This window comes from Massilia sp. CF038 (assembly GCF_900129765.1).
Lineage (GTDB): Bacteria > Pseudomonadota > Gammaproteobacteria > Burkholderiales > Burkholderiaceae_D > Telluria_A.
The window spans coordinates 1-114293 of the sequence record NZ_FQWU01000006.1 but is presented as its reverse complement, the minus strand read 5'-3'; the positions used below and the strand labels follow the sequence as shown (position 1 = coordinate 114293).

At 61.1% G+C, this 114293-nt stretch carries 103 protein-coding genes and 2 tRNA genes (1 of these 105 running past the window's edge); 31 read left to right on the top strand and 74 right to left on the bottom strand.

Going from position 1 to position 114293, the window contains the following annotated elements:
• Nucleotides 1-459, top strand: the 3' portion of a protein-coding gene (locus tag BUC24_RS24700; RefSeq protein ID WP_073223120.1) for a tetratricopeptide repeat protein. It extends 366 nt beyond the left edge of the window; 459 of the gene's 825 nt are visible here — the last part of the coding sequence; its start codon lies off the left edge, out of view; it ends in the stop codon at nt 457-459.
• A 43-nt stretch (nt 460-502) separates the two neighbouring features.
• On the opposite strand, the gene BUC24_RS24695 is transcribed toward BUC24_RS24700, so the two are convergent.
• The 4 genes from BUC24_RS24695 to ssb form a co-directional block, all read right to left on the bottom strand.
• Nucleotides 503-1426: a hypothetical protein gene (locus tag BUC24_RS24695; protein WP_073223118.1), complete on the bottom strand. Its 924-nt coding sequence runs from the start codon at nt 1424-1426 to the stop codon at nt 503-505.
• Nucleotides 1423-2001 (bottom strand): hypothetical protein, encoded by a 579-nt coding sequence (locus BUC24_RS24690; RefSeq protein ID WP_073223116.1) that lies wholly within the window; start codon nt 1999-2001, stop codon nt 1423-1425. The genes BUC24_RS24695 and BUC24_RS24690 overlap by 4 nt, the downstream gene beginning before the upstream one ends.
• Nucleotides 1983-2594 (bottom strand): 2OG-Fe(II) oxygenase family protein, encoded by a 612-nt coding sequence (locus tag BUC24_RS24685; protein WP_218606542.1) that lies wholly within the window; start codon nt 2592-2594, stop codon nt 1983-1985. Before BUC24_RS24685 ends, BUC24_RS24690 begins: the two co-directional genes overlap by 19 nt.
• A gap of 136 nt (nt 2595-2730) precedes the next feature.
• A complete protein-coding gene (gene ssb, locus BUC24_RS24680; RefSeq protein ID WP_073223112.1) occupies nt 2731-3240 on the bottom strand; it encodes a single-stranded DNA-binding protein in 510 nt (169 codons plus the stop codon).
• A 329-nt stretch (nt 3241-3569) separates the two neighbouring features.
• Here ssb and uvrA point away from each other — a divergent pair, with 329 nt between their 5' ends.
• Entirely contained in the window at nt 3570-6419 is a 2850-nt protein-coding gene (uvrA, locus tag BUC24_RS24675; protein ID WP_073223110.1) for an excinuclease ABC subunit UvrA, read from the top strand.
• Nucleotides 6420-6540: 121 nt separating this feature from the next.
• Here uvrA and BUC24_RS24670 read toward each other — a convergent pair whose 3' ends face one another.
• A complete protein-coding gene (locus BUC24_RS24670) occupies nt 6541-7083 on the bottom strand; it encodes a hypothetical protein (protein WP_073223108.1) in 543 nt (180 codons plus the stop codon).
• Between the two features lie 209 nt (nt 7084-7292).
• Between BUC24_RS24670 and BUC24_RS24665 the strand changes: the two genes are divergently transcribed.
• Nucleotides 7293-7904 (top strand): hypothetical protein, encoded by a 612-nt coding sequence (locus BUC24_RS24665; protein WP_143167652.1) that lies wholly within the window; start codon nt 7293-7295, stop codon nt 7902-7904.
• On the opposite strand, the gene BUC24_RS24660 is transcribed toward BUC24_RS24665, so the two are convergent.
• Genes BUC24_RS24660 through BUC24_RS24650 form a run of 3 tightly spaced genes read right to left on the bottom strand, consistent with a single transcriptional unit; the run spans nt 7899 to nt 9759 of the window.
• Nucleotides 7899-8309 (bottom strand): tellurite resistance TerB family protein, encoded by a 411-nt coding sequence (locus BUC24_RS24660; protein ID WP_073223104.1) that lies wholly within the window; start codon nt 8307-8309, stop codon nt 7899-7901. The genes BUC24_RS24665 and BUC24_RS24660 overlap by 6 nt on opposite strands.
• Nucleotides 8310-8358: 49 nt before the next feature.
• Nucleotides 8359-9327 carry a TerC family protein gene (locus BUC24_RS24655; RefSeq protein ID WP_073223102.1) on the bottom strand — a complete coding sequence of 323 codons (969 nt, stop codon included), beginning with the start codon at nt 9325-9327 and terminating at the stop codon, nt 8359-8361.
• 57 nt (nt 9328-9384) lie between these two features.
• Nucleotides 9385-9759 (bottom strand): HPF/RaiA family ribosome-associated protein, encoded by a 375-nt coding sequence (locus BUC24_RS24650; RefSeq protein WP_073223100.1) that lies wholly within the window; start codon nt 9757-9759, stop codon nt 9385-9387.
• Nucleotides 9760-9871: 112 nt separating this feature from the next.
• Between BUC24_RS24650 and nhaR the strand changes: the two genes are divergently transcribed.
• On the top strand, nt 9872-10810 hold the full coding sequence (gene nhaR / locus BUC24_RS24645; protein WP_073223098.1) for a transcriptional activator NhaR: 939 nt from the start codon (nt 9872-9874) through the stop codon (nt 10808-10810).
• A 34-nt stretch (nt 10811-10844) separates the two neighbouring features.
• Nucleotides 10845-11972, top strand: a complete 1128-nt coding sequence (locus BUC24_RS24640; RefSeq protein WP_073223096.1) for a hypothetical protein — start codon at nt 10845-10847, stop codon at nt 11970-11972.
• A 149-nt stretch (nt 11973-12121) separates the two neighbouring features.
• Here the strand turns inward: BUC24_RS24640 and BUC24_RS24635 are convergent, their stop codons facing one another.
• The gene (locus BUC24_RS24635) at nt 12122-13987 is read right to left on the bottom strand and encodes a phosphoenolpyruvate carboxykinase (GTP) (RefSeq protein WP_073223094.1); all 1866 of its coding nucleotides are present in this window, start codon (nt 13985-13987) and stop codon (nt 12122-12124) included.
• 330 nt (nt 13988-14317) lie between these two features.
• Between BUC24_RS24635 and BUC24_RS24630 the strand changes: the two genes are divergently transcribed.
• Nucleotides 14318-15310: a D-2-hydroxyacid dehydrogenase family protein gene (locus BUC24_RS24630; RefSeq protein ID WP_073223092.1), complete on the top strand. Its 993-nt coding sequence runs from the start codon at nt 14318-14320 to the stop codon at nt 15308-15310.
• Here the strand turns inward: BUC24_RS24630 and BUC24_RS24625 are convergent.
• Both BUC24_RS24625 and BUC24_RS24620 read right to left on the bottom strand, forming a co-directional pair.
• Nucleotides 15302-16132 (bottom strand): hypothetical protein, encoded by an 831-nt coding sequence (locus tag BUC24_RS24625; protein WP_073223090.1) that lies wholly within the window; start codon nt 16130-16132, stop codon nt 15302-15304. The genes BUC24_RS24630 and BUC24_RS24625 overlap by 9 nt on opposite strands.
• A 128-nt stretch (nt 16133-16260) precedes the next feature.
• Nucleotides 16261-17028, bottom strand: a complete 768-nt coding sequence (locus BUC24_RS24620) for an L-asparaginase (RefSeq protein WP_073223088.1) — start codon at nt 17026-17028, stop codon at nt 16261-16263.
• A gap of 170 nt (nt 17029-17198) precedes the next feature.
• Here BUC24_RS24620 and BUC24_RS24615 point away from each other — a divergent pair, with 170 nt between their 5' ends.
• Nucleotides 17199-17684 (top strand): asparaginase domain-containing protein, encoded by a 486-nt coding sequence (locus BUC24_RS24615; RefSeq protein WP_073223086.1) that lies wholly within the window; start codon nt 17199-17201, stop codon nt 17682-17684.
• A gap of 64 nt (nt 17685-17748) precedes the next feature.
• Here BUC24_RS24615 and BUC24_RS27405 read toward each other — a convergent pair whose 3' ends face one another.
• Both BUC24_RS27405 and BUC24_RS24600 read right to left on the bottom strand, forming a co-directional pair.
• Nucleotides 17749-19236: a PKD domain-containing protein gene (locus BUC24_RS27405; protein ID WP_229448783.1), complete on the bottom strand. Its 1488-nt coding sequence runs from the start codon at nt 19234-19236 to the stop codon at nt 17749-17751.
• Between the two features lie 130 nt (nt 19237-19366).
• Nucleotides 19367-20263, bottom strand: coding sequence for a recombination-associated protein RdgC (locus tag BUC24_RS24600; protein ID WP_073223081.1), 897 nt, complete (start codon nt 20261-20263; stop codon nt 19367-19369).
• A gap of 100 nt (nt 20264-20363) precedes the next feature.
• Between BUC24_RS24600 and BUC24_RS24595 the strand changes: the two genes are divergently transcribed.
• Nucleotides 20364-21539, top strand: coding sequence for a tetratricopeptide repeat protein (locus BUC24_RS24595; RefSeq protein WP_178372615.1), 1176 nt, complete (start codon nt 20364-20366; stop codon nt 21537-21539).
• A gap of 3 nt (nt 21540-21542) precedes the next feature.
• Here BUC24_RS24595 and dinB read toward each other — a convergent pair whose 3' ends face one another.
• Nucleotides 21543-22700: a DNA polymerase IV gene (dinB, locus tag BUC24_RS24590; RefSeq protein WP_073223078.1), complete on the bottom strand. Its 1158-nt coding sequence runs from the start codon at nt 22698-22700 to the stop codon at nt 21543-21545.
• Nucleotides 22701-22786: 86 nt separating this feature from the next.
• Nucleotides 22787-23476, bottom strand: coding sequence for a TetR/AcrR family transcriptional regulator (locus BUC24_RS24585; protein ID WP_229448718.1), 690 nt, complete (start codon nt 23474-23476; stop codon nt 22787-22789).
• A 288-nt stretch (nt 23477-23764) separates the two neighbouring features.
• Here BUC24_RS24585 and BUC24_RS24580 point away from each other — a divergent pair, with 288 nt between their 5' ends.
• From BUC24_RS24580 to BUC24_RS24570, 3 genes are all read left to right on the top strand, one after another.
• Entirely contained in the window at nt 23765-24673 is a 909-nt protein-coding gene (locus BUC24_RS24580) for an esterase/lipase family protein (RefSeq protein ID WP_073223076.1), read from the top strand.
• 297 nt (nt 24674-24970) lie between these two features.
• Complete coding sequence (locus BUC24_RS24575) at nt 24971-25882, top strand: lipase family alpha/beta hydrolase (RefSeq protein WP_073223074.1); 912 nt, start codon at nt 24971-24973, stop codon at nt 25880-25882.
• Nucleotides 25883-25891: 9 nt separating this feature from the next.
• The gene (locus BUC24_RS24570) at nt 25892-26812 is read left to right on the top strand and encodes a lipase secretion chaperone (RefSeq protein ID WP_073223072.1); all 921 of its coding nucleotides are present in this window, start codon (nt 25892-25894) and stop codon (nt 26810-26812) included.
• Nucleotides 26813-27067: 255 nt separating this feature from the next.
• Here BUC24_RS24570 and BUC24_RS27400 read toward each other — a convergent pair whose 3' ends face one another.
• From BUC24_RS27400 to BUC24_RS24545, 5 genes are all read right to left on the bottom strand, one after another.
• The gene (locus tag BUC24_RS27400) at nt 27068-27235 is read right to left on the bottom strand and encodes a VOC family protein (protein ID WP_373887986.1); all 168 of its coding nucleotides are present in this window, start codon (nt 27233-27235) and stop codon (nt 27068-27070) included.
• Between the two features lie 147 nt (nt 27236-27382).
• Nucleotides 27383-27823: a VOC family protein gene (locus BUC24_RS24560; RefSeq protein ID WP_073223070.1), complete on the bottom strand. Its 441-nt coding sequence runs from the start codon at nt 27821-27823 to the stop codon at nt 27383-27385.
• Between the two features lie 144 nt (nt 27824-27967).
• Nucleotides 27968-29779 carry a S8 family peptidase gene (locus tag BUC24_RS24555; protein WP_073223068.1) on the bottom strand — a complete coding sequence of 604 codons (1812 nt, stop codon included), beginning with the start codon at nt 29777-29779 and terminating at the stop codon, nt 27968-27970.
• Nucleotides 29780-30166: 387 nt separating this feature from the next.
• Nucleotides 30167-30490 carry a hypothetical protein gene (locus BUC24_RS24550; RefSeq protein ID WP_143167650.1) on the bottom strand — a complete coding sequence of 108 codons (324 nt, stop codon included), beginning with the start codon at nt 30488-30490 and terminating at the stop codon, nt 30167-30169.
• 146 nt (nt 30491-30636) lie between these two features.
• Entirely contained in the window at nt 30637-31905 is a 1269-nt protein-coding gene (locus tag BUC24_RS24545) for a glycerate kinase type-2 family protein (protein WP_073223256.1), read from the bottom strand.
• 67 nt (nt 31906-31972) lie between these two features.
• Here BUC24_RS24545 and BUC24_RS24540 point away from each other — a divergent pair, with 67 nt between their 5' ends.
• The 3 genes from BUC24_RS24540 (at nt 31973) to BUC24_RS24530 (ending at nt 34443) form a co-directional block, all read left to right on the top strand.
• Entirely contained in the window at nt 31973-34114 is a 2142-nt protein-coding gene (locus BUC24_RS24540) for a S9 family peptidase (protein WP_229448716.1), read from the top strand.
• A gap of 130 nt (nt 34115-34244) precedes the next feature.
• Nucleotides 34245-34320: transfer RNA gene (locus BUC24_RS24535), tRNA-Val, on the top strand.
• A gap of 46 nt (nt 34321-34366) precedes the next feature.
• Nucleotides 34367-34443, top strand: a tRNA-Asp gene (locus BUC24_RS24530).
• Nucleotides 34444-34603: 160 nt separating this feature from the next.
• On the opposite strand, the gene BUC24_RS24525 is transcribed toward BUC24_RS24530, so the two are convergent.
• From BUC24_RS24525 to BUC24_RS24485, 9 genes are all read right to left on the bottom strand, one after another.
• Nucleotides 34604-35773 (bottom strand): GGDEF domain-containing protein, encoded by a 1170-nt coding sequence (locus BUC24_RS24525; protein WP_073223064.1) that lies wholly within the window; start codon nt 35771-35773, stop codon nt 34604-34606.
• Nucleotides 35774-35889: 116 nt separating this feature from the next.
• On the bottom strand, nt 35890-38697 hold the full coding sequence (locus tag BUC24_RS24520; protein ID WP_229448680.1) for an EAL domain-containing protein: 2808 nt from the start codon (nt 38695-38697) through the stop codon (nt 35890-35892).
• Nucleotides 38698-38874: 177 nt separating this feature from the next.
• Nucleotides 38875-41082, bottom strand: a complete 2208-nt coding sequence (locus tag BUC24_RS24515) for a YgiQ family radical SAM protein (RefSeq protein ID WP_218606541.1) — start codon at nt 41080-41082, stop codon at nt 38875-38877.
• Nucleotides 41083-41295: 213 nt separating this feature from the next.
• Nucleotides 41296-41583: a DUF4404 family protein gene (locus BUC24_RS24510; RefSeq protein ID WP_073223058.1), complete on the bottom strand. Its 288-nt coding sequence runs from the start codon at nt 41581-41583 to the stop codon at nt 41296-41298.
• Between the two features lie 13 nt (nt 41584-41596).
• A complete protein-coding gene (locus BUC24_RS24505; RefSeq protein ID WP_073223056.1) occupies nt 41597-41809 on the bottom strand; it encodes a VF530 family protein in 213 nt (70 codons plus the stop codon).
• A 45-nt stretch (nt 41810-41854) separates the two neighbouring features.
• Nucleotides 41855-42643: a hypothetical protein gene (locus BUC24_RS24500; protein WP_073223054.1), complete on the bottom strand. Its 789-nt coding sequence runs from the start codon at nt 42641-42643 to the stop codon at nt 41855-41857.
• Between the two features lie 66 nt (nt 42644-42709).
• A complete protein-coding gene (locus BUC24_RS24495; RefSeq protein WP_073223052.1) occupies nt 42710-43072 on the bottom strand; it encodes an MmcQ/YjbR family DNA-binding protein in 363 nt (120 codons plus the stop codon).
• A complete protein-coding gene (locus BUC24_RS24490) occupies nt 43069-43560 on the bottom strand; it encodes a hypothetical protein (protein ID WP_073223050.1) in 492 nt (163 codons plus the stop codon). Before BUC24_RS24490 ends, BUC24_RS24495 begins: the two co-directional genes overlap by 4 nt.
• Before the next feature lie 66 nt (nt 43561-43626).
• Nucleotides 43627-44079, bottom strand: coding sequence for a hypothetical protein (locus tag BUC24_RS24485; RefSeq protein WP_229448669.1), 453 nt, complete (start codon nt 44077-44079; stop codon nt 43627-43629).
• Between the two features lie 258 nt (nt 44080-44337).
• Between BUC24_RS24485 and BUC24_RS24480 the strand changes: the two genes are divergently transcribed.
• Nucleotides 44338-46152, top strand: a complete 1815-nt coding sequence (locus tag BUC24_RS24480) for a DUF885 domain-containing protein (RefSeq protein WP_073223046.1) — start codon at nt 44338-44340, stop codon at nt 46150-46152.
• A gap of 179 nt (nt 46153-46331) precedes the next feature.
• Here BUC24_RS24480 and BUC24_RS24475 read toward each other — a convergent pair whose 3' ends face one another.
• The 5 genes from BUC24_RS24475 to BUC24_RS24455 form a co-directional block, all read right to left on the bottom strand.
• On the bottom strand, nt 46332-48461 hold the full coding sequence (locus BUC24_RS24475) for a M3 family metallopeptidase (protein WP_073223044.1): 2130 nt from the start codon (nt 48459-48461) through the stop codon (nt 46332-46334).
• Nucleotides 48462-48473: 12 nt separating this feature from the next.
• Nucleotides 48474-50600, bottom strand: coding sequence for a M3 family metallopeptidase (locus BUC24_RS24470; protein ID WP_073223042.1), 2127 nt, complete (start codon nt 50598-50600; stop codon nt 48474-48476).
• 210 nt (nt 50601-50810) lie between these two features.
• Nucleotides 50811-51209: a ribosomal maturation YjgA family protein gene (locus tag BUC24_RS24465; protein ID WP_073223040.1), complete on the bottom strand. Its 399-nt coding sequence runs from the start codon at nt 51207-51209 to the stop codon at nt 50811-50813.
• On the bottom strand, nt 51209-51412 hold the full coding sequence (locus tag BUC24_RS24460) for a SlyX family protein (protein WP_178372614.1): 204 nt from the start codon (nt 51410-51412) through the stop codon (nt 51209-51211). Before BUC24_RS24460 ends, BUC24_RS24465 begins: the two co-directional genes overlap by 1 nt.
• A gap of 14 nt (nt 51413-51426) precedes the next feature.
• Complete coding sequence (locus tag BUC24_RS24455) at nt 51427-53487, bottom strand: UvrD-helicase domain-containing protein (protein WP_073223039.1); 2061 nt, start codon at nt 53485-53487, stop codon at nt 51427-51429.
• An 86-nt stretch (nt 53488-53573) separates the two neighbouring features.
• On the opposite strand from BUC24_RS24455, the gene modA reads away from it, so the two are divergent.
• Nucleotides 53574-54338 carry a molybdate ABC transporter substrate-binding protein gene (gene modA, locus BUC24_RS24450; protein ID WP_073223037.1) on the top strand — a complete coding sequence of 255 codons (765 nt, stop codon included), beginning with the start codon at nt 53574-53576 and terminating at the stop codon, nt 54336-54338.
• On the top strand, nt 54331-55026 hold the full coding sequence (modB, locus tag BUC24_RS24445; RefSeq protein ID WP_073223035.1) for a molybdate ABC transporter permease subunit: 696 nt from the start codon (nt 54331-54333) through the stop codon (nt 55024-55026). The genes modA and modB overlap by 8 nt, the downstream gene beginning before the upstream one ends.
• A 6-nt stretch (nt 55027-55032) precedes the next feature.
• On the opposite strand, the gene BUC24_RS24440 is transcribed toward modB, so the two are convergent.
• Nucleotides 55033-56025 carry a zinc-binding alcohol dehydrogenase family protein gene (locus tag BUC24_RS24440; protein ID WP_073223034.1) on the bottom strand — a complete coding sequence of 331 codons (993 nt, stop codon included), beginning with the start codon at nt 56023-56025 and terminating at the stop codon, nt 55033-55035.
• Between the two features lie 102 nt (nt 56026-56127).
• On the opposite strand from BUC24_RS24440, the gene BUC24_RS24435 reads away from it, so the two are divergent.
• The gene (locus tag BUC24_RS24435) at nt 56128-57039 is read left to right on the top strand and encodes a LysR family transcriptional regulator (RefSeq protein WP_073223032.1); all 912 of its coding nucleotides are present in this window, start codon (nt 56128-56130) and stop codon (nt 57037-57039) included.
• Here the strand turns inward: BUC24_RS24435 and BUC24_RS24430 are convergent.
• Nucleotides 57036-57578: a DUF1003 domain-containing protein gene (locus BUC24_RS24430; RefSeq protein WP_073223030.1), complete on the bottom strand. Its 543-nt coding sequence runs from the start codon at nt 57576-57578 to the stop codon at nt 57036-57038. The two genes, BUC24_RS24435 and BUC24_RS24430, sit on opposite strands and share 4 nt — an antisense overlap.
• Before the next feature lie 115 nt (nt 57579-57693).
• On the opposite strand from BUC24_RS24430, the gene BUC24_RS24425 reads away from it, so the two are divergent.
• Entirely contained in the window at nt 57694-58179 is a 486-nt protein-coding gene (locus BUC24_RS24425; RefSeq protein ID WP_073223029.1) for an SRPBCC family protein, read from the top strand.
• A 137-nt stretch (nt 58180-58316) separates the two neighbouring features.
• Here BUC24_RS24425 and BUC24_RS24420 read toward each other — a convergent pair whose 3' ends face one another.
• A complete protein-coding gene (locus tag BUC24_RS24420) occupies nt 58317-59759 on the bottom strand; it encodes a dihydrolipoyl dehydrogenase (RefSeq protein WP_073223027.1) in 1443 nt (480 codons plus the stop codon).
• A 226-nt stretch (nt 59760-59985) separates the two neighbouring features.
• Here BUC24_RS24420 and BUC24_RS24415 point away from each other — a divergent pair, with 226 nt between their 5' ends.
• On the top strand, nt 59986-60510 hold the full coding sequence (locus tag BUC24_RS24415) for a PEP-CTERM sorting domain-containing protein (protein WP_073223025.1): 525 nt from the start codon (nt 59986-59988) through the stop codon (nt 60508-60510).
• Nucleotides 60511-60574: 64 nt separating this feature from the next.
• Here BUC24_RS24415 and BUC24_RS24410 read toward each other — a convergent pair whose 3' ends face one another.
• Nucleotides 60575-62596 (bottom strand): primosomal protein N', encoded by a 2022-nt coding sequence (locus BUC24_RS24410; protein WP_073223023.1) that lies wholly within the window; start codon nt 62594-62596, stop codon nt 60575-60577.
• Between the two features lie 751 nt (nt 62597-63347).
• Nucleotides 63348-64427 carry a uroporphyrinogen decarboxylase gene (gene hemE, locus BUC24_RS24405; protein ID WP_073223021.1) on the bottom strand — a complete coding sequence of 360 codons (1080 nt, stop codon included), beginning with the start codon at nt 64425-64427 and terminating at the stop codon, nt 63348-63350.
• Between the two features lie 133 nt (nt 64428-64560).
• Here hemE and BUC24_RS24400 point away from each other — a divergent pair, with 133 nt between their 5' ends.
• From BUC24_RS24400 to BUC24_RS24375, 6 genes are all read left to right on the top strand, one after another.
• Nucleotides 64561-66504, top strand: coding sequence for an alpha/beta hydrolase family protein (locus tag BUC24_RS24400; RefSeq protein ID WP_073223019.1), 1944 nt, complete (start codon nt 64561-64563; stop codon nt 66502-66504).
• The gene (locus BUC24_RS24395) at nt 66501-70631 is read left to right on the top strand and encodes a DEAD/DEAH box helicase (protein ID WP_073223018.1); all 4131 of its coding nucleotides are present in this window, start codon (nt 66501-66503) and stop codon (nt 70629-70631) included. Before BUC24_RS24400 ends, BUC24_RS24395 begins: the two co-directional genes overlap by 4 nt.
• A gap of 126 nt (nt 70632-70757) precedes the next feature.
• Nucleotides 70758-71243: a hypothetical protein gene (locus BUC24_RS24390; protein WP_073223016.1), complete on the top strand. Its 486-nt coding sequence runs from the start codon at nt 70758-70760 to the stop codon at nt 71241-71243.
• 9 nt (nt 71244-71252) lie between these two features.
• On the top strand, nt 71253-72131 hold the full coding sequence (locus BUC24_RS24385) for a DUF2785 domain-containing protein (protein ID WP_083599133.1): 879 nt from the start codon (nt 71253-71255) through the stop codon (nt 72129-72131).
• Between the two features lie 57 nt (nt 72132-72188).
• Nucleotides 72189-74111, top strand: coding sequence for a DUF885 domain-containing protein (locus BUC24_RS24380; RefSeq protein WP_083599132.1), 1923 nt, complete (start codon nt 72189-72191; stop codon nt 74109-74111).
• Between the two features lie 8 nt (nt 74112-74119).
• The gene (locus BUC24_RS24375) at nt 74120-74875 is read left to right on the top strand and encodes an alpha/beta hydrolase (RefSeq protein ID WP_229448667.1); all 756 of its coding nucleotides are present in this window, start codon (nt 74120-74122) and stop codon (nt 74873-74875) included.
• Here BUC24_RS24375 and BUC24_RS24370 read toward each other — a convergent pair whose 3' ends face one another.
• Nucleotides 74876-75412 carry a DinB family protein gene (locus BUC24_RS24370; RefSeq protein ID WP_073223014.1) on the bottom strand — a complete coding sequence of 179 codons (537 nt, stop codon included), beginning with the start codon at nt 75410-75412 and terminating at the stop codon, nt 74876-74878.
• A gap of 221 nt (nt 75413-75633) precedes the next feature.
• Here BUC24_RS24370 and BUC24_RS24365 point away from each other — a divergent pair, with 221 nt between their 5' ends.
• Nucleotides 75634-77373: an extracellular catalytic domain type 1 short-chain-length polyhydroxyalkanoate depolymerase gene (locus BUC24_RS24365; RefSeq protein WP_073223012.1), complete on the top strand. Its 1740-nt coding sequence runs from the start codon at nt 75634-75636 to the stop codon at nt 77371-77373.
• On the opposite strand, the gene BUC24_RS24360 is transcribed toward BUC24_RS24365, so the two are convergent.
• Nucleotides 77346-77834 (bottom strand): nuclear transport factor 2 family protein, encoded by a 489-nt coding sequence (locus BUC24_RS24360; RefSeq protein ID WP_073223010.1) that lies wholly within the window; start codon nt 77832-77834, stop codon nt 77346-77348. The genes BUC24_RS24365 and BUC24_RS24360 overlap by 28 nt on opposite strands.
• Nucleotides 77835-78019: 185 nt before the next feature.
• On the opposite strand from BUC24_RS24360, the gene BUC24_RS24355 reads away from it, so the two are divergent.
• Complete coding sequence (locus BUC24_RS24355; protein ID WP_073223007.1) at nt 78020-78619, top strand: hemerythrin domain-containing protein; 600 nt, start codon at nt 78020-78022, stop codon at nt 78617-78619.
• Between the two features lie 7 nt (nt 78620-78626).
• Here the strand turns inward: BUC24_RS24355 and BUC24_RS24350 are convergent, their stop codons facing one another.
• The 26 genes from BUC24_RS24350 to BUC24_RS24225 all read right to left on the bottom strand — a co-directional run bounded on the left by BUC24_RS24350 (nt 78627) and on the right by BUC24_RS24225 (nt 96863).
• Nucleotides 78627-78989 (bottom strand): VOC family protein, encoded by a 363-nt coding sequence (locus BUC24_RS24350; protein WP_073223006.1) that lies wholly within the window; start codon nt 78987-78989, stop codon nt 78627-78629.
• 175 nt (nt 78990-79164) lie between these two features.
• Nucleotides 79165-79920, bottom strand: coding sequence for a twin-arginine translocase subunit TatC (tatC, locus tag BUC24_RS24345; protein ID WP_073223004.1), 756 nt, complete (start codon nt 79918-79920; stop codon nt 79165-79167).
• Nucleotides 79921-80406 (bottom strand): Sec-independent protein translocase protein TatB, encoded by a 486-nt coding sequence (tatB, locus tag BUC24_RS24340; RefSeq protein WP_073223003.1) that lies wholly within the window; start codon nt 80404-80406, stop codon nt 79921-79923.
• A 47-nt stretch (nt 80407-80453) separates the two neighbouring features.
• Nucleotides 80454-80678 (bottom strand): Sec-independent protein translocase subunit TatA, encoded by a 225-nt coding sequence (gene tatA / locus BUC24_RS24335; protein WP_073223001.1) that lies wholly within the window; start codon nt 80676-80678, stop codon nt 80454-80456.
• 86 nt (nt 80679-80764) lie between these two features.
• The gene (locus BUC24_RS24330; protein ID WP_073222999.1) at nt 80765-81136 is read right to left on the bottom strand and encodes a histidine triad nucleotide-binding protein; all 372 of its coding nucleotides are present in this window, start codon (nt 81134-81136) and stop codon (nt 80765-80767) included.
• 21 nt (nt 81137-81157) lie between these two features.
• The gene (locus tag BUC24_RS24325; RefSeq protein ID WP_073222997.1) at nt 81158-81496 is read right to left on the bottom strand and encodes a phosphoribosyl-ATP diphosphatase; all 339 of its coding nucleotides are present in this window, start codon (nt 81494-81496) and stop codon (nt 81158-81160) included.
• Nucleotides 81496-81930 (bottom strand): phosphoribosyl-AMP cyclohydrolase, encoded by a 435-nt coding sequence (hisI, locus tag BUC24_RS24320; protein WP_073222995.1) that lies wholly within the window; start codon nt 81928-81930, stop codon nt 81496-81498. The genes BUC24_RS24325 and hisI overlap by 1 nt, the downstream gene beginning before the upstream one ends.
• A gap of 9 nt (nt 81931-81939) precedes the next feature.
• Entirely contained in the window at nt 81940-82701 is a 762-nt protein-coding gene (gene hisF, locus BUC24_RS24315; RefSeq protein WP_073222994.1) for an imidazole glycerol phosphate synthase subunit HisF, read from the bottom strand.
• Between the two features lie 2 nt (nt 82702-82703).
• Nucleotides 82704-83483 (bottom strand): 1-(5-phosphoribosyl)-5-[(5-phosphoribosylamino)methylideneamino]imidazole-4-carboxamide isomerase, encoded by a 780-nt coding sequence (gene hisA / locus BUC24_RS24310; protein ID WP_073222992.1) that lies wholly within the window; start codon nt 83481-83483, stop codon nt 82704-82706.
• A gap of 34 nt (nt 83484-83517) precedes the next feature.
• The gene (gene hisH, locus BUC24_RS24305; RefSeq protein WP_073222990.1) at nt 83518-84153 is read right to left on the bottom strand and encodes an imidazole glycerol phosphate synthase subunit HisH; all 636 of its coding nucleotides are present in this window, start codon (nt 84151-84153) and stop codon (nt 83518-83520) included.
• Between the two features lie 19 nt (nt 84154-84172).
• Nucleotides 84173-84763, bottom strand: a complete 591-nt coding sequence (gene hisB, locus BUC24_RS24300; RefSeq protein WP_073222988.1) for an imidazoleglycerol-phosphate dehydratase HisB — start codon at nt 84761-84763, stop codon at nt 84173-84175.
• A gap of 13 nt (nt 84764-84776) precedes the next feature.
• Nucleotides 84777-85874 (bottom strand): histidinol-phosphate transaminase, encoded by a 1098-nt coding sequence (gene hisC / locus BUC24_RS24295; RefSeq protein ID WP_073222986.1) that lies wholly within the window; start codon nt 85872-85874, stop codon nt 84777-84779.
• On the bottom strand, nt 85871-86686 hold the full coding sequence (locus BUC24_RS24290) for a DNA-methyltransferase (RefSeq protein WP_073222984.1): 816 nt from the start codon (nt 86684-86686) through the stop codon (nt 85871-85873). Before BUC24_RS24290 ends, hisC begins: the two co-directional genes overlap by 4 nt.
• Nucleotides 86683-88005, bottom strand: coding sequence for a histidinol dehydrogenase (gene hisD / locus BUC24_RS24285; RefSeq protein ID WP_073223245.1), 1323 nt, complete (start codon nt 88003-88005; stop codon nt 86683-86685). Before hisD ends, BUC24_RS24290 begins: the two co-directional genes overlap by 4 nt.
• A gap of 9 nt (nt 88006-88014) precedes the next feature.
• On the bottom strand, nt 88015-88701 hold the full coding sequence (hisG, locus tag BUC24_RS24280) for an ATP phosphoribosyltransferase (RefSeq protein WP_073222982.1): 687 nt from the start codon (nt 88699-88701) through the stop codon (nt 88015-88017).
• A 10-nt stretch (nt 88702-88711) separates the two neighbouring features.
• A complete protein-coding gene (gene murA / locus BUC24_RS24275) occupies nt 88712-89962 on the bottom strand; it encodes a UDP-N-acetylglucosamine 1-carboxyvinyltransferase (RefSeq protein ID WP_073222981.1) in 1251 nt (416 codons plus the stop codon).
• A 3-nt stretch (nt 89963-89965) separates the two neighbouring features.
• On the bottom strand, nt 89966-90202 hold the full coding sequence (locus BUC24_RS24270; protein ID WP_073222979.1) for a BolA family protein: 237 nt from the start codon (nt 90200-90202) through the stop codon (nt 89966-89968).
• Between the two features lie 13 nt (nt 90203-90215).
• Entirely contained in the window at nt 90216-90980 is a 765-nt protein-coding gene (locus BUC24_RS24265; RefSeq protein ID WP_073222977.1) for an ABC transporter permease, read from the bottom strand.
• Complete coding sequence (locus BUC24_RS24260) at nt 90977-91900, bottom strand: ABC transporter ATP-binding protein (RefSeq protein ID WP_073222975.1); 924 nt, start codon at nt 91898-91900, stop codon at nt 90977-90979. The genes BUC24_RS24265 and BUC24_RS24260 overlap by 4 nt, the downstream gene beginning before the upstream one ends.
• A 163-nt stretch (nt 91901-92063) precedes the next feature.
• Nucleotides 92064-92360 carry an STAS domain-containing protein gene (locus BUC24_RS24255; RefSeq protein ID WP_073222973.1) on the bottom strand — a complete coding sequence of 99 codons (297 nt, stop codon included), beginning with the start codon at nt 92358-92360 and terminating at the stop codon, nt 92064-92066.
• 8 nt (nt 92361-92368) lie between these two features.
• Nucleotides 92369-93007: an MlaC/ttg2D family ABC transporter substrate-binding protein gene (locus tag BUC24_RS24250; protein WP_073222972.1), complete on the bottom strand. Its 639-nt coding sequence runs from the start codon at nt 93005-93007 to the stop codon at nt 92369-92371.
• A gap of 70 nt (nt 93008-93077) precedes the next feature.
• Nucleotides 93078-94022 (bottom strand): MlaA family lipoprotein, encoded by a 945-nt coding sequence (locus BUC24_RS24245; protein ID WP_373887985.1) that lies wholly within the window; start codon nt 94020-94022, stop codon nt 93078-93080.
• Nucleotides 94022-94495 (bottom strand): outer membrane lipid asymmetry maintenance protein MlaD, encoded by a 474-nt coding sequence (mlaD, locus tag BUC24_RS24240; protein ID WP_073222968.1) that lies wholly within the window; start codon nt 94493-94495, stop codon nt 94022-94024. Before mlaD ends, BUC24_RS24245 begins: the two co-directional genes overlap by 1 nt.
• Nucleotides 94496-94546: 51 nt before the next feature.
• The gene (gene mlaE / locus BUC24_RS24235) at nt 94547-95329 is read right to left on the bottom strand and encodes a lipid asymmetry maintenance ABC transporter permease subunit MlaE (RefSeq protein ID WP_073222966.1); all 783 of its coding nucleotides are present in this window, start codon (nt 95327-95329) and stop codon (nt 94547-94549) included.
• On the bottom strand, nt 95326-96141 hold the full coding sequence (locus BUC24_RS24230) for an ABC transporter ATP-binding protein (protein ID WP_073222964.1): 816 nt from the start codon (nt 96139-96141) through the stop codon (nt 95326-95328). Before BUC24_RS24230 ends, mlaE begins: the two co-directional genes overlap by 4 nt.
• A 239-nt stretch (nt 96142-96380) precedes the next feature.
• Nucleotides 96381-96863, bottom strand: a complete 483-nt coding sequence (locus tag BUC24_RS24225) for an EVE domain-containing protein (RefSeq protein WP_073222963.1) — start codon at nt 96861-96863, stop codon at nt 96381-96383.
• Between the two features lie 171 nt (nt 96864-97034).
• Here BUC24_RS24225 and BUC24_RS24220 point away from each other — a divergent pair, with 171 nt between their 5' ends.
• Nucleotides 97035-98198: a vWA domain-containing protein gene (locus BUC24_RS24220; protein ID WP_083599130.1), complete on the top strand. Its 1164-nt coding sequence runs from the start codon at nt 97035-97037 to the stop codon at nt 98196-98198.
• 79 nt (nt 98199-98277) lie between these two features.
• Here the strand turns inward: BUC24_RS24220 and BUC24_RS24215 are convergent, their stop codons facing one another.
• The 7 genes from BUC24_RS24215 to BUC24_RS24185 all read right to left on the bottom strand — a co-directional run bounded on the left by BUC24_RS24215 (nt 98278) and on the right by BUC24_RS24185 (nt 111149).
• Nucleotides 98278-98511 (bottom strand): hypothetical protein, encoded by a 234-nt coding sequence (locus tag BUC24_RS24215; protein ID WP_073222960.1) that lies wholly within the window; start codon nt 98509-98511, stop codon nt 98278-98280.
• Nucleotides 98512-98735: 224 nt separating this feature from the next.
• Entirely contained in the window at nt 98736-100199 is a 1464-nt protein-coding gene (locus BUC24_RS24210; protein ID WP_073222958.1) for a glutamate synthase subunit beta, read from the bottom strand.
• Nucleotides 100200-100229: 30 nt separating this feature from the next.
• Nucleotides 100230-104945 (bottom strand): glutamate synthase-related protein, encoded by a 4716-nt coding sequence (locus BUC24_RS24205; RefSeq protein WP_073222956.1) that lies wholly within the window; start codon nt 104943-104945, stop codon nt 100230-100232.
• A 180-nt stretch (nt 104946-105125) separates the two neighbouring features.
• Nucleotides 105126-105827, bottom strand: coding sequence for a transposase (locus tag BUC24_RS24200; RefSeq protein ID WP_073222954.1), 702 nt, complete (start codon nt 105825-105827; stop codon nt 105126-105128).
• Nucleotides 105828-106033: 206 nt separating this feature from the next.
• The gene (locus BUC24_RS24195) at nt 106034-106717 is read right to left on the bottom strand and encodes a response regulator transcription factor (RefSeq protein WP_073222952.1); all 684 of its coding nucleotides are present in this window, start codon (nt 106715-106717) and stop codon (nt 106034-106036) included.
• 106 nt (nt 106718-106823) lie between these two features.
• Nucleotides 106824-107939: a PAS domain-containing sensor histidine kinase gene (locus BUC24_RS24190; RefSeq protein ID WP_073222950.1), complete on the bottom strand. Its 1116-nt coding sequence runs from the start codon at nt 107937-107939 to the stop codon at nt 106824-106826.
• Nucleotides 107940-108026: 87 nt separating this feature from the next.
• A complete protein-coding gene (locus BUC24_RS24185; RefSeq protein WP_073222948.1) occupies nt 108027-111149 on the bottom strand; it encodes a DEAD/DEAH box helicase in 3123 nt (1040 codons plus the stop codon).
• Between the two features lie 255 nt (nt 111150-111404).
• Here BUC24_RS24185 and BUC24_RS24180 point away from each other — a divergent pair, with 255 nt between their 5' ends.
• Both BUC24_RS24180 and BUC24_RS24175 read left to right on the top strand, forming a co-directional pair.
• Nucleotides 111405-113756 (top strand): Tex family protein, encoded by a 2352-nt coding sequence (locus tag BUC24_RS24180; RefSeq protein ID WP_073223244.1) that lies wholly within the window; start codon nt 111405-111407, stop codon nt 113754-113756.
• 2 nt (nt 113757-113758) lie between these two features.
• Nucleotides 113759-114184 carry a GNAT family N-acetyltransferase gene (locus BUC24_RS24175; RefSeq protein ID WP_073222947.1) on the top strand — a complete coding sequence of 142 codons (426 nt, stop codon included), beginning with the start codon at nt 113759-113761 and terminating at the stop codon, nt 114182-114184.
• Nucleotides 114185-114293 lie beyond the last annotated feature (109 nt).

Genomic DNA, 114293 nt, shown 5'->3' with positions numbered 1-114293 from the left:
GTTTTGCTGGCGCAGGATCAGTACCGCGCCGCCGAGAAAGCGTTCCGCATCGCTGTGGACCAGGCTGCGGAGCCCACGCCTGAACATTTCTTGCACCTTGCCGAGGCACAGGGCAAAGCAGGCGCGACTGCCGAAGCGCTTCGTAGTCTGGATGAAGGCATGCAAAAACTGGGAAGGCTGACTGTGCTGCAAAACAAGGCCATCAGCCTGAACGTCGCATCGAGCGCCTGGGACGACGCCCTGCAACGGCTGGACGCCATGATTGTGCAAGGCCAGGGACTGCCGGAACTCTACCTGCGCAAGGCAAGAATATTAATCGCTGCCGAGCGCCAGGGGACAGCGCGCGAAGCGGTGCAAGCGGGCCTGGCGTCGATCGACCAGATCCCGCAAGCAAGGCGTGAAACGCCAGCCATGAATCAGTTACGAACTGAACTGCTGGCTTTGCAAGCCGAGCACTGAACCTTTTCATGCCGGAACAATCTGGCCAGTTGCAGGCTCGAGGCTAAGCTCGCACGGTCAGGAATCCAGCGCGTTTTAACAGCGCAGCCAGTTCTGCCAGAAAGCCATCGAAGGTCGATGGCACATTGCCGCTGTCGATAAAGATATCCGACAGGACCAGCTCTGCATGATAATTGTCGCCTTTGCCCTTGGGGGAGTTGCGCCATATCCAGAAGTATTCGGCAGCCGAGTGCGCTCCCCTCCCGATACTGCGCCAGTGCGGATGCTGGCCAATGGTGCAGTCAAGCAGCCAGTTGAAACGTGCAATCGGTGTCCCATCCCGGCACTCATCTTCCATCGCATTCCAGATGAGCACTGACTGAACCTCGTTTTCGCGTAACACCAACATCAGGTCCAGCATGTCCTTGAAGCGTGGCCGCACCAGACACTGGTGCAGTTTCCACGCCAGCTGCAGTTCCAGCGCACAGCTCGACGGCAGCACAAAGGAAGGACCAAAGGCAGGCTGATAGGCAAGGGGACGCGGCGGCGGTTGCAAGGTCAGACCGAAGCTGACGTCCATCCCATTGATCTCGTGCAGCTGTTCGCCGACCCAGGCGACCAGGTCCGTGTTCACGGTCGGAAAATCATCGTCCATCGCATAATCGATACTGCGCCAAAAGGCGTTCTCGGAAAAGCTGCGGAAGCGGACACCATCGTCCAGCTCGGTCTCGGTGACCGCGGTCACCCACTGTGTGAGCGCCAAGGCATCAAGCGGACCCAGGCCGACCCAATCAAGATCTCCAGGCATGCGGCGCCAGCCTTCAGCGAGCTGCTGGCGCGTGACGTAGCTGCCTTTCAGCATGAAAGGACCATTGACCACAGCCGCGCGCCGCAGGAAGGCCTCCTCCACCGCAATGCGGAGAACGTCCGTGCGCGCAACACCCGTTCGCTCGGCAAATGCAGCGATGTCTGCTTCACTGATTTTCATTGCACGGACTCCAGCCAGCCGGTATCCAAAGAAAGATTACTATCGTACACGACGCGCTCCCACTGTTGTTTGCCTGGTGCCCACCCTTGCAAGCTCAGGGCTGCGCACAACGCATCGACGCGCGCCGCCAACGCGGCGAAGGCGCCGGTTTCACGCAGCGTGACAAAACAGTTGTCGCTGCCACGCTGTACATTGTTCGATAAGTGGCCGCCAAAGCGCTGGCTCAGCTCAGACAGCTGTGGACGCGTGGATGGCGCAATTGGCACACGCCCGTGCCATTCAAAATAGAGCGGCGGGCGCGTCGAGGCATCCGTATCGGCCACAACAAGCGCCTGTTCAATCTTGCAGCGCACGACCGGGTAATGCTTGCTGCACTGCTGCGCCAAACCATGTGCAAACACGAGGGCCGCGTCGACATCCCCGTCATGCGCCAGAGTCAGCATCGGCTGCAGCGGATAGTTTCCGCGCGCGAGTTCGATCACCAGGATTTTGGCGCCAACGTCAGTGGCAAACTGTTCAAAGGCCGGCCATTCTGCGCTCGCGATGTTCGCCGTCGTTAAATGAATTTCATGCATGGGGTTCCCGTCTGATCCGCTGCGTTACGATACATCACGTCCGTTCGCAGCACATATTTGGTTCCTGCCAGCACGCGCGCTCCCTGATGCCGCAAACGGTGCGGGAAGACCAGCGCCATACCAGTCTGCGGGCGAATGGATTCCCAGCCAAATTCCGTCGCGCCACCCTCGTAGTCTGCATTCAGGTAAATGATGAACGTCAGCATACTTTCTTCCTGCTCTGACGGGCGATATGTCCCATCCTGATGCCATTTGAAGAACTGCTCGTTCGTGTAGCGATAGAACCGGAAACGCGGATTGAAACCGCTTGGGTACCAGCGGTCCAGGTCGGGCGGCAGGCAAGGCAGGGCGCGCGTGAACAGGCGCTTGGCCAGATCTGCATCGTCATGCAGAATACGGTCATTATTGCGAGCGTCCTTGAGGATGCGGTCACCTTCGTCGGTGCTGATCACCGCTTCCGTGAAACCGATCTGTTCGCTTTGTGCGATCAATCCCGCGCATTCTTGCGCGCTCAAAAAATCGTGAATGGTGAAGATGCCCGCGCCAAAGCGGGTCAGGTGCATTGCTGGGGAAGTGCTGTCTGTTTGATGCATATTGCTCTCGCTGAAAATGGAATCGGTGGTCTTGGTGCGCGTTCGAACAGCGCTACCCCCATTCACATTGCAGCATCAAAAAAACCCCGGCGGCCAAAGGCACACCAGGGTTTGTTTGCAAGCGGTACGGCAGGATTCAGAACGGAATGTCGTCGTCCATGTCCGAGAAGTTGGGTGCCGGACGTGGTGCCGGACGCGGCGCCGGGGCCGCTGGCGCCTGGCGCGGGGCCTGCTGCTGTTGCTGCTGACGCTGCGGCGGGGCATCGTAGCCGCTGTCGTCCATGCCGCCGCCGGCGTCGCCGCCCATGCCTTGACGGCCACCCAGCATTTGCATCTGCTCGGCGATGATGTCGGTTGCGTATTTCTCGACGCCGTCCTTGTCCGTGTATTTACGGGTTTGCAGGCGGCCTTCGACGTAGACCGACGAACCTTTTTTCAGGTACTGGCCAACGATTTCAGCCAGGCGGCCGAAGAAGGAAATGCGGTGCCATTCGGTCAGCTCTTTTTGCTCGCCGGTGTTGCGGTCCTTCGATTTGTACGAGGTCGCGACGGCGATGTTGGCGATAGCGTCACCGCTCGGCATGTAGCGAATTTCCGGGTCACGGCCCAGGTTGCCGACGATGATGACTTTATTGACTGATGCCATGTATTACTCCTGTAGAACCGCAGCGAGCACTGCGGCACGATGTTTTTACCAAACGACGATTATATGTCACTCGTTCGGACTACGAGGCGGTTTTATCGCAAAGGGCAACCGTTTTTGACTTCGACCACGTGCTATGGGCCCCCGCCTGCGCGAGGGCGATGATGTGCACTCGTCATCCGTTTGCCTGGAGCATGAATACTGGTATTATATACAGTATTCATTCGCATCTCTTCTTTGAGCGATATCAAGATGCCACGACCCTGGTAGTGGCCGACGTCGCTATCGAAACACGGCTATAGTTACAGGCTGACCCGTTTAAGGCACAACACATGGAACAGATCCGCATTCGCGGCGCACGTACGCACAACCTCAAGAACATCAATCTCGATCTGCCGCGCAACAAGCTGATTGTGATTACCGGCCTGTCCGGCTCGGGCAAGTCGTCGCTCGCCTTTGACACCCTGTACGCCGAAGGCCAGCGCCGCTATGTGGAATCGCTGTCGGCCTATGCGCGCCAGTTCCTGCAGCTGATGGAAAAGCCCGACGTCGATCTGATCGAGGGCCTGTCGCCGGCCATCTCGATCGAGCAGAAGGCCACCTCGCACAACCCACGTTCCACCGTCGGCACCGTCACCGAAATTCATGATTACCTGCGCCTGCTGTATGCGCGCGTGGGTACGCCTTACTGCCCCGACCATCCGGAAAATCCGCTGGCCGCGCAAACCGTGTCGCAGATGGTCGACGCTGTGCTGGCGATGCCGGAAGAGACCAAGCTCATGATCCTGGCGCCCGTGGTGGCCAACCGCAAGGGCGAGCACTCGGACCTGTTCGAAGGCATGCAGGCCCAGGGCTTTGTGCGCTTTCGGATCCAGAGCGGCACCCACGCCGCCAAGATCTACGAAATCGACGACCTGCCCAAGCTGAAGAAAACCGAGAAGCACACGATCGACGTTGTCATCGACCGCGTCAAGGTCAACGCCGAGATCAAGCAGCGCGTGGCCGAAAGCTTCGAAACGGCACTGCGCCTGGCCGATGGCCGCGCAGTGGTGCTCGAGATGGATAGCGGCGCCGAGCATGTCTACTCGAACAAATTCGCCTGCACCACTTGCGGCTATTCGCTTCAGGAACTCGAGCCGCGCCTGTTCTCGTTTAATAATCCGATGGGCGCCTGCCCCGAGTGCGATGGCCTGGGCCATATCGAGTTCTTCGACCCGCGCCGCATCGTCGCCTTCCCCAACCTGTCGCTGGCGTCGGGCGCCGTCAAGGGCTGGGACCGGCGCAACCAGTTCTACTTCCAGATGCTGTCGAACCTGGCCGCATTTTACGAATTCGATATCGATGCGCCGTTCGAAAAACTGAGCGAAGATGCGCAGAAGGCGGTGCTGTACGGTTCCGGCAAAACCTCGATCCCGTTCACCTATGTGAACGAGCGTGGCCGCACCGTGATCCGCGAGCATACCTTCGAAGGCGTGATCACCAATCTGTCGCGCCGCTATCGCGAAACCGATTCGATGGCGGTCAAGGAAGAACTGGCCAAGTTCATCAACGAGAAGCAGTGCCCTTCCTGCGATGGCGCGCGTCTGCGGGTGGAAGCACGCTACGTCAAGGTCGGCACCGGCAAGCAGCAGCGCGCCATTTATGAAGTGGCACGCAAGCCCTTGCGTGACTGTCTCGAGTTCTTTGAAAAGCTCACGCTCAAGGGCGCCAAGAAGGACATTGCCGATCGCGTGATCAAGGAAATCATCTCGCGCCTGAAGTTCCTCAACAATGTGGGGCTGGACTACCTGTCCCTGGACCGCAGCGCAGATACGCTCTCGGGCGGCGAGGCGCAGCGCATTCGTCTGGCTTCGCAAATTGGTTCGGGGCTGACTGGCGTGATGTACGTGCTCGATGAACCGTCAATCGGGCTGCACCAGCGCGACAACGACCGCCTGATCGAAACGCTCAAGCATCTGCGCGACATCGGCAACAGCGTGCTCGTGGTCGAGCATGACGAAGACGCGATCCGCACGGCCGACTATGTGGTCGACATGGGCGTTGGTGCGGGCGTGCATGGCGGCGAGATCATCGCCGAGGGCACGCTCAAGGATATCCTGAAGAACAAGAAGTCCCTGACTGCCAAATACTTGAACGGCACGCTGAAGATCGCGGTGCCCAAGAAGCGCCAGGTGTCGGACCCGAACCGTCAGCTGGTGATTGCCGGGGCGACTGGCAACAACCTGAAGAAGGTCACGCTCAAGCTGCCGGTGGGTCTGCTCACCTGCATTACCGGGGTGTCGGGTTCGGGCAAGTCGTCGCTGGTGAACGACACGCTGTATCCGGCATTGTCGCGCCATCTGTATGGCTCGCAAACCGAACCCGCGCCGCACGATTCGATCAGCGGTCTGGAACACTTTGACAAGGTGATCTCGGTCGACCAGGCGCCGATCGGGCGCACACCGCGCTCCAATCCGGCGACCTACACCGGCCTGTTCACGCCGATCCGCGACCTGTTCTCGGGTGTGCCGGCGGCCAAGGAACGCGGTTACAGCGCGGGGCGCTTCTCGTTCAACGTCAAGGGTGGGCGCTGCGAGGCGTGCCAGGGCGACGGCGTGATCAAGGTCGAGATGCACTTCCTGCCGGACGTGTATGTGCCGTGCGATGTCTGCCACGGCAAGCGCTACAACCGCGAAACGCTGGAAGTGCAGTACAAGGGCAAGAACATCACCCAGGTGCTGGACATGACGGTAGAAGACGCGCACGAATTCTTCAAGCCGGTGCCGGTCATCGCGCGCAAGCTGCAAACGCTGCTCGATGTGGGCCTGGGTTACATCAAGCTGGGGCAAAGTGCGACCACGCTGTCAGGTGGCGAGGCGCAGCGGGTGAAGCTGTCGCTGGAGCTGTCCAAGCGCGATACGGGACGTACGCTGTACATCCTGGACGAGCCGACCACGGGGCTGCACTTCCATGACATCGACCTGCTGCTGAAGGTGATTCACCGCCTGCGCGACCAGGGTAATACGCTGGCCATCATCGAGCACAATCTCGATGTGATCAAAACGGCGGACTGGATTGTGGACCTGGGGCCCGAGGGTGGGGCCGGTGGTGGGCAGATTATTGCTGCGGGTACGCCGGAGGATGTGGCCAAGAATCCGGCCAGTGTGACCGGGAAGTATTTGGGGCCGTTGTTGAAGGGGTGATGTTTACTGGCGGCGCTAATGTGCCATGGGCCGCGAGGCGTCGCACCGCCGCCTGCGCGAGGGCGATGTAGCAACTACATCGCCCTCGCGAAGGCGGGGGCCTATACCACCTGTGAGTTATCTACCCCCCCGCAGTCCCAATCGGCAGCACCCGCTTCTCCACCATCTTCCAGTGCCCGCTGTCATCGAGCTGCAAGGTAAACCGCACCGGAATGCTTGGCTTGTTATGCGCATCCTGCGGGCCGTAAATATTGCCCTGCAAAACCAGCGTGTCTTCCGTGTATTCCACCACCCGCCGCACAAAGCGCACCGGGCTTTCAAACTGCACCAGCGGTGACGACAGCTTTGGATCAACCACAAAGCGCCCGCCGCTGATGGTGGCAATGGCAATATAGGTAGCCTCGTCGCCCGGCCCGGCGATACAGCCCGGATCCCCGGTCCACAGCACGGCATAGCGCGCCTGCTGGCGCTCGCCGCGCTTGTAGGGCACCAGCGTGAGCACGTCGGCAGGACGCACGCGCACGCCGGGGCAGGCGATCGCGTTGGCGTAGCGCTTGACGACGTCAGCGACACCTTCCTTGATATCGTCACTGGTCTTGTCGACCGCCGCAGCGGCAGCCTGCGCACAGGCCCCGAACGCTAATGCAAGCAATACTTTTTTCATGCTATTTACACAGTTCAACATTTAGACCACATCTTGCCACGACTGTGGCGAAACAGGTACACGCTTTGTCACTTCCGCCAGAACGTGTGGCCCAAGGTCCCTGCCGATGCGCCTTGAGGGAGCGTGTCGCGGTACTTTTGAATTGCGACTCGCCCCCGACAGGACAGTTGAACATACTTGTTAGCACATCAACTCGGGAATTTGCAGCCGTGGCTCGTTATCTGATCGCTATCATGCTGGCCATCGTGGCGGCCTGCGCTTTTTCCTGGCCTACCGGCCCGCGCGAAACCAAGGGCTACCCTGAAACGCTGGGCGAGGGCGTGACATCGTCGGCGCTCAATGTCGGTGGCAACAATCTTCTCGCCAGCGCACCGCAATATGGTTTGTCCACCTTTGTGCGCCATGCCAGTGCAGCGGACGGTGTACGCGGGCGCGCCGGAGCATTCGAACTGCTGTACCACGCCCCGAATCGCGATCCGGAAGCGGCCGCGCCGTATCAGCCGCCGTCGGTGCCGGACCGTCTGCTCGTGATTTTCGATGGCAATGTGATGGCGGAAGAAGCCGTGCCGTTCGAATTTGCCGGCGCCCATCCCGGGCGCAAACTGGAAATGGCCCAGCTGAATGTGGGCGACAAGCGCTTCTTGCTGGTGAGTACCAGAAGCGAGAGCGGCGAACCGCTCTGGTTCGCCATTTTTACTGCCAAGGGCAAGCTTTTATACCGGGGCGGCTTGCCGCACAACGATTACCGCTTCCTCGAACATGCCGACGGCATTTCCCTGCTCGACGACAGCGGACACGGCAAGCGCATCACTCTCTTATGACAGGCGCACCGGTCGGTCGATAAAGTTGCTCTCGGCCGACCACAGACTGCTCGCCCGCCCCAGCAGCACCGCTTCGCCATCGGCCAGCCAGCCGTCCGCATCGGCGATGTTCCACATGGCCTGCAGCAGACGACGGCGCAGATCAGGCTGGACGATTTCTCCCAGCATGGCATCAATCGCCGTCCGCTCGACCTGCACCATGCCGTATGTGGCCGAGGTGAGCAAGTCATCGCACAGCTCCTGCAATAGCTGTTGAAACGCATCTTGCTCAAGGTCGATGTACTGCAGGATGCGGCTGCGGCTCAGTGCAGTCAGTTCGCTGTGGGCAAGGTTGCCATCGACCACCATGGACAGTGCCAGCAGTCGGCCAGCAGCCTGGGCAGAATCAATCGGGTAGTTACGCATTGCTTTACTCCATTTTCAGAAAAAGACGGGCCAGGTCGGATGGTTGGCTTTACTTCTCATTCTTGCCGCCAGGCGCGATGAACGCACTGGCCAGGCAGCTTGCCGCAATAAGCACCGCGACCACGGTCAGCGACGCCTGAATTGGCACGTGGTACCACGGCATGATGAGCATCTTCACACCGATAAACGTCAGCACCATCGCCAGACCGTACTTGAGCAGGTGGAAGCGGTCGGCCATGTCCACCAGCAGGAAGTACAGCGCACGCAGGCCGAGTATCGCGAACAGATTCGACGTGAACACGATGAACGGATCGGTCGTGATGGCGAAGATGGCGGGAATCGAATCCACCGCAAACACCAGGTCCGTCACCTCGATCAGGATCAGCACCAGGAACAGCGGCGTCACGTAACGCACGCCATCGCGCATGATCGTGAAACGCTCGCCATGGTCGCCCTCGGCCACCCGCAGGTGACGGCGCGCAAAGCGCAGCACGGCATTGTTGGTCACGTCCGGCTCGGCGTCGGCCGCCACCAGCATGCGGATACCGGTCACCAGCAGGAAGGCGCCAAAAATGTACAGTACCCAGCTGAACTCGCTCACCACCCAGGCACCCGCCAAAATCATGATCGCCCGCATCACAATCGCGCCCAGCACGCCGTAGATCAACACGCGCCGCTGGTACTGGGCGGGCACCTGGAAGGCGCTGAAGATGAGCAAGAATACGAACACGTTATCGATCGACAGCGTCTTCTCGATCAGATAGCCGGAAAAGAATTCAAGCGCTTTTTGATCGGCAATGTCGGACCCCACCGTGCCCTTCAAATACCACCACAGGGCGCCATTGAACAGCAGCGCCAGGCTCACCCACACGAGCGACCACAGGCCGGCTTCCTTGACGCTGACCTTGTGCGCCTTGTTGCCGCCGAAGACAAACAAATCCAGGGCCAGCATCAGCAGCACGAAGGCGACGAAGCCGGCCCACATGGGCGCGCTTGCGATACTTTCCAATCCATTCATTCCATTTCTCCTGAAATCAACACGGAGCCGGGGCCACGATGGCCCCGGCATCCTTGATCAGCGTGCCGGCTCGTCGGCGCCGCCATCGGTGGCATCCGCCACGCCAGTTGCCTGCGCCTGCGGCGCAAAGGCACGCTGACGCTCCATGCGTCTGAGTACTGCACGGTCGACTCGGTTCGCGGCGCGGTCAATTGCGGCGTACAAATCGGTTTCGGTATCTTCGATCACCACGTCGGCGCCGCCCGCCAGACGGACCTGCACCTTGCAGCGCTTGTCACGCCCACCGCGCGGACCGTTGATGTCGGACAGCGAGACGGCCAGCTTGCGCAGCCGCGCCCCGGTCCAGCCGAGCGCGCTTGCCATGCGGCGCTCGACGTGAGCGCGCAGGGCGTCGGTCAATGCAAAACCATTTGCCTGGATACTGATATGCATGATGTCCTCCTTGATGTGTGATGACAGGGACCATCTTAGGCCCGCACAATACATCGTACAAATCGAATATACTTTCCACATCAATCGAAAAAACCGATGTATAAAGAAAACCATGTCTTCGCTTAACTTCAAGCATCTGCGCTATTTCTGGATGGTGGCCAAGACCGGCAGCATCGCGCGTGCAGCCGAGCAGCTGCATCTGACGCCGCAATCCATTTCGGGGCAACTGACGGAATTTGCCGACACGCTTGGCGTGGAACTGTTCCGGCGCGTTGGCCGCAACCTGGAGCTCACCGACACCGGGCGCCGCATCCTGCGCTACGCCGAAGACATTTTCAGCACTGGCGACGAGCTGCTGGAAGTCGTGCGCGATCAATCGCTGATGACGGCGCAGGCGTTCCGGGTGGGGTGCAGCGATTCCGTCTCCAAGCTGATCGCGTGCCGTCTGGTGCAGCCGGCACTCGGGCTGGAGGAGCCGCTGCGCCTGATCTGCCGCGAAGGCCGCCTGGCCAGCCTGCTGGCCGACCTGGCCGTGCACCGGCTCGACCTGATCATTGCCGACCGGCCCATGCCATCGCACCTGAGCGTGCGTGGTTACAACCATTTGCTGGGCGAAAGCAAAATGACCCTGTTTGGCACAGCAGCGCTGGCGGCGACCATGCGCGGGCCGTTTCCTGGCTGCCTGAACGGCGTGCCGCTGTTACTGCCTGGCGAAGACTTTGCCATTCATCACAGGCTGCTGCAGTGGCTGGGCAGTCAGGGCTTGCACCCGCGTATCGTGGGTGAATTCGACGACAGCGCGATGATGAAAGCCTTTGGCCAGTCCGGCGCCGGCGTCTTTTTCGCGCCCACCGTGATCGCCAGCCAGGTGTGCGAGCAATACCATGTGGTGCCGCTCGGTCAGGTCGATGCGCTGAGCGAGCAGGTGTATGCCATTACCAGCGAACGCCGCCTCAGCCATCCTGCCACGCTCGCAATCAGCCGCAATGCGCGCCATGGGCTGTTCGTTTCAGGCGCCGGAGACACCCCGCAGCAGCCTCAAGCACTGTAAAATCGTCACTTGTCCATCGCTCTACGGAACCTGCATGCCGATTGCCACAACGACGCTTCGCTGGTGTCTCGCAGCCACGCTGGCCGTGCTGCTGCAGGCGCGGGCGATGGCCGCCTGCGACTGTCCTGCCCCGCAGAAGGACAGCAGCGGCTTTCTGCACCTGACGGCTGACGGCAAGATCGCCCTGCCTGAAAACGCGCTGGGCGTGCTGTTCTGGAAAAAGCCCGCGCTCAAGACCCATCGGCGCGACCAGAAAGGCAACCAGATCCTGCTGGAGGTGCCGCCCAAGCTCAAGGCCAAGGATTTCACCATCCGCGACGTCACTGCCAACCGCAACCTGAAGGTGATGCTCAAGCATCTCGATCCCGGTGACCAGCTGGGCGAGCCTGACATCACCTACTATCTGATGCGCAAGGGTGCCTTTGGCGATGATGTGGCGCCACGCGAAGACATGCGGATCCTGGCCGAAAAATACGGCCTGCGCGACATCAGCCATGCCGTCGACGATTCAGCCGGGCTGTTCCGCGTTGCGCCAGCCGGCGGCTTTATCGCCGGCCATGTGTACGAATTTGAGAATGTCGAAGAAGACGACGACATGGAAGACGATACCGCCGAAGTGAGCGTGGGGCCAAAGCTGGCCTTGTCCGACAGCGACAAATTCAGCATACAGCCCCAGGGTCAGGCGGTACGCAAGCTGCTGCCGGTGGCCACCGCTGCCAGCTGCAGCGCGCGCTACGCGGCCATCGTCCAGCCCGTGCAGTACGCCATCCCGGCCGCGCGCGAGCCGTATCGCCACCTGCTGTCGTTTTATACGCGCCAACAATTCTTTGGCAGCGATCTGGGCCGTACTGGCGCCCAGCCGAAAGTATTTTTGCCCTACCAGTACCGCTCCAGTGTATGTGCGGCTGCGCCCGCGTTTGGCGCGTCGGAGACGGGTCCGGACAAGGACATCATTTTCACCGGCTGTCCCAAGTTGGGGGTGGCACCGGACCGCCGCCTGGTGCGCGGCTACGCTGCCATGCTGGAGCTGGAAGATACGCTGCACGAAACACCGGTGCTGGAGATGCAGTTTGACCAGGCAAGCGGGCCGGCATGCTGGCGCTTGCGCCTGACGCAGGATGGGGGCAGTGCGAGCGGGTGGCGTGACTGGCTCGGCGAGTAACACCACCACATCGTCCTCGCGAAGGCGGGGACCCATAGCACGCTGCCGAAGTTGTTCAGCACGCTATGGGTCCCCGCCTCCGCGAGGACGAAGTGCAGGGCAAAAAAAAACGGCACCTGAAGGTGCCGTTTTCATTTCCCGCGATGCGCTTATGACGCGAGGCGTTTTTCCAGATCGGTCTTGGTCGTGACCAGTTCTTGTGGCAGGTGATAAGCCAGCTTCTCGAACAACTCATCGTGCAGCTTGAGTTCTTCTTTCCAGGCAGCGGTGTCGATCGAGGTGATCGTGTTGAACTGCTGCTCGGTGAATTCCAGGCCGTCCCAGTTCAGGTCAGCAAAGTTCGGGGTGGTGCCGAACACGTTTTCGGTGCCGCCAGCGCTGCCTTCGATGCGCTCGAGCATCCACTTCAGGACGCGCATATTGTCGCCAAAGCCAGGCCAGACGAACTTGCCTGCTTCATCGGTACGGAACCAGTTGACGCAGTAAATCTTCGGCAGGGCTGCGGCGTTCTTGCTGCCGATTTTCTTGCCCATGTCCAGCCAGTGCTGGAAGTAGTCAGCCATGTTGTAGCCGATGAAAGGCAGCATGGCGAATGGATCACGGCGCACGATGCCCATCTGGCCGGCAGCGGCCGCGGTGGTTTCGGAGCCCATGGTCGCGGCCATGTAGACGCCTTCGTTCCAGTTGCGCGCTTCGGTCACCAGCGGCACCGTGGTCGACCGGCGGCCACCGAAGATGAAAGCCGAGATCGGCACGCCGGCAGGATCGTCCCAGGCTGGGTCAAGCACCGGATTCTGGGTTGCCGCAACGGTAAAGCGGGCATTCGGATGCGCTGCCTTGACGCCCGATTCCGGGGTCCAGTCATTGCCCTGCCAGTCGATCAGGTGCGCCGGGGCCTCTTTGGTCAGGCCTTCCCACCAGACATCGCCATCGTCGGTCAGCGCGACGTTGGTGAAGATGGTGTTGGCATCCATCGAGGCCATGCAGTTCGAATTGGTCTTGGTGTTGGTGCCCGGTGCCACGCCAAAGTAGCCGGCTTCGGGATTGATGGCGTACAGGCGGCCATCGGCACCTGGTTTGATCCAGGCGATATCGTCGCCGATGGTGGTGACTTTCCAGCCGTTGAAGCTTGCTGGCGGAATCAGCATGGCGAAGTTGGTCTTGCCGCAAGCCGAAGGGAAGGCCGCTGCCACGTAGTGCTTTTTGCCTTCAGGCGATTCAACGCCCAGGATCAGCATGTGTTCTGCCAGCCAGCCTGTGCCGCCTGCCTGGGCTTCCTGGAAGCCCATGTTGGAAGCAATGCGCAACGCGAAGCACTTCTTGCCCAGCAGCGCATTGCCGCCGTAGCCGGAACCGAAGGACCAGATTTCGCGCGTCTCAGGATAGTGCACGATGTATTTGGTTTTGTTGCACGGCCAGGCCACGTCTTTTTGACCAGCGGCCAGTGGCGCGCCCACGGTGTGCACGCAAGGCACGAACTCGCCGTCGGTGCCCAGCACGTCGTACACAGCTTTGCCCATGCGCGTCATGATGCGCATGTTGACGGCAACGTAAGGCGAATCGGACAGTTCCACGCCGATATGGGCGATCGGCGAACCAAGCGGGCCCATCGAGAACGGCACCACGTACAGGGTGCGGCCAGCCATGCAGCCGTCGAACAGTTCGTTGAGGGTATTGCGCATTTCAACCGGGGCCATCCAGTTGTTGGTTGGCCCGGCCTGCTCTTTGGTTTCGGAGCAGATGTAAGTGCGGTCTTCCACGCGGGCGACGTCGGTCGGGTCCGAGCATGCCAGGTAAGACCCCGGACGCTTGGCCGGGTTCAGTTTTTTCATGGTGCCAGCGGCGACCATCTCGCCACACAGGCGATCGTACTCTTCCTGCGAGCCGTCGCACCAGTAGATGCGGGCCGGCTTCGTCAGGGCAGCAATTTCGCTGACCCAATTGATGAGCTTTTGATGTTTGATGTAAGCTGGGGCGTTCAATGTTGCTACGCCACCCATAACGGGCTGATTCATACTACCTCCAATGCCAATAAGAATTCTTTTCTTGTTCCGGCACGGCAGGATCGTCGTCAGCTTGTGGCTTGCGCTCGGAAATCCAATCCAGGGGATGGTTCGGCGATACGGCGGTCTTGTCGACAACCCCGGCGAAGGTAGAGGGGTTGGTGGAACGGTCCTGCTGGAACCGACGGGTCGGCGCCTTAATTTTGGCCCGATTGTACACCTGCCAATAGCCGATTTAAACGAAAATGTAGTAAGAATAGTTGAGTGACGTAGTAGGCTATTCCGAAATCACCAGATCCCGTTATTGTCCTACGAATTTTTATCTAACTTCGCTCAACTTCCATGAAAATAGCCATACTTGATGACTTTCAAGATGCAGTCCGGAATCTGGATTGCATCGAACTTTTGGCCGGCCACGACGTGAAAATCTTCAACAATTCAGCCCGCGGCGCCGGCCAGCTGGCCATCCGTCTGGCTCCGTTTGAGGCCCTGGTATTGATCCGTGAACGGACCACGCTGTCACGCGCGCTGCTGAGCAAATTGCCCAATCTGAAGCTCATCTCGCAGACCGGCAAGGTCAGCGGCCATGTGGATGTGGCGGCTGCCACCGAGCATGGCATCGCAATTGCCGAAGTGGTGGGTTCGCCTGTGGCCCCGGCGGAACTGGCCTGGGCGCTGATCATGGCGGCGTCGCGGAAAATCGTGCCCTATGCGAACAACCTGAAAGATGGACTGTGGCAGACCGCCTCCATCAATCCCGCCTTGAACGGCCTTGGTACTGTGCTGCGCGGCAAAACGCTGGCGATCTGGGGCTACGGGAAGATTGGCCGGCTGGTAGCCGGTTACGGCAAGGCCTTTGGCATGCAGGTACTGGTCTGGGGCGGCGACGCCAGCCGCGCTGCCGCCCAGGCCGACGGCTTTGAAGCAGCACCGTCGCGCGCCGATTTTTTTGCGCGTGCAGATGTACTCAGCCTGCACCTGCGGCTGGTCGAGGCCACGCGCGCCATTGTGCAGGCCGACGATCTGGCGCGCATGAAACCGACGGCCTTGCTGGTCAATATCAGCCGCGCCGAACTGGTGGCAGAGGGGGCGCTGGAAGCGGCATTACACCTGGGCCGGCCAGGCCAGGCAGCGCTCGATGTGTTCACCAGCGAGCCGCTGGCAGCGGACGCGCCGCTATTGCGCATTCCGACCGTGCTGGCCACGCCGCACCTGGGCTACGTTGAAAAGGATAGCTACGAAATGTATTTCAAGGCGGCGTTCGAGAACATCGTGCAGTTTGCGAAGGGCACGCCGAGCAATATCCTTAATCCGGCCGCGCTCGACTCACGCTAGCGCGGCGCGGATCTGCGCCCGTTCCTGCTCGGTAAAGGCAAGCACGGTCAGATCGTGATCGATCAGGATCAGCAAGGGCGAATCGGGCACTGCGACTGCCAGCGCCAGCCCTGGCGTGCCGGGCAGGTACAGAGGCTGGTCGCCGACCCGCAGCCGGTTGCTGCTCTTCACTTGTACGCCGTCGACTGTGCTTTCGAAGCGTACATTGTTGTGACGGTCGATATCGCGCACCGTCACGATCAGGGGCCGCAGTTCCATCTTCTTGCCTTCCAGGCGCACACGCTGCTTACTGCGCCAGCCCATCCGGGCACACAAGCAGGACAGGGCACCGAGCACTGCGCACAGCACCAGCAAGGTAAAGATGCGGTTGCCGATATGGGCGGTGCCCAGCGTGGTGGTGACGCGTTCCGGGCGAACCGTGCTGCGCAGGACGTCCACGGTGGTCTCGTAGCTGGTGCCAAGGAAGAGGTAGCTCTGCTCGACCGTGGCCAGCTGGTCGACCGCGGGATCTGGACGATAGGTGATCTTGGCTTCGCAATCGACGAAGATGAACTTCATACGCCGGCAGGCGCCGTCGATTTCGGCGTTTTCTTCCACCACGGATTTGCCTTCCCGCTTCATGGCGGCATCGCGCGCAATGTCCGGCAAGCTCAAGCCCATGGACAGCAGCACCAGCACGCCGAAGACAAGCGCCATGGCAAACATGGTCAGGGTGTTGTCGACGGTGCCGCCAAAATAGATGTGAATACGCCGGCGCGGGAAGACGTCGAGCAAGTCCGTACCCCGGGACGCGGGCGGCATGAGCGAGTTGGACGTGGACATTGGCAAGCCTTGTGATCGATTACTTGTGCCCGGAGAATAGGGCGACATTGAGAAAACGATAATAACATTTTCTCGTAAGTACGAAAATGTCAGAAGACTATGCTGTTGGGATACTGCGACAGGCGGCGCTAATCGGATGTTTCCCGCAAGCTTGTTTCGCCAAGAACCCGAATCGGCGGCGCCGGCAGCACATGCGCGCCAGTCCACAGACCAGCCCAGCCTGGCGGCCAGCCGATAGGAGGACCTTGATAAGCCGGTAAACCCGCACGCACGGCAATCACTGGCACGGGCGGCGCGTCGCGCAAACCGCCGGCGGCGGCGCGCTCCATGTCCAGACTGTACATATAGCCCGGCAGCAGCGCCTGGCATACGCCTTCGAACCAGTTGCGGTGGTCTTCGTCGCGCCCCAGCGCCTGGGCCAGGCCCTGGGGATCAAATTTGGCCAGCGCATGGATCAGCTCGTCGGTGCTGGCGCCAGGAGAATCGCCCCATCCCATCACCGGATTGCTGTTGTACTCGGCTCCCGAACCATACCAGCCTTCGCGCCAGGGTCGCTGCATCCAGTTGCGCTGGCCGGTAAACAAATGCCAACGCCAGTGCAGACCGGATGGCTTGGGCCAGGAATACAGATACAGCTTCTCATAGCCGGCCTGATGCAGTGCGCGCACCATGGCCATCAGACGCGCGTGCGGCATCCGGTCTGGTGGCGCGTGGCGGAACAGGATCGCTTCACCGTCGGCATGCTGGACTTCGTCTTGCGACAGATTCAGGTCCAGAGTGCGCGCTTCGCTGCCGAAGCGGGCGGAAATCCAGCCCGTGAGCAGGTTGACATGCGTGATGACGCCATACCCGCGATGGCGATGGAAAATAACGGTACCTGGGGCAACGGCTTTCATGGGGAGGAGATGGGCGTGGTTGAAATCGGCGCCGTCGTAACGGCTGTCAGAGGCATGAGGGTTTGACGGTGCGCTTGATTTTAGCTCAGCTGCGATGTTTGCGCGTTTCGACACGGGCGATGCTAACCGGTATCATTAGGCACCTTTTTCCACAGAATCTCCAGAACATTATGAGCTTGCGCATCATCGCCACCGGCGGCACTTTCGACAAACATTACAACGAACTGAACGGCACACTGGGTTTTGCCGACAGCCACTTGCCGGAAGTGATCGCGCGCAGCCGCATGACCATCCCCGTGCAACTCGAAATTCTCCCCCTGCTCGATTCGCTGGACATGCAGGATGCGGACCGTGAGCGTGTACTCACTTCGTGCCAGGGCGCGGCCGAGAAAGCCATCGTCATTGTGCACGGGACCGATACGATGAAGGAGACCGCCGCGGTTCTGGGCGCCCAGGCGCTGGGCAAAACGATCGTTTTCACAGGCGCCATGATTCCGTATTCGATCGCCAACTCCGACGCGCTGTTCAATCTGGGCTTTGCCAGCGCCGCCGCACAAACCCTGCCGGCCGGCGTCTACGTGGCCATGAACGGCCAGGTTTTTGCCTGGGATAACGTGACCAAGAACCGCGCAGCAGGCGTGTTCCAGCCCTTGTAATCCGCGCAGACGAAAAAAAAGCCGGCGGCCCTTGCGGGGCACGCCGGCTTTTCGCCAACTGCGCTTAACGAATCACAACGTGCGCTTGGGCAGCGGCGTTGTTTGGCACGGCCGTTCCGGTTTGCAGCACAAAGATTTGCTTGCCGGCCGTGGTATGGAACACCCCGACGCCGTAGGCTGGCTGACCGTTCACCAGCGGCAGCGCGACGTCCTGACCGTAGACCATGTTCACCGTGGTAAAGCTGCTGTAGGACTGGCGCAGCAAGCCGCCCGAAATGGTCAGCATCACGGTTTCCCCGTTGACTGGCGAAGTGCTGGCCCATTGCAGCGCGGTAGGACCACCCGCGTTCCAGGTGCCGGCGTAGCTCGGCGTTGGACTGGTGAACAGGTAGTCGCGGTTCCTGCCCAGCAGGACTTCGTCATTCTGGGCCAGGAAGAAGGCCGGTGAAATCTGGCCGGTCGGCCCATAGAAGACTTGCCCTGCGCCGGAGACTTTGCCCGTGGTTGGCGAGATATCGAAGTACTTGACCACCTGGTTGGCGCCCGCGTCAAAGTGGTACACGCGGTTCTTCAGGGCGGAATAAATGCCGCGGTCACCCGTGACGACCGAGAGATCGTCCATGCCCAGTGTGGCGGTCAGGTTGGCGCCGGTACGGGCGTTGATCACGGTGACAGGCGGCAGCAAAGGATCGACGGCGCGGCCGCCGATCACATACGTCAGGCCACTATCCAGAACAAACGCGGCATTATGCAGCGTGGGCACCGGCGTGGTCCTGATCAGGGCGCCAGTGGCCACGTCATACAGGCTGACACTGCCTTGCTGCAGCACCATGGCCAGCTTGCCGTCCGGGCTCAATTCCAGCGCGAAGTTGACCAGCACAGGCAACGCGGTCTTCTTCACCGCACCTGACTGCGGATCCATAATCGTCAGCGCTGCGGGCGCGCTTGAAATCGTGACGAGCTTGTTCAGCGACTTGCTGTATCGGGTTGCCAGCGGTACAAAGCTGGTCGGCAACGGTGCGCTGGTTTTGACCAGTACCGTACTCTTTTTCGCCGCCGTCAGCCCCTGGTTGTCCTTGACCACCAGATTCAGTTCGTAGGTACCGGGGACGTCGGGGGCGATTGTTTGCGCCGCTGCAGTGGAACTGCTCAGCGTCAACGTGCTGCTCACCGGTTTGTTGGCGATGGTCCATGCATACGTCAGCGGACCGCCTTCAGGGTCCGTGCTCACGCCCCCATCCAGAGTCAGTTGGCCACCGATAATCGTGCTGGCATCGACGCTGTCCGCGCCCACATTCGCATCGCCCGTGAACGACACCAGGGCAACCGGTGGCTGCGGACCGACGGGTGGAATCGGCGTTGGGGTCGGCGTTGGGGTCGGGGTCGGCGTGGGTGTCGGGGTTGGCGTGGGCGTCGGCGTTGGGGCCGGGGTCGGCGTGGGCGAGGAATTGCCGCCACCACCACCGCCGCCGCAGCCGGCCAGCAGCACGCAGGATAGCAGCGTCACGCGGGGCAGCAGGCCTGCGCGCGAAAACAGTGTATTTATAGTCATGATTATCCTTTTTGCATGGTGAGATTTCTTGCAATATACATTATTACTTATGCAAGATCAATAATCACACGGCAAAAAAAAACCGGGCGCACAATTGCCCGGTTTTGTCTTTTTCACACCACTTCATTTATCAGGCTTTGGCTTCTCCGCCCAGGGCTTCCACGATGTCGGCCATCATTTTTGCCAGTTCGCCCGTCATCAGCATCATGTCATTGTCGAAACGCTCTTCGTCGTTGCGGGTGCTGGCATCATTTTCCTTGATCACATCGAGTGGCTTGATGCCCTTGATCGCCAGCGACTCCGTGAGCACGAAGGAAATCTTGTCGTTCCAAGTCATGGCCAGACGGGTGCATTGCTTGCCTGCAGCGATATGGCGGCGGATGTCGTCCGCTTCCAGCGCGTGCTTCACGTAACGCACAGCCGCCTTGCTTTCGCCGGTGGCGCGCAGTTCGGTATCCTGATCGACCGTAAAGCCGACCGGCGCTTCATCGGTTTCCAGCCAGGCGGTCATTACCGCAACGGGCGAGCGTTGCACGCGCAGGCTTTCCAGCGGCATGCGGTCGACTGCCTTGAGCAGCAGCTTGACCACATCGTCCGCCTTGGACGGGCTGGCCGCATCGACCACCAGCCAGCCGTTGACCGGATCGATCCAGGTCCAGACGTTGCTGCGGATGCTGAACGCACGTGGCAGCAATTCGTCGGCCACGCGCTCTTTCAATTCTTTCATGGCTTTTTTGCCGGGAGCGAAACCTTGCGCTTCTTCCAGCTCGGCTGCCTTGGCCTTGGCCACCTGATTGATAACCGAACCAGGCAGCAGCTTCTTTTCGGTGCCCAGCAGAATCAGCATCTGTTTGTTGACCACGTGGACCAGACCGCCATTCGGACGCGGGGTATCCCAGCCCTGGCGCAGCAATTCATTGCTGGTGGCAGGCACGAAACTCTGTGGTGCGAGCGCCGCTTCCAGCTGCTCAGGGGTGTAGGCCCAGGGAGCGGGCAGGCGATAAATCTGAAGATTCTTGAACCACATGTGCGTTTGCCTTGTTTCAGTCAAAATTTCCGAAGGAACGATATTTTACACGCTCAGGTATGCCAACAGGCTGAGGACTTGCTCCCACTGTGGCGCGGCGGTGCTGACATTTTCTCAACAATCTAATGTCCCATGGCATGATGTGGTTTTCTATGGAGAAATGGCCGCTATGCTGATGCGCTCCATGTTGCTGCTCGCAGCATTGACCCAGGTACTGCCAGCGATGGCCGACAACGACTCGACGGATCCCAAGGCACAAGCCTTCATCCATGAAGCACAGCGTCTGGAATCCAACAACGATACATTCGGCGCGCTCCTGCAATACGAGCAGGCCGCGCGTGCTGACCCGAAGTCCTCGCAGGCAAACTCCGCAGCCGCGCTGATCCTTGCCGACTTGTTGGACACCAGTTCGTTTCCGGAGCATCCTCAGGTCCGCGAGAAAGCCCTGACGCTTGCCCGCAGCGCGCTGGCGATTGACCGGCATGACGCGGTCGCGCAGGCGCTGCTGCGCTCATTGGGCAACAATGACGATCAGCCTGCAATGACAGGAACAGCGGCTGCTGAACAAGCCCTTGCCGAAGGTAATCTGTTGCTTCAGCAGAAGGCCTATGACCAAGCGCTGCAAAAATATGAACTGGCAGTCCAGCTGGATCCAAGCTATCCGGCGCCATTACTGTCTATCGGGAATTTTCACCTCCAACGCGAGGATTTCCCTCGTGCCGAAACGGCATTGCGCCGGGCTGTCACGCTTGACCCTCAGTCGGGTGCAGGCTGGCGCTTTTTAGCCGATGCGCTGATCCGGCAGGAACGGTTCGATGAGGCGCAAGTTGCAGCGCTGTCCGCCCTGGCAGCACTGCCCAGCGCGAAAACAAGCTGGGCACGCCTTCGTCTTCTTGCCACTAGAGACGGCCAGCGCTTGGGATACTTTTCGTGGCGTCCAGCGACGCTGCCAGTTCCAGGGAAGGCTGACAACGCGGCCTGGCTTGCCTACGCCAGCGCGAATGGCAAGCATGTGGGCGACACCGCCTTGCCGGCTGCGGCAGAGGTGGCACGCTGGAAAAAAACTGCCGAGGCGATCATCCAGTCCGGCGCCCGCGACAAACTCGTGAGTCAAAGTTTAAAAGATCTGCTGCGCTTTCATCAGGCTGGCCAGCTGAAGGCGGCGGTGTTTGCACTCCACTATCAGGAATCCTACCGCGCCGAATTTGAGGCTTGGAAAAAAGCCGAGCCGGGGGGGCTGAAGCACTTCATCGACGCCTTCCATATCGGCCTGTAAAGCTCAGGCAAACGGAAACAGCTCGGCTTGCGCGCTGTCGCTGGCGCCAGCTGCCGACATGGCCGACAGCGTCGAGATCCGCACGCCCAGCAGGCGGATCTTCTTTTCGAATGGCACGCGCTTGAGACAGTCGCGCGCCGCTTTCAGGATGGTCAGCGGATCTGCCGTATTTTTCGGCAAGGTAATGTCACGCGTCACCGTTGAAAAATCTTCGAACTTGAGTTTGATGCCGACGGTCTTACCCGCGAGGTCATGTTTTTTGAGGTCGTCTGCCACGCGCCCGCATAAGGCTTCAATCTTGGCCGACAGTACCGGCCGGTCCGCCACCACTTGCAGGTCGCGTTCAAACGTCACTTCGCGGCTGACGGACTTGGTCTCGGAACTGGTGCGCACGGGCCGGTCGTCCGCGCCCTGCGCCACCCGACACAGCCACGAGGTATTGAGTTCGCCAAAATGCGGGCGCAGCACCGATGCATCCGTGCGGGCCAGGTCGCCAATGGTGACGATGCCGATGTTGTTGAGCTTTTCTTTTGCCTTGGGACCGACACCATTAATTTTTTGCACAGGCAGCGGCCAGACACGGGTAGCAATGTCTTCTTCCCGCAAAATGGTCAGACCGTTCGGCTTTTCCAGATCCGAGCAAATCTTGGCCAGCAGCTTGTTGGGCGCCAGGCCGATCGAGCACGACAGTCCCGTTGCGGCCGTGACTGCCTCCTTGATCTGGCGCGCCACCGCGGCAGCCCTGGCGCCAAATTCGGTCAGGTCGATGTAGATCTCATCGATGCCGACGTTTTCAATGATGGGAGCGATGCCCGCCACCGCTTCCTTGAACATGCTGGAAAACTTGCGGTAGGAATCAAAGTCGGTAGGCAGGAGGATCGCATCCGGGCCCAGCTTGGCGACCTTCATGATCCCCATTGCAGAGTAAATCCCCAGCGCGCGCGCTTCGTAGGTGGAGGTGGTGACCACCCCGCGCCCGACGTAGTCGCGCAGGCGGGCGAAGCGGCGGGTTCCGTCGACTTGCTCGACCGGGTGCTGGTCGCGGCCACCGCCGATGACCACGGCCTGGCCGCGCAGTTCCGGATACTTGAGCAACTCCACCGAGGCGTAGAACGCATCCATGTCGAGGTGGGCAATCTGGCGTTGGGCTGGGGCGGTCACGGGTCAGGTTCAATAACACTGTAATTGCATACAGTATTCACCACAACGGCAAATGTTGCAAGTTTTGCGCCGCGTCTGCCTGGCGCTCAGCGCAGATGGCTGCGCGTCAGCAACACCACGCTGTCGGCAAAATCATCCACATGCACCTTGGCTGCGCGGTATTTCCAGCGCTTGATGTACCAGTCCTGGAAGGTGGCCACGATGTGGGCTGCCAGCAAGGTGGTGTTGCCCGGTGGCGCAGGCGTGAGTTCATCGAGGATGCCGGCGATGGTGGTTTGCACCGACAATTCGGAGTTTTTTGCCATGCCGCGCTGCTCGTGGTTGAGCACGCGCGAATCCATGTACACAAAGTAGAACCAGGGCTGCAGGATTTCCGACAGGTAGATGGTGCCGCGCACCAGCGACTCCAGCCGGTCCTGGGGCGCGCTCAGGTGGGCAAACATGCGCGGCAGTTCAAAGGTGGCATGGCGCACCACGTCTTCGATCATTTCGGCCAGCTGATCCTTGCTGTCGATGTAGCCGTATAGCCCGCCCATCGACAAACCCGTCTCGCGGCACAGGTCGCGCAAGCTCATCGCGCGAAAGCCCACTTCGTTGGCCAGCTTGAAGGTGGCGCCGAAAATGCGCTCCATGTTTTCCAGCGCCGGCTTGCGGCGCTTGACGCCGATCCGGTCGGCGTGGCGGTCAACCAGATAGGTCCAGATGGTCTCGCCGTTAAGCGAACTCATGCGCTGGAATTGTTCGAAGTCGAAGCGGCCGGACTCCACATTGCTCATATTTGCTCGCGTCAGACCAGAGTTGGTATATAGAACGATTATATCGCCATAAAACCACATAAAAATTCAGTGAGGAAAAGAAGAGCCGCACATATTGCGGCGCGTCATGCTTTCTACATAAGCCAGTGCTAGATTCTGCAGACCGAGCGCTCGCTCTATTTATTTTTTCTCAGGGGCTTCAAGAGCGAAACACATCTGGTGAGCTCGGCAACAGGAAGGATTGTGCGACTCGCATCGCCCAACTTCCGTTCCAGCGTTTTACTTCCATCAACCATTACGGAGACACTGATGAAGAATCGCTTTTGGAAATGCCTGTCACTCGTTCTTGCAGCCAGCCTCATCCTGCCCGCCCCTTCCTGGGCCCTGGGTTACACCCAAACCCGCTATCCGATCGTGCTGGTCCACGGCTTGTTCGGATTCGACAATATCGGCCCGGTCGAGTACTGGTACGGCATCCCCTCCGCCCTGCGCAGCGGCGGCGCGGCCGTGTACGTGACCAGCGTATCGGCCGCCAACAGCACCGAAGTGCGCGGCGAACAACTGCTTACCCAGGTCAAGCAAATCATTGCCGCCACCGGCAAGGGCAAGGTCAATCTGATCGGCCACAGCCACGGCGGCCCGACCATCCGCTATGCCGCCTCGATCCGGCCCGACCTGATTGCCTCGGTCAGCTCGGTCGGTGGCGTGAACAAGGGATCGAAAGTGGCTGACATCATCCTGAAAGTCGCGCCGGGCGCGGCCGGGGTGGCAGATGCGCTTGCTTCCTTGATCAGCTTCCTGTCGGGCAGCTCGCAGTATCCGCAAAACAGCATGGCGGCAGCGCAGTCGCTCACCACAGCAGGCACGGCGGCCTTCAATGCGCGCCATCCGCAAGGCGTGCCCACCAGTGCCTGCGGTGAAGGCGCACCCGTGGTCAACGGCGTTTACTACTTCTCGTGGAGCGGCGGCAAAAGCTGGACCAATGCCTTTGACGTGGTCGATCCTTTCCTGCTCGCCACCGGGGTGGCGCTGGGCGAAAAGAACGACGGTCTGGTCGCCAGCTGCAGCTCGCACCTGGGCCGCGTGATCCGCGACGACTACGGCATGAACCACCTCGATGAAGTCAACCAGACCGTGGGCATCGTCAACCTGTTCGAGACCAGCCCGGTCACCGTGTTCCGGCAGCAGGCCAACCGCCTGCAGCAGCTGGGCCTGTAAATGAAATGACAAGCCGGCCGGCATGCGCACGCGCGCCGGCCGCTTGTTCGCAATAACACCACACTTAAATTCCAGGCAGAAAAGAACGGCCGTGCATATTGCGCCGCGTCATGCTATTTCGAAAAGATAGTGATAAATTCAAAAAACCGAGCGCTCGCTCTAATTTAAAAACATCCATCCCCAGGGCCGTCAGGAGCGGAAACATCTGGTGAACTCGGTAACAGGAAGGAATGTGCAACTTGAATTGCACAACTTCAGTTCCAGCAGTCGACTTCAAATACCAATAACGGAGACACAATGAAGAATCGCTTTTGGAAGTGCATGCCCGTCGTTCTGATCGCTGCCATGGCCGTGCCTGCCCCATCGTGGGCGCTGGGCTATACGCAGACCAAGTACCCGATCGTGCTGGTTCACGGCCTGTTCGGTTTCGACAAAATCGGACCAGTCGAATATTTTTACGGCATCCCCTCGGCCCTGCGCAGCGGTGGCGCCACCGTCTACACGACCAGCGTGTCGGCCGCCAACAGCACCGAAGTGCGGGGCGAGCAGCTGCTCACCCAGGTCAAGCAAATTGTCGCTGCTACCGGCAAAGGCAAGGTCAATCTGATTGGCCACAGCCATGGCGGGCCCACCAGCCGTTACGTCGCCTCGGTGCGGCCTGACCTGGTGGCCTCGGTTAGCAGCGTCGCAGGCGTGAACAAAGGCTCGCGGGTGGCCGACATCGCGCTGGGCCTGGTGCCAGGTGTGACCAGCACCCTGGCCAACGCGGTCGGTTCCCTGATCACCTTCCTGTCGGGCGGCTCGGGCCTGCCGCAAAGCGGCCAGAACGCCTTGAAATCGCTGTCGACCGCTGGCACTGCCGCCTTCAACGCAGCCCACCCGCAAGGCTTGCCGACCAGCGCCTGCGGCGAAGGCGCCTATGTCGTCAACGGTGTGCACTACTTCTCCTGGAGTGGCGGCAAAACCTGGACCAATGCTTTTGATGCGCTCGACCCAGTGTTCTTGCTGACTGGCGCGGCCTTCGGCGAAAAGAACGATGGCCTGGTCGCCAGCTGCAAGAGCCACCTGGGCCGCACCATCCGCGACGACTACGGCATGAACCACGCCGATGAAGTCAACCAGCTGATCGGCATCGTCAACCTGTTCGAGACCAGCCCGGTCACCGTGTTCCGCCAGCAGGCCAACCGCCTGCAGCAACTGGGCCTGTAAGGAGGCGCCATGACTGCGCTGACAACCATGACAAAAGTGGGGGCCGGCGCGGTTGTGGCCGCCCTGCTGTACGCGGCCTTCGCGCCGTCGGCGCCGCCCGTGCCGGTGGCGCCCGCCGCGGCACCCGCATCCGATCCGTTTGCCTTCGTACGCTCGATGGAGGGCACGCGGCCCGATGGCGATGTGCGCACCAATCCGGACGGCGAGCTGGTGATCGATGCCGAACTCGGGCATCTGTTCGACTACTACCTGGCCGGTATGGGCGAAAAAGATCTGCGTGCGATTCGCGCGGAGATTGAACGTGAACTCGACAAGCGCTTGAAACCCGGGCCGGCAGCGCAAGCCAAACGGCTGCTGGCCAGCTACCTCGATTACAAGGCGGCGCTGGTCAATCTGGAAGCGGGCCTCAAGCCAGGCGACATGGCCGCAGCCGCGCGCGCGCGCTTGCAGGCAATGCAGAAACTGCGCCTGCAATTCTTTACCGAGAAAGAGATTGCAGGTCTGTTCGGGTTCAGCGACGCTTACGACAATGACGCACTGGCGCGGATGGAGATCAGCACAGATGCCAAGTTGAGTGTGGCGCAGCGGGCGGAAAAGCTGGCCGCGCTCGATGCCAAACTGTCGCCCGCCATGCGCGAGGAACGGGAAGCGCCCACGCGCGTGATCCGAACCGAAGAAGCGGTGCAAAAGCTGCGCGCGCAGGGTGCAAGCGACGACGAGGTGTATCGGCTGCGGGCGGCCGCGTTCACCCCTGAAGGCGCAAGCCGGCTGGCCGAACTTGATCGCGAGGAAGCGGCATGGAAGAGTCGGATCCAGGTGTATCTGGCAGAGCGGCGTCAGTTGGCGCCGGACGCGCTGGCGGCAGTGCAGCAGCTGCGTGACAAGTACTTCAGCGCGGATGAGCAGCGGCGCTTACCGGCGTACGAGTAAGGGCAAACTGGTGGGCACATCCGCGCCCCCAGCCATGGCCGGGATTGTCGCCGTCGACGAAAACGATGACGACGTGCGGGACGCACCGGAAATATCCGGCAACTGACAGTATCAGCACATCGTCCTCGCGGAGGCGGGGACCCATAGCACTTTTGAGCCGCAACGACGTCTATGTGCTATGGGCCCCCGCCTTCGCGAGGGCGATGTGGATGGTAGTCAGTAGACTGCCTTCGCTCTGCGGGCTGTTTCGGAGGCTCAGGCTTCTGGCGCCGACCAAACGAGGTTCCACAGGTGGCCATCAATATCTTCGAAACCCTGGTCATACATGAATCCATGGTCTTCGGGCGGGTGCGGGGTGCGGCCGCCGGCGGCGACCGCCTTGGCGATGAGCGTATCGACTTCTTCCCGACTGTCGCAGCTCAGACATCAGCACATCGCCCTCGCGATGGCGGGGACCCATAGCACTTTTGAGCCGCCACGACGTCTATGTGCTATGGGCCCCCGCCATCGCGAGGGCGATGTGGATGGTAGTCAGTAGACTGCCTTCGCTCTGCGGGCTGTTTGAGAGGATCAGGCTTCTGGCGCCGACCAAACGAGGTTCCACAGGTGGCCATCAATATCTTCGAAACCCTGGTCATACATGAATCCATGGTCTTCGGGCGGGTGCGGCGTGCGGCCGCCGGCGGCGACCGCCTTGGCGATGAGCGTATCGACTTCTTCCCGGCTGTCGCAGCTCAGACAGATGACAATTTCATTGGCTTCCTTCGCCTGCGCGACAGGCTTGCCGATCAGGGACTCGAAGAACGGCTCGGTGGTCAGCATGGCCTGGATGCTGTCGCCCACGATGTGCATGAATGCTGCATTCTCACCGCTGAATTTGTCGTTGAACGTAAAGCCAAGCGCGGCGAAGAAGGCCTTGGATTTGTCCAGGTCTTTCACTGGGAGGTTGAGGATAATTTGATTTTTCACAGCGTCTCCATAGTCGGGGGGATTAAGCAACTGGTGCTTCATTCCTACGACGGATGGTAATACACAAGATCGACGCGCTTTTAAAAAAATATATTTGAACCTGGTCCGTCACTTCCGGAAGGACAAAAAAAACGGGTGGCTCGCGCCACCCGCTTTCATTTCAGATCAATCTGTCAGCGACAGAAATTACCAGGTCAGTTTCAGCGTGTACTTGCCGTTGGTCGCGCCCGTACCACCGCTGTAGTAGACCACGCGCACATAGCGTGCGAAGGTCGAGGTGCCGGTGTTGGTCACTGCAACCGTGTCAGCCTTGCCTGCCGAGTTTTCGCTCTTGCCGATCTGGGTGCCATTGCTGTTGTAGACGAACAGATCGTAGTCAGCCGTGGCCAGACCTGCGGTCAGGGTTGCGGTCAGCGTTTTGCCAGGTGGCAGTTGAACCACGAAGTAGTCGGTATCGGCGCTGCTGCCCATGTTACCGTTCATCGTGGTGCCGCTGACCGTAACTGCGTTGGCGGTCGAGGTCGAGTTGTTGGCTTCGGCTTCGTTGCTGCCGCTCGGCGGCACAACCACGCTGCCGCCCAGTGCTGCGTTGGCGTCAACCAGACCAGCGCCGCAACCGCTGCAGCTTGCCGGGAAGGCGCGTGCGGTGGTTTTCAGCTTGCTCTCAACCTGGTCAGGGGTCAGGCTTGGGGTTTTCGACAGCATCAGTGCAACCACGCCAGCAACGTGCGGCGTTGCCATCGAGGTACCCTGGTAGAACGCATAGCTGTCAGCGCCTGGGGTGGTGCTGCCGGCGTTGAGCGTCGATAGAATGCCGCCGCCAGCGTTACGTACGTCGCCGCCTGGTGCTGCAACGTCAACCACGTTGCCGTAGTTGGAGTAGTAAGCACGGCCGCCCGAGCGGTTGGTTGCTGCCACGGTGATCACGCCGGCGCAGTTGGCTGGGTTGGAGCTGCTGGCATCGGTGTTCTCGTTACCTGCTGCGACCACGACCACGGTGCCACGCGAACGTGCGCTGTTGATCGCGTTCTGGGTGGTGGTATCGCATGCGCCGCCGCCGCCGAGCGACATGTTGATCACACGTGCCGGATTCGGGTTGGCTGGTACGCCGTTGACGCTGCCGCCCGATGCCCAGATGATGGCGTCGGCGATGTCGGAGGTGTAGCCGCCGCATTTGCCCAGCACGCGCACTGGCACGATCTTCGAGTTGAATGCCACGCCAGCCACACCGGTGCCGTTGTTGGTTTTGGCCGCGATGGTGCCTGCCACGTGGGTACCGTGCCAGCTCGACGACGACGATGGCTCGCCCGCGCCGCACTGGCCAGCGGTGGTGGAATCGCCCGGATCGCTGGCGTCGGCGTCACGGCCGTTGCCGTCAGCCGAGATGGCGGTGTCGGTGATGAAGTCGTAGCCGCCGATGAACTGGCCCGACAGGTCGGCGTGTGGACGGTAGCCGGTGTCGATCACGGCAACGTTCACACCAGTACCGGTGCTGACGTCCCAGGCTTGTGGCAGGCGCAGGCCGCCGGTGGCTTCAAAGTACTGCCATTGTTCGGTGTAGCGGCTGTCGTTTGGCACGAACAGCTTTTTCATCATGCGGTCTGGTTCAGCGTATTCCACGTTCGAATCACGCTCTTTCAGGTCACGCGCCAGTGCTGCAACATCAGCCACCGACATGCGTTTGCCCAGATTGACCACGTTGGCGCCGGTTGCAGTGGTGTGCATGGTTTTCATCTGCAGGCCGAACTGCTGACCCGAACGGGCCAGGATCGACATGCGGTTGCTGCTCATTGCCTGGACTTTGGCGCTGCTCTTGCCGGCAGCGGTGGAGTCCTTGTACTTCACAATCATGCGATCAGTGCTGATGATCGCGTTTTCCGTTTGCCCAAATGCTGCGTACTCGGGAGTTCCCGCCATGGTCACCAGTGGGATGGCGCCGATCACTGCGGCTGCGCACAGTTTCAGCAAGGACGGGTAGGTCGAATGCAATTGCTTCATGTCGTTCCTCAATTTTCCGATAAACATTTTATGACGGCAGGTACGTGCGGATGAGCGCGCCCTGCCATTTATTCCCTGCCCTTGTTGCGGCTAGGAACTCGCTTTTTTAAGCGAGCTTTGAAGACTAATTCAAAAAGGAATCGGAAAAACGGTAAACCTGGCCATTTCGGTGGTTTAACAACAACTCAGTTGTTACAATTCGTAAGAATTGAATGAAATTTGGTGACATTTTGTTTCAACCAAATCAAATTGCTGCAAAAATGTGTTTTATTTTGGACAAATTCATTGGGTTTGTTAAAATTATATTGTCATTTATGCAGCATGAATGACGCTGATTGTCTCAGCGATGCGCTTTTCGGAGTGCATCCAAGGACGGAACGGCAGCGCTCAGCCGGGCGAAACGAATAAATAAATGAGAGGCAGCGCCAGCAAAGTCAGCGCCAGGAAGATCGCAGCAGTCAATCTTGTCGACAGGCGCAGACGATCTCTGGAAATGAGATAGGGGATCGACAGCAGCGCCGGGATGATCAACAGACAGGCAAATAAATAGGTGCCGCTGCACAGAACCAGAAGGCCCAGCACATCCGCGCCGCCCGTTCCTGGTGCGGTTTTTGCCGTTAGCATGCCTGCGGCGAGGCTGAGCGCGAGCATAAACGGCAGCCCGCCGCCGAGCATTATCCCGATTAATACATTCGTTTTATTAGAGGACATTGGAAGGCCAATCCGCAACATGGCGTGCATCGGTCATGCCCGATTCTAGAGTAGGGGACAGGTACCGCCAATAGTGCTACAGCTTATGCAAACCGCATTGCCCGATCGCGCTGCACATGGCAATCGGGAGTGCGATTGTGCCCGTCCTACGTTATCAGGATGGCGCGGAAATCGTTGACGTTGGTGCGGGTCGGTCCGGTGACCACCAGATCATTGAGCGCAGAAAAGAAGCGGTAGGCGTCGTTATTGTCCAGCAAGGCGCGCGGGGCGATGCCTGCCGCAAGCGCACGGACCAGGCTGTCGGGCGCCAGCAGTGCACCCGCATTGTCTTCGCTGCCATCGATGCCGTCGGTATCGCAGGCGATGGCATGCACGCCCGGCATACCGTCAAGCGCCAGCCCCAGGGCAAGCAGAAATTCAGCATTGCGCCCGCCTCGCCCGCCGCCGCGCACCGTCACGCTGGTTTCGCCACCGGACAGGATGACGCAGGGTGCGCCAATGGGCTGGTCGTGGCCGCGGACTTGGCGCGCAATGCCGGCGTGGACCTGCGCCACTTCGCGCGCTTCACCTTCCATGCTGTTGCTCAGGATGAGTGGCGTGATGCCGGCGGCCCGCGCCGCAGCTGCTGCTGCCGCCTCCAGCGCTTGCTGCGCGCTGGCGACGACCACAGCGCGGTTGTGGAGCAGGCGCGGATCGTGCGCGCGCGGCGCCGCCAGCGCAGGATCGCTCAACACGGCGCGCACGTGGTCGGGAACGGCAATCTGATAACGCTGCAGTATCGCCAGCGCATCGGCCGCACTGCTGTTGTCGGCCACTGTCGGTCCAGACGCGACCACCGCCGGATCGTCACCCGGCACGTCGGATACCACCAGCGTCAGCACCGGCGCAGGTGCGCAGGCCAGCGCCAGCCGTCCTCCCTTGATGGCGGAAAGATGGCGGCGCACGCAATTCATGGCGCCGATCGGGGCGCCGCAGGCCAGCAGCTGGCGGTGAATGGCGCGCTTGTCTTCAAACGCGATACCCGGCGCCGGCAGCGACAGCAACGCCGAGCCACCGCCGGACATCAATGCAATCACCAGATCGTCGGGACCCAGGCCGCGCACCAGCGCCAGCATCCGTTCGGCAGCCAGGGCGCTGGCGTCGTCCGGCACCGGGTGGCCCGCCTCCATCACCTCGATGTGACGGGTCGGCGCGCCATGACCGTAGCGGGTGACAACCAGGCCGCTCACCGGATGCGGCCAGTGCTGCTCCAGCCCCTGGGCCATGCGCGCCGCCGCCTTGCCGGCGCCGATGACGATGGTGCGCCCGCGCGGCGGCGGTGGCAGATGTGGAACGATGGCGTGCAACGGATCGACCGCGGCAACGGCGCTGCGAAAAAGATCCTGCAGGAGTGCCCGCGCTGCCGTCGTATGCATCATGTTTTTTCCCTTTTTCAGCCCTGCCACCCTAGAATATTGGCACAAAACCCATCCTGGAGCGACCGTGTCCTTTCAAAAAATCCCCTTGATTCTAAGCTCGCTCGCCATCGCGCTGGCCACGCCTGGCAGCATGGCCGAGCCTTCCGCAGCCAGTTCCGTGAGCCCGCCGGTGGCCGCCAAAACGCCGTGGCAGGAAACCCGCCACGGCGAGATCGTTACCGACGACTACCGCTGGATGCAGAAGAAAGAGCAGCCGGAAGTGATCGCCCATCTGAATGCCGAAAACGCCTACACCAAAGCCGTGACGGCGCCAATCGAGCCCCTGGCCGACAAGCTGTATGCCGAGATCAAGGGCCGCATCCAGGAAGTGGACCTGTCGGTGCCAACCCGTCTGGGCGACTACTATTACTACAACCGCTTCGAGGCAGGCAAGCAGTACCCGATCAACGCGCGCCGCCACGCCGACGCGAAGCTGCAATACGATGCGAACGCACCCGAGCAGATCCTGCTGGACCAGAACAAGCTGGCGGAGGGGCAGAAGTTCTTCGCGGTCGGCGCCATGGCGGTCAGCCCGGACAACGGCCTGCTGCTGTACACCACCGACACCACCGGCTTTCGCCAGTACGAACTGCACGTCGTCGATCTGAAGAGCGGCAAGCTGCTGGGCGACACGGTACCGCGCGTGACCAGCGCAACCTGGGCTGCCGACAACAAGACCATCTTCCTGGTGCAGGAAGACGCGACCACCAAACGTTCCGACCGTCTGTTCCGCCTGACCCTGGGCAGTGCGCCGGCCGAGGTGTACTACGAACCGGTCGAACAATTCAACCTGGAAGTGGCCAGCACGCGCGACAAGAAATTCATCGCCCTCGAGATCGGCGCGACCGATACCAGCGAAGTGCGCCTGCTGGCGGCCGACCAGCCGCAAGGCCAGTTCCGCTCCGTGCTGGGACGCGAAAAAGGCCATCGCTACAGCGTTGAACCGCGCAATGGTGAGCTGTTCATTCGCACCAACAAAAACGCGAAGAACTTCCGCATCGTGAAGACCACGCTGGCCGCACCAGCCGAAAAAAACTGGAAGGAGCTGGTGCGCCACGACCCCAAGGTGCTGGTCAATAACGTTGAAGTATTCAAGGACTTCCTGGTGGCCAGCGAAAAGACTGATGCACTGGCCCGCATGCGCATTTACGACTTCAAGAAAAAATCGTGGAAGACGGTCAAGTTCAGCGACCCGGTGTACCTGGCACGCGGCGCCGGCACGCCTGAATTTACGTCGACGCTGTACCGCATGTCCTATCAGTCGCCACTGACGCCGCCGACCACGCTCGACGTCGAGATGGGCAGCGGCAAACAGATCGTCCTGAAACGGCAGGAAGTGGTCGGCGGCTTCGATGCCTCGCGCTACGAGAGCCGGCGCCTGTGGGCCACCGCGCGCGACGGCGTCAAGGTGCCGCTGTGGGCCGTGTATAAAAAAGGCGTCAAGTTCGACGGCAGCGCACCGCTGCTGCTGTATTCCTACGGCTCGTACGGCATTTCGACCGAGGCCACGTTCTCGGTCAATAACATCAGCCTGCTTGAGCGCGGCGTGATCTACGTGCAGGCGCACATCCGCGGCGGCACCGATCTGGGCGAGAGCTGGCATGACGACGGCATGCTGATGAAGAAGAAAAACACCTTCACCGATTTTATCGACAGCGCCGAATTTCTGGTGCGTGAAAAGTGGACCAGCCCGCAGCGCCTGATTATCCAGGGCGGCAGCGCGGGCGGCTTGCTGATGGGCGCCGTGGTCAATATGCGGCCCGACCTGTTTCACGCCGTGCATGCGGCCGTGCCGTTTGTGGACGTCATGAACACCATGATGGATGCCAGCCTGCCGCTGACCACGGGCGAATACCTGGAGTGGGGCGACCCGAACCAGAAGGCGGCTTACGACTACATGCGCAGCTATTCGCCGTACGACAATATCGAGCGCAAGGCGTATCCGGCCATGCTGGTGACCACCGGCCTGAACGACAGCCAGGTGATGTACTGGGAACCGGCCAAGTACGTGGCCAAGCTGCGCGCTTATAAAACCGACAATAACGTGCTCCTGCTCAAAACCAATATGGATGCAGGCCACGGCGGCGCCTCGGGTCGTTTCTCTGCGATCAAGGAACGGGCGTTTGTGATGGCGTGGATGCTGTCGCAGTGGGGCATCACGGAGTAAAAAAAGGGTTTTTCAGGGCTTTTTCAGGTTTTTTTGGAAAAGCCCTTGCGCACTTTAAAAAAAATAGTATATGATTCGGCCTCTTCAGACGTGGTGACAAACGTCGGATGCAGTCTCTGAAGTAGTGTGCGGGCGCTTAGCTCAGTTGGTAGAGCGGAGCCCTTACAAGGCTTAGGTCGGGAGTTCGAGCCTCTCAGCGCCCACCAAATCAGAGACCTGGCATCATGATCTGCAATACCGATCAAGTAATACGGAGCGGTAGTTCAGTTGGTTAGAATACCGGCCTGTCACGTCGGGGGTCGCGGGTTCGAGTCCCGTCCGCTCCGCCAGCTACAAAGAAGGGCCCGATTCGTCGGGCCCTTTTTCTATTGTGCCTACGATCTTCATCAGCTGGGACAACGATGACATCTGTGTCGTCGGCGCCTGGGCACACACGGCGCGCACGCCTTGCCGCCAGCCTGACAAACCCGGTCCACGTCCTGCTGCTGATCAGGCCCGCACGGCACCGTGCCGCATCGGCTGCCCCACTTCCACCCGGTTGCGGCCGGCGCTCTTGGCCGCATACAAGGCATGGTCAGCGCGCGCCAGCGCCGCGTTGATATGCTCTTGCGGGTCGATGGCGACCACGCCAACGCTCACTGACATGCTGTAACCAACGCCGCACTGCGGCAGTGCGGCCGCCGCCACGGCAAGGCGCACGCGTTCGGCAGCCTGCATCGCGCCCGCCAGATCGGTGCCGGGCAGCGCAACCGCAAACTCTTCGCCGCCCAGGCGCGCCATGATGTCCGGCTCGCGCAGCGCGGTCAGGGCAGCGGCGGAAAACACGCGCAGCGCCTCGTCACCGGCCGCATGGCCAAAGCGGTCGTTGATGCGCTTGAAATAATCCAGGTCCATCATCAGCAAGGCGATCGGGTGACGCTGGCGCGCGGCCAGCATGCGCGCGCCTTCAATCTGCTCGAAGAAGGCACGCCGGTTCACCAGGCCGGTCAGGCTGTCGATGGTGGCGAGCTGCGCCAGCTTGTTGTCATCCTTCTCTTTGCACAGCAGCAGAAAGCCGAAGCCATTGACGATCAGGATGATGTAGCCCGTGATGAATGTGAAGCTTTGCGCCGGGCCGCTGACGAAGGCATGCAGGTCATCGCTGACGGTACCGGACCAGGCGCGCAGCACCATGGCAACAAAGAACACGAAATTGTTAACGCCGATGATGCGCTGCAGGACCGTGACGCCCGGCCGTGGCCACAGCAGCAGCAGCGACATCACGCCGCTGAGCAGCCCAAAAATAAGCGACAGCACCACGGCCAGCGCCAGCGGCGATGCACCGCCCAGCCGCGCCGCCGCATAGATCAGCAGCGCCAGCGCCAGCGACGGGAACAGCACCGCTTTCCAGCGCCGGAAATTGAAGAAGCTGCAGTAAGCAGCCGCCTCCAGCTCGACACCGATGATCAGCGCGCTGTTGGCCACCAGCGCCACATACGGCAGCAGCCAGTCAGGATGCAGCCAGCCGATGAAATGGGCGCAGCCCTGGACCAGCTTGGCCCATTGCCACAGCTCCATGGCGCGGTTGACGGGACTGGAGCGTGTGTAGCCAGCCATTAACATGGCAAAGCAGATGTTGCCAATGGCCAGCACCAGCATGAAGGTGTTCGTGTCGATCACTGCAGATTCCCGGTGTCTCCGCACTCGTTGCCCTGGGCTGGGCTGCCGAATGTGCAATTTATATTTCTTTTTTGCACTATTTTACACGGGATTCCAAACACGCAGCGAAATGCTGATCAGACTGTTTCTTTTTGTGCACGCAGCATGGCGTCAAACTCGTGGCCCGGCATGGGTTTGGCAAACAGGTAGCCCTGGCCGTAGTCGCAGCCCGCCTCAATCAGCAGGTCGCGCTGGGCCGGCGTTTCCACCCCTTCGGCAATCACGTGCAAGTCCAGTTTGTGGGCCATCACGATGATCGCTTCCGACAGCGCCATGTCGGACGAATCGGGCGCCAGGTTGCGGGTGAAGGAACGGTCAATCTTCAGATAATCGATGTCAAATTTTTTCAGGTAGGACAGGGACGAATAGCCGGTGCCGAAATCGTCCAGCGCAACCTGGATCCCGGCGTCGCGCAGCGACAGCAGCTTGTCGGTCACACCGGTGCTGGCGTCGAGCAGCAAGCCCTCGGTGATTTCGACCACCAGTGACTTGCCATCAAGGCCGATCTGCGCCATGTGTTCAAACCAGCGGTCATACCCTTTGCCCTCGCGCTGGAATTCCAGCGGCGACTGGTTCACGCTGACCTGGAAGCGCGCGTCGTGCTCATCGCGCCAGCGCCGCACCCAGCGCGCCGATTCCTTGAACACCCACTCGCCGATATCGAGAATCAGGCCGCTCGATTCGGCCAGCGGAATGAATTCCAGTGGACTGACCAGGCCACGCTGCGGATGCTGCCAGCGGATCAATGCTTCCGCCTTGTGGATCTTGCCGGTCTTCAGATGCACGATGGGCTGGAAGTAGACGCGGAACTGATCGCCCTTGAGCGCACTGCGCAAGTCGTTGGTCAGGCGCATGCGGTTGAGCGCGGCCACCTGCAGCGCGGGCGTGAAGTAGCTGAAGCGGTTGCGCCCCGCGCCCTTGGCCGCGTACATGGCCTGGTCGGCATGCTTGAGCAAGTCGTCAATGTCGCGCGCGTCGTCGGGGTACAGGGTGATGCCGATACTGGCCGACACAAACGCCTGCTCCTGGCCCAGCTGGTAGGGCGCCTGCAGCACCCGCAAAATCTTTTGCGCGATGCCGTCCACCGGCGACACATCCTGCAGTTCCGACAGGATCACCGTGAATTCATCGCCACCAAGACGGGCCACGGTGTCGGACTCGCGCACGCAGGAGCGGATGCGGCGCGCCGCGTCGACCAGCAGAATGTCGCCCTGGTGGTGGCCCAGCGTGTCGTTGACTTCCTTGAAGTGATCGAGGTCGATGAACAGAATGGCGATGCGCTGGCCATCGCGGCGCGACTTCATGATGTCGTGGTCCAGACGGTCATGGAACATGCGCCGGTTCGGCAACTGGGTCAGGGTATCAAAATTGGCCTGCTGCCAGATCATCGCTTCCGACTTCTTCTTCTCGGTCACGTCTTCGATCATGCACAGGTGCAGAGGCTGGGCCTTGGCTTCGGTTTCGATCTTGGCGATCGACATATCCACCCACACCACCGCGCCATCGGGCCGGATCAGGCGCTTGGCCGTCTTGAACCCGGTGGCGCCGCCCGAGGCCAGCTCCGCCATCTGGCTTACTTCCTGGGCCACGTCGTCCGGGTGGGTGATGTCGGTCCAGTGCGCGCTCTTGATTTGCTCGAAGGTGCGGCCGGTAATTTCGGCGTAACGCGAATTGATGTCCTTGAATTCGCCGGTCGACGAGTCGATCAGGGCAATGCCCATGGGCGCTTCTTCGAACATGGTGCGAAAACGCAGTTCGCCCTTGCGGATGGTTTCCTCGGCGCGGCGGCGCTCGCGTGCCAGCAGCGACACGTGCACCGCGGCGCCGGCAAACAGCAGCACCGTGGCAAAGATCAGCACCCGGTACAACCAGGTCAGGCTGCCGGCTAGTGGATCGGTGTTGTACAGCATGCCCTCGAACGACGCGTTCCGGGGCAGCATGCCCAGATCGGCGTAAATGTCGGCGATGTGGCGCCAGCGGTCCGGATTCATGTAGCCGATTTCCACCAGCACCGGCTGCACCAGCGGCACCATCTGGCGCGCTTCAAACAGCAGATGCTGACGGTCGTTGCGGCGGCTGTAGCGCGACAAGATCAGATCCGCGATTTCCTCCTGGTGCGCCATGGCATAGGCCCAGCCCTTCATGCTGGCGGCGCGGAAGGCCTTCACGCGTTCGGGATGGGCCTTGACTTCGTTCTCGCTGGTGAACAGGTTGTCGCCGTAAAAATCGATGCCGGCCGCGCGCGGGCTGAACACATCGTAGGCAAAGCCCATGCGGTCCAGATAATCGGGCTCGTTGGTGATGTAGGCCGACATGGCATCGACCTTGCCCTTGACCAGATCCTCGACGTTGTAGGATTGCTCGACCCGTACCAGGCTGCTGAGCGGGATCCCTTCGCGCTTGAGATAGGCGACCAGTTCATCGGCCTGCGTCAGTTCATCGGTGAGGGAGCCGATCATCACGTGCTTGCCGCGGATGTCGGTGATGTCGGGCGAGTCGTCGCGCTGGCGCGTGATCAGCACATACGGCGAGTGCTGAAAGATCACCCCCAGCACCACCAGCGGCTTGCCGGCCAGGCGCGCCAGCAGCACGCTGCTGCTGCCAACACCGTAGTCGGCGCTGCCGTCGATGACGCGCCGTTCCGGTTCGCCCCCATCCTTGCCTTCATTGATGCGCACATCCAGGCCGGCATCGCGGTAGTAGCCTTTTTCCAGCGCTGCGTAATAGCCGGCGAACTGGAACTGGTGGGTGTGTTTGAGCTGAAGGGTGACTTTATCGAGCGCGTGCGCAAACGGGCTCACGCACAGCGCAAGCGCCAGCAGCGCAGCCTTGGCCGCAGCCGCCAGCCAAGCCGGGCAGGGCCTGAACGGGTGCATCGGAGTCATCAAATCGCTCACACCTCATGGGAGTGCACTATGGCAACGTATGACCCGATTGTACTGATGTTCGATTGAAAAAGGCGGAATTTGCCAGCAGTGTGCGCCTCTGCAACGGCCTGCCATCCCGGGGCCAGACCACTAGTTACAAAAAGGAAAAGTGGTCTGACCCTGGTTGTGGGGCAATTACTTGCGGCCGGGGCGGGCTTTGGCGGCAGGCGCCGCCTTCGGCTTGGTCTTGATGGTGGCCAGGATTGACGGACGTACCTTGGATTCCGGCGCGATGAATGGCGTGGGAGCAATCGCCCGTTCGGTCTTGCGTTTCGGTGCGGCAGCAAACTTGTCGAGCGTGCCGGCGCCCGAGGTCTGGCGCTTGCGCTCGCCTGCGGCCAGGCCGCCGTCTTCGGACGCTTGCCAGCTTGGCACCAGGTGGCGGTCACCGTTACCGATCAGGTCGCCACGGCCCATCTTGACCAGGGTCTCGCGCAGAATCGGCCAGTTGGCCGGGTCCTGGTAGCGCAGGAAAGCCTTGTGCGAACGGCGCACCTTGCCGCTGCGTGCGGTCTCGACCACTTCGGAATCCGCCGTCACCTTGTGCAGCGGGTTCTTGCGCGAGTGATACATGGTCGTCGCCATGGCCATCGGGGTCGGCATGAAGGTTTGCACCTGGTCCAGCTTGAAGTTGTTTTTCTTCAGCCACAGAGCCAGATTGAGCATGTCTTCATCGGTCGTGCCGGGGTGCGCGGCGATGAAGTAAGGAATCAGATACTGCTTCTTGCCCGCTTCGAGCGAGAAACGGTCAAACATTTCCTTGAATTCGTCATAGGCGCCAATGCCCGGCTTCATCATCTTGTTGAGCGTGCCTTCTTCGGTATGCTCAGGGGCGATTTTCAGCAGGCCGCCCACGTGGTGGGTGACCAGTTCTTTCACGTATTCCGGCGAGCGCACGGCCAGGTCGTAGCGCAGGCCCGAGCTGATCAGCACTTTTTTGATGCCGGGAATGGCGCGCGCCTTGCGGTACAGGGAAATCAGCTTGCTGTGGTCGGTACCCAGGTTGACGCAGATGGTCGGGTATACGCACGACAGGCGGCGGCACGATTCCTCGATTTTTTTGTCTTTGCAAGCCAGGCGATACATGTTGGCGGTTGGACCGCCCATGTCGGAAATGGTGCCGGTAAAGCCCTTGGTCTTGTCGCGGATATGTTCGATCTCGCGCAGGATCGACGGTTCCGAGCGGCTTTGAATGATGCGGCCCTCGTGCTCGGTGATCGAGCAGAAGGTGCAGCCGCCAAAGCAGCCGCGCATGATGTTGACCGAGAAACGGATCATGTCCCAGGCCGGGATCTTGGCCTTGCCATAGCTCGGGTGCGGCGCGCGCGCATAGTTCATGTCGTACACGCCATCCATCTCGTCCATGGCCAGCGGCAGCGGCGGCGGATTGAGCCAGACGTCGCGCTCGCCATGCGCTTGCACCATGGCGCGCGCATTGCCGGGATTCGATTCCAGGTGGAACACGCGCGAGGTGTGCGCGTACATCACCGGGTCATCCTTGACCACATCGTAGGACGGCAGGCGCACCACGGTCTTGTCGTGCTTTTCCTTGGCCATGGCCAGGCGTTCTTCGCGCGACATGATGCGGATTGGCTTGATGACTTCCGGCGCGGCGACCGCGTTGTCGGTGGCGCAGGCGGTTTTGTCTTCCTGGGCCATGGCGTAGGGGTTCGGGTGCGCATCGATCTTGCCTGGCACGTCGACCCGGCTCGAGTTATGCACGCCCCAGTCGTCCCCGGGCAACCAGCCGGACGGCACCATGAAGGCGGTGCCGCGCAGATTGCGAATGTCCTTGATGTCCTCGCCTGCATTGAGGCGGTGGGTCAGGTCGACCAGTGCGCGTTCGGCGTTACCGAACAGCAGCATGTCAGCCTTGGAATCGGGCAGCACCGAACGCCGCACTTTGTCCGACCAATAGTCGTAGTGGGCGATACGGCGCAGCGAAGCTTCGATCGAGCCGATGATGACCGGCACGTCCGGGAAGGCTTCGCGCGCGCGCTGGGCGTACACGGTAACGGTGCGGTCGGGCCGCTTGTTCGGCTCGCCATTGGGGGTGTAGGCGTCGTCGGAGCGGATTTTGCGGTCAGCCGTGTAGCGGTTGACCATCGAATCCATATTGCCAGCGGTAACACCCCAGTACAGGCGCGGCTTGCCCAGCACGCGGAAGGCGTCGGCGCTGTGCCAGTCCGGCTGGCTGATGATGCCAACCCGGTAACCTTGCGCTTCCAGCAGACGGCCCACCAGCGCCATGCCGAAGCTCGGATGGTCGATGTAGGCATCGCCCGTGACGAGAATGACGTCGCACTGGTCCCAGCCCAGGGCGTCCATTTCGGCGCGGGACATGGGAAGGAAAGGCGCAGCAGCAGCGCGGCTAGACCGTTTTGGGACGGTCGCAAACAGGTTGGTTGGGGAGTTCATTGGGCGGTATTGTACCGGAAAACGTGTCGCAGGGATTCGCTGCGACCCATTTTACGGCCCCGCTGCGGCATAAAAACGTCTTAACTATCAATAACTTGTGACGTTTGTGCCACAAAAACAGGCAGCGGCCAGCCTGCTTCAGATACCCATATTGGCCAGCATGCGGCCCAGCTCGCGCAGGGCCGGCTCCAGGCGCGGGTGCTCCACGGCAAAGCGGGCCGTCAATTCCTGGGTGCGCTCGGACAAACCGTAAGGGTCCGATTCGGCTTGCGCTTCGGCATTGCGGCGTTCCAGCAGGCTGCGGATGTCGCCATCGAGCTGCTGCAGCAGTGATTGCAATTCGTCATCGACATTGCCGGTCTGGGCCAGGTTGGCACGCAAGTCTTTCAGATGGGACTTCAGGTTTGCTGTGTCGTCATTCAACATGTCGTCCTCGATATTAGTTGGGGAAGCGGGTCTCCAGGTACAGCTCTTCCACCTTGGTGCGCGCCCACGGGGTCTTGCGCAGGAATTTCAGGCTGGACTTGATGCTCGGATCGCTGGTAAAGCAATTGATGTCAATCCGTTTGCCGAGCTGGTCCCAGCCGTAGTAATCCACCAGTTGGGTGAGTAAGGATTCTAATGTAATCCCGTGTAATTGCTGAACACTCATTGCGCTGCCACTTCCTGATCAGTTAATCCGCTCGGTCCGCTGCACTCACAGCGGACCATCATTCGGACAGTATAGACGGGGCGCGGTCAGTTTGACCTGGTCATCCGCCACGGCGCGCAAGCTGGCCTGGGTGGCGCTGTCCACGCCCAGCCCGTCCAGGGCGGGCAGCGCCAGCGGCGCATTGCCGGTCAGGGTAGCGTACAGGACCACGGCAGCCAGGAAGGACCCGGCCGGGGCGGCATGATTGCCGTCGGCCGCGTGCAGTACCAGCGCCGGGTAGCGCACGGCGGCCAGATCGAAAGCTTGCGGAATCGGTGCCACGCAGGCGGGCTGACGCGTGGCGATGCTCACATGCAGGTCGACAATTCTCTGCGTCTCATCGATGCCGCGCCGCGGCCACTCGGGGAACATAACGGGCAAGGCCGGGATCAGCCGCGTGCGCCGCACCAGTTCCACCGCTTCGGCGCTCGAGTATTGCAGATTGCCGGAACTGCTGTAGCGCTGTGCCTGCAGCACGACCGCATTCCACTTGCGGCTGTTGAACAGGTTCATGGAAGCCGCGTCGTTCAAGCGTTCGTCGAGAAACAGATACCCGGGCGCGTTGACCACGGCGACCGTTTTGCCAGGCCGGCCCGCGCGCAGCATGGCAGCGAGCATGGTCGGCAAACCATTCGCGTCGGTATGGCTATTGCCGAACATGAGAACACTGATATCGGCTGTGGCGGGCGTGGGTGAAGGTGCAGGCGCCGGCGCGGACGACGACCCGCCCCCGCAGGCGGCCAGCGCCGTGGCAACCAGTACAAGCACAATCCGGGTCAAACGATGGATAGCCATGCGAACTCCTTGACGCCAGGAATTACTTCATCATGGTCCAAAGTGCGCCTGAACTCAATCGTTTTTTCAGGGACCGGCGGCGATGGCAAGACGGCGTTTCTGACTCAGTGACCGCAGCGCCTTGTCATACGAGGCCGCCAGCAGCTCCAGCAGGTAGGCGCGTGGCAGAGTGGCGGGATCGACGATCGTCACCCAATGGAAACGGCCCATGTAGCGGGCCGGTTTGATGCCGGGGATATCGGTCAGTTCCAGAAAACGGTCTGGACTGACGCGCAGGCTGAAGCGCCATTGTTCCGGCTTGCTGGTCTTGAAATAGGCGAACTTCTTGTCGTCCACCGAGAACACCAGGATGTTGCTCGGTGGGCCGTAGAGGCGCTCGCTCGCGCCTGGAAAGGCGGCGCACAAGCGCTTCAGCTCGCTCACTGTCATCGCTGGGCGACAACAACCTGTTGGCAAGATTTGGCGACAGCCATGCCCTTGAGGAAGGCGCGGCGTGCTGTGCCGGCTGAAATCGCGGCGGTCGCTTCAGCGGAGTGGCGTTCGGCGCCGCTCAGCTTGCGTACCCAGCCGCGGAAGGGGATGGCACCCTCCACCGTTTTTTGCAGCGCACCCGCAGCCGCATTGCTTACCGCCGACTTCGCTTTTGCAGCCTTCGCCAGCTCCACTGCCTCGACGTCGACGTCCGGCCCCAGCACTTCGTCGAGCACGCTGACCTGCGCGCGCAGACCTTCGCAGCTTTGGTCGGCGGGGGTCTGGTAAGGCTTGAGCTTGGCCTCGGTCAGGACCGGCGGAATGTCGGCCGGCGTCAGATTAAAGTCACGCAGGGGCGTTGCGGCGATGTCGGTGACGCGCTTTTGTTCTTTCGAGGCACAAGCGGTCAGCGACAGGACCAGGGCGAGAATCAGGCAAGTTTTCATGGAATGGGGAAGAATGGAAGCCGGAGTATTGTACAGTAGGCAAGTTTTTGCAGCCAGCTCTTTCGCTTACTGCGAAATGTGCATGCTGTACTGGGCCCCATTGGAGAACAGGCAGGTGCCGGTGCCCAATGACGCCGAGCTCATCGCGTAATCGCATTTCACGAAGCCGCCCCGGTTGCCGCTGGCGTTGGCCACACCCCTGGTGGAACTTGGCGCGCGGGTCGCTTCACCAATGAAGGACTCGCCAGCGAGATTGAAGCTGAATTCACCGTGGCCGCGTTCCGGGTTGCTGATCACGCCCGCCACATTGCCGATGCGCGATGCTGCCTCATTGCTGGGGTACAGGCGCGCCGAGAACGGCGGGCGCACGGCAGTGATCGGTACAAAGGCGGTGCCTTGGGCATTGTTGAAAGCGGGATTGTTGTTTGAAGCCGGATATTGGTTCAGTGGCACCACATAACAGGCGCTCAATGCCGAGCCCATGGCTGCCAGAGCGATTACGCGTGAAATAGTAAGCATAGTGGTCTTCCTCGTCAGTGTCACTTGCGTCTACAAAGCAAGTGACGCCAGTATATTGAGGCGGGACTTTTTTGCGAATCTATTCGGCAAGGGTGCGTAATTTAATACTATTTAGAGAGAATCACGCTACTCCATCCCGTCCAGGATCTCTTTTATCTTCGCCCGTATGCATATACAGAAATTGTTGCCGCACCATGTTCACGCAGTTGCGCCTGTGTTACTCTTTTTTCCTGTCAAAAAGTGCACAATGGATAACAAATGAAACGTTTCGCGAAGTGGACGCTGGGTTTGCTGGCAATAGCGATCCTGGTGGTGGCCGGCATTGGCGCCCACACCTGGTACTTCAAACCGCTCAGCATTGACTGGTTTTATGGTCGCGTGTTCGCCTCGTTTGCGTTTGACAGTCCTGAAATGCTGTCGTCCATGCGCCTGCTGCCGCCCGCGCTGGACTTCCACAGCACCAAGCTCGACGACGTCTCCCCTGCGCACGACGACAAGGTCTTCAACGACCTGAAAAACGCACTGACGACACTCAAGCGCTACGACCGCGCGGCGCTGGACCGCGAAGGCCAGCTGTCGTACGACACGCTGGCGTTCTTCCTGCAGTCCCAAGTCGATGGCGAACCGTATCGCTGGCACGATTTCCCGGTCAATCAAATGTTTGGCGTACAAAGCGCCACGCCCAACTTCCTGATCCAGACCCACCAGGTCACGAACCTGGAAGAGGCCAACAATTACATCACGCGCCTGAACAAGATCCCGCTCAAGTTCGACCAGCTGATCGAATCGCTGAAACTGCGTGAAGCAAAGGGCGTCATTCCGCCGCGCTTTGCGGTCGAAAAGGTGCTGCTGCAAATGCAGGACTTCAGCGCCAAGCCGGCCAAAGAAAACGCCTTGTACATCAGTTTCGACGAAAAACTGGGCAAGGTCGCCACCATCGACAGTGCCACACGCGCCAGGCTGCTGGCCCAGGCCGAGCAGGCCATCGGCGCCAGCGTCACGCCGGCCTACCAGAAGCTGATTGCCTACTTCACCGCGCTGCAGCCGAAAGCGACGCGCAACAACGGCGCGTGGAGCCTGCCCAATGGCGACAATTACTATGCCTGGTGCGTGCGCAAGCACACCACCACCGACATGACGCCGCAGCAGGTGCACGAAGTCGGCCTGGCCGAAGTGGCGCGCGTGAGCAGCGAGATGGAAGCCATTCTAAAGGACCAGGGTCTGACGAGCGGCACCGTTGGTGCGCGCGTGCAGCAGCTGGCAAAAGACCCGGCGCAGCAGTACCCCAACACCCCGGAAGGCAAGAAGGCGATGCTGGCGCGTTACCAGGAGATCCTGGACGAGATCAACCAGGGCCTGGCCGGCGCCTTCGATGTGCGGCCCAAGCTGGGCGTGGAAGTGCGCGCCATACCCGAGTTCTCGCAAGCGACAGCGCCCGGTGCGTATTACGACAGCGGCTCCTTCGACGGCACCCGTCCCGGCGTGTTTTACGCGAACATGCGCGCGCCTGGCGAGACGCCAAAATTTGCCATGCGCACGCTGGCCTACCATGAAGGCATCCCTGGCCATCACTTCCAGGTCGCCATCGCGCAGGAGCTGCAGAATGTGCCGTTCTTCCGGCGCGTGATTCCGTTTACCGCCTACGCCGAAGGCTGGGCCTTGTATTCGGAGCGTCTGGCCTACGAGCTGGGATACGGGCGCGCGCCGCTGGATACCCTGGGACGTCTGCGCGACGAGATGATGCGGGCCACCAGGCTGGTGGTCGATTCCGGCATCCACTACAAACACTGGACGCGCGAGCAGGCCATCACCTACATGATGGATAACACGGGGATGAGCGAAGGCGACGTGACGGCGGAGGTGGAGCGCTACTTCGTCGACCCGGGTCAGGCGCTGGCCTACAAGACCGGCATGCTGAAAATTCTGGCGCTGCGAGAGCATGCACGCCAGGTGCTGGGCGACCGTTTCGATCTGAAGCAGTTCCACAACGAAGTGCTGACCCACGGCGCACTGCCTTTGACCCTGCTTGAAGGCGTGGTGAACGAGTGGATTGAGAAGCGCAAGAAGGCATAAAAACATCGTCCTCGCGCTACCGCAGTCGTTCAGCAAGAAGACCAAAACATCGTCCTCGCGAAGGCGGGGACCTATACCACGCTACCGAAGTTATTCAGCATGCTATGGGTCCCCGCCTTCGCGAGGACGATGTGTATGCTGAACAGCTTCGGCGCCTTCGCGAGGACGATGGGTATTTCTTACTTCGCGGTCAAGCCACGCTTTTCAAGCAATGCATCCACGGTCGCATCGCGCCCACGGAAATTGCGATACATTTCCATCGCATCCATAGTACCGCCGCGCGAGAGCAGCATCTTGCGGAAGTAGTCGCCGTTCTTGCGCGACAGGCCGCCATTCTCCTTGAACCACTCGACAGTATCGGCGTCGAGCTTTTCGCTCCACAGATAACCGTAGTAGCCGGCCGAATATCCGCCCGAGAACACGTGCGAGAAGTAGGTGGTGCGATAGCGCGTCGGCACGGGCGCAAAGTCCACGCCTGCCTCTTTCAGGGCTTGCGCTTCAAATGCCACCACATCGGTCGGGATCTGGCTGGCGCCCAGCTGATGCCAGCGTTGATCCAGAATGCCGGCCGCGAGCGACTCGGTCATGCGGTAGCCTTCGTTGAACTTCTTGGAAGCCATCACCTTGTCAAGCAGCTCCTGCGGCATCAATGCGCCAGTCTTGTAGTGCTTGGCGTAGTTGCTCAGCACTTCAGGCCAGACCACCCACATCTCGTTGACCTGCGAAGGGAACTCCACGAAATCGCGCGGCACACGGGTGCCGGCAAAACGCGGGTATTTCACGTCCGAGAACATGCCGTGCAGTGCGTGACCAAATTCATGGAACATGGTGCGCACTTCGTCAAAGGTCAGCAGCGTCGGTTCGCCCGCTGCCGGCTTGGGAATGTTGAGGTGATTGCCGATGACAGGATGGGTGCCGGTCAGACGGGCCTGCGAGACGTAGGCATTGGCCCATGCACCGCCGCGCTTGTTGCCGCGTGCGTAGAAGTCGGCAATGAAAATCGCCAGCGGCTTGCCGTTGGCGTCGATCACGTCGAACACGCGCACGTCCGGATCGTACACCGGCAGGTCCTTGCGCTCCTTGAAGGTGAGACCATACACCTTGCCGGCTGCGAAAAACACGCCATTGGTCAGCACATTGTTCAACTCGAAGTAGGGCTTGAGCTGCGCCGCATCGAAGTTGAAACGCTGGGCGCGTACCTTGTCGCTGTAGTACGCCCAGTCGTGCGCTGCCAGTTCGAATCCGCCCTTGTCGGCATCGATCGCTTGCTGGATCTCGGCTGCTTCGCGGCGCGCGTTGGCCACGGCCGGCTTGGCAAACTCGGACATCAGCTTGTTGACGGTGCCAACATCGCGCGCGGTCTGGTCTTCCAGTGCGTATGCGGCATGGTTCGGATAGCCCAGCAAGGCGGCCCGTTCGGCGCGCAGCTTGGCGATCTTCAGGACGACGCCAGTGTTGTCGTAAGCGCCACCACGGCTGCCGCGCGACATCGACGCTTCCAGCAAACGCTGACGCGTGGCGCGATTGGTCAGCACCGACAAAGGCGCCTGGCCGGTGGTATTGGTCACCGGGATCAGGAACTTGCCTTCCATACCGCGCGCCTTGGCTGTGTTGGCGGCAGCCTCAATTGCCGCATCCGACATGCCGGCCAGTTCGGCGCGGGTGTCGACCACCAGTGCAGCGGCATTCGACTCCTTCAGCACGTTTTGAGCGAATGTGGTGGTGAGCGAAGCCAGTTCGCTGTTATAGGCGCGCAGTTTTTCCTTGTCTGCGCCCGACAGGCGTGCACCGGCGCGCACGAAGTCGGTGTGATAACGCTCGAGCAGGAAGCGCGATTCCGCATCGAGTTTGAGCTTGGCGCGCTTGTCGTACAAGGTCTTAATGCGCGCGAACAGTTTTTCGTTCAGGCGAATGCTGTCGCTGTGGGCTGACTGCTTGGGCGACAGTTCGGTTTCCAGCGCCTGGATGGCAGGGTTGGTGTTGGCGCCCGAGAGGTTGCCAAACACACTGCTGACGCGATTGAGCAGACGCCCGGAACGCTCCATCGCAACGATGGTGTTCTCGAAGGTGGCCGGCTTCGGGTTATTCGCAATGGCCGCGATTTCTTCGGCCTGGATGCGCATGCCTTCTTCGAACGCAGGTTTGAAGTGCGCATTATCGATCTTGTCGAACTGCGGATAATTGAACGGCAGTTTGCTCTCTTGCGCAAACGGATTGGCGGCATCGATGGCGGCCGCTACTGGCGCCGCGAACGTGAAGCCCGCGGCGGCCAGGCTGGCCGCGATGATCATCAGGTGAGGACGGTTCATCAGCGGCTCCGATCAGTTACCGGTCAGGCCACGGCGTTCGAGCAATGGCTCGATCTTGGCATCACGGCCGCGGAAGTTGCGGAACAGTTCCATGGCGTCGAGCGTACCGCCGCGCGAGAGCAGCGTTTTACGGAAGTGGTCGCCGTTCTTGCGCTGCAGGCCACCGTTTTCCTTGAACCATTCAACCGTGTCCGCGTCCAGCTTTTCGCTCCACAGGTAAGCGTAGTAGCCGGCCGAGTAACCACCCCAGCTATGCGAGAAGTAGGTGGTGCGATAGCGCGGCGGTACCGGCGCAAAGTCGACGCCCGCGTCCTTCAGTGCCTGTGCTTCGAAGCCCAGGACGTCGGTCGGGATTTTGTTCGATGGCAGCTGGTGCCAGCGCTGGTCGACGATGGATGCAGCCAGGTATTCGGTGGTGGTGAAGCCCTGGTTGAATTTCTTCGACGCGGCGACCTTTTCCAGCAGTTCCTTCGGCATTGCTTCGCCGGTCTTGTAATGCTTGGCGTAGTTGGCCAGCACTTCAGGCGCGACCATCCACATTTCATTGACCTGCGATGGATACTCTACAAAGTCGCGTGGCACGCTGGTGCCCGAGAAGCGCGGATACTTCACGTCCGACAGCAAGCCATGCAGCGCGTGGCCGAACTCGTGGAAAGCGGTCTTGACTTCGTCCACGGTGAGCAGGGTTGGCTCGCCGGCAGGCGGCTTTGGAATGTTCAGGTGATTGGCCACGACCGGATGGGTACCCATCAGGCCCGATTGCGAGACGTAGGCGTTCATCCAGGCGCCGCCTTGCTTGTTCGAGCGCGCGTACATGTCGGCGATGAAGATCGAGATCTGCTTGCCGTCAGCGTCGAACACGTCGAACACGCGCACGTCCGGGTTGTAAACCGGCAGATCCTTGCGTTCCTTGAAGGTCAGGCCGTACAGTTTTTCGGCGGCGAAGAACACACCCTTGATCAGAACGCTGTCCAGTTCGAAGTACGGCTTGAGCTGGTTTTCGTCGAAGCTGTAACGCTGCGCGCGCACCTTGTCGGTGTAGTAAGCCCAGTCGTACGAAGCGATCTGGAAGCCGCCCTTGTCGGCGTCGACGATCTTCTGCAGATCGGCCGCTTCCTTGCGGGCATTGGCCACGGCTGGCTTGGCCAGTTCCGACAGCAGCTTGTTGACGGCGCCGGTGTCTTTGGCGGTCTGGTCGACCAGCGAGTAGGAAGCAAAGTCAGGATAGCCCAGCAGCTCGGCCTTTTCGGCGCGCAGCTTGGCCAGCTTGGTGACCACGCCACGGTTGTCGAATTTGCCGCCATGGCTGCCGCGTGCGAGCGAAGCTGCCATCAGGCGTTCGCGCGTGGCGCGGTTGGTCAGTACTGCCAGCGGTGGCTGACCCGAGGTATTGACCAGCGGGACCACGAATTTGCCATCGAGCTTGCGCTTCTTGGCTTCGGCGGCGGCCGCGTCGATCGCGGCATCGGTCATGCCGGCCAGTTCGGCGCGGGTGTTGACGACCAGCGCGTCGGCGTTGATTTCCTTGAGCACGTTCTGGCTGAAGGTGGTGCCCAGCACGGCCATCTTCCCGTTGTAAGCCTTGAGTTTTTTCTTGTCGGCGGCGGACAGGTTGGCGCCGGCCAGCACGAAGTCCTTGTTGTAGCGCTCAAGCAGGAAGGCCGATTCCGAATCCAGACCGAGCGAAGCGCGCTTGTCGAACAGCGTCTTGACGCGCTGGTACAGTTTGTCGTTCAGGTAAATGGCGTCGGTGTGCGCGGCCAGCTTGGGCGACATTTCACGATCGATCGCGTCCATCGCGTCATTCGTGTTCGCGCCCTGCAGGCTGTAGAAAATGGTCGATACGCGGGTCAGCAGCTGGCCCGATTTTTCCATCGCGACGATGGTGTTCTCGAAGGTTGGCGCTTCCTTGTTGTTGGCGATGGCCGCAATTTCAGCGAGCTGCTCGCGCATGCCGGCCACGTACGCAGGCTTGAAGTGCTCATTTTTGATCTTGTCGAAGGCCGGATACCCGAACTGCAGCGTGCTTGGCGCGGCCAGCGGGTTCGACGCCGGCAACGGCGCGGCGGCAGGCGCGGCATAGGCGGATTGGATGAGCGCCAGGCTGGCGGCTACGATAAGCATCTGGGGACGGTTCATGGCATCTTTCGCGAGTGCTAGGGAAAACTGCCAGCGGATAGCAGGCAGCACGTAGCCAAAGATAATAGCAGGATGCCATGGGGGCGTCACTGGCAAGCGTGTATGCATGTTTGCGGTGCGCGACAAAGCGGGCCAGTATTGACGGCGTTTTCACCTCATCGCCCTCGCGCAGGCGGGGGCCTATGCCACGTGTGCGGATTCGGTGAGGTGTTATGGGCCCCCGCCTCCGCGAGGGCGATGTAGGAGGTAATCGACGGTTGCGGCCAGGGCGATGCCGATTGCATACGCCACCAGGTCCAGCGGATCGAAGCCGGAACCGAGCACCAGATGCCCCGCCGTTGTGCGCCGCAGCGCAACCAGCCATGGCGCCTGGATCAGCTGCGCAAATTCATCGACCCAAGCGACGATCAGCGCCAATGACGCCAGCATCCCGCACGGCATCGCAGGCCGCAAAAGCGCAATGCACAAAAACAGCGCCACCGCCCACAAGGCGTCACCCGGATAATTTTGCAGCACCTGCGGGAACAAACCAGGCACGCGGCGCGAGGCCAGCCCCAGTGCGATGACCAGCGCCAGCGCAACGCATAACCAGCCCCGATGCCGCCGCATCAGTAGTGCGGCGGCTTCTCGTTCAGCGTGCCCGGCCCTGAATGCGCGTTGTTACGCACATGCTCGGCCAGTTTGCTTACCATGGCCTCGAGCTGGTCGATGCGGCGGCTTTGCTGGTACACCAGCTTGTTGAGCTCATCGACCAGGTCTTCCTGGTGCGCGAGCTTGATTTCGATCGTGACGAAGCGTTCTTCCTGGCTCACTGCAAACTCCATGTTCATGTTTTGGGGGTGTTCAGCAGCGCCTTCAAGCTGGCCAGACGGTCTTTGGGCGACAGCGTTTCCGCTTCCGTTGGCACGGCGTCGCCCACGTCGAGCGCCATCTCCTTGATGAAGCGCGAGGGGTCGCAATGCACCTGTTCGCCCGCCCGTTTGCGTTTTTTACACCAGGTGATCTGCAAGGTACGCTGGGCGCGCGTGATCCCCACGTACATCAGGCGCCGCTCTTCCTGCACCCGCGCAGCGATCGTTTCTATCGGCGCATCCGGGTCGCCCTTGTGCGGCAAGATGCCTTCTTCGACCCCCACCAGAAATACGTGCGGATATTCCAGCCCCTTGGAAGCGTGCAGGGTCGACATGCGCACCGCGTCGGGCTCCTCGTCCTGACCTTCGAGCATGCTCATAAGGGCCACCATCTGCGTCAGTTCGAGCAGGTTCTTTTCTTCGCCCGACTTGTCCTTGCCGCCGTTGCCGCGCTCCTTGAGCCAGTTGGTAAATTCCAGCACGTTCTGCCATTTGCTCTGCGCCGCGCGCTCTTCAAACACGTCGTACAGATAGCTCTCGTAGGCGATCTCTTTCATCATGTCATCCAGCACCGCGGCTGCGTTTTCGCCGCTGCCCGATGGCCCTGGACGGCTGGCGCGCGCTTCGAGCTGGTTGATGAAATTGCAGAAGTCGCGCAGCGGCAGCAGCTGGCGGTCGGCCAGCTTGGCTTCGATGCCACCCTTGAAAGTCGCTTCAAACAGCGAACAATTCCACTGCTTGGAAAACTCGCCCAGCACTTCCAGAGTCGCCATGCCGACACCGCGCTTGGGCGTGGTCACCGCGCGGATGAAGGCAGGATCGTCGCCGTCGTTGGCGATCAGACGCAGGTAGCTGATGATGTCCTTGATTTCCGCCTTGTCGAAGAAGCTCTGGCCGCCGGAGATCGTGTATGGAATGCGCTCCTTGCGCAGCGACTGCTCGATCACGCGCGCCTGGTGGTTGCCGCGGTACAGAATCGCGTAGTCGGACCACTTGTTCTTGCGCTGGAAACGGTCAGCCGAAATCATGATCGCCACCTGCTCGGCTTCCTGGTCGTCGGTCTGCATGCCCAGCACCTTGATCGGCTCACCCAGGCCATGTTCCGACCACAGGGCCTTTTCGAACAGCTTGGGGTTGTTGCCGATGACTGCATTGGCCGCCTGCAGAATACGCGTGGTGGACCGGTAGTTCTGTTCGAGCTTGATGACCTTCAGGTCGGGGAAGTCCTCGCCCAGCGTTTTCAGGTTTTCCACCGACGCGCCGCGCCAGGCATAAATGGCCTGATCGTCGTCGCCCACGGCGGTGAACATCGGCTTTTTGCCAATCCCGGTGACCAGCAGCTTCACCAGCTCGTACTGGCAGGTGTTGGTGTCCTGGTATTCGTCCATCAGCAGATAGCGCAGACGGCGCTGCCACTTGTCGCGAATCGGATCGTTATTGCGGAATAGTTCCACAGGCAGGCGAATCAGGTCGTCGAAGTCCACCGCCTGGTATGCGGCCAGAGTGGCCACATAGCTGCGGAACACGCGCGCAGCCTGGGCTTCGTCTTCGTCTTTGGCGTTCTTGATCGCGTCTTCCGGGTCGACCAGGCCGTTTTTCCAGAGCGAGATCGAATTCTGAATGCTGCGAATAAGCTGCTTGTCGGTGGTGATGGCCAGATCCTGCACCAGGCCATAGCAATCGTCGCTGTCCATGATCGAAAAGCGATCCTTCAGGCCCACGCCCGCCGCTTCCTGGCGCAGGATTTTGACACCCAGCGAGTGGAAGGTCGATACCGTCAATTGCTTGGCCTGGCGCGGCTGCTTGAGCAGTTTGGCAATGCGCTCCTGCATCTCCAGTGCTGCCTTGTTGGTGAAGGTCAGCGCGGCGATGGTGCGCGGGTCGTAGCCACGGTCTTCGATCAGGTGGGCGATCTTCTGGGTGATCACGCGCGTCTTGCCCGAACCGGCGCCGGCCAGCACCAGGCACGGGCCGTCAAGATACATGACAGCTTCGCTCTGGGGTACGTTCAGGCCAAACTTGGGGGCGGAGGACATCGGAGGGCATTCTTGGATAAAACAGCCAGCCATTGTAGCGCACCGGCGCCCGCGCATGCGCGGTGAAGCTGTCGTAGAATAACAGGATGAAAAAATTGATCATGACCCTGCTGGCCAGCCTCGCGCTGCCAGTGTCGGCCGAGACGCTCACCGTCGCGGCAGCGGCAGACCTTACCTATAGTATCGAGGAGCTGTCGAGCGCCTTCGCGCAGCAGGTGCCTGGTGCCGAGGTCAAAACGTCGCTGGGGGCGTCGGGGAATTTTTTCGCCCAGATCAAGAACGGCGCGCCATTCGATGTCTTCCTGTCAGCGGACATGAAGTATCCGGCCCAGCTGGCCCAGGAGGGCGCGGCCGATGCGGCTACCCTGGCCCCCTACGCAATTGGCCGCATCGTGCTCTGGTCGCTGGACAAGCGCTTTGACCTGAGCCAGGGTATGCGCGTGCTGAACGACGAACGCCTGACGCGCTTCGCCATCGCCAACCCTGATGTCGCGCCTTACGGCCGCGCAGCGCGTGCCTCACTGACCGCGCTGGGGTTCTGGGACGTGGTCAAGCCCAAGCTGGTCCTGGGCGAAAACATCGCCCAGACCGCGCAGTTTGTCCAGACCGGCAATGCGCAGATCGGCGTCGTCTCTTACGCAACCGTTCTGGCTCCCAAGGTCAAGGGCATGGGTAGCTACTACCTGATTCCTTCCGACGGCACGCCGCCCATCGAACAGGGCGCCATCATCACGCGCCACGGCGCGGCCAATCCACTGGCGCCACGCTTCATGCAGTTCCTCCAATCGCCGGCCGCGCGCGCGATCCTGCTGCGCCACGGCTTTTCCCTGCCGCGCGAGAAGGATGCTTGACTGGTCGTTTCCGCCTGCCCTGTGGGAGGCGGTGGGCCTGACACTGCGCCTGGCGGCGGTGTCGTCGCTCGTCCTGCTGGTGATCGGCGTGCCGCTGGCACAGTGGCTCAATACCAGCCGCATGCGGGGTGCAATTCTGATTGAAACGCTGGTCAGCCTGCCCATCGTGCTGCCGCCAACGGTGATTGGTTTTTACCTGTTGCTGCTGATGTCGCCCCAGCAGCCGCTCGGCGCGGCATGGGTCAGCGTGTTCGGTCAGCCGCTGCCGTTTTCGTTCACCGGGCTGGTCATCGGCTCGGTCATCTACAGCCTGCCATTTGCGGTGCAGCCGTTTCAGCAAGCCTTCCGCAGCATCAAGCCGTCGATGGTGGAATCGGCGCTGGCGCTGGGGCTCACGCCGCGCCAGACCTTCTGGTCAATCGTGATGCCGCTGTCAAAGCACGGTTTGCTCACGGGCGTCTCGCTCAGCTTTGCGCACACCATGGGCGAATTCGGGGTGGTGCTGATGCTGGGCGGGAGCATTCCCGGGCAAACCCGGGTCGCCTCGATTGCCCTGTACGACGAAGCACAAAAGCTCAACTACCCGACCGCGCACGCGTATGCGATTGTGCTGCTGGCGATTTCGTTCGCGATCCTGGTGGGGATCGCGTTCCTGCAGCGGCGCCAGCGTGTCGGGCTGCTGACCTGAGGGCGGTTAAAAGCCCGCCAGAACAATTTTGCCGATCATGCGCCGGCCCAGCAAAGCCGCATGCGCCCGTTCGATATTGGCTGCGTTGATCTTCCCAAACGATTCGCCGACAGTGGTCACCAGCACCTTTTCATCGACCAGGCCTGCCACTTCGGTCAGCAGGATATGCTGCTCGAGCATGTCGCTGGTTTCGAACATCGAGCGGGTGAACATCAGTTCGAACACCAGTCCTGCGCTCTTGGTGAACAAACCATCGAGCGCCAATGGCGCCTGGTTGCCCAGGATGCTGCAGATGCGGCCCTGCGGCGCGATCGCCTCCACCAGCGCCGGGAAGTGCTTGTCGATCTCGTTCAGGCACAAAATGTAGTCCACGCCCGGCATGCCAAGCGCCGCCAGCTGCGCCGGGATGTCGCCATTGTGATCAATCACGTGGTCCGCGCCCAGGCGCTTGCACCAGGCGCCGGACTCGGGCCGCGACGCCGTTGCCACCACCGTCAGGCGCGCCAGCTTTTTGGCCAGCTGAATCGCAATTGAACCCACCCCGCCGGCACCGCCAACAATCAGAATCCGCTTGCCCTGGTCGGCGCCGCCACGGGAAATGCCAAGCCGGTTGAACAAGGCTTCCCATGCGGTGATGCTGGTCAGCGGCAGCGCTGCAGCCTGAGCAAAATCGAGTGTGGCTGGCTTGCGCGCGGCGATTCGCTCGTCCACCAGGTGGTACTCGCTGTTGGCGCCGGGGCGCACGATGCTGCCCGCGTAATACACCTGGTCGCCCGGCCGGAACAGGGTCACTTCCGGTCCCACTGCCGTCACGGTGCCGGCAGCGTCCCAGCCCAGCACGCGCGCGGGGGCGTCGGCGGCTTCGCCGGCGCGCACCTTGTGATCAACCGGATTGACCGAAATGGCTTCGATTTTGACGACCAGGTCGCGCGCGCCGGGCTGCGGCAGGGGCAATGTCAGGTCTTGCAGGGTTCCGTTCTGGACGGCGATGGCTTTCATGGTGGGGCTCCTGTTGTTTGATTGAGTGCACCCAGTGTGAGGCTCGCCGATTCGTTTGATAATTGGCATAATGCTTAAATAGCTATTCACCAAAACAGAATAATGAGCCTGGACCTGATCGATGTCGCCCTGTTTGTGCGGGTATGCGCCACCCGCAATCTGTCGGCTGCGGGGCGCGAGTTTGGCCTGTCGCCAGCCGCGTCCAGCGCCCGCATGGCGCAGCTCGAACGCCAGCTCGGCGCGCGCCTGCTGCACCGGACCACGCGCCAGATCGCGCTGACGCAGGATGGCGAAGCCTTTCTCGAGCGCGCTGTGGCGCTGCTGGAAGCGGCCGAACTGGCCGAGTCCTCGGTCGGTGGCGGCGCCGAGGGGCCGCATGGCTTGCTGCGGGTCGCAGCTTCGGTCTCGTTCGGACGTCTGCATCTGATGCCCTCGCTGGCGGCGTTTCTGGCCCTGTATCCCGGCATCCGGCTCGACCTGCGCCTGTCGGACCGGGTGATCGACCTGGCAGTCAATGGAATCGATGTGGCGGTGCGGATCGGCCCGTTGCGCGATTCGGCCCTGGTGGCGCGCACGCTGGCGCCCAGCCGCCTGTGGCTATGCGCCTCGCCCGATTATCTGGCGCGGCATGGCACGCCGGCCACGCCCCATGATCTGACGCAGCATGAGTGCCTAGTGCTGGACGGCTTTCACCCGTGGCGGTTTCAGGATCGGGATGGCGAGATCGTCATGCGCGTGCGTGGGCGCATGCAGAGCGATAACGGGGAAGCCCTGCGCGATGCAGCGGTGGCCGGCCTGGGCATCGCGCTGCAGTCGACATGGGCCATGTACGAACAGCTCAAGAGCGGCGCGCTGGTGCGGGTGCTGGGGCAGTATCCAATCGTGCCGCAGTCGGTGGTGTCGGCCCAGTACCTGAACCGTAATTATCTGCCACCCAAGACAGTGGCCTTCATCGACTATTTTGCGGCGCGTTTCGGGCCGGTGCCGTACTGGGACGAAGGCTTGCCCGATTAGAGCTGGGCGTCGATCTCGTGCTTGGTGCACAGGGCGTTCAGAAGGCGTAGCTGCTCCTGCTGCAATTCGACCAGCTGCAGCTTGAATTCGTCCATTTTTTTGTGCAGCGCCATGATCTCCAGCTCCGCCTTGAGATTGACCTCGTAATCGTGCAGCGCGGTCAGGCGGTCTTTCTCGCCCTGCCGATTTTGCGACATCAGGATCACGGGCGCCTGGATCGCGGCCAGCATCGACAGCACCAGGTTCAGCAAGATGTAGGGGAAGGGATCGAAAGGCTTGTGCCCGTCGCGCAGCAAAAGCCAGGAATTGAGCAGCACCCAGCCGCCCAGCACCAGCGCGAATATGCCGATGAAGGCCCACGAACCGCCAAAGCGCGCCACCGCGTCGGCCGCGCGCTGGCCAAAGCTGGCCTCGTCGTCCATTTCGGGCAGGCTGCGCGAAATGGTCCGCTTTTCGGCGATCGATTGCTCAACATGCGCTTTACTGCGCTGCTGGACGGCCTCGACGTGGGCCAGGTAATCGCTGCGTTGGCTTCTCATGCGGGCAGTGTACTCTTTTCAACGTTTCCAGCGCGCACAAATGCAGGCGCGCTGTCCATGCGTTACCATCGCGGTATCGGCGCATTGCGCGCCCCATCATAACGAGTGCCGCACCATGAAATTTGAACACCTGATCGAGATTAACGATCCCCTCAACCCACTCATCGACACCATTAGCCGCGACCAGCTCTGGCGCGGGCTGGTGCTGCGCGCGGACTCGCCCAAGATGTTCATTCCACACCTTGACGAGTGCACCATCGACGAGCGCGAAAGCGGCAGCTTCCGGCGCCGCCTGCGCTACGGCGAGTTGGAAATCGTCGACCGTGTGATTTTGACGCCGCTGCATCAGGTGCGTTACGAAGTGGCGGCGCAGGGCGAGATCAGCGCGTCAAGTCTGGTGATGACAATTGAGGCGCCGTCGGAACACACGCTGTATGTGCGCTTCCAGTATGACGATGGGCATGATGCGGCGACCGATGCGGCCAATGCCATGTACGACGAGTTCCGCAAGTCGGCGTATCAGGAGGCCGATATTGACACGATTCGGATTGTGCGCGAGCTGGCTGCGGCAGGGCGGCTGGATGCGACCTATCTGAACTGAACCACATCGCCCTCGCGGAGGCGGGCTCGCATGCGAGCCCCCTATTCCACGTTGCCGAATTCGGTAACATGGGATGGGCCCCCGCCTTCGCGAGGGCGATGTGGTGGTATTTTCAGCGTATCTTTTCGTGGTGAGCTTCACACCCCCGGCAAACACTCCGCGCCATCATCCCCGGCCGGTGCACCTTTTTCCAGCTCCGCCGCCAGATCGCGCAGCGCCGTGCGTACGCCTTCCTCAATCACCGGGTGATAGAACGGCATATCGAGCATCTGCGCCACGGTCAGGCGCGCTTGCGCAGCCCATGACAGCAAGTGCCCCAGATTCTCGGCGCGTGGCGCGATCATCTCCGCGCCCAGGAAGCGGCCCGTCCCGTATTCGCCATACACGCGCAGCATGCCGTGATTTTGCAGCATCACGCGGCTGCGCCCCTGATTGGTGAACGAAACTTTACCGACCGCGAACTTGGGCCGCCCTTCGGCGCACAGCTCCCGGTACGTTTCGCCCAGGGTAGCGATCTGCGGCTCCGTGAAAGCAATCGCCAGCGCCGTGCGGCGCAGGCCAGGCCGCACATCCGGATAGCGGCCCGCATTGTCGCCCGCGATCTTGCCATGGTCGGCTGCCTCGGGCAGCACGGGGCGCTCATTATTGGCGTCGCCCGCGATAAAAATATGGCTAGTCCCGCACTGCATGGTGCTGCTGTCGTACACGGGAATGCCGTGCCGATCAAGCGCCAGGCCCGTATGCTCGATACCGATCTTGTCCACGTTGGGCTTGCGCCCGATGGCCGACAGCACGTACTGAAAGCGCTCAACCTTCTGCACACCAGCCGCATTGTGCGTGGTCAGCTCGACCTCGTCGCCATCCTGGCGCGCAGCCACGATGGTTTGCTGGAAGCGCAGGTCAATCTCCGCGCCCAGCGTGTGCGCTGCCACGTGCAGCACCTCCGGGTCGCTCAGCTGCGCCACGCTGCCGCCGCGCGCAAAGAAGCTGACGCGTACGCCCAGCCGGCTCAGGGCCTGGCCCAGCTCCAGGCCAATCACGCCAGTGCCGATCACCGCCACTGAAGCAGGCAAATCAGTCCACTCGAACACGTCATCGCTGATGATCACACCCTTGCCCACGTCGCGCAGCTTGGGCGGGATCATCGGGGTCGAACCGGTGGCAATGACGACGCGGCCCGCTTCAATGGCCGTGTGTTCGTCCACTTGCAGGCTGTGGGGACTTGTGAAGCGCGCGTGCCCGCGCAGCTTGTCTTCGGCGGGAATGTTATCCACGCCCTCAAGCACAAAGCCGACAAAGCGGTCACGTTCGCTGCGCACACGCGCCATGACGGCTTTGCCGTCAATCCGCACGGGGCCCGGATGCACGCCAAAACCAGGGGCAAGCGCCAGCATGTGCGCCGCCTCGGCCGCTGCAATCAGCAGTTTGCTGGGCATGCAGCCCACCCGCGCGCAAGTGGTGCCGTACGGCCCGCTTTCGATGACAACGGCTGTTTTGCCCTGCGCGCGCGCGGCGCGGTAGGCAGCCAGTCCGGCAGTGCCTGTACCAATGATGGCGACGTCAACTGTAATGGTGTTCATGCTGGCCCCGTAAATATGGATAGACGTGCAGTGCTACCGATTCTATATGGGGACGCCCATAGCTGCCGGCAAGCATGAAAAGTGTCGGAAAACTTTACACCCGGATCGCCCGTCATATGTTTATCCAAGCAAAACAAGTGTTTAGGTGGAGGGCACATTAATTGCTTAAACAGCAGCAATGTCTTTTACCCCAAGAATATCCTACCCTACCGCTACGGAGTCCATCTTGAAGTTTTCTGCCATCGTTTCGCGTGTCTTCCTCAGTCTCGCTTTCCTGACCGCCTCGGTCGCCAGCGCCACGCCGCTGACCTGGACCTTCCAGGGTGTCACCTTCGATGACGACGCCAGCCTGTCCGGCTATCTGGAAGTGGAATCGACCACGGGCGACCTGCTGTCGTGGAACCTGACCACGTCGGCGGGCGTTCTGGCCGGCTTCACCTACGACAGCAGCACCAGTACCTTGTATGCCCGTGACCTGTACGCGCCGAACGGCTACCTGATCACCAGCAACGACGTGAATAACTCGACGCTCATCAGTCTGAACTTTGCCAGCGCACTGACGGCGCCCGGCAGCGTCAACCTGGTGATCAGCGATGTGGATCTGAGCGGCGGATTCGAATGCGACAACTGCTTTACCACGCGTTTCATCAATGCCGGTGCAATCAGCACCCAGGTGCCGGAACCGGCCCCGCTGGCCTTGTTTGGCGTTGCGTTGATTGCCCTCGCGGCGCGTCGCAAGCTGCAAAAATAAGCCGCGCTGGCGCAGCACCAGCACAGCAAAAAGGCGGCCATGGCCGCCTTTTTTCATGCCCGCTTCAAATGTCGAGCGGGTCCACCTCGAGCGACCATTTGACGCGGCTTTTCATCTCGCGCACGGCGCCCAGCCAAGCCTTGAGAAACGCTTGCAGGACTGGCCGCGACGCGCTTTCTACCAGCAGCTGCGCGCGGTCGACGTTGTGCACCCGGGTCATCGTCATCGGAATCGGGTCGTTAATGGTAATGCCCTCGTGCTCAATGCAGTCACGTGCACTTTCGAGGAAAGCGATGGCGGTGGCCAGCTCCGGTGCTTCGGCGCGCATCAGCGCCTGGTACATATACGGTGGCAGCGCGGCCTGGCGCCGTTCATCGAGCAGGGCGCCGGCAAACCGGTCGTAGTCGTGATTGACGACGGCCGAATACAGGGGATGTGCCGCATAGCGGGTCTGGATCAGCACCTCGCTGACGCTGCCGCCTTCCTGGCGTGCGGCCCGCCCGGCCCGCCCCGCCACCTGCATCAGCTGCGCAAACAGGCGCTCGCTGGCGCGGTAATCCTGGGAGAACAGCGCGGTGTCGGGATTCAGAATGCCGACCAGCGTGAGTTTTTTAAAATCGTGTCCCTTGGCGACCATCTGGGTGCCGATCAGGATGTCGACTTCGCCCCGATGGACAGTATCAAAGGCTGCCTGCGCGCTGCCCTTGCGGCGAGTGGAGTCGGCATCGATGCGCAGAATGCGCGCTTCCGGGAACATCTGCTGCAAGCCTTCCTCCACCCGCTGGGTACCGCGGCCCAGCGGCTGCAGGTCGACATTACCGCAAGTGGGGCAGTGACGCGGAATGCGCATCTCCAGGCTGCAGTGGTGGCAGCGCAGCCGGTGCTCGGGCTTGTGCAGCACCATGAAGGAGGTGCAGCGCGTGCAGTCGCTGATCCAGCCGCACGACTCGCAGCAAATCACGGGCGCATAGCCGCGCCGGTTCAGGAACAGGAGCGACTGTTCGCCACGCTCCATGCGCTGGCGCAGTGCCGCAATCAGCTGCGCGGTCAGGCCGTCCTTGGGTTTGTCGCGTTCCATGTCGAGCAGCTTCACGCGCGGCAGTACCGCGTCGCGCACGGCGCGCTCGCGCAGTTCGAGCTTGCGATAGCGTCCCGAGCCAGCATGGTGCCAGCTTTCCAGCGATGGCGTGGCCGAGCCAAGCACGATCGGAATGCCCAGCTGGCGCGCACGCCAGACAGCCAGGTCACGCGCCGAATAGCGCAGCCCTTCCTGCTGTTTGTAGGAAGGATCGTGCTCCTCGTCGATGACGATCATTTTCAGGTTGGGCAGCGAAGCGAGAATCGCCAGACGCGTGCCCAGCACAATGCGCGCCTTGCCCTGGTGCGCGGCCAGCCAGTGCAGCATGCGTTCGCCCTCGGACAGGCTGCTGTGCAGCGTGGCCAGCATCACACCCGGGAAGCGCGCGCGAATGTTCCCTTCGAGCTGGGGGGTCAGATTGATCTCGGGGACCAGGATCAGGATCTGGCCTTCACGTTCGCGCGCCAGCACCTGGGCGCACGCCTGCAGATACACTTCCGTCTTGCCGCTGCCCGTCACACCGTACAGCAAAATGGGATTGAAGCCGGCTGCGCCCCCAATGGCGTCGGCGGCCTGCTGCTGGGCGGGATTCAGGGCAGGCATGTCGAACGGCGTGTGATCGTGCGCCGCCATCGGCTTGTCGAGCTTTTTCAGGGCCCGGTCCAGCGCCACCGTGGTCAGGACGCGCAAATTTTTCGGCAAACCGGGCAAGGCCACTTCGCCCAGCGGGCGCTGATAGTAGTCGGCGGCAAAGGCGGCCAGCGCCAGCCATTGGGCCGACAAGGGCGCCAGCTGGCTGCGCACGGCCAGCGCATCCTTGAGCTTTTCGGCCGGCACCTCGGTCTGATGGCGCACTTCAAGGATGAGTCCAATTACCTCACGCCGTCCAAAACTGACCAATGCCAATTGACCAACTTGCGGCTCGTCACCCGGCGCGCATGGCCAGCGGTAGTCAAAACTGCTGGTCAGGGGGGTGTCCAGCGCAATGTTCAGGATGCAGTAAGCCATGCAGGCGCGTATGGAGACGGAAAATAGTGCGAAAAAGGCCGATCGAGGCCGGAACTGGCAGGCTTGTTCACAGCGCCAGGAAAGATGTGGACAACTTTGTGGACAAAACAAATTCCCATGAGGGAAAAGGTTTGCGCTATCACAAGGCAGGCTCACCTCTACCAAAAATCAAGTTTAAAAATTCTTTAAAAATCAATAACTTACAAATATCACCCCAGAGAGGCTGAAATCGCTACCTGGGGGAGGTTTACTGTGCATAACCTGTCATAAAAATGGTGCGCCTGTAGTCAATTGCGCCCCGTTTTTGGTCTATTTTCTTGCCTAGAAGCACCAAGAAAAGATATTTGCTTACCGCGCCGAATCATGCAGCAACATCCGGTATCAAAATATCATGCAATGCAGCACGAACCTCATGTGAAACCTCATCAAATTCGCTAACCCACGGTAAACGCAGGTCTTTTTATTTTTATCCACAGAAGCTGTTGATAACTTTGTGGACAATACGCTGAAAAAGCCATTTTCCCTATGAGGCCAAGCGTGGGGCAAACGTTCCGAACTGCAGAGCATAAAATCAAAAAGACTTAAAATTCAATGACTTGCGCAAAGTGCGTTTTCATTTTGAAAATGTTAATAAGTCGTTTAGCGTTTTTGAAAAATTGTGAATAAGTGTGATTTTCACGGGGCAGTGCAGCACCCTGCAAGAGGGTGGACAAGCTTGTCTTTTCAGGCAAGCCTGTACCCAAACTACATATCAGGCACGTTGCTGGCGGCTGAAGCTGTGGACTGCGTCCACCATCGCCGTAACGGACTCTGGCGGCGTGAATTGCGAAATACCGTGGCCCAGGTTGAACACGTGACCGCCGCCCGCAGCTGGTTTGCCGTAGGCCGTGAGGGTGCGTTCGACTTCGGCGCGGATCTGGTCCGGGCTGGCAAACAAAATGGCCGGGTCCAGATTGCCCTGCAAGGCGACCTTGTGGCCGACCAGGGCGCGCGCACGGCCCAGATCGACGGTCCAGTCCAGGCCCACTGCGTCGGCGCCGATGTCGGCGATCTGTTCGAGCCAGAGGCCGCCGCCCTTGGTGAACACCACCGCCGGAATACGCACGCCGTCTTTTTCGCGCTTGAGCTGCGCCATCACTTTTTGCATGTACTGCAGCGAGAAGGTCTGGTAGGCCCCATCGGCCAGCGCGCCGCCCCACGAGTCGAAAATCATGACTGCTTGCGCGCCAGCGTCGATCTGCGCGTTCAGATAGGCCGCCACCGCGCTGGCATTGGTCTCGAGGATGCGGTGCATCAGGTCGGGACGGTTGTACAGCATCTTTTTAATCGTGTGGAATTCCTTGGAGCCGCCGCCTTCCACCATGTAGCAGGCCAGCGTCCACGGGCTGCCCGAGAAGCCGATCAGCGGCACGCGGCCATTGAGAGCCGTGCGGATCTGGGTGACGGCCTTGAACACATAGTCGAGCGAAGCGAGATCGGGCTCGCGCAGTGCCATGACATCGGCCTCGGTGCGCAGCGGACGCTCGAACTTCGGGCCTTCGCCGTCGACGAAATACAGTCCCAAGCCCATCGCATCGGGCACGGTCAGAATGTCGGAGAACAGGATCGAGGCATCAAGCGGGTAACGGTCGATTGGCTGCAGCGTCACTTCGGTCGCGTAGTCCGGATTTTTGGCCAGGCCCAGGAACGATCCTGCTTTTTCGCGCGTGGCGCGGTATTCCGGCAGGTAGCGGCCAGCCTGGCGCATCAGCCATACAGGCGTATAGTCGGTTGGCTGGCGCAGCAGGGCGCGCAGGAAGGTATCGTTCTGAAGCAGGGCGAATTGTGGCATGGGAGACAATCGAAAGCGGGAATAAAGGCGCTATTATCGCATTCCCACGGCGCACCGCCGCACGCGGTGCGATTGCGCCGCTGACGGGGATTCTCTATCATGCTTTACTGCTTTTAACCCCACCGGACCCGCCATGACCGCACCGAACACCAAACGCAGCGCCGCCTACGGCATCTGGCCCTCCCCGATCACGGCGGCGGTCGTGGCGGCAGGCGCCTCGCCCCTGTCGCAGCCGCAGCTTGACGGTGACGCCGTGTACTGGCTGGCTGGCCGCGCCAGCGAGGGTGGCCGCACCACCATGCTGCGTCAGCGCGGCAGCGAGATCGTCGAAATGACACCGGCACCGTTCAACGTGCGCACCCGCGTGCACGAGTATGGCGGCGGTGCCAGCCTAGTGGCCGGTGGCGTGGTCTGGTTTTCGCATTTCGCCGACAACCGCATTTACGTCATCCGCAACGGCGCCGCGCCGGTCGCCCTGACCGCGGGCGGCGCCTTGCGCCACGCCGACTTCGTATTCGACCAGCAGCGCCAGCGCCTGATCAGCGTGCGTGAAGACCATACTGCAGGCAGCGCGCAACCTGTCAATACGCTGTGCGCCATCGGCGCCGATGGCAGCGAAACAGTGCTCATGGACGGCAGCGACTTTTACGCTGCGCCGCGCCTGTCAGCCGATGGCAAATCGCTGGCCTGGATCAGCTGGGACCATCCGCGCATGCCGTGGCAAGGCAGCGAACTGTGGCTGGCCGAGGTACTGGCCGACGGCACGCTGGGCCTGCCCCAGCTGGTGGCCGGCGGGCCGCAAGAATCAATCTGCCAGCCCGAATGGTCGCCAGCGGGCGTGCTGCACTTTGTGTCGGACCGCAGCGGTTGGTGGAATTTGTACCGGCTGGTGGACAATGCAATCGAGCCCTTGTGCGACCGCGCAGCAGAATTCGGCCTGCCCCACTGGACTTTTGGCGGCTCGATGTATGGCTTTCGCGCCGAAGGCGAGATTGTCTGTACCTACATCGAACATGGCATCAGCCGCCTGGCGCAGCTGTCCACGGCCAGCGGCAAGCTGCACCCGATTCCCAACCCGTACGAGGAAATCCGCGACCTGCGCGTCAGTGCCGGCGTGGCGGTAATGCTGGGCGGCGCGCCCACCATTCCGGTGGAGCTGGCGCGCATCAACCTGGACAACGCCGGCCAGCAAGTGCTGGCCCAGTCGATCACAGCGCTGCCGCCGGCCGGCTACCTGTCGGTCCCGGAAAGCATCACCTATCCCACCAGCGGCAACCGCATTGCGCATGCGTTCTACTACCCGCCCTGCAATGCGGCCATTGAAGCCTTGCCCGACACGCGCCCGCCACTGATGGTGATCAGCCACGGCGGCCCGACCGGCATGGCCAGCAATACGCTCAAGCTGCCGATTCAGTTCTGGACCAGCCGTGGCTTTGCCGTGCTCGATGTGAACTACGGCGGCAGCAGCGGCTTTGGACGCGAGTACCGCGACGCGCTGCGTGGCCAGTGGGGCGTGGTCGACGTCGACGACTGCGTTGCCGGCGCACGCTACCTGGCCCACCGCGGCGTGGTCGACCCGGAGCGCCTGGTGATCCGCGGCGGCAGCGCCGGCGGCCTGACGACCCTGTGCGCGCTCACCTTCCACGATGTATTCAAGGCCGGTGCCAGCTACTATGGCGTGTCCGACCTGAAGGGCCTGGACGCCGACTCGCACAAATTCGAATCGCACTACAACGAATACCTGATCGCCCCGAAGCCGGAAGCCGATGCCCTGTACCAGGCACGCTCGCCAATCAACCATGCGCAGCGCCTTACGCGGCCGATGATCTTCTTCCAGGGTCTGGACGACAAGGTGGTGCCGCCCCAGCAATCGGAGGTCATGGTCGACGCGCTGCGCAAGAACGGCGTGCCGGTGGCATACATGACGCTCGAAGGCGAGGGTCATGGCTTTCGCAAGGCGGACAGCATCGTGCGCACGCTGGAGGCGGAACTGTATTTCTACCTGCGCATGTTCGGCCTGAGCGCGCCCGGGGCGCCAGCGCCGGTCAGCATCGACAACCTGCCTGGCGCCGCATGACCGGAACAGCTTTGCACGCGCAGTTTGAAGCACTCGATTTTCACGAAAAAATGATCGTGGCGCTGCTCGCCCTGGCCGGCGAGCCGATGGGCCGCACACGCATTCTGGAGCATCTTGCCGCCGCCGAAATTGGGGACGACGACGATTTGCTGGCCTACGATCTGGCCAAACTGCGCGCCCTGGGCGTGATCGCCGAAATGAACCACCGCGGCTGGGTGGCCACGCCGGAACTCACCTGGCCCGCCCTCAAGGCCTTGCTCGACAGCGGCAAATTTGCGCCGATGGCCACGGCCTACCAGGCGCTGGCGCCATTGCGGCGCAACTGGGAAGGCGCCGCAATTTTGCGCAGCTACCGTCAGGGCATTGCGCTGCTGCGCATTTGCCTGATCGGCGGCGGCGATCCGGACGTGGCCTTCCCCTTGCTGGCCGCATGCATGGCATGCCATGAAGCGGGCTATCTGCACCCGCTGGTCGACATCTGTGCGCGTCCGTTCGAGCCCGAACTGTTTGCCCGCATCCACCCCTTGCTGCGCGACGAAGTGCTGACCGTGCTGGTCGAGAATACCCAGCGCGAGCCGGCCAGCGCGCCGCTGATCCGCAGCTACGCTGAACGCCACATGGCCAAGGGTGCGCCATCGATGGCATTGCGCGCGGTGATGGCTGAACATTTGATCCTGTGCGGGCGCCTGGACGACGCGCACGCCATGCTGGACGACCTGGACGACTCGCTCGCGCTGTTTTACCGCAGCGTGATTGCGCTGCTGCGCGACGACCTGGAACAGGCCATTGCCGGCTTTGAAGCCGCCCTCAAGACGCTGCGCCGCGAAACCGGCAAGCGCAAAATGTGCTTCCCGGGTTTTGGCGGCCATTTATATGTGCTGGCCCTGCTGCGCAGCACCGACCCGAAGCACCACAAGGCGGCGGAAGCGTATCTCGATATCGCCACGCGTGCCGTGCAAAGCCACGACACGGCCGTCTACCAGCAACTGAGCATGCTGCGCCAGATCCGGGGCGGCACGGTCGATGCGGCCGTGCTCCCGACCCGTAACTGGGAAACGGCCATGCAGCCCTATCTGTTCCGCGCCTTGCTCCACTACTGGCTGGCCCAGCCACAGCTCAATGAGCGCAAGGCCGCCATTGAAGACATGCTGGATCTGTCCGAGCGGGCCGGCTTCGATCTGCTCAGCGCGCAGCTGGCGTCGCTGCTGGGGCGCCTGGGACGGGTCCCATTCGAACAGCGTGCCATCGCCCTGCGCCAGCAGCACCGCTTCGGCGAATTTGCCGCCTGGTTCGAGCGCGAAGAGCCATGGCAGCGCCAGCTCAACGCGCTGATCAACTTGCAGCCGGCGGTGAACGTCGAAGTGGTCAAGGAAACGCGCCTGGTATGGGGCATCAAGTTCGATCCGCACTACGGCGTGCAGGAACTTGAACCGCGCGAACAGAAGCGCGATGCGCAGGGCGGCTGGAGCCGCGGCCGCGCGGTGGGTCTGAAGCGATTGGCAGAAGACGCGCCGACGATGGAATTCTTGACGGCCCAGGACTTGAATGCGATTGCCACCATCAAGGCTTACAAGTACTACAGCAGCAGCGGTGCGCGCTACGAATTCGACCTCGAGAAAGCGGTGGCAGCGCTGATTGGCCACCCCATGCTGTACTGGATCGAGTCCCCCGCCACGCGAGTCGAACTGCTGCCTGGCGAGCCGGAGCTGCTGATCAAGGCCGACCCGGTCAACGTCACCATCAGCATGCGGCCCGCCATTCTGGACGATACCGACGACGTGGTCGTGACCCGCGAAACGCCGACTCGTCTGCGGGTTGTGCGCATCAAGGACGAGCATCGCCGCATTGGCGCCATTGTGGGCGATGGCCTGGTAGTGCCGCTGCACGCGGAAAAGCAGGTGCTCAAGGCGATCGGCGCCATCTCGTCCATCGTGACGGTGCAATCCGATATTGGCAGCAGCGCGGGCGACATTGCGCAGGTCAAGGCGGACCCGCGCCTGCACGTGCATTTGCTGCCCTACCAGCACGGCCTGAAAATGCAGATCCTGGTGCGCCCCCTGCCTGACGCCGGAGCCTACTACGCACCCGGCTCCGGCCACGAAAGCGTGATTGCCGACGTCAACGGCGTGCGGGTTGAAGCGCGGCGCGACCTGAGCGCCGAACGCGAAGCCGAACGGCAGCTGGTCGCGCATTGCCGGACGCTGGAAGAAGCCGAAGCCGATCATGGCGAGTGGCTGCTGGGCCAGCCCATCGCCTGCCTGGAACTATTAAGCGAACTGCAAGCACTGGACACGGACCAGGTGGTCATGGCGTGGCCGGAAGGCGAATCGTTCCGGGTCGTGAAAAAGGCCGATTCCAAATCGGTCCGATTGAGCATCAAGCGCGACAAGGACTGGTTCGCGGCCAAGGCCGAACTGCAGATTGACGAAAATCGCGTCATGGATCTGCGCACCTTGCTCGAATCACTCAAGTCGAGCCGAGGCCGCTTTGTCGCACTGGGCGACAACCAATTCCTGGCCCTGACCTCCGAGCTGCACCGGCGCTTGATGGAGCTGTCGGCCTTTGGCACCGAGCATGGTGATGGCGTGCGCGTGCACCCGCTGGCCAGCTTCGCGCTGGAAGACCTGGCCAACGACGCGGGTAGCGTCGATGCTGACCAGGCCTGGCGCGCGCATCTGGCGCGCATGGCCGATAACACCAGCTACACGCCGCAGCTGCCCAGTACCCTGCAAGCGCAGCTGCGGGACTATCAGCTGGAAGGCTTCGAATGGCTGGCGCGCCTGGCCCACTGGGGCGTCGGCGCCTGCCTGGCCGACGACATGGGCCTGGGCAAAACGCTGCAGGCGCTGGCGCTGATTCTGATGCGCGCGCCACAAGGACCAACCCTCGTCATTGCCCCTACCTCCGTCTGCATGAACTGGATCAGCGAGGCGGCGCGCTTTGCCCCCACCCTGAACGTCAAGCTGTTCGGACCCGGCGACCGCGCCGCCATGCTGAGCGAAGCCGGGCCTTTCGATCTGGTGATCGCCAGTTACGGCTTGCTGCAGCTGGAAGCACCATCGTTCGTCAAGCAGCGCTGGACCACGATCGTGCTGGACGAAGCGCAGGCGATCAAGAACAACGCCACCAAGCGCTCGCAGGCCGTGATGGCGCTGCAGGGCGACTTCCGCATGGTTGCCACCGGCACCCCGCTGGAAAACCACCTGGGCGAGTTGTGGAACCTGTTCCGCTTCATCAACCCCGGTTTGCTGGGCACCAGCGACCAGTTCAACCTGCGCTTTGCGGGACCGATCGAGCGGGCCCAGGACAAACGCGCCGAGGCAGGCGCGCGCCTGCGTCTGAAGCGTTTGATCCAGCCTTTCATCCTGCGCCGGACCAAGGCCCAGGTGCTGTCCGAACTGCCGCCGCGCACCGAGATCGTGCTGCCGGTCGAACTGACCGCCGAAGAAACCACGCTGTACGAATCGCTGCGCCGCGAAGCCTTGGAAAAACTGGCCGCACTGGAGGCGCCGGAGGCACAGAAATCGATCCAGATCCTGGCCGAGATGATGCGGCTGCGGCGTGCCTGCTGCAATCCGAATCTGGTCGCCCCGGAGCTGCATCTGCAAAGCAGCAAGCTGACGGTGTTTGCGCACCTGCTCGAGGGCTTGCTGGAAAATCGTCATAAAGTGCTGGTCTTCAGCCAGTTCGTCGATCACCTGACGCTGATCCGCAAGCACCTGGACCAGCAAGGCATCGCCTACCAGTACCTCGATGGCGCAACCCCCATGCAGGAACGTAAAAAGCGGGTGGATGCCTTCCAGGCTGGCAGCGGTGACGTATTCTTGATCAGCCTGAAGGCCGGCGGGGTTGGGATCAACCTGACCGCGGCTGATTACGTGATTCATATGGACCCATGGTGGAATCCTGCGGTCGAGGATCAGGCCTCGGACCGCGCGCATCGCATGGGGCAGCAAAGGCCGGTTACAATCTACCGGCTGGTCGCGCGGCATACGATCGAAGAGGGCATCGTGGATCTGCACAAGCACAAACGTGATTTGGCCGACAGCCTGCTCGAAGGCAGTGATCTGTCAGCGCGCATGTCGCCCGGGGATATGCTGCGCATGCTGCAGGATGGCTTGCGCTAAGTTACATCGTCCTCGCGAAGGCGGCGGTGCGACGCCTCGCGACCTATTCCACGTCCCCGAAGTCGATCAACGTGCTATAGGTCCCCGCCTGCGCGAGGACGATGTGTCGAATTGAAGGAAGAATAAATGGAAGAAGACAACGCAAGCCGCAGCGGACCGAACGCCCAGGTTGTAGGCGTCAAGTCATGGATCGCCTATCTGGGCATCGTACTGCTGATCGCCATCCTGTTCGGCGGTCTGCTGCCGCTGGCATTTCTGGTCAACCCGATCGTCGCTGCAGTGGTGCTGGTGCTGTCCGCCATCCTGGTGGTCTACCGTTTCCTGCTGATCCGCAGCGTGCAGCTGTACTATGACGACATCGGCGTGTGGATGTACTCGGGTATCCTGCCCTGGAAGAAAGGCATCGCCGGCGTCAAGTGGCGCGACATGGATGAAGCCACCTTCGAGCAAGGCTTCTGGAGCTGGGCCACCGGTTCCTACACGATCCGCATCGGCCACCGCTTTACCAAGGCAAGCGAGATCCGTCTGACCAATATCGCGCGCGGCAAAGACGCCGTGACCAGGTTGAACGCAGAGCACCAGAACATGATTCGTGAAGGCCGCGTCGAATAGGAGGATGGCATGCGCATGCTTTGGGTCCTGACCGGGGCCGTCCTGTTGCAAGGCAGCGCAATCGGCGCCTGTCCGCCCGCTGGCATCACCCGCGCAGAACTGCTGTCGCTGCGCGCGGCCAAATGGGAAGTCCCCGACCCGGCCAAACGCCAGGCACTGGCACTTGGCATGCTTGACTGCCTGGCCGACCCCGACCCGGCGCTGCGCGATGATGCCGCCTTCGAGTCGATCCAGTTCATGCTGCGCGGGCGCCAGCTCGACGTGGCGACCATGCAAACCCTGCGCGTGGCGCTGCTGGCGCGTCTGGCCGAGGCCGACCACGCCGGGTTCAGCCGGCCGTTTGCGGCACTGGCACTGGCCGAAGTGGTGCGCGCCGACCGCATCCAAAGCTTCATGAGCGCAACGCAGCGCCACGAGATCGTCGGCGCCGGCAGTGCCTATCTGCGCACCCTGCGCGACTATCGCGGCTTTGACGCGCAGCAGGGATGGCGCCATGGCGTCGCCCACGGCGCTGATCTGATGCTGCAACTGGCCGTGCATCCGGCCTTGTCGCCGGACGAGCAGCGCACCGTGCTGGCTGCTGTCGCCGCGCAAATCAGCGCTCCCGCGCAGCAAGGGCATTTTTACCAGTACGGCGAGGGCGAACGCCTGATGGCCCCCGTGTTTTATCTGGCGCGGCGCGACAGCATCAGCAGCGAGCAATGGCAAGCCTGGTTCGCCGCGCTGTCCGTCACGCCCGGGCCGTTCACCCAAACATCACTCGCGCAGCGCCACAATCTGAAGGGCTTTCTGCAGCCTCTGTACGTCGCATTGGGCGAAAGCAGCGATGCGGCGCAACGGGCACGCATCATGCCCCATGTCGTAAAAGCGCTGAGGCAGCTCGATTAATGCTAATCTGACGCCCGCTGTACAGTTGCGCCCGTATATTTACAAGGTCATAACATCATGATGAAATCGAAAATCGCCCTTGCAGTCCTGCTGGGCTGCTTCGCCCTGTCGCCGGCGGACGCCGCCAAGCCAAAAAAGGCCAGCGCTGCAAAAACCAGCAAGACAGTCAAAGCCAAGGCAGGCAAAGCCCGTACCGTGGCCGCCGCCAAAAAAGGCGCCAAGGCCGGCAAAGCCAAGGGCAAGGGCAAGTCGCTTGCCGCCGCCGCGCCGGTGGCCCGCCCCGCCGCAGCCGAGGTGCGTACACCGGAAGCGTCGGGCGACCGCCGCTTCAATACGGTGAGCATGCAGTTCCTGGGCGCCTTGTGGAAAATGGATCCGGAGAGCGCGATCTACGTCGGTAAATACGATAGCGCCGCCACGCTGACCATTCCCAATCCGGAGACGCGCGCAGCGCAACTGGCGTTCATCAACGAATGGCTGGCGAAATTCGAAAAGATCGATGCCAGTAAACTGTCGACCCGCCAGCGCACCGACCACGCGCTGCTGGTCAACAAGCTGCAGTCGGACCGCTGGTACCTGACCACCTTCCGCGAATTCGAATGGAACCCGTCGCTGCACAATATCGCCGCGCCGCTGGATCTGATTTTGGGATCGGAATACGCGGCCAAGCCGCAGCGCCTGCGCACCCTGCTCAAGCGCCTGGCCAATGTGCCTGCCTTCTATGTGGCGGCGCAAGCGAGTATCGTCAACCCGACCCACGAACACACCGAGCTGGCGCTGACCCAGGCGCCCGGCACGATCACGGTGCTGGCCGATCTGGGCAAGGCGGCCCAGGATTCGATCCTGAGCGCGCAGGAAAAAGAGCTGTTTGCCCAGCGCATCGCGGCAGCCGGCACGGCGCTGATGGGCTATGTCGACTTCCTTACGGCGCTCGACAAGCAGCAGCAGGCCAGCGGCACGGCGCGTTCGTTCCGCATCGGTCGCGCCCTGTACGAACAGAAGTTCAACTACGACATCCAGGCCGGGGTCAGCGCCGAGCAGATGTACCAGAAGGCGCTGGCCGCGCGCGAGCAGCTGCTGCAGCGCATGGACGTGCTGGCCGATGACTTGTGGGGCAAGACCATGGGCGGCGCGGCCAAGCCGGCCGACCGCACGGCCAAAATCGGCATGGTGATCGACAAGCTGTCGGCCAACCACGTGGCACCGGAAAACTTCTTCCCCGAGATCCGGCGCCAGATTCCCGTGTTGCAGGACTGGGTCATCAAGAACAACCTGCTTACGCTCGATCCGAAAAAACCGCTGGTGGTGCGTGAAACGCCCATGTACCAGCGCGGCGTGGCCGGTGCCAGCATTGATGCGCCGGGCCCTTACCGGCCGCAGGACAAGACCTGGTACAACGTCACCCCGATGGATGGCATGACGCCGGCGCAGGCCGAAAGCCAGCTGCGCGAATACAACCACTGGATTCTGCAGATCCTCAACATCCACGAAGCGATTCCGGGCCACTACGCGCAGCTGGTGTATGCGAACAAGTCGCCGTCGCTGATCAAATCACTGTTCGGTAACGGCGCCATGGTCGAAGGCTGGGCCGTGTACGGCGAGCGCATGATGCTCGAATCGGGCTATGGCGACAACACGCCTGAAATGTGGCTGATGTACTCGAAGTGGAACCTGCGCACGGTCACCAACACCATCCTCGATTACAGCATCCACGTGCAAGGTCTGACCGAAGCGCAAGCGATGGACATGCTGATGCGCCAGGCCTTCCAGACCCGCAGCGAAGCCACCGAAAAATGGCACCGCGCGCAAGTGTCGTCGGTGCAGCTGACCAGCTACTTCAGCGGCTACAGCGAAATCATGGAGCTGCGCGAACGGCGCAAGCAGGCCCTGGGCCCGCGCTTCGATCTGAAGGCATTCCACGACCAGTTCCTTAGCTATGGGAGCGCGCCAGTCAAGATGATCGGCGAGCTGATGCAATAAGGATGGGCATGCGAATTGTGTTCGGGATGGCGCTGGCCGCCATCGCGCTGTATGCGCTTGCCTGTCTGGGCCTGTATCTGGCCCAGCGCTCGCTGATTTTTTATCCGCAGCCCCGCCGTTACGGCAATGAAAGCACGGTGCTCAAGATGCAGCTCAATGGCCAGCAATTGCTGGTCTCGAGCCGGCAGCAGGCTGGCCCCGATGCGGTGCTTTACTTCGGCGGCAATGCGGAAGACGTGTCAGGCAGCCTGCCGGCCGTGTCGGCTGCGTTTCCGGATCGCGCGGTCTATCTGCTGCACTACCGCGGCTACGGCGGCAGCGCCGGCAAACCAAGCCAGGAAGCGGTGTTTGCCGACGCGCTGGCGCTGTTTGACAAGCTCCATGCCGAGCATGCGCACATTACCGTGATCGGGCGCAGCCTGGGCAGCGGCGTGGCAGTGCACGTGGCCAGCCAGCGGCCAGTCGCGCGTCTGGTGCTGGTCACGCCCTACGACAGCATTGCCGGTCTGGCGGCGCAGCAGTTTCCGATTTTCCCGGTCAGTATTCTGCTGACCGATAAATTCGAATCCTGGCGCGATGCACCGCAAGTGACGGCGCCCACCACCATCATCGCAGCTGAAAACGATGAACTGATTCCACGCGCCAGTTCGGAGCTGTTATTCTCGCGCTTCAAGCCTGGGGTAGCGCGCTACGTGCAAATCCCGGCCACAGGACACAACACCATCTCGGACAGCGCTGACTATCCGAAAGCGCTGTCGCACTGATCAGGCGCGGTTCGGGACCAGCATCAGCAGGTCGGTGACGCCGATGTCAACGCCGGCTTGCGACAGCAGCGTGCTGGCCTGACCGCGATGGTGGGTCTGGTGATTGAAGAAGTGCAGCAGCACGCTGCCCAGCCGCTTGTCACCCACCACACCTTTGCTGTTCTGGTAATGCAGAGTGGCGTCCAGCGCGGCAGCGTCGAGCGTGGCGACCCACGCTTCAATCACGCCATCAAGCATGGCCCGGTGCGGGGCCAGCAGCGCCAGCTCGGTACTGAAGATGGTCGCCAGTGCCGGCGGTGTCGATAAGGCCAGCACTGGTGCCAGCGGGACTGCATGATCGGCCAGTGCGGCAAAGCGCTTGAGCCAGATGGTGTCGCCCGCCACGATGTGATTGAGCGTGCCGATGATGGAACCGAAAAAGGCGCCACGGTCCTGCTCCAGCGCCTGCTGCGGTAGCGCGGCTGCGGCGGCGTACAACTTCTCGTTCATCCAGCGGTTGTAGGACGCCAGCAGTACCAGATTGGCAATCTCTGCCATGTCCACCTCTTTATTCGTGTGCAAATTCGCACAAACGGGGTGCCTGCACGAGCAGGTAATCTTACCATCTTGAATTTTTATCCCTGTAGAATTTATTTTGGGATCCCTCTACAAACAGAAAACCGATCACCCCGATCTGGACGGTGAGGCCTCGTGCCGCCCGCACGTATCGAGACCTGGCCGGTCCCATATATAAGAGCAGAATAATCAGGAGACGAGACATGAAACTCGGCATCAAGCAACTGGTTGGACGCCTCGCTGCGTCGCTATGCATCCTTCTACCGATCAGCGCCAGCGCGCAAGTCACAGCCGGCCCCGGCGTCTGGAGCGCCAATCAAACCTGGGCCGCCGACAGCGTCAATGGCGGCAACCTCACGGGTTACTTCTACTGGCCGGCCAGCCAGCCGACACTGGGCGGCAAGCGCGCCCTGGTACTGGTATTGCATGGCTGCGCACAAACAGCCGCGGGCGATGTGATTGCCTCGGGCAGCGACCAGGGCTTCAACTGGAAAGCCGCCGCCGATCGCTACGGCGCCGTAATTCTGGCGCCAAATGCCACGGGGAATGTGTACGGCAGCCACTGCTGGGACTACGCCAGCACCCGCCACAACCGCAGCAGCGGGCACGATGCGGTACTGATCGATCTGATCAATCGCTTCGTCAGCAACAGCGCCTATGCGATCGATCCCAAGCAGGTGTATGTGACCGGTTTGTCGTCCGGCGGCGGCGAAACCATGGCGCTGGGCTGCATGGCGCCCGATATTTTTGCCGGCGTGGGTATTAACGCGGGCCCGCCGCCTGGCACCACCACCAGCCAGATCGGCTTCGTGCCGTCGGGATACACGGCCACGACGGCAGCCAACAATTGCAAGTCCCTCGCTGGCGGGAACGCATCGTACTTTGCCACGCAGATTGCCAGCGTCATCTGGGGCACCAGCGACTACACCGTGGCCCAGGCTTATGGCCCGATGGACGCAGCGGCCATGCGCGGCGCCTACGGCGGCAGCTTTACCAAGGGTAGCAACGCGGCCGTGGCGGGCGGCGGTACCGACACGCCTTATACCGATGCCAACGGCAAGCTGCGCACCTCGGAAATTGTGGTCGCCAGCATGGGGCACGCCTGGCCTGCCGGCAGTGGCGGCCAGAACAGCAACTACGTTGACGGCAACAAGGTCAATTACCCCAGCGTGGTGATGGATTTCTGGTTCAGGAACAATTTGCGCGCGACCGCGATACCCGCGCCGGTGATGACGGCGTGTAACGCCAGCGTGTCTGGCAATACCGCCACCATCAGCGGCGCCGCAACGGACGCCGGCGGCAGCATCAGCAGCTACCGCGTCATCTTGAACGGTCCCACGCCCATTAATCAGACCACTGGCAGCGGGACAAGTTTCAGTGTCGGCTACGCCCTGTCCAACGGCTATTACAGCGGCAGCGTGAGCGCCAGCGATGCCGGCACCGGACAAACCTCGGCAGCCTGCAATATCGCCCAGTTCCTGGTCGGACCAGTACCACCACTGGCACCACCGGCATCGCTGGCCGTGAGCAGCAGTACTGCCAACGCCATCACCCTTTCGTGGAGCGCGGTCAGTGGTGCTTCGGGCTACCACGTGTACAGGAACGGCAGCAAGATCACAGGCACGCCGGTCAGCGCCACCGGCTTTACCAATACCGGCCTGACGGCAAGCACCAGTTACAGCTATCAAGTGTCGTCGGTCAGCAGTGGTGGCGTGGAAAGCGCGCTCTCGAGCCCGGTCACCGGCACTACCAAGTCCGCATTCACGTGCAGCGCGACCACCAGCAGCAACTACGCGCACGTGAGCGCGGGCCGTGCCTACAACAGCGGCGGCTATGCGCTGGCAACGGGGTCGAACCAGAACATGGGGCTCAACAACACCTTCTACACCAGCACGCTGGCACAGACGGCAGCCGGTTACTTCGTGATTGGCAACTGTCCCTGATCGGCAGCGACACTGCGGTGGCCATAGCTCATGACACGCGTCATTTGCCATTGGCCATCGCTGTGACGCCAGATGGCCGTGAAATCGGCCATACCTTCGCACTTGCCGCTCTCGTACTGACAAAAGCGGTGCGCGCCCTGCACCAGGGCGCCAAAGCCCTTGATGGGGAACACGTGCAAGCTTCCCGGAATGAGTTCCCGGCGAAATTTGCCGCATGCATATTTAGCCGTGTTGGCCAGCATGGCGTCGCGGGTCCACGTCACGCCGCCATTGTCGTGATAGAACTCAACGTCGGGCGAAAAGAAACTGGCATGGCGCGCCAGTTGCGCCGGCTCCTGGCAACGGTTGAAGGCGTCGAAGGCGGCGCTGTCTGCCGCCGCCATTGCTTCGTACAAAGGATCGGCAGCCGTGGCGGGCAGGGCGAGGGCGCTCAGGGCGCAGGCAAGGAAGATTGTTTTCATGCTTCCAGTGTGACAGTGCGACCCGGGCCGTGCGATGCCGGCGCGACGAACGGCACGCGCATGGGGACCGATGGTGGCAAGCGCCGATAAACGGCCGACGCCGACACGCCATTGCGGCCTTCTCCTACTTACATTTCCGCTAACGCTGACTATTCTGAAAGCTGGCCTAACGACGGGAGACCGCCATGTTTTCTTTAAGCAAACTCAGCCCATCGGTCACGGACATGATCCGCTTCGACCATTCCCACGTCCTGGTAACTTTTCACCAATACACCGCCAACAGCCGCCCCAGCGTGAAGAAGGCGCTGGCAGACACCATCTGCGATGCGCTGGAAATCCATGCCACGCTGGAAGAAGAGATTTTCTACCCGGTCTTGCGGCGCCTGGATCCGAACGAACCCATCATCCAGAAAAGCGAACCCGAGCATGACGAAATGCGGCGCCTGATTGCCGAGCTGCGCGCGACCGATGCCAAAGATGTGCGTCACGATCAAATTCTTAACGACCTGATGCGCGACGTGATGCACCACGTGGCCGATGAGGAAACGGTGCTCCTGCCCGCAGCCGAAACCATGCTCAGCAAGGAAAGGCTGGAGGAACTGGGTACCCAGATGACCAGCCGCCGCTTGGCACTGCTGAAACCCAAGGCGGGCAAAATTGCCAAGAACACGGCAGTCGGTTTTTCCGGCAGCACGACGGCGATTGTGGTTGGCCTGGGTGCGGCCGTCATGGCAGCGCGCTTCATGTCCAAGAAATTGCCGGAGCCATCGCTCCAGCGGCATTAAATTGCGCTCAGGCAGCAGCCGGAATGGCTGCTGCAAAGGTCAGCACATTGCCGTCAATATCGAGGATGGAGAACTCGCGCTTGCCCCACGCCTTGTCACCAAGCAGGTCGTCGGGGTGCACCACGTCGAGCGCGAGATATTCCTGATATAGCGCTTCAATGTCGTCGACATTCACGCGGCAACCGGTGGCGCGCGGCACACTCGCGTCGCTGGTGAGCCAGAAGTGGATGTCGACCGGGCCGCGGCTGACCATGGCCACCGTGGGTTCGACCAGCACGCGCTCGAAGCCGAGGTGTTCGAAAAAGACTACGCTGCGCTCGATGTTCAGGGAGGCGAGCTTCGGAATTGCCGGTTTGAGCCATGCATGCATGCATCACCTCTTAGTCAATTGCTAAGAAGTATGCCAGTTTCATATGGTGAATTCAACGCGAATTTAGGACCCCAAGCACATCGCCCTCGCGGAGGCGGGGGCCTATACCACGCAGAACAACTTCGGCGGCATGGAATAGGCCCCCGCCTCCGCGAGGGCGATGTGGTGGTGCGCGTCAGGCGGTTTCTTCGGGCGCTTGCGTGGCTTTGACGAACATTGGCGCCACAATCAAGCCCAGCTCGAACAGCAAACACATGGGGATCGCCAGCGCCAGCATGCTGACCGCGTCCGGTGGCGTGACCACGGCGGCAAATACGAAGGCCGTGACAATGGCATACGGCCGCAATTCCTTGAGCTTTTCTACACTGACCATGCCCATGCGTACCAGGATCACCACCACCACCGGCACTTCGAACGCGGCCCCAAAGGCCAGGCACATGGACATGACAAAATCGAGATAGTTTTCAATATCCGGCATCACCGCAATTGACTGCGGAGAAAAATCGCTGATGAACTTGAACACCCGCCCGAACACGACAAAGTAGCAAAACGCCACGCCAGACATGAACAAGGCCGAAGACGACACCACCAGCGGCATGACCAGGCGCTTTTCGTGCGCGTACAAGCCCGGTGCGACGAAGGCCCACAGCTGATAGAACACCCAAGGCAGCGCCAGGATGATGGCAATAACCAAAGTCACCTTCATGGGCACCAGGAAAGGCGAAATGACGCCTGTAGCAATCATTTTCGCGCCCACCGGCAGCGAGTCGATCATCGGCTGCGCCAGGAAGTCGTAAATGCGGGAAGGACCGGGCCAGGCAAACAGGCCGGCAGCGACGATGGCAATGCCAATGATGGCTTTGACCAGGCGGTCGCGCAGTTCAATCAGATGAGAGATGAAGGTCTCTTCGCCCGGAGCGTTGTCTGTCATTTAGAAGAACGAAGAGGTTGAGCTTGCACGCGGACGGAACTTTTTCACGCGCGCGGCGCCAGAAATAATGTGCGACTTGCCGCCATTGCGCTGCTTGTACCAGCCAGGAATGGCCGAATTGCGGACCAGCTTTTTGCGGCGGAAGTCGCGCGCCTTGCGTTCCAGGTCGCTCATGGTGGCGGCCGGCATGGTCGAGGTGGGCAGGTCGCGCCAGGCGGACTCCACATCGTCCATGCTTTCCTTGATCGAGGTTTCGACGTCGGAGCGAATAGTCTGCGCCGTCTCTTCGACTTCCTTTTTCAGGTTGCGCAATTCTTCGAGCTCGATCTCGCGGCTGACCTCGGACTTGACCTCGTGCAGGTAACGCTGCATGCGGCCGTACAGACTCCCAGCCATGCGAGCCACTTTCGGCAACTTTTCGGGGCCAATCACGACCAGCGCCACCACGCCGATGACGGCGATTTTTGTCAGTCCAAGATCGATCATGGAGTTTTACAGCATCTGGCCAGGCGCAACGTGGGCGCGCATGGGCATCAGAGCTTGTTCTTCTCTTTCGTTTCGACGTCGATCGTGGTCTTGTCAGCCACCTGGCTTGGTGCAGAAGCAACTGGCTTGTCTTCTTCGCCGCGCACGCCATCCTTGAAGCCCTTGACGGCCTTGCCGATGTCGCCACCCATATTGCCCAGCTTTTTGGTACCAAACACCAGCACCACGACCACCAGCACGATCAGCCAGTGCCAAATACTCAATCCACCCATCATCTTCTCCTTGCCAGGCAAAAAGCCCGAATTCGTGAATGCCAACTTCGTTATTTTACGCGATGCAGCTCGTACGTGCCGTGGGCTCAGCCCTGGACCCGCCATGGGCGCGGTCCGCCCACCAGATGCAGGTGCAAATGGTAGACCTCCTGCCCACCATCCGGACCACTGTTGATCAAGGTCTTGTAACCGCCCTGCGGCTTGCCGTCAGCATCATACGATACCGCGCAACCATGCTCGGCTGCAAGTTTTGGTGCCAGTGCCAACATCTTGCCCAAAATGGGGGTGTGGCTGGCATCGCATTCGGACAAGGTCGACACATGCACCTTGGGAATGACCAGCAAGTGCACCGGTGCGTGCGGGTGGATATCTTTGAACGCGAGCAGATCGTCGTCCTCGTACACAACGGTCGAAGGAATTTGCTTGGCGACGATTTTGCAGAACAGGCAGTTGTCCATCGTGGGCTCCCGAGTATTAAATTAGGTAGGGCGAGCGGCTTTTTCGTCGATGCCCGACACGCCTTCGCGGCGGGCCAGCTCGTCGAGCACCTGCTGCGGGCTCAGGCCGAACTGGGCCAGCAAGACCATGGAATGGAACCACAGGTCGGCGCACTCGTACAGCACCTTGGCGCTATCGCCGTCGACGCGCGCATCTTTGGCGGCCATCACCAGTTCGGTCGCTTCTTCCCCGATTTTTTTCAGGATCGCGTCGTCACCTTTGGAAAACAAACGCGACACATACGAGGTGGCCGGGTCGCCGCCCTTGTCGATCTTGCGCGATTCGATCACTGCTGCCACACGGGCCAGGGTTACGCTCATTATGTGTTCTTTGGTTTGGAATAAATGGTGTCCGGATCCTGCAGCACCGGTTCGGTGACCTGCCAGTCGCCGCTTTTGGCGTCGCCGTCAAACTTCTGGAAGAAACAGGAATGGCGGCCGGTGTGGCAAGCGATGCCACCGGTCTGCTCGATCTTGAGCAGGACCACGTCTTCGTCGCAATCGAGGCGGATCTCCAGCACTTTCTGGGTGTGGCCCGACTCTTCACCCTTGTGCCACAGCTTCTTGCGCGAGCGGCTCCAGTACACTGCCTCACCCAGCTCCACCGTTTTGGACAACGCATCACGGTTCATCCAGGCGAACATCAGCACATCGTTCGAACCTGCTTCCTGGGCGATGACAGGCACCAGCCCGTGTTCATCCCATTTGACTTTCTTGAGCCATTTTGCGTTGGCTCCAGCTGCACTGTTAGGCATACAAATCTCCTAATCCAAACGCATGGGGATGCCCTGCGCGGCCATGAAGCGCTTCGCTTCCTGCACCGTGTGCTGCCCGTAGTGGAAGATGCTGGCTGCGAGCACGGCATCGGCCTTGCCAATTTTGATGCCGTCGGCCAGATCCTGCAGGCCACCCACGCCGCCGGAGGCGATGACGGGAATGCCCACCGCGTTCGATACGCTGCTGGTCAGGCCCAGGTCGAAGCCGACCTTGGTACCGTCACGGTCCATGGAGGTGAGCAGAATTTCGCCGGCACCGAGTTTTTCCATCTTCATTGCCCATTCGACCGCGTCCAGACCTGTGGCCTTGCGCCCACCGTGGGTGAACACTTCCCATTTGCCCGGCGCCACCTGCTTGGCGTCGATCGCCACCACGATGCATTGCGAGCCGTGCTTTTGCGAGGCGTCGAACACCAGTTCCGGATTGGTGACGGCCGAGGTGTTCATGCTGACCTTGTCAGCGCCGGCATTGAGCAGACGGCGCACATCTTCCACCTTGCGCACACCGCCACCGACGGTGAGCGGAATGAACACGGTGGAGGCCACTGCTTCGATGATGTGCAGGATCAGGTCGCGCCCATCGCTGGAAGCGGTAATGTCGAGGAAGGTGATTTCGTCGGCACCCTGCTGGTCGTAGCGGCGTGCGATTTCCACCGGATCGCCCGCGTCGCGCAGCTCGGTGAAATTGACGCCCTTGACAACGCGGCCATCGGTCACGTCCAGGCAGGGGATGATTCGTTTTGCGAGCATTGTTATTCGGCTGCTGCGCCGTCGGTGAGTTCGTCGGCGCGCGTTTGCGCTTCGCCGAGATTGATGGTGCCTTCGTAGATCGAGCGGCCGCAAATGACGCCTTCGATGCCTTCGTCCTGTACTGCGCACAGGGCTTCAACGTCGCCAATGTTGTGCAGGCCGCCCGAGGCGATGATGGGAATGCGTACCGACTGGGCCAGCTTGACGGTGGCTTCGATGTTGATGCCGCCCATCATGCCGTCGCGGCCGATGTCGGTGTAGATGATCGATTCCACGCCATAGGCTTCGAATTTCTGCGCCAGGTCGATCACTTCGTGGCCACTCATCTTGCTCCAGCCATCGGTGGCGACCTTGCCATCCTTGGCGTCCAGGCCGACGATGATACTGCCCGGGAAAGCGCCGCAGGCGTCATGCAGGAAGCCCGGGTTCTTGACCGCGGCGGTGCCGACGATGATGTAGGTGATGCCGTCGTCCAGATAGCGCTCGATGGTGTCCAGGTCACGGATGCCGCCGCCCAGTTGCACGGGGATCTCGTCGATGTCATTGTCGACCGCGAATTCCTGCACCACCTGCAGAATCGATTTGACGGCCGACTCGTTCTTGGGTTTACCGGCAAAGGCGCCATTCAGGTCGACCAGATGCAGGCGGCGTGCGCCCTGCTTGAGCCAGTGCAGCGCCATTTCGGCAGGGTCTTCCGAGAAGACGGTGGCAAGTTCCATATCGCCCTGTTTGAGGCGAACGCAGTGACCGTCTTTCAGGTCGATGGCAGGAATGAGCAGCATGATCGGTATCAGTTGTTAAAGGGTTGAGTTGAAATCAGGGATTCCAGTGAACGAAATTCTTGTACAGCTGCAGTCCGGCGCCGGCGCTTTTCTCCGGGTGGAACTGGGTCGCAAAAATATTATCGCGGGCGACGGCGCAGCAGAACGGCGCGCCGTAATCCGTTTCGCCAGCGGTGTAGGCGGCGTCGGTCTGCACGTAGTAGCTGTGCACGAAATAGAACCACGCATCGTCGGCAATGCCTTCCCACAGAGCGTGCGGGCGCACCTGCTTGACGCGGTTCCAGCCCATTTGCGGGACCTTGAAACGCGAGCCGTCTTCCTGCACGCGGCCTTCAAGCTGAAAGCGCACCACTTTGCCGGGCAACAGGCCCAGGCCAGGCGTATCGCCTTCTTCGCTGACATCGAACAGCATCTGCTCGCCCACGCACACGCCCATCATGGGGCGCGTTTTCGAGGCACGGAGCAGGGCTTCTTCAACGCCGGAGGCGCGCAGGCTGGCCATGCAGTCGCGCATGGCACCCTGGCCAGGCAGCACGATGCGGTCGGCGCTGTCGATGTCGGCCACTTCGCCGGAAATGAGGACGTTGGCGTCCGGTGCCACCGCGCGCAAGGCTTGTGCGACGGAGCGCAGATTGCCCATGCCGTAATCGACTACTACAATTTTTTTCATCGCGAGATCGATTGCCGGCTTACAGGCTGCCCTTGGTGGATGGAATGGTGCCAGCCGAACGCGCGTCCAGCTCGGCAGCCATGCGCAGCGCGCGGCCGAAGGCTTTGAACACGGTTTCGCACTGGTGGTGGGCGTTCTCGCCGCGCAGGTTGTCGATGTGGAGCGAGACCAGGGCGTGGTTGACGAACCCCTGGAAGAATTCGTGCGCCAGGTCGACATCGAACGCGCCGATCATGGAGCGCTTCCAGGGCACGTGCATTTCCAGCCCCGGACGGCCGGAGAAATCGATGACCACGCGCGACAGCGCTTCATCCAGCGGCACGTAGGCATGGCCGTAGCGGCGGATGCCCTTCTTGTCGCCGATGGCCTTGGCCACTGCCATGCCGAGCGTGATGCCAGTGTCTTCCACGGTGTGGTGGGCGTCGATGTGCAGATCGCCCACGCATTCGATGTCCAGATCGATCAGGCCGTGACGGGCAATCTGGTCGAGCATGTGATCGAGGAAGGGCACGCCGGTGTTCAGCTTTTGCTGGCCGGTGCCGTCGAGGTTGATCGACAAGCGGATTTGCGTCTCGTTGGTGTTGCGCGTAATTTCTGCGGTGCGGGTCATGGACGTTGCTCGGTTAGTGCGAAATCAGCGATGCCTTGAGGGCATCCAGGAAAGCGGAATTTTCTTCCGGCGTACTCACGGTCACACGAATGCAGTTAGCCAGCATCTCGTGCATTTTACTCACATTTTTGACCATGACCTTGTCCTCAATGAGTTTCGTGCAGGCGGCGGCGGCATCGGGCACGCGCACCAGCAGGAAATTCGCTGCAGAGGGAAAAACGGTGACGCCTGGCAAACGCGCCAGGTCGCTCGATAATTGCTCGCGGGCGGCGATCAGCTTCGACGCTTGATCGTTCAGCACATCAATGTTGTCCAGCGCAAACTCAGCGGCAATCTGGGTCAGCACGTTCACGTTATACGGCGGGCGCACCTTCTCGAACTGTTCCAGCAGGGCCGGCGCGGCCGCCATGTAGCCCAGGCGGATGCCGGCCAGGCCCAGTTTGGAGACCGTGCGCATGACGATCATGTTCTCGAACTCGGGCAGGCGGTGCATGAAGCTGGTGCGGGCAAACGGGCCGTAGGCTTCGTCGACAACGGCAATGCCCGTGTCGCCCAGCGCGCGGATGATGGCCACCACGTCGTCTTCCTTGAACAGGTTGCCGGTCGGGTTGTTGGGGTAAGCCAGGAAGACCACGGCCGGCTTGTGCTTGGCAATGGCAGCCAGCATGGCGTCCAGGTCGAGCGTCAGGTCGGCGCGCAGCGGCACGCCCACAAATTCGGCGCCGACCAGCATGGCAGTGCGCGCAAACATCACGAAGGCCGGTACCGGCGCCATGATCGTGGCGCGCTTGCCTGGTCCGGTGACGGCAGTGGCGATCATCGAAATGATTTCATCGGAGCCGTTGCCGAGGATGACGTCATACCCCTTCGGCACACCCAGGCGCGCGCGGATCTTGTGTTTCAGGCTGGCGTAGCTGGGCACCGGATAGCGGTTCAGCACTGCTTCGGCCAGGCGCCGGCCCAGTTCCGCGCGCATGTGGATCGGCAGCGGGTACGGGTTTTCCATCGCGTCGAGCTTGATGTAGCCGCTGGACTCCGGGACGTGATACGAGGCGTCGGCCAGGATCTCGGGACGGATGGTATTGGCCAGCAGCTTGTCGATGGAACTCATGCTTCTACTTTCTGTGCGTTGGTTTTGCGTTTGACTGGTTTTTTGACGGCCTGCTGTTCGGGCGCGGCCAGGCGGCTTTGAATGATCTCGCAGTAAGCGGGATTGAGTTCGAAGCCGACAAAATTGCGGCCGCAGCGCTTGGCCGCGATGGCGGTGGTGCCGCTGCCCATGAACAGGTCGAGCACCACGCCGTCCGGCGGGCAAGAGGCCTTGACCATGCGTTCAATGATCTCCAGCGGCTTTTGGGTCGGATGGTCGGCACGCTCCGGGTGTTCCTTGTGCAGGCGCGACACGCTCCACAGGTCCTTGGGGTTGTAGCCGATCTCCAGCCATTTCGCGCCGACGAAAATGGAGCGTGAACGCAGCTTCTTGGTCTCGGCGTCGTACGGAATGCGCACAGCGTCCAGGTCGAAGTAGTAATCCTTGCGGTTCACGAAAAAGCCGATGGTGTCGTGTACCGAACTGAAACTGCGCACGCTGCCGCCCATGGAAGGCACGCGGCGGTCCCAGATAATCTCGTTCATCATCGTCATGCGCTTTTTCAGCATGACGAAAATCTCCGGCGAAAAGCGCCAGGTCAAAAAAATATACAGGCTGCCGTTGGGTTTGAGCTTGGGCAGGGCCTTGGCGATCCATTGCTCGGTCCAGGCCAGGTAGTCGGCCACGCTTTGCTGGTCCGAGTCGTTACCGTAGTCCTTGCCCAGGTTGTAGGGTGGATCAGTCAGGATCAGATCGATGGAACCGTCCGGGATGCGCTCCAGCCCGGAAAGCGCATCCTCGCAAAAGATCTGATTGACCCAGTTGGTGCTCATGGCACCGGTTTCAAACGCAGTTCGGCGCTGCGGGCGTGGGCCTGCAAGCCTTCGCCGTACGCCAGTTCGGCGGCAACGCGGCCCAGCGTTTGCGCGCCGGCTTCGCTGACGAAAATAATCGACGAGCGCTTCTGGAAGTCGTACACGCCCAGCGGCGAGGAAAAGCGTGCCGTGCGCGAGGTTGGCAGCACGTGATTCGGGCCACAACAATAATCGCCCAGCGACTCGGACGAAAAACGCCCCAGGAACATGGCGCCGGCGTGGCGGATCTGGTCAGCCCACTGCTGCGGATTCTCGGCCGAAATCTCCAGGTGCTCGGCAGCGATCGCATTGGCGATGTCGCAGGCTTCCTGCATGTCGCGTACCTTGATCAAGGCACCGCGGTCGCTCATGGAAGTGCGGATGGTCTCGTGACGCGGCATGGTCGGCAACAGCTTGTGGATGCTCGCCTCCACGCGGGCGATGTAGTCGGCGTCCGGGCACAGCATGATGGCTTGCGCCAGTTCGTCGTGCTCTGCCTGCGAGAACAGGTCCATGGCGACCCAGTCGGGGTCAGTCGTGCCGTCGCACAGCACCAGAATTTCGGACGGACCGGCAATCATGTCGATGCCGACGGTGCCAAAGACGCGGCGCTTGGCCGCAGCCACATAGGCGTTGCCGGGGCCGACGATCTTGTCAACCGGCGCAATGGTGGCAGTACCGTAGGCAAGCGCGCCCACGGCCTGCGCACCGCCGATGGTAATCACGCGCGTGACGCCGGCAATGGCGGCGGCAGCGAGCACCATCTGGTTCTTTACGCCGTCCGGCGTGGGCACGACCATGATGATCTCTTGTACGCCAGCCACCTTGGCGGGAATCGCGTTCATCAGCACGGATGACGGATAGGCAGCCTTGCCACCAGGGACGTAGATGCCGACCCGGTCGAGCGGCGTGATTTTTTGGCCCAGCACGGTGCCATCTGGCTCGGTGTAGGTAAAGCCGCCGAGCTCCTGCTTCTGGCGCTCGTGGAATGCGCGAATGCGCTCGGCGGCGGTTTGCAGTGCGGCGCGCTGGGCCTGCGGCAGGCCATCCAGCGCGGCCTGCAGTTCGGCCTGGGCGACATCGAAGTGCGCCATGCTGGCCGCGCCACCGGGGATGCGGTCGAAGCGGTTGGTGTACTCCAGGACGGCGGCGTCGCCGCGGGTTTTCACATCATGCAGGATGGATGCGACAGATTTCTCGATGGCTTCGTCGGTGGATGCTTCAAATGCGAGCAGTGCATCGAGGCTTTGTTTGAAGTCCGGCTGGGCCGAATCGAGCTTGCGAATCTGTAGCGACATGATGTTCAATTATTGGTTAAGTTTCGACGCTCGTTCGAACGCCTCAAGTATCGGTTGCAAGCGCTCACGCTTGAGTTTGAGCGCGGCCTGGTTGACCACCAGGCGCGAGGAGATATCCATGATCTCTTCGACTTCGACCAGGTTGTTGGCGCGCAGCGTGCTGCCGGTGGAAACCACGTCGACAATCGCGTCGGACAGGCCGACAATCGGGGCCAGCTCCATCGAGCCATACAGCTTGATCAGGTCGACGTGCACGCCTTTGGCGGCAAAGTGTTCGCGTGCGGTGTTGACGAACTTGGTCGCCACGCGCAGACGGGCGCCCTGACGTACAGCCTTTTCGTAATCGAAGCCCGCGTTCACCGCGACCGACATGCGGCACTTGGCGATGCTCAGGTCAATCGGCTGGTACAAGCCTTCGCCGCCGTGTTCAAGCAGGACGTCCTTGCCGGCCACGCCGAAGTCCGCCGCGCCGTGCTGCACATAGGTGGGCACATCGGACGCGCGTACGATAATCACGCGCACGTTCGGATCGTTGGTGGCGAGGATCAGCTTGCGCGAGGTCTCCGGGTTTTCAAGCACGGTGATGCCGGCCGCTTCCAGCAGCGGCAGGGTGTCCTCGAAAATGCGGCCTTTCGACAGCGCCAGGATCAACTGCGAGCTAAATGGCGACTGGGCCGCGATACTGAATTGACTCATCTGCGCTGCCTTATTTGACGCGCACGATGTTCGCGCCCACTTGCGACAGCTTCACTTCCATGCGGTCGTAACCGCGGTCGAGGTGATAGATGCGGTCGATGATGGTTTCGCCCTTGGCAGCCATGGCGGCAATCACCAGCGAGGCCGAAGCACGCAGGTCGGTTGCCATCACGGGTGCGCCGACCAGGTGGTCAACACCCTTGATGAAGGCGGTGTTGCCTTCGGTCTGGATGGACGCGCCCAGGCGGTTCATTTCCTGCACATGCATGAAGCGGTTTTCAAAAATGGTTTCGGTCACGCGGCTGGTGCCGGAAGCGACCGTGTTCACTGCCATGAACTGCGCTTGCATGTCGGTCGGGAAGCCCGGATATTCGGTGGTACGGAACGATACCGGCTTCGGACGGCTGCTCATCTGGGCGCGGATCGAATCCGGCGTCGCAGTGAGCACCACGCCGATGTCGCGCAGCTTGTCGAGCGCCACATCAAAAATGTCGGTGCGGGTGTTCTTGAGCAGAATGTCGCCACCGGTGGCCGCGACTGCGCACAGGAAGGTCGCCGCTTCAATGCGGTCGGAAATCACCGCGTGGCTGGCGCCATGCAGTTCGGCCACGCCCTGGATCACCAGGCGGTCGGTGCCGATTCCTTCAATCTTGGCGCCCATCTTCACCAGCAGGTGCGCCAGGTCGGTCACTTCCGGTTCGCGCGCGGCGTTTTCCAGCACGGTTTCGCCTTCGGCCAGGGTCGCTGCCATGAGCAGGTTTTCGGTACCGGTGACGGTGATCATGTCGGTGTGGATGCGGGCGCCCTTGAGCTTCTTGCACTTGGCGTAGATGTAGCCGCCTTCAATGGTGATCTCGGCGCCCAGCGCCTGCAGACCCTTGATGTGCTGATCGACCGGACGCGAACCGATCGCGCAGCCGCCTGGCAGCGAGACCTTGGCTTCGCCAAAGCGTGCCAGCAACGGACCCAGTACCAGAATCGAAGCGCGCATGGTTTTTACCAGCTCGTAGGGCGCTTCCAGCGTGTCGATGGCGCTGCCGTTGAGGGTCACGCGCTCGTCGTCCTGATCGACCTTGAGGCCGGTTTTTGCCAGCAGCTTGAGCATGGTCTTGACGTCGTGCAGGCGCGGCACGTTCGACAGTTCCAGATTGCCTGCGGTGAGCAGGCCGGCGCACAGGATCGGCAGGGCCGCGTTCTTGGCGCCGCTGATGACGATCTCGCCGTCAAGGCGGTTGCCGCCGATGATTTTAAGCTGGTCCATGTTTTATCCTTGGTATTCTTCAGGGGTCAGGGTCTTCATCGACAGCGCGTGAATTTCTTCGCGCATGCGGTCGCCCAGTGCTGCGTAGACGATCTGGTGACGCTGGATCGGCCGCTTGCCGGCAAAGGCAGGCGAGACGATGACGGCGGTGAAGTGCTGGCCGTCGCCCTCCACTTCGAGGTGGGTGCATTCGAGACCGGCGCTGATGTAGCCGTGGATAAGTTCGGGAGTGGTCGCCACGATAATTCCTAAGTTAGTGACGCAGCTTGTAGCCGCGTTTGAGCAAGTTGATGGCGATCCCCGCGAGTACCACGAAGAACACCGACACGATCGCAAGGCTCATCCACGGCGAAACGTCGGACTTGCCGAAGAAGCCGTAGCGGAAGCCATCGATCATGTAGAAGAATGGATTGAAATGCGAAATCGCCTGCCAGAACGGCGGCAGCGATTTGATCGAATAGAACACGCCGGACAGGAAGGTGGCCGGCATGATCAGGAAGTTCTGGAAGGCCGCCAGCTGGTCGAATTTTTCCGCCCAGATGCCGGCGATGACGCCCATGGTGCCGAGGATGGCGGCGCCCATCAGCGCAAATACCAGGATCCACAGCGGCGCCTCGAACGACAGGTGGGCGGCCCACACGGTGACGGTGAACACGCCAAGGCCCACGGCCAGGCCGCGCACCACGGAGGCCAGCACGTAGGCCGAGATGATTTCCCAGTGCGACAGCGGCGGCAGCAGAATGAAGACCAGGTTGCCAGTGATTTTGGACTGGATCAGCGAGGACGAGGAATTGGCAAACGCGTTTTGCAGCACGCTCATCATCACCAGACCGGGAATCAGGAAGGCGGTGTAGGTGGTGCCGTGCACTTCGACCCGGCCTTCGAGCACGTGGCCAAAGATCAGCAGGTAGAGCATGGCCGTGAGGACGGGCGCAGCCACGGTCTGCGTGGCGACTTTCCAGAAGCGCAGCGTCTCCTTGTACAGCAGGGTCTGGAAACCGACGGAGATGAAACTCATAAAGCACCCTTGTCCATGATCTGCAAGAAGATATCTTCGAGATCGGCTTGCTGCAACTGCATTTCGTCGATGACGGCGCCGCTTTCGCGCAGGCGCGCCAGGATCGGTTCGACGTCGGTGTATTCGTTCACGCGCAGCGAATACTTGTTGCCACCGCTGTTGCCACTATCGTGTTCGTCGTGCGACACCAGGTGGCGCAAGTCCTCGGGCAAGTCGCCGCTGGCCAGGTGCACAATCAGCTGCGAACCCGAGATGCGGCGGATCAGGGCCGACATGGTGTCCAGCGCAACCACCTGGCCGGCCTTGAGCATGGCCACGCGCTGGCACATGGCTTGCGCTTCTTCCAGATAGTGGGTGGTCAGCACCACGGTGTGGCCTTCGCGGTTCAGGCGCGAGATGAACTTCCACAGGGTCTGGCGCAGCTCCACATCCACACCGGCGGTGGGCTCGTCGAGCACGATCACGGGCGGCTTGTGGACCAGGGCCTGGGCCACCAGCACACGCCGCTTCATGCCGCCGGACAGGGCGCGCATGTTGACGTCCGCCTTGTTGGTCAGGTCCAGTTCGCCCATGACCTCGTCGATCCACTTGTCGTTGTTCTTCAGGCCAAAGTAACCGGACTGCAGGCGCAGCGTTTCGCGCACCGTGAAGAAGGGATCAAACACGAGTTCCTGCGGCACCACGCCCAGCTTGCCGCGTGCAGCGCGAAAATCGGTGACGACGTCGTGGCCGTGGATGGCGACACTGCCCACATCGGGCCGGATCAAGCCGGCGATGGTGGAAATGAGCGTGGTCTTGCCGGCGCCGTTGGGGCCCAGCAAACCGAAGAATTCGCCTTCTTCGATGCTCAGGGACACGCCGCCCAAGGCCTTGAGGGACTTGTAGCTTTTTTCGACCTTGGTAATCTGGATTGCAGTCATGCTTTTTTCAGGTGAGCTTCGGATGTATATACAGCATGCATATACAGTGCGAAGTGAGCCGTCAATTATAGGGGAAATCTTGTATTGCTGAATCGAATGGGAGATAACCACTCGTCTAGACAAGAGCAGGACCGGGACCCGGTTCCGCTCTCAAAAGGCAGGATCAATGGTGATGCAGATTGGCGGGCGATTCCACCAGGAAGGAGTCAACGCCGTAGAGCGCGGCAAGACTTTGCAGGCCGGCAGGCACGTTAACGTAAGACAGCGCGGTGCCGGACTTGCGGGCAGCGCGTTTCCAGGCCAGCAGGACCGCCACGGCCGAGGAATCGGCCAGCTTGACCGATGCCAGGTCGAACACGGTGGTGCCTGCCTTGATGGCAGCGAGGCCCTGGTCCAGCGCCGAAGTGGCGTTCTGGACAGTCAGGGACTCGATGCTTTGCAGCTTGTTTGCTTGAGACATGTGTCGCTTTATTTCGCAGGTTTGATTGGCTTGCTGGCCAGCTTCTTGTTGCGTTCAGCCAAGGCCTTGATCAAACCGTCGATACCCGACTTGCTGATCTCGGTGGCGAAGGTACCCTTGTAGGTTTCCACCAGCCACGCGCCCAGCACGTTGATGTCGAAAATTTTCCAGCCCTGTGGCGACTTGGCCAGGCGATAGTTCAGGGTGACTGGCTCGCCGCGGGCCATGTTGACCACCGAGCGCACTTCCACTTCCTGGTCGGCCGGGTCGGCGCGCAGTGGCTTGAATTCCACGGTTTCATTCTTGATTTGCGACAGGGCGCCCGAATACGTGAACACCAGCAGGGTGCGGAATTCGTTCGACAGCTGCTTCTGCTGTTCCGGAGTGGCATCGCGCCAGTGACGGCCAGCAGCCAGTGCGGTCATGCGCTGGAAATCGACGTAAGGCAGGATCTTGGTTTCCACCAGGTCCATCACGCGCTTTTGGTTGCCGGCTTGAATTTCTTTGTCGGCCTTGGCGGTATCGATGACTTCGGCGCTGATGCGCTTGACGAGCGCGTCTGGTGCTTCGTTGGCAGGCGCCTGGGCAAAGGCGCTGGCGGTGGCCGCGAGGGCAACACCGGCGATAAGTTGTTTGATCAGTTTCATAAGCTCTTTTCTAAATAGTTGCATTTTGGGAAGACCGCAACCCATTTCATGGGTTCAGTTCTTCAGTTAACTACTTGGTGGGCGATTCGGATGACACGGGTTTCATTTCCGGCTCTGCCGGGGCAGCCACCGCCGCGGTCGCCGGAGCTGCTGGCGCTGCATCGGCCGGGGCAGCTGCAGGAGCGGCTGCAGGCACGTCTGCCGAGGTTGGCGCAGGAGTTTCCGCGGCCTTGGCAGGGGCGCCGGCGTCCGGATCTTCATAAGCGGCACGAATGCTCTGCGCGGTCGGCTCGGCATCGTCGCGGCGGGCGGCCTGCGCTTCCTTGCGCGAAGCTTCGCCATCGAAAATACGGTTCTGGCGCTGTTGTAAATAACCATCACGAATGAATTCGTAACGGTCCAGGGCAGCTTCTTCCATCAGATTGGTGGCGTCGAGCAAGACAGCGCGCTGGTCAACTACGCGCAGCACGGTACCGATGTTCTGGGCGCGCGAGGACATGCCGTTACCCCAGGGGTCGGCATAAATGTCCACCGGCAATGCCGCGGTATCGCGCAGGGTCGATGGGCCCAGCAGCGGCAGCATCACATACGGACCGCTCGGCATGCCCCAGTAACCCAGCGTCTGGCCGAAGTCTTCGTTGTGCTTTTGCAGACCGGCATCGGATGCGATATCGAGCAAACCAGCCAGACCGAAGGTGGAATTGATCATCACGCGGGTCAGGTCGGAGAAACCGCGCTCGCCTTTGCCCTGCATAAAGTTATTGGCACCGGTCCAGATGTCGCCCAAGTTTCCGAAGAAATTGTTCACGCCTGTTTGCACAAAGCTTGGCAGCACCGTCTTGTACGCAGTGGCGACTGGCTTGAGGGCATTGCGGTCCACCGCGTCGTTGAAGCTGAACATCGAACGGTTGTACTTCTCGTACGGGTCTTTCTCGGACAAGGAAGCGCAGCCGGTCAGAGCCACTGCGATAGCCAGCAGCGCGGCGGCGCGCATGCCTGCGAAATTAGTTTTCATCATTTGCTTTCTTCTTTTCCTTCAGCGGCCTTGCTGTAGATGAATTGATTGATCAAGTCTTCCAGCACGGTGGCGGACTGGGTGCGCGCAATCCGGTCGCCATTGGCCAGATTGTTGGTATCGCCACCCGCTTCAATTCCAATGTATTGCTCGCCCAACAGGCCAGCAGTCAGGATCTTCAGGGAACTATCTTTCGGGAATTTATAGCCCGCTTCGAGTTCCAAGGTTACCAGCGCCTGATAAGTCTTGTCATCAAACTTGATTTCACCGACGCGCCCGACCACCACACCGGCACTCTTGACCGGTGCTTGCGGCTTGAGGCCGCCGATATTGTCGAACTTGCCGGTCACCGAGTACGTCTGTCCGAATGACAGGGTGCTCATGTTGCCGGCCTTGAGCGCCAGGAACAATAGTGCGGCCAGGCCCAGCAGGACAAACAGGCCAACCCAGACGTCAACAGATTTACGATGCATTTTATTTCCTAACCCTTGTTGTTCGGCGCTAGTTACGCGCCGGATTCAAAATTACTTGTTAAACATGATGGCGGTCATCACGAAATCGAGGCCCCAGACCATCAGCGACGCGATCACCACAGTGCGGGTGGTCGCGCGCGACACGTCTTCCGGCGTCGGCTGCGCGTGATAGCCCTGGAACAGGGCGGTGAAGGTGACCGCGATACCAAACACGAAGCTCTTGACCACGCCATTCATGACGTCGGCGCGCACATCGACGTTGGCTTGCATCTGCGACCAGAACGCGCCTTCGTCCACACCAATCAATTTGCAGCCAACCAGATAACCACCGAGCACGCCCACCGCACTGAAGATGGTGGCCAGCACTGGCATCGCAATCACGCCAGCCCAGAAACGGGGCGCCAGCACGCGCTGGATTGGATTGATCGCCATCATTTCCATGGCCGACAGTTGCTCGCCGGCTTTCATCAAACCGATCTGGGCGGTTAGCGAAGTGCCGGCGCGGCCGGCAAACAGCAGAGCCGTCACGACCGGACCCAGTTCGCGCACCAGCGCCAGTGCCACGACCTGACCCAGCTTTTGTTCGGCACCGTAAGGCGTCAGCGTGATGTAACCCTGCAAGCCGAGCACCATGCCGACGAACAAGCCCGACACCACGATAATCACCAGCGAATAGTTACCGATGAAGTGAGTCTGCTCCGAGATCAAGCCCGGACGGCGCAAGGCGCCTGGCGAGACGCCCAGCAAATTAAAGAAGAAACGCGTCGCAAAGCCAACGCTGGCAATGCTTTCGCGCAAGGTAGAGCCGACTGCGGCCAGAGCGGTGGCGATCATGGCTGCGCTCCCAGACCAAGGTCATCGGCCAGCGAACGGCCAGGGTAGTGGAACGGCACCGGGCCGTCCGGCGCTGCATTGACGAACTGCTTCACGTAAGGATCTTCCGAAACACGCAGGTCGGCCGGGGTACCCTGGGCGACGATCTTGCCTGCGGACATAAAGTAAACATAGTCGGCGATCGCGAAACACTCGTGCACATCGTGCGACACCAGGATCGAGGTCGAGCCGAGCGCCACGTTCAGGCTGCGAATCAGGTTTGCGGTCACGCCCATCGAAATTGGATCGAGACCGGCGAACGGCTCGTCGTACATGATCAGTTCCGGATCGAGCGCAACAGCGCGGGCCACGGCCACGCGGCGCGCCATGCCGCCAGAAATCTCGGCCGGCTTGAGCTGGGCCGCGTTGCGCAGACCAACAGCGTGCAGCTTCATCAGCACCAGGTCGCGGATCAGTTCTTCCGGCAAATTGGTGTGCTCGCGCAGCGGAAACGCGACATTTTCGAACACCGTCAGATCGGTGAACAAGGCGCCAAATTGGAACAGCATGCCCATCTTGCGGCGCAGGCGGTACAAGCCATCGATATCGAGCTTGTGCACGATCTCGCCAGCCACCTTGACCTCGCCTTTTTGTGGGCGGATCTGGCCGCCGATCAAGCGCAGCACGGTAGTCTTGCCGCAGCCGGAACCGCCCATGACGGCCACGACTTTCCCGCGCGGGAAGTCCATGTTCAGATTCGACAGAATCGAACGTTCACCATAGGCAAAGTGCAGATCGCGGATTTCGACAAGATTGGACACGGGACTATTCATTTTTGGGAATGCCGTATTGTAGTGCAGAAACGGCAATCCCTGCTGGGAGAGGGGCGGTTTACAGGGGGTCAAGGGGGCTAGAATACAACACTACTGAACGGCGGGTCAGATATTTATGCGCGCAAGTGATTGTTTCTACGAAGGAAATTTTCGACGATGGTACGTGGCATGCGATAAACCTGGTCCTGCCATGACTGTTGTAGTTTGGCAATTTATTGGAAGGCTAGCCAGACGCTCCTTCAAGTATCGCCAGACGCGCCTTGCTGTATCAGCATCGCTGCGCTAATGAGGCGCATGTCCTGCTCCGAGATTTCAAACAAGCCAAAGCGCAGCTGGTAGCCCCAATTCTTTACCCCTGACGAAAACGCCAGCCGCGACAGCAGAGGCTTGATGGGTGTCTCGCGCGCCTCCCACCAGGCCACATCGCGCCGAAAAGGCTGAAACTGCTCGCTCACCAGCACCTGGTAAGGGTCACGGGCAAGCGCCTCCCCAATGGCAGTGAATGATTGTAAAGGAAGGCGCTCGCCGAACCGCTCGCTCGGTGAATAGTAAACCACCGTATCGCCTGGACGAATGCGCTTGAGCGGCCCGCCCTTACCGTGGCACACCTGCATGAATCCCTGTACGCGGCCCTGGCGCACGTGGTCGGCGGATGCCACCGCAATCCAACTCCGGCTGGATGTGGGCGCGTGGGGTGCGGGGAAGAATGAAGCTTGCTGCATATCTGCCTCCTGAACTTGAATGCCAAAATGTTATAGGCAGGCTGCGTCAATTTCTGTCAGGAGCATGCAGGCCCGTTCGAACAACTTGTTACAAGATGGTCCAACCCCGTCATTGCGGAACCGCCGTTTCAAAGAAGAGGGCGCGCAGGTGCGTGCCCACCGACGGAGACCATGATGAACGCACGATGCTACCCCGGCCTGCTAGCCGCCCTGATTCTGGCCGGCCTGGCCAGCCTGCCCGCCCACGCCACTCGCATCAATGCCCCCGTGGCAGTCCCGCACCAGGATCAATCAATCCCCGGACGTCAGGCAACCATCGAACTAATGTTCGTGCTGGACACCACCGGCTCGATGGGTGGCATGCTCGAAGGTGCAAAAGCAAAAATATGGGGTATCGTCAATGAGGTGCTGCAGCAAAGGCGCAATGCAGGTGCGACCATCCGGGTCGGGCTGGTAGCCTACCGAGATCGTGGCGACAACTATGTCACCCGCGTCACGCCGCTTAGTGCGAATCTGGATGCCGTGTACGCCCAGTTGATGAACTTCAAAGCTCAGGGTGGTGGCGATTCGCCCGAGGATGTCCGCAGCGCCATGGCCGAGGCTGTGCGCCTGGGCGGCTGGTCGGCGCCTTCGTCATCAACCTCGCAGGTCATCTTTTTGGTGGGCGACGCGCCGCCGCACGACGATTACCGCAACATGCCGGCTACTGATACCACTGCACGCAATGCCAGCCGGCGCGGCATTATTGTCAATGCGATTCAGTGCGGCGACGATCCCGAAACCCGCCACGCCTGGCGCAGCGCGGCCCAGTGGGGCGGCGGCGAATATTTCGCTATCGCACAGGACGGCGGGGTCGATGTGGTGGTGACACCCTATGACCAGGACCTGGCGCGCCTGGGCGAACAGATTGGCGGTACCTATATGGCGTATGGCAATACTGAAAAGCGGCGCGCCAGTCAGTCGGCGCAGGTGGCAATGGAATCAAACGTAGTGGCGGCGGCACCGGCGGCAGCCAAGGCCGACCGCGCCGTCAACAAGGCGCTGAATGCCAGGGCCTATGACGACAGCGATCTGCTGCAACAAGCGGAAGCGGGGAAAGTGACCTTGCCACAGATTGCGGAAGCGGAATTGCCGGATGCATTGCGCAAGCTATCGCCGGCCCAGCGGCAAGCGGCCCTGGACCAGGCGCTTGCGCAGCGCAAGGACTTGCGCGAGCGTATCGTGGCGCTCTCGAAACAGCGCGACCAGTATTTGGCTGCACAGCGCAGCGAGCGCGGTAGTCAAAGCGGGTTTGACGCAGCAGTGTCGGCCGCGCTGGCAAAGCAAATCAAATAGCCAGACTACTTTTGCAGAACACTTTTGCCGAAAAAGGAGCCGCCTATGCTTTATCAGCGCGGCTCCGGAAGCGCCAACCTCAGGAGCCACCGCGTGCTACAAGGTGAACATCGGCACCAAGTAAGTCGTAGTGCAACAACCCATGCTGCGGGAAATTGATCAAAACTCCTTTGTTTAGATAACTCCAGTTCACCCGCGAATATCTCTCACTGTACTCGTTGGTATCAATGATGCACACCACTTCTCCCTCTTTATCACTGCCTAGCTGCACCTTGTCGCCCATTTTTACTAACTCGCCAGCAGCATATCTCATATAGTCACCTTTGCTAACGCTGACATTACGAATGCCTAGTGGAACCGATGATTGAGCTCGAGGTCGTGATCTAGCTCGCCTTTTGCGCTCGTTCAAATTCATTCCGTCACGAAACAGAGCAAACGCAGTTTTTCTTAGATTTTCGCAATCCACAGCGCAAAAAGCCCGGCATACAGCCGGGCTTTTGCAAGGAATAGTATTTAGACCAATCTGGTTTTCGTCGACTACCTCGGCAGAACCGACGAACCCATCAGGAACTCGTCGACAGCGCGAGCAGCCTGGCGCCCTTCGCGGATGGCCCATACCACCAGCGACTGGCCGCGGCGCATGTCGCCCGCGACAAACACTTTCGGCACGCTGGTCTGGTAGCAGCCTTCGCCGTCCGTCGTGGCCTTGGCGTTGCCGCGCGCATCTTTTTCGACGCCAAAGGCATCCAGCACTTGCTGCACTGGCGACACGAAGCCCATCGCCAGCAAGACCAGGTCCGCCTTCATTTCGAATTCGGAATCCGGCACTTCAGCCATCTTGCCGTCTTTCCACTCAACGCGGCAAGCAATCAGCTTCTCGACCTTGCCGCCCTTGCCTTCGAGGCGCTTGGTGGCAACGGCCCAGTCGCGCTCGCAACCTTCTTCGTGCGAGGACGAGGTGCGCAGCTTGGTCGGCCAGTAGGGCCAGACCAGCGGCTTGTTCTCCTGTTCCGGTGGCATGGGCATCAATTCGAATTGCGTGACCGATGCGGCGCCATGGCGGTTAGAGGTACCCACGCAGTCGGAACCGGTGTCACCACCGCCGATGACGACCACGTGCTTGCCGCTGGCCTTGATCTGGTCCTTGACCTTGTCGCCGGCGTTGACCTTGTTTTGCAGCGGCAGGAAATCCATGGCGAAATGCACGCCCTTGAGCTCGCGGCCAGGCACTGGCAAGTCGCGCGGCGCTTCGGCGCCACCTGCCATGATGATGGCGTCGAAGTCCTTGGCCAGGTCTTCCGGGAAGATCGTTTCCTTGGCCCAGTTGTTGACGGTGGCAGGGAAGTCCTTGCCGACCAACACGCTGGTGCGGAACACGACGCCCTCGGCTTGCATCTGCTCGACGCGGCGGTCGATATGCGTCTTTTCCATCTTGAAGTCGGGGATGCCGTAACGCAGCAGGCCACCGATGCGGTCGCTCTTTTCAAACACGGTGACGGCGTGGCCCACGCGCGCCAGTTGCTGCGCCGCTGCCAGCCCGGCCGGACCGGAGCCAATCACGGCGACTTTCTTGCCGGTCAGCGTTTCCGGTGGCAGGGGCACGACCCAGCCGTGCTCCCAGCCGGTATCGATGATCTTGTGTTCGATGGACTTGATGCCGACCGGATCGTTGTTGATGCCAAGGGTGCAAGCCGATTCGCAAGGCGCAGGGCAGATGCGGCCGGTGAACTCCGGGAAGTTATTGGTCGAGTGCAGGTTCTCCAGCGCAGCGCGGTAGTTGCCGTGGTAAACCAGATCATTCCAGTCCGGGATGATGTTGTTGACCGGGCAGCCGCTGTTGCAGAAGGGGATGCCGCAATCCATGCAGCGCGCGGCCTGCACTTTGGCTTGCGGGTCGGACAGATGCAGGACAAATTCCTTGTAGTTCTTGAGGCGCGCCGCGGGCTCGAGATAGCCCTCGTCCTGACGCTTGAATTCCATGAAGCCGGTGATTTTACCCACGATGTTTTCCTTTTGTTCTCTGTTGCGCGCTTAGGCGGCGATCTTTTCAGCGGCTTCTTCCATGCTGCTGTTGTGCATTTCTTCCAGCGCCCGCTTGTAGTCGGTCGGGAATACTTTGACAAACTTGCTGCGGCCGGTTGCCCAGTCGTCCAGCAAGTTGCGCGCACGGGTGCTGCCGGTGTGCTTGAAATGGCGCTCGATCAGACGCTTGAGAATGACTTCATCGGCTTCGCGCACGCTGTCGCGGCTCTGGCTGTGCCAGCCCGACACGTCGCCCTGTTCCTTGGCGCTGACAACCCGCTCCAGATTGACCATCGTGGTGTTGCATTTCTTTTCGAAGTCGCCCAGCGGGTCGTATACATATGCCACGCCGCCCGACATGCCGGCCGCGAAGTTGCGCCCGGTCGCGCCCAGGACCACGACGGTGCCGCCGGTCATGTATTCGCAACCGTGGTCGCCGCAGCCTTCCACAATCGCCGTGGCGCCCGAGTTTCGCACCGCAAAGCGTTCGCCGGCAACGCCGTTAAAGAAGGCTTCGCCAGAAATAGCACCGTAGAGCACCGTATTACCGACAATGATGTTGTCCACGGCCCATCCACGGAACTCAGTGTTTGGCCGCACAATAATGCGCCCGCCCGACAAGCCCTTGCCCACGTAGTCGTTGCCTTCGCCCACCAGGTCGAGGGTGATGCCGGCTGCCAGGAATGCTGCTGCCGACTGGCCAGCCGTGCCTTGCAGCTGGATGTGGATGGTGTCGTCCGGCAGCCCGGCATGACCGTAGCGCTTGGCCACTTCACCAGACAGCATGGTGCCCACGGTACGGTTGACGTTGCGCACTGGCGAGATGAAGGAGACGCGCTCGCCTTTTTCCAGCGCCGCCTTGGCTTGCGCAATCAGTTTGTGGTCCAGCGCTTTTTCCAGACCGTGTTCCTGGAATTCCGTATGGAAGATCGACAAACCGTTGTTGATTTTTGGCTGGTAGAAGATGTTGGAGAAGTCCAGGCCCTGCGCCTTCCAGTGAGCAATGGCTTGCGACTTGTCCAGCAGGTCGGCGCGGCCAATCAGTTCGTCGAAGGTGCGGATGCCTAGCTGCGCCATCAGTTGGCGCGCTTCTTCGGCCACGAAGAAGAAGTAGTTGACCACGTACTCTGGCTTGCCAGCAAACTTGGCGCGCAGAATAGGATCCTGCGTCGCAACGCCGACCGGGCATGTATTCAGGTGGCACTTGCGCATCATGATGCAACCTTCGACCACCAGCGGCGCGGTAGCAAAGCCGATTTCGTCGGCGCCCAGCATGGCGGCAATGACGACGTCGCGACCGGTTTTCATCTGGCCGTCGGCTTGCACGCGGATGCGGCTGCGCAAGCCATTGAGCACCAGGGTTTGCTGGGTTTCGGCCAGGCCCAGTTCCCACGGCGTACCAGCGTGCTTGACCGATGACAGTGGCGAAGCGCCCGTGCCGCCGTCGTGCCCGGCCACAACCACGTGATCGGCCTTGGCCTTGGTAACGCCAGCCGCAACGGTGCCGATACCCACTTCCGACACGAGTTTGACCGAGATCGATGCGCGCGGGTTCGCGTTTTTCAGATCGTGAATCAACTGCGCCAGATCTTCGATCGAGTAGATGTCGTGGTGCGGCGGCGGGGAAATCAGGCCCACGCCTGGCACCGAGAAGCGCAGGCTGGCAATGTATTCCGACACCTTGTGGCCAGGCAGCTGACCGCCTTCGCCCGGCTTTGCACCCTGCGCCATCTTGATCTGAATCTGGTCGGCCGAGTTCAGGTACTCGGCCGTGACGCCGAAGCGTCCAGAGGCAACTTGCTTGATACGCGAACGCAGCGAGTCGCCGTCCTGCAATGGAATGTCGACCACGACGTTCTGCGCGCCGATGACGGACGACATTGTCTCCCCCTGCTTGATCGGGATGCCTTTCAATTCCTTGGTGTAGCGGAAAGGATCTTCGCCGCCTTCACCAGTGTTCGATTTGCCGCCGATGCGGTTCATGGCGATCGCCAGCGTGGCATGCGCTTCGGTGCTGATGGAACCGAGCGACATGGCGCCCGTGGCGAAGCGCTTGACGATCTCCTTGGCTGGCTCGACCTCATCGAGCGGAATAGCCTTGGTTGGATCAAGCTTGAACTCGAACAGGCCGCGCAGGGTCAGGTGGCGACGGCTCTGGTCATTGATGATCTGCGCGTATTCCTTGTAGCTGGAGAAGTTGTTGGCGCGGGTCGAGTGCTGCAGCTTTGCAATCGCATCCGGGGTCCACATATGGTCTTCGCCGCGTACGCGGAAGGCGTATTCGCCGCCGGTATCGAGCTGTTCCAGCAGCAGCGGGTCGTTGCCAAAGGCCAGGGTGTGCAGACGCAGCGCTTCTTCCGCCACTTCGAACACGCCGATGCCTTCCACGTTGGACGCCGTGCCCTTGAAGTATTTGTCGACCAGCGATTTATTCAGGCCAATGACTTCAAAGATTTGCGCACCGCAGTAAGACATGTAGGTCGAGATGCCCATTTTGGACATCACCTTCATCAAGCCTTTGCCGATGGCCTTGGTGTAGTTGTAGATCGCCGTTTCAGGCGACAGTTCACCGTGCAGACCGGCTGCCATTTCGGTCAGCGTTTCCATGGCCAGGTAAGGATGCACGGCTTCCGCGCCATAGCCGGCGAGCAGGGCGAAGTGATGGGTTTCGCGCGCCGAACCGGTCTCTACAACAAGGCCGGTCGAGGCGCGCAAGCCGCGGCCCACCAGGTGCAAGTGGATGGCGGAGGTGGCCAGCAGCGCAGGGATTGCCACCTGTTCCGCCGACATATTGCGGTCGGACACGATCAGGATATTGTGGCCGGAACGCACAGCATCGACCGCTTCCGCGCACAGCGACGCCAGCGACGCCTCAATCCCTTCCTTGCCCCAGGAAACCGGGTAGCAAATGTTCAGTTCATAGGATTTGAACTTGCTGCCAGTGTGGGCGCCGATGTTGCGCAGACGCGCCATATCGTCGAAACCGAGCACCGGCTGCGACACTTCCAGCCGCATCGGCGGATTGACGTTGTTGGTGTCGAGCAGGTTCGGCTTCGGCCCGATGAAGGACACCAGCGACATGACCATGGCTTCGCGGATCGGATCGATCGGCGGATTGGTCACCTGCGCGAACAATTGCTTGAAATAGTTGTAGAGCGGCTTGAGCTTGTTGGACATGACGGCCAGCGGCGAGTCATTGCCCATCGAACCTGTGGCTTCTTCACCCAGCAGGGCCATGGGCGCCATCAGGAACTTGAGGTCTTCCTGGGTGTAGCCAAACGCCTGTTGGCGGTCGAGCACGCTCGGCACGGCTTTTTCGCCTTGCGCAGGGCCATCCTTGACGCGGTTGTGTGCTAGCTGGCTTTCTGCCAGCTTGATTTCGTTGAGCTTGATGCGCACCGAATTGATCCACGCCTTGTACGGTTTGGCGTTGGAATACGTGTCTTTCAGCTCTTTATCGTCGATGATGCGGCCTGCTTCCAGGTCGATCAGGAACATCTTGCCAGGCTGCAGGCGCCATTTCTGGATGATTTTCGATTCCGGAATTGGCAGCACGCCCGATTCCGAGGCCATGACCACCAAATCGTCATCGGTGACGATATAGCGCGCTGGACGCAAGCCGTTGCGGTCCAGGGTGCCGCCGATGTGGCGGCCGTCGGTAAAGGCCATGGCGGCCGGGCCGTCCCATGGTTCCATCATCGCGGCGTGGTATTCGTAGAAGGCGCGGCGGTTGTCGTCCATCATGCCGTGGTTTTCCCAGGCTTCCGGGATCATCATCATCATGGCCTGGGCAATCGGATAGCCGGACATGATCAAGAGCTCAAGCGCATTGTCGAAGCAAGCCGTGTCGGACTGGCCTTCATAAATCAGTGGGAACAGTTTGCGCAGATCATCGCCCAGCACGGCAGACTTCATCACGCCTTCGCGCGCGCGCATCCAGTTGAAGTTACCTTTGACGGTGTTGATTTCGCCGTTGTGGGCAATCAGGCGGTACGGGTGGGCCAGCGGCCACTCCGGGAAGGTGTTGGTCGAGAAACGCTGGTGCACCAGCGCCAGCGCCGAGATGCAACGCGGATCCTGCAGGTCCTTGTAATACACGCCCACCTGGTCTGCCAGCAGCAAGCCCTTGTAGACGATGGTGCGGGCCGACATCGACGGCACAAAGAATTCTTTACCATGCAGCAGCTTGAGCGCCTGGATGGCGTGGCCGGAGGATTTGCGAATCACATACAGTTTGCGCTCCAGCGCGTCGGTGACCATGATGTCCGGGCCGCGGCCGATGAAGATCTGGCGAATCACCGGTTCCTTGCCGCGCACAGTAGGCGACATGGGCATGGCTTCATCGATTGGCACATTGCGCCAGCCCAGCACGACCTGGCCTTCGATGCGCACCGCGCGCTCAATTTCTTGTTCACAAGCGATACGGGACGCGTTTTCCTTCGGCAGGAAGACCATGCCAACGCCATATTCGCCAGGCGGCGGCAATTCCACCCCCTGCTTGGCCATTTCGTCGCGGAAGTACTGGTCCGGGATCTGGATCAGGATGCCGGCGCCGTCGCCCATCAGCTTGTCGGCACCGACCGCACCCCGGTGATCCAGGTTTTTCAGGATCAGCAAGCCTTGTTCAATGATGGAGTGACTCTTGTTGCCCTTGATGTGGGCGATGAAGCCGACGCCGCAGGCATCGTGTTCATTGGACGGGTCGTACAAACCTTGGGCAATCATGCGTTTTCTCCACAGCTTTTGAAGTCGAAACTCAAGATTAGTGCAATGCAGCAGACAGCGTCAATAAGATTAAATAGGGTCGGAGTCGAATTAATTGGAAGTGGGTTGACGCGGAAATTAATTAGGGACACAGTCGATCACGGCAGTACTCGGTCAGGGCGCGTCCAAGAAATCGTTATGTCAGGTTGCTTCGACAGGCTTTTTGAAGGGGCGGCCGCGCTTGGCGGGCAGAACCTGGCGCTTGGCGCGCAGCTGTAGCTCGGCCTTGAATTTGTCGGAACCCAGGGGCCAGCCTTTCAATACAGCCGCGTCGACCGCTTCCCGCTCAGCCGGGCTCAAGGAGGGGCGGCTCAGTTCAATATAGGCAGCCTCGCGCTGAAACGGCGTATTGCCGAGAGCCCAATACAGGGCGTGATCGGTGATGACGGAGTCTGGTTTAATGCCGGTATGGTGGGGGTAGCTGGACCAGGGATAGTGCAGCGGGTCGGAAACAAGCAGATTGCGCACGGCGTTCGTTTCGATATAGCGGCTGACCAGCATGAAATAGCGTTCGGGATCGATCAGCGAAGTCTTGAATCGGCCCTGGAACAGGCCGCCGCTACGTGCATATTTGGCGTTATACCAGGGAACGTAATAGCGGCCGACCCGTTGCATGGTCTGGGCCAGGCCCTCGACTGTGGCAGGGGTAGCCAGCAGGTGAAGGTGATCCTGCATCAGGGCGTAGGCGTGAATCGCCACCTTGAATTCCTTGGCGCTTTCCTTCAGCCAGCCTAAAAAGCGCTGATAATCTTCGTCTTCACGGAAGATCGCCTGGTTGTTGTTACCAGATTGGATGATGTGGTGCGGGTAATTGGCGACAACGAGGCGGGGAAGGCGGGCCATGGGACGGTAAAAAGGACAGGAAAAGCCGATTCTAGCGAATCGCGCTCGACCTGTCCCTAATTATTTTAGCAAGATGGATTTGCATGGGCGACTCTGTCCCCATTTACATCGCCCTCGCGAAGGCGGGCTCGCATGCGAGCCCCCATAGCGCTTTTCCGGATTTGCTAAAGTGGAATAGGCCCCCGCCTGCGCGAGGGCGATGTTGGTTAGGAAAGGGTAAAGCCCGCTGACAGGCTGTAACCTTCGCCGTATGCACTGCGCAATGGCAGGTCCTGCCCCAGACCACTGCGCGCCTTCTTGCGCAAGCGGTACACGAGCATGTCGACGCGACGGCTCGCATCCGGATCTTCCCCGCCCATGCCAGCCACAATCACCTGGCGCGGTACTGGCCGGGTATTAATAGTAAGTAAGTGAAGGAAATTGCATTCCTTCTCAGTCAAATCAATCACCGAACCCATGAGCTCAAGTTGGCGGGCACTTACTTTCAATGTCCACTTGCTCGGCTGCGGGGTGCTCGGTTCAGGTGGACGGACGCGGCGGTCCAGCGCTTCGATGTGCGCAGCCAGCTCGGGGAACTTGATGGGTTTGGTGAGATAGTGGTCGGCGCCCAGGCGCAGGCCGAGAATACGGTTGTCGAAAGCAACGCGGCCGGTGAGCACCAGCAAGCCGATTTCGGGATACAGCTGGCGCATGCGGGGAATGACGTTGAAGCCGTCCTCATCCGGTAGGCCAAGATCAAGAACGACCACGGCAGCTGGCGTCTTGGTCAGCGCGGCCCACATTTCACCGGCGGTGGTGGCAATCGTGACTTCATGGTCGAGTTCCGAAAGGAACTCCGCCATATCGCCTGCGTAATCACCGTTGTCTTCAACAATTAAAATTTGCGTCATGGGTTGGCCATTCTTATTTAATTCGTGAACCCCGAGCGTGTGATTTTTCAAGAAAAATCGCGGTGCCTACCCTGCTTCCATTAGCGGAATTATCACAGTTGATCACTTAGGATGCAACACTTTTCCCTGTTCCGCTTTGCGCAGGCAACCATATTCGGAATTCTGCGCCCGCTGGCGCAACATTCCGGGCGCTGATATTGCCACCATGCACCTCAATCACCGATTTCGCCATGTACAGGCCCAGGCCGGAGCCAGCGCCGAGCGCGTTGCTGCCTCGGTAGCGCTTGCCAAAAATCGTTTCAAGCTCCGCTTCCGGGACACCGAGGCCCGCGTCGCGCAGCTGGAAGACCGTGCCGCCATCGGCCTGCATGCCGGTCAGAACCAGAGGCGCAGCGGCGGGTGAGTACTGGAGCGCGTTATCGACCAGCACCTTGAGTGCCATGCGCAGCCCGCTTGGCTGGCAACGCAGACTGACTGGCAAGTGACCGAGTTCCACCACTACCTCACGGCCCGCCGCGCGCACCATGGCTGCCGCCTCTTCCAGCAAGACCGCAGGCGAAGCACTGTCGGCCGGCTTGGACGCGCCCGCCTCGGCCATACGTTCCGGCGACAAATATTCGTCCATTATCCCGATCAAGCGGTCGACAGCGGCTTGGATTTTGCGATAACGCTGGCGAGTGGGCTCATCAACCGCACTGGCGCCCGACTCCAGGCGCTGGATGGCGCCGTCGATGGTCGACAATGGTGTACGGAATTCGTGGTTGAGCATACTGGTGAACTTGCGCTGGCGTGCAGCCTGCTCGCGCGCTGCGCTGACGTCGCGCACGACGCCGACAACAGAAGCGGCGACACCGTGGGCGTTGACAAGAATGGTGGAGCTCACTTCCACCGGCAGAGTACGGCCGTCGGCAAGGCGCAATTCGAACTGCCGCACGACGCGTTCGCGCGAGCGATCACCAGCGGTGAAACGGCGTAGCCGCTCGGGCAAGCCCGCGCACACGCTGGCCAGGGGACCGCCGCTCGTGCCGCCAGCGAACTCGGCGCGCACATCGTCCAGATCGTAGCCCGAGATGGCGGCGGCTGATGGGCTCAAATAGACCGGCAAGCCGCTGACGCAATCGACAATCCAGGCAATGTCGCCATGCAGCTCCGCAATGGCGCGAAATTGCTCAACGCTGCCATGGCCAGGGTGGGATTCGTGTTCTGCAGCACTGCGGCTCATCGGAAACCTTTCTCAACACCGGGGTTGCTGGGCGCGGACAACTTGCAAAAATGAGGTCTGACCCCAGGCCGTTTACGTTAAAGGGGCTTACTCTTCCAGCGGAGCAAAGATGGCTTGCAGGTCTTCTTGCGTCAGGGCCATCTTGTGGGCTTCGCCTTCGGCCAGGATCGATTGCGCCAGGTCCGATTTTTTCTGCTGCAACAGCTGAATCTTTTCTTCCAGCGTGCCCTTGGCGATCAGCTTGTACACAAACACCGGCTTGTCCTGGCCAATCCGCCAGGCGCGGTCGGTGGCCTGGTTTTCGGCAGCCGGATTCCACCATGGGTCGTAGTGGATCACGGTGTCCGCCGCTGTCAGGTTCAGACCGACGCCGCCTGCTTTCAGACTGATCAAGAAGATCGGTACTGCGCCCTGCTGGAACGCGGCCACCTGGGCGGAGCGGTCTTTGGTGTCGCCAGTTAATAGCGCATAAGGAATGCGGCGCAGGTCGAGTTCTTCCTGGATCAGGGCCAGCATGCTGGTGAATTGCGAGAACACCAGGATTTTGCGGCCTTCTTCCAGCAGATCGTCGACCATTTGCATCAGGTCGATCAGCTTGGCCGAGCCGCTTTCCTTCTTGCGCGACGGTAGCGTTTTGACCAGGCGCGGGTCGCAGCAAACCTGGCGCAGCTTGAGCAGCGCTTCCAGAATCACGATCTGGCTGCGGGCCACGCCTTTTTTGTCGATCTCGTCGCGCACCTTCTTGTCCATCGCCAGGCGCACGGTTTCGTACAGGTCGCGCTGGGCGCCTGACAATTCCACCTTGCGCACCATTTCCGTTTTCGGCGGCAGTTCCTTGGCGACGTTGTCTTTGGTACGGCGCAGCAGGAAGGGACGGATGCGGCGGTTCAGCAGCGCGCGGCGCAGCGGGTCGTCCTGGCGTTCGATCGGGTGGCGGAACTGCGTGTTGAAGGTCTTTTCGTCCCCCAGCAATCCCGGCAGCAGGAAGTGGAACTGCGACCACAGTTCGCCCAGGTGGTTTTCCAGCGGCGTGCCGGTCAGGCACAGGCGGTGGCGCGACTTGAGCAAGCCCGCGCTTTGCGCTGCCTTGGAGCGGTTGTTCTTGATGTAATGTGATTCATCCAGGATCACCAGGTGATACTCGTGCTCGCGCAGTTTTTCTTCGTCGCGCGGCAGCAATGCGTAGGTGGTCAGGATCAGATCGCATTCGTCGATCTTGTCGAATTGTTCCAGCCGTTCTTTCCCTTGCAGCAGGAGCACGCGCAAGCTCGGCGCAAAGCGCGCGGCTTCGTCCTGCCAGTTGGTCATCAGGCTGGTCGGGGCAATCACCAGGGCTGGCGCAGTCAGGCGCCCTGCCTCTTTTTCGATCAGGATGTGCGCCAGGGTCTGGACGGTTTTGCCCAGACCCATGTCGTCGGCCAGAATGCCAGCCAGGTCGTATTCGCGCAGGAATTGCATCCAGGCCAGACCGTCCAGCTGGTAGTCACGCAGGGTGGCTTGCAAGCCGGCTGGCGGCGCCACCTTTTGCACCGAGCCAAACAGACTGAGCTTGCGGCCGGTTTCGCGCAGCTTTTCGCCGCCGAACCAATTGAGTTCGGTGCCACGCGCCAGTTCTTCCAGGCGCCCCGCGTCCAGCGTCGACAGCCGGACCTTGTTTTTGATCTTTTCGCTGAAGTAGAGTTCACCCAGCGTGTTCAAGATAGGTTTGAGGCGGCCCCAGGGCAGAGCCACGCGCACGCCATCGGGCAAGGTGGCCAGCATCTGGTCAATGTCGGCGTGGGCGGCCAGTACTTCGGGGTTGAAGTCGGTGGGCGCGCTGCGGATCAGTTGCACAAGCACCGGCAGCAGCGGCACGCGCTTTTGCGCCACCACGATGCCCAGCTCCAGCTCGAACCAGGCGTTGCCGGCTTCGGCAGGCTCGTCGATTTCGGCGTACCAGTCTTCCACTGCGACCACGTCGTAGCGGTATTTATTCGATTTCTGAACATGCCAGCCGCTGTCGCTCAGCCCGTCAAGCTCGCCTTCGGCAAAGCGCAGCCAGTGCGCCTGGCTCTCCAGCTGCAAGGCGCCAGCCAGCCCATTGAGCGGCGGCGTCTGCGGCTTGCGGAAACCAAGCGCGGTCAATTGCTCCAGCGCAGCGGCTTCAGCGTCGACATCGCGCGCAATGACTTCAGTCACGTCGCCAATCTGACGCACCACGCGCTGGGCCGGATCGAAGGACACGCGTTCGCCATCGTAGTCAAAGGAAATGACGGCGTAATCATGCCAGCGCTGCAGCGTGCCATCGGCCAGTTGCACGCTGTCGAGCAGCAGATAGGGACGTGGCTTGACGTCGTCGCGCATGCGCTGGGTCAGCGGCTGCGGCAAAGGCATCAGTTGCTGCAAGCCATGCGCGAGCAGCAGTTGGGATACGCGTTTCTTGTCGTTGCCGGTCAGGGCAGGGGCTTGCGCAACCAGGGCTTGCAAGTCGGCCAGGGAAATATCGACGCCGCCGCGGTTGAGCGCCAGCGCGCCGCAGGACAGGTTGTCGATATACCAAGGGGGATCGGTGGGCAGCATGTAGTCGATCTGATCGGCGCCGCTGTGGGTGGCGCCCTTGGGCGCTTCCACCTGCCAGCCCAGCTTGGCGGTGCGGCCCTCGTCGCGCCACACCAGGTTCGCCGCGCGCACCGGTCCCTGCTGCAGGGGATAGATCAGGCCGTTGGCCATGTCGGCCCAGGAATTGGCCCACAAAAGCTTGTCTTGCTGCAACAGCATCTCGAGCAGGATGGCGCCTACCTTGCCCTTGGGCTCGGTGGCACTGCCCCCTTGCGAAGCGGCACCGCTGCGCATGGCGATAAAGAAGCGGACCAAGTCTTCGTCATCACCTTCCAAATAGGCGGGCGGGGCCGACAGCAGGGAAAACACTTCACTCACAGGACTGGCGGCCGCCACTTCGCCGTTCGGCTTCAAGCGTGCCTTGCATAAACATAAGGCCACGTGGCGCCCGCCGCTGGTGGGCGCCAGCACATACACGAACTTGTATTGGGCGATCTTGGGATCTTTGACTTCCAGGTCCAGCTTGGGCTGCGGATGGGCCGCCGCCTCGACCCGCTGCAGCCAGCTCGCAATCGGTGCGGACAGGGCAGGCGCAGGGGCGGCATGCGGCGCCGCTGGCGTGGCTGGTTTTGCTTCGCGGGTTTCGTCGCGCGTTAAATCCGTCGTGTGCATTGTTTCTGTCAGGGCAGTATCGAGAACGATAACACTCGATATTATCCGACAAAGGGCGTTTTGTGTTCTGTTCTCTTTCGCACTCAGCAATGCTACCCCGGCTGAATAAATGCATATGGGCATTAATACCGATTCCAGGCGGCAATAACTCCCGCCTGCACACCACCCCGGTGCTGTCAAGACTGGCGCATTCGCGGCGATTGCGTATCATTCCGGGCTTGACTCACCAGCGTTCCGCGATTGCGGATGTTTCCCATGCTCCCACCAATTGAACAACGTCTCGCCCTTGAACTTGCCGCCAAGCCGGTGCAAGTTGCCGCCGCCATCGCCCTGCTGGACGAAGGCGCCACCGTGCCTTTCATTGCGCGTTACCGCAAGGAAGCAACCGGCGGCCTGGACGATATCCAGCTGCGTCTGCTTGAAGAACGCTTGCGCTACCTGCGCGAGCTGGAAGAGCGGCGCGCCTCGATCATTGCCTCGATCACCGAACAGAACAAGATGACACCAGCGTTGCTGGACGCTGTTACCCATGCGGAAGACAAGACCCGCCTGGAAGATTTGTACCTGCCGTACAAGCAAAAACGCCGCACCAAGGCCCAGATCGCCATTGAAGCCGGTCTGGCGCCGCTGGCCGACGGCTTGCTGGCCGATCCAACCATCAACCCGGAAGAAGAAGCAATCAAGTATCTGAAGGAAGCGTTTACCACCACCGATGGCAACAATCCCGGCGTGGTGGATGCCAAAGCTGCACTCGACGGTGCGCGCCAGATCCTGATGGAGCGCTTCGCCGAGGACGCTACCCTGCTGCAATCGCTGCGCGATTACGTGCAGGAACACGGCGTGGTCGATTCCAAGGTGGTCGAGGGCAAGCAGGATGAAGGCGAAAAGTTCGCCGACTACTTCGATTATTCCGAAACCATTTCGACGGTGCCATCGCACCGCGCGCTGGCGCTGCTGCGCGGACGCCGCGAAGGCATTCTGGACGTGACCCTGCGCCTGGACACGGAAGCCGAAAAGCCAAAGTGGGACGCGCCGCACAACCCTTGCGAAGGCCGCATTGCCGCCCGCTTCGGTATCAAGAATCTGGGCCGCCCGGCCGACAAATGGCTGGCCGATACGGCGCGCTGGACCTGGCGCGTGAAGAGCTTCATGCACCTGGAAACCGAATTGATGGGCGCCCTGCGCGAACGCGCCGAGCTCGATGCCATCAATGTGTTCGCCCTCAATCTGAAGGCATTGCTGCTGGCGGCACCGGCCGGCCAGCGCGCCACCATGGGCCTGGACCCCGGTTTGCGCACGGGCGTGAAAGTGGCCGTGGTGGACGCGACCGGCAAGGTGGTCGATACCGCCGTGATCTACCCGCACCAGCCCAAGAATGACTGGGATGGTTCGCTGCATGTCCTGGGCGCGCTGGCGGCCAAGCATAATGTGTCGCTGATCTCGATCGGTAACGGCACCGCCTCGCGCGAAACCGACAAGCTGGCGCAGGACCTGATCAAGCAGCGCGCGGAACTGAAGATGACCAAGATCGTCGTCTCGGAAGCGGGTGCCTCGGTGTACTCGGCCTCGGAGTTTGCTTCGCGCGAGCTGCCGGACATGGATGTGTCGCTGCGCGGCGCGGTCTCGATTGCGCGCCGCCTGCAGGACCCGCTGGCCGAACTGGTGAAGATCGACCCCAAGTCGATCGGCGTGGGCCAGTACCAGCACGATGTATCGCAAACCCAGCTGGCGCGCTCGCTCGACGCCGTAGTGGAAGATTGCGTGAACGCGGTTGGGGTGGATGTCAATACGGCGTCGGCGCCGCTGCTGGCGCGGGTGTCGGGCTTGTCCTCCTCGGTCGCGCAAAGCATTGTGTCGTACCGCGACCTGAAAGGCGCCTTTACCTCGCGCGCCGCGCTCAAGGCGGTGCCGCGCCTCGGCGACAAGACCTTCGAACAGGCGGCCGGCTTCCTGCGCGTGATGGGTGGCGACAATCCGCTCGACGCCTCGGCCGTGCACCCGGAATCGTATCCGCTGGTGGAAAAAATCCTGGCCGATATCAAGAAGAACATGAAGGCCGTGATTGGCGACAGCTCGCTGCTCAAGACGCTCAATCCGGCCCGCTACGCTGATGAAAAATTCGGCGTGCCGACCATTACCGACATTCTGAAGGAGCTGGAAAAGCCGGGCCGCGATCCGCGTCCGGAATTCACCACCGCCACCTTCAAGGAAGGCGTGGAAGAGATCCGCGACCTGCGCCCGGACATGATCCTCGAGGGCGTGGTCACCAACGTGGCCGCGTTTGGCGCGTTCGTGGACATCGGCGTGCACCAGGATGGTCTGGTGCATATTTCGGCCTTGTCGAATACCTTCGTCAAGGATCCGCACACGGTGGTCAAAGCCGGGCAGGTGGTGCGCGTGAAGGTGCTGGAAGTCGATGAAAAGCGCAAGCGCATCGCCCTGACCATGCGCCTGACCGACAGCGCGCCGCAAGCCGGTGCCAAGCCGGAGCAGCGTGGCGACCGCAATGATCGCAAGAGCCTGGCGCAGCACCAGCAAAAGAATGACCGCACGCCAGCGCCAGCAGGCGGCACCATGGCAGCGGCCTTCGCCAAGCTGCGCGGCTAAGCGTGAAGATCAGCGCCTGCGACCCGGCCAGCGCCGATGCGCAGGTGCTGATGGAAGAGCTGTCGGCCACGCTGGCAGCGATCACAGGGGCCAGCGGCAAGGCCTCGTTTGCGGCTGGTGATGCAGGCTTGGTGTTCGTGGTTGCCCGCGCTGATGACTGTGGCTTGCTTGGCTGCGGGGCAGTGCGGCCCCTGGCCGAGGGCGTGGGCGAGATCAAGCGCATGTACGCGCGGCCCGGGACACGCGGCGTGGGTGCGGCCATTCTGGCGCATCTGGAGACGCAGGGTTTTCCGGAACTGTGGCTGGAAACGCGTAAGGTGAATGCCCGTGCAGTGGCGTTCTACCGCAAGCACGGTTATGCGGAAATGCCGAACTACGGCCAGTACATCGGCCGCGCCGAAGCCATCTGCTTCCGCAAAACCTTTTAACGCACCCACATCGCCCTCTATACGTCACGAAGACGTTATGATTCCAGGGACGCTTGGAAAACCGAGCGCAGGCAGGCTGAATCGTCCTCAAGGCCGTGAGCCTGTTTCG

What these genes read in the sequence shown, in the direction of transcription:
- BUC24_RS24695 (WP_073223118.1), bottom strand. Translation starts at nt 1,426, where the DNA reads ATGAAAATCAGTGAAGCAGACATCGCTGCATTTGCCGAGCGAACGGGT.
- BUC24_RS24690 (WP_073223116.1), bottom strand. Translation starts at nt 2,001, where the DNA reads ATGCATGAAATTCATTTAACGACGGCGAACATCGCGAGCGCAGAATGG.
- BUC24_RS24685 (WP_218606542.1), bottom strand. Translation starts at nt 2,594, where the DNA reads ATGCATCAAACAGACAGCACTTCCCCAGCAATGCACCTGACCCGCTTT.
- ssb (WP_073223112.1), bottom strand. Translation starts at nt 3,240, where the DNA reads ATGGCATCAGTCAATAAAGTCATCATCGTCGGCAACCTGGGCCGTGAC.
- uvrA (WP_073223110.1), top strand. Translation starts at nt 3,570, where the DNA reads ATGGAACAGATCCGCATTCGCGGCGCACGTACGCACAACCTCAAGAAC.
- BUC24_RS24670 (WP_073223108.1), bottom strand. Translation starts at nt 7,083, where the DNA reads ATGAAAAAAGTATTGCTTGCATTAGCGTTCGGGGCCTGTGCGCAGGCT.
- BUC24_RS24660 (WP_073223104.1), bottom strand. Translation starts at nt 8,309, where the DNA reads ATGCGTAACTACCCGATTGATTCTGCCCAGGCTGCTGGCCGACTGCTG.
- BUC24_RS24655 (WP_073223102.1), bottom strand. Translation starts at nt 9,327, where the DNA reads ATGAATGGATTGGAAAGTATCGCAAGCGCGCCCATGTGGGCCGGCTTC.
- BUC24_RS24650 (WP_073223100.1), bottom strand. Translation starts at nt 9,759, where the DNA reads ATGCATATCAGTATCCAGGCAAATGGTTTTGCATTGACCGACGCCCTG.
- nhaR (WP_073223098.1), top strand. Translation starts at nt 9,872, where the DNA reads ATGTCTTCGCTTAACTTCAAGCATCTGCGCTATTTCTGGATGGTGGCC.
- BUC24_RS24640 (WP_073223096.1), top strand. Translation starts at nt 10,845, where the DNA reads ATGCCGATTGCCACAACGACGCTTCGCTGGTGTCTCGCAGCCACGCTG.
- BUC24_RS24635 (WP_073223094.1), bottom strand. Translation starts at nt 13,987, where the DNA reads ATGAATCAGCCCGTTATGGGTGGCGTAGCAACATTGAACGCCCCAGCT.
- BUC24_RS24630 (WP_073223092.1), top strand. Translation starts at nt 14,318, where the DNA reads ATGAAAATAGCCATACTTGATGACTTTCAAGATGCAGTCCGGAATCTG.
- BUC24_RS24625 (WP_073223090.1), bottom strand. Translation starts at nt 16,132, where the DNA reads ATGTCCACGTCCAACTCGCTCATGCCGCCCGCGTCCCGGGGTACGGAC.
- BUC24_RS24620 (WP_073223088.1), bottom strand. Translation starts at nt 17,028, where the DNA reads ATGAAAGCCGTTGCCCCAGGTACCGTTATTTTCCATCGCCATCGCGGG.
- BUC24_RS24615 (WP_073223086.1), top strand. Translation starts at nt 17,199, where the DNA reads ATGAGCTTGCGCATCATCGCCACCGGCGGCACTTTCGACAAACATTAC.
- BUC24_RS27405 (WP_229448783.1), bottom strand. Translation starts at nt 19,236, where the DNA reads ATGACTATAAATACACTGTTTTCGCGCGCAGGCCTGCTGCCCCGCGTG.
- BUC24_RS24600 (WP_073223081.1), bottom strand. Translation starts at nt 20,263, where the DNA reads ATGTGGTTCAAGAATCTTCAGATTTATCGCCTGCCCGCTCCCTGGGCC.
- BUC24_RS24585 (WP_229448718.1), bottom strand. Translation starts at nt 23,476, where the DNA reads ATGAGCAATGTGGAGTCCGGCCGCTTCGACTTCGAACAATTCCAGCGC.
- BUC24_RS24580 (WP_073223076.1), top strand. Translation starts at nt 23,765, where the DNA reads ATGAAGAATCGCTTTTGGAAATGCCTGTCACTCGTTCTTGCAGCCAGC.
- BUC24_RS24575 (WP_073223074.1), top strand. Translation starts at nt 24,971, where the DNA reads ATGAAGAATCGCTTTTGGAAGTGCATGCCCGTCGTTCTGATCGCTGCC.
- BUC24_RS24570 (WP_073223072.1), top strand. Translation starts at nt 25,892, where the DNA reads ATGACTGCGCTGACAACCATGACAAAAGTGGGGGCCGGCGCGGTTGTG.
- BUC24_RS24560 (WP_073223070.1), bottom strand. Translation starts at nt 27,823, where the DNA reads ATGAAGCACCAGTTGCTTAATCCCCCCGACTATGGAGACGCTGTGAAA.
- BUC24_RS24555 (WP_073223068.1), bottom strand. Translation starts at nt 29,779, where the DNA reads ATGAAGCAATTGCATTCGACCTACCCGTCCTTGCTGAAACTGTGCGCA.
- BUC24_RS24550 (WP_143167650.1), bottom strand. Translation starts at nt 30,490, where the DNA reads ATGTCCTCTAATAAAACGAATGTATTAATCGGGATAATGCTCGGCGGC.
- BUC24_RS24545 (WP_073223256.1), bottom strand. Translation starts at nt 31,905, where the DNA reads ATGCATACGACGGCAGCGCGGGCACTCCTGCAGGATCTTTTTCGCAGC.
- BUC24_RS24520 (WP_229448680.1), bottom strand. Translation starts at nt 38,697, where the DNA reads ATGACTCCGATGCACCCGTTCAGGCCCTGCCCGGCTTGGCTGGCGGCT.
- BUC24_RS24515 (WP_218606541.1), bottom strand. Translation starts at nt 41,082, where the DNA reads ATGTCCCGCGCCGAAATGGACGCCCTGGGCTGGGACCAGTGCGACGTC.
- BUC24_RS24510 (WP_073223058.1), bottom strand. Translation starts at nt 41,583, where the DNA reads ATGTTGAATGACGACACAGCAAACCTGAAGTCCCATCTGAAAGACTTG.
- BUC24_RS24505 (WP_073223056.1), bottom strand. Translation starts at nt 41,809, where the DNA reads ATGAGTGTTCAGCAATTACACGGGATTACATTAGAATCCTTACTCACC.
- BUC24_RS24500 (WP_073223054.1), bottom strand. Translation starts at nt 42,643, where the DNA reads ATGGCTATCCATCGTTTGACCCGGATTGTGCTTGTACTGGTTGCCACG.
- BUC24_RS24495 (WP_073223052.1), bottom strand. Translation starts at nt 43,072, where the DNA reads ATGACAGTGAGCGAGCTGAAGCGCTTGTGCGCCGCCTTTCCAGGCGCG.
- BUC24_RS24490 (WP_073223050.1), bottom strand. Translation starts at nt 43,560, where the DNA reads ATGAAAACTTGCCTGATTCTCGCCCTGGTCCTGTCGCTGACCGCTTGT.
- BUC24_RS24485 (WP_229448669.1), bottom strand. Translation starts at nt 44,079, where the DNA reads ATGCTTACTATTTCACGCGTAATCGCTCTGGCAGCCATGGGCTCGGCA.
- BUC24_RS24480 (WP_073223046.1), top strand. Translation starts at nt 44,338, where the DNA reads ATGAAACGTTTCGCGAAGTGGACGCTGGGTTTGCTGGCAATAGCGATC.
- BUC24_RS24475 (WP_073223044.1), bottom strand. Translation starts at nt 48,461, where the DNA reads ATGAACCGTCCTCACCTGATGATCATCGCGGCCAGCCTGGCCGCCGCG.
- BUC24_RS24470 (WP_073223042.1), bottom strand. Translation starts at nt 50,600, where the DNA reads ATGAACCGTCCCCAGATGCTTATCGTAGCCGCCAGCCTGGCGCTCATC.
- BUC24_RS24465 (WP_073223040.1), bottom strand. Translation starts at nt 51,209, where the DNA reads ATGCGGCGGCATCGGGGCTGGTTATGCGTTGCGCTGGCGCTGGTCATC.
- BUC24_RS24455 (WP_073223039.1), bottom strand. Translation starts at nt 53,487, where the DNA reads ATGTCCTCCGCCCCCAAGTTTGGCCTGAACGTACCCCAGAGCGAAGCT.
- modA (WP_073223037.1), top strand. Translation starts at nt 53,574, where the DNA reads ATGAAAAAATTGATCATGACCCTGCTGGCCAGCCTCGCGCTGCCAGTG.
- modB (WP_073223035.1), top strand. Translation starts at nt 54,331, where the DNA reads ATGCTTGACTGGTCGTTTCCGCCTGCCCTGTGGGAGGCGGTGGGCCTG.
- BUC24_RS24440 (WP_073223034.1), bottom strand. Translation starts at nt 56,025, where the DNA reads ATGAAAGCCATCGCCGTCCAGAACGGAACCCTGCAAGACCTGACATTG.
- BUC24_RS24435 (WP_073223032.1), top strand. Translation starts at nt 56,128, where the DNA reads ATGAGCCTGGACCTGATCGATGTCGCCCTGTTTGTGCGGGTATGCGCC.
- BUC24_RS24430 (WP_073223030.1), bottom strand. Translation starts at nt 57,578, where the DNA reads ATGAGAAGCCAACGCAGCGATTACCTGGCCCACGTCGAGGCCGTCCAG.
- BUC24_RS24425 (WP_073223029.1), top strand. Translation starts at nt 57,694, where the DNA reads ATGAAATTTGAACACCTGATCGAGATTAACGATCCCCTCAACCCACTC.
- BUC24_RS24420 (WP_073223027.1), bottom strand. Translation starts at nt 59,759, where the DNA reads ATGAACACCATTACAGTTGACGTCGCCATCATTGGTACAGGCACTGCC.
- BUC24_RS24410 (WP_073223023.1), bottom strand. Translation starts at nt 62,596, where the DNA reads ATGGCTTACTGCATCCTGAACATTGCGCTGGACACCCCCCTGACCAGC.
- hemE (WP_073223021.1), bottom strand. Translation starts at nt 64,427, where the DNA reads ATGCCACAATTCGCCCTGCTTCAGAACGATACCTTCCTGCGCGCCCTG.
- BUC24_RS24400 (WP_073223019.1), top strand. Translation starts at nt 64,561, where the DNA reads ATGACCGCACCGAACACCAAACGCAGCGCCGCCTACGGCATCTGGCCC.
- BUC24_RS24395 (WP_073223018.1), top strand. Translation starts at nt 66,501, where the DNA reads ATGACCGGAACAGCTTTGCACGCGCAGTTTGAAGCACTCGATTTTCAC.
- BUC24_RS24390 (WP_073223016.1), top strand. Translation starts at nt 70,758, where the DNA reads ATGGAAGAAGACAACGCAAGCCGCAGCGGACCGAACGCCCAGGTTGTA.
- BUC24_RS24385 (WP_083599133.1), top strand. Translation starts at nt 71,253, where the DNA reads ATGCGCATGCTTTGGGTCCTGACCGGGGCCGTCCTGTTGCAAGGCAGC.
- BUC24_RS24380 (WP_083599132.1), top strand. Translation starts at nt 72,189, where the DNA reads ATGATGAAATCGAAAATCGCCCTTGCAGTCCTGCTGGGCTGCTTCGCC.
- BUC24_RS24375 (WP_229448667.1), top strand. Translation starts at nt 74,120, where the DNA reads ATGCGAATTGTGTTCGGGATGGCGCTGGCCGCCATCGCGCTGTATGCG.
- BUC24_RS24370 (WP_073223014.1), bottom strand. Translation starts at nt 75,412, where the DNA reads ATGGCAGAGATTGCCAATCTGGTACTGCTGGCGTCCTACAACCGCTGG.
- BUC24_RS24365 (WP_073223012.1), top strand. Translation starts at nt 75,634, where the DNA reads ATGAAACTCGGCATCAAGCAACTGGTTGGACGCCTCGCTGCGTCGCTA.
- BUC24_RS24360 (WP_073223010.1), bottom strand. Translation starts at nt 77,834, where the DNA reads ATGAAAACAATCTTCCTTGCCTGCGCCCTGAGCGCCCTCGCCCTGCCC.
- BUC24_RS24355 (WP_073223007.1), top strand. Translation starts at nt 78,020, where the DNA reads ATGTTTTCTTTAAGCAAACTCAGCCCATCGGTCACGGACATGATCCGC.
- BUC24_RS24350 (WP_073223006.1), bottom strand. Translation starts at nt 78,989, where the DNA reads ATGCATGCATGGCTCAAACCGGCAATTCCGAAGCTCGCCTCCCTGAAC.
- tatC (WP_073223004.1), bottom strand. Translation starts at nt 79,920, where the DNA reads ATGACAGACAACGCTCCGGGCGAAGAGACCTTCATCTCTCATCTGATT.
- tatB (WP_073223003.1), bottom strand. Translation starts at nt 80,406, where the DNA reads ATGATCGATCTTGGACTGACAAAAATCGCCGTCATCGGCGTGGTGGCG.
- tatA (WP_073223001.1), bottom strand. Translation starts at nt 80,678, where the DNA reads ATGGGTGGATTGAGTATTTGGCACTGGCTGATCGTGCTGGTGGTCGTG.
- BUC24_RS24330 (WP_073222999.1), bottom strand. Translation starts at nt 81,136, where the DNA reads ATGGACAACTGCCTGTTCTGCAAAATCGTCGCCAAGCAAATTCCTTCG.
- BUC24_RS24325 (WP_073222997.1), bottom strand. Translation starts at nt 81,496, where the DNA reads ATGAGCGTAACCCTGGCCCGTGTGGCAGCAGTGATCGAATCGCGCAAG.
- hisI (WP_073222995.1), bottom strand. Translation starts at nt 81,930, where the DNA reads ATGCCTAACAGTGCAGCTGGAGCCAACGCAAAATGGCTCAAGAAAGTC.
- hisF (WP_073222994.1), bottom strand. Translation starts at nt 82,701, where the DNA reads ATGCTCGCAAAACGAATCATCCCCTGCCTGGACGTGACCGATGGCCGC.
- hisA (WP_073222992.1), bottom strand. Translation starts at nt 83,483, where the DNA reads ATGCTGCTCATTCCTGCCATCGACCTGAAAGACGGTCACTGCGTTCGC.
- hisH (WP_073222990.1), bottom strand. Translation starts at nt 84,153, where the DNA reads ATGAAAAAAATTGTAGTAGTCGATTACGGCATGGGCAATCTGCGCTCC.
- hisB (WP_073222988.1), bottom strand. Translation starts at nt 84,763, where the DNA reads ATGACCCGCACCGCAGAAATTACGCGCAACACCAACGAGACGCAAATC.
- hisC (WP_073222986.1), bottom strand. Translation starts at nt 85,874, where the DNA reads ATGAGTTCCATCGACAAGCTGCTGGCCAATACCATCCGTCCCGAGATC.
- BUC24_RS24290 (WP_073222984.1), bottom strand. Translation starts at nt 86,686, where the DNA reads ATGAGCACCAACTGGGTCAATCAGATCTTTTGCGAGGATGCGCTTTCC.
- hisD (WP_073223245.1), bottom strand. Translation starts at nt 88,005, where the DNA reads ATGTCGCTACAGATTCGCAAGCTCGATTCGGCCCAGCCGGACTTCAAA.
- hisG (WP_073222982.1), bottom strand. Translation starts at nt 88,701, where the DNA reads ATGAGTCAATTCAGTATCGCGGCCCAGTCGCCATTTAGCTCGCAGTTG.
- murA (WP_073222981.1), bottom strand. Translation starts at nt 89,962, where the DNA reads ATGGACCAGCTTAAAATCATCGGCGGCAACCGCCTTGACGGCGAGATC.
- BUC24_RS24265 (WP_073222977.1), bottom strand. Translation starts at nt 90,980, where the DNA reads ATGAGTTTCATCTCCGTCGGTTTCCAGACCCTGCTGTACAAGGAGACG.
- BUC24_RS24260 (WP_073222975.1), bottom strand. Translation starts at nt 91,900, where the DNA reads ATGACTGCAATCCAGATTACCAAGGTCGAAAAAAGCTACAAGTCCCTC.
- BUC24_RS24255 (WP_073222973.1), bottom strand. Translation starts at nt 92,360, where the DNA reads ATGTCTCAAGCAAACAAGCTGCAAAGCATCGAGTCCCTGACTGTCCAG.
- BUC24_RS24250 (WP_073222972.1), bottom strand. Translation starts at nt 93,007, where the DNA reads ATGAAACTGATCAAACAACTTATCGCCGGTGTTGCCCTCGCGGCCACC.
- BUC24_RS24245 (WP_373887985.1), bottom strand. Translation starts at nt 94,022, where the DNA reads ATGAAAACTAATTTCGCAGGCATGCGCGCCGCCGCGCTGCTGGCTATC.
- mlaD (WP_073222968.1), bottom strand. Translation starts at nt 94,495, where the DNA reads ATGCATCGTAAATCTGTTGACGTCTGGGTTGGCCTGTTTGTCCTGCTG.
- mlaE (WP_073222966.1), bottom strand. Translation starts at nt 95,329, where the DNA reads ATGATCGCCACCGCTCTGGCCGCAGTCGGCTCTACCTTGCGCGAAAGC.
- BUC24_RS24230 (WP_073222964.1), bottom strand. Translation starts at nt 96,141, where the DNA reads ATGAATAGTCCCGTGTCCAATCTTGTCGAAATCCGCGATCTGCACTTT.
- BUC24_RS24225 (WP_073222963.1), bottom strand. Translation starts at nt 96,863, where the DNA reads ATGCAGCAAGCTTCATTCTTCCCCGCACCCCACGCGCCCACATCCAGC.
- BUC24_RS24220 (WP_083599130.1), top strand. Translation starts at nt 97,035, where the DNA reads ATGATGAACGCACGATGCTACCCCGGCCTGCTAGCCGCCCTGATTCTG.
- BUC24_RS24215 (WP_073222960.1), bottom strand. Translation starts at nt 98,511, where the DNA reads ATGAGATATGCTGCTGGCGAGTTAGTAAAAATGGGCGACAAGGTGCAG.
- BUC24_RS24205 (WP_073222956.1), bottom strand. Translation starts at nt 104,945, where the DNA reads ATGATTGCCCAAGGTTTGTACGACCCGTCCAATGAACACGATGCCTGC.
- BUC24_RS24200 (WP_073222954.1), bottom strand. Translation starts at nt 105,827, where the DNA reads ATGGCCCGCCTTCCCCGCCTCGTTGTCGCCAATTACCCGCACCACATC.
- BUC24_RS24195 (WP_073222952.1), bottom strand. Translation starts at nt 106,717, where the DNA reads ATGACGCAAATTTTAATTGTTGAAGACAACGGTGATTACGCAGGCGAT.
- BUC24_RS24190 (WP_073222950.1), bottom strand. Translation starts at nt 107,939, where the DNA reads ATGAGCCGCAGTGCTGCAGAACACGAATCCCACCCTGGCCATGGCAGC.
- BUC24_RS24185 (WP_073222948.1), bottom strand. Translation starts at nt 111,149, where the DNA reads ATGCACACGACGGATTTAACGCGCGACGAAACCCGCGAAGCAAAACCA.
- BUC24_RS24180 (WP_073223244.1), top strand. Translation starts at nt 111,405, where the DNA reads ATGCTCCCACCAATTGAACAACGTCTCGCCCTTGAACTTGCCGCCAAG.